Source organism: Pseudoalteromonas sp. MB41 (assembly GCF_020966275.1).
GTDB lineage: Bacteria > Pseudomonadota > Gammaproteobacteria > Enterobacterales > Alteromonadaceae > Pseudoalteromonas > Pseudoalteromonas lipolytica.
The window spans coordinates 1-115,343 of the sequence record NZ_JAJJZF010000005.1; the positions used below are offsets into that span (position 1 = coordinate 1).

General features: G+C 40.9%; 106 protein-coding genes (1 of these 106 running past the window's edge). 79 read left to right on the top strand and 27 right to left on the bottom strand.

The window, feature by feature from the left end:
• Positions 1-400: 400 nt before the first annotated feature.
• The 16 genes from LPA49_RS07505 (at position 401) to LPA49_RS07580 (ending at position 18,802) form a co-directional block, all read left to right on the top strand.
• A complete protein-coding gene (locus LPA49_RS07505) occupies positions 401-1,105 on the top strand; it encodes a hypothetical protein (protein ID WP_230236245.1) in 705 nt (234 codons plus the stop codon).
• Between the two features lie 496 nt (positions 1,106-1,601).
• Positions 1,602-2,354, top strand: coding sequence for a DUF3450 domain-containing protein (locus tag LPA49_RS07510; RefSeq protein ID WP_074989093.1), 753 nt, complete (start codon positions 1,602-1,604; stop codon positions 2,352-2,354).
• A gap of 10 nt (positions 2,355-2,364) precedes the next feature.
• Entirely contained in the window at positions 2,365-3,732 is a 1,368-nt protein-coding gene (locus LPA49_RS07515) for a MotA/TolQ/ExbB proton channel family protein (RefSeq protein ID WP_036971873.1), read from the top strand.
• A gap of 3 nt (positions 3,733-3,735) precedes the next feature.
• Positions 3,736-4,263 carry a MotA/TolQ/ExbB proton channel family protein gene (locus LPA49_RS07520; protein WP_065979084.1) on the top strand — a complete coding sequence of 176 codons (528 nt, stop codon included), beginning with the start codon at positions 3,736-3,738 and terminating at the stop codon, positions 4,261-4,263.
• 46 nt (positions 4,264-4,309) lie between these two features.
• Positions 4,310-4,723 carry a biopolymer transporter ExbD gene (locus LPA49_RS07525; protein WP_063707380.1) on the top strand — a complete coding sequence of 138 codons (414 nt, stop codon included), beginning with the start codon at positions 4,310-4,312 and terminating at the stop codon, positions 4,721-4,723.
• A gap of 12 nt (positions 4,724-4,735) precedes the next feature.
• Positions 4,736-5,341 carry an energy transducer TonB gene (locus LPA49_RS07530; protein ID WP_065979085.1) on the top strand — a complete coding sequence of 202 codons (606 nt, stop codon included), beginning with the start codon at positions 4,736-4,738 and terminating at the stop codon, positions 5,339-5,341.
• Between the two features lie 17 nt (positions 5,342-5,358).
• On the top strand, positions 5,359-6,666 hold the full coding sequence (locus LPA49_RS07535; RefSeq protein WP_230236247.1) for a lipopolysaccharide assembly protein LapB: 1,308 nt from the start codon (positions 5,359-5,361) through the stop codon (positions 6,664-6,666).
• A 291-nt stretch (positions 6,667-6,957) separates the two neighbouring features.
• Complete coding sequence (locus LPA49_RS07540; RefSeq protein ID WP_199524092.1) at positions 6,958-9,711, top strand: hypothetical protein; 2,754 nt, start codon at positions 6,958-6,960, stop codon at positions 9,709-9,711.
• Between the two features lie 78 nt (positions 9,712-9,789).
• A complete protein-coding gene (locus tag LPA49_RS07545; protein WP_230236249.1) occupies positions 9,790-12,423 on the top strand; it encodes a TonB-dependent receptor in 2,634 nt (877 codons plus the stop codon).
• Positions 12,424-12,561: 138 nt separating this feature from the next.
• The gene (gene yegS / locus LPA49_RS07550; RefSeq protein ID WP_230236251.1) at positions 12,562-13,458 is read left to right on the top strand and encodes a lipid kinase YegS; all 897 of its coding nucleotides are present in this window, start codon (positions 12,562-12,564) and stop codon (positions 13,456-13,458) included.
• Positions 13,459-13,587: 129 nt separating this feature from the next.
• Positions 13,588-14,724, top strand: a complete 1,137-nt coding sequence (gene asd, locus LPA49_RS07555) for an aspartate-semialdehyde dehydrogenase (protein WP_065979090.1) — start codon at positions 13,588-13,590, stop codon at positions 14,722-14,724.
• 66 nt (positions 14,725-14,790) lie between these two features.
• The gene (locus LPA49_RS07560) at positions 14,791-15,402 is read left to right on the top strand and encodes an FMN-binding negative transcriptional regulator (RefSeq protein WP_230236253.1); all 612 of its coding nucleotides are present in this window, start codon (positions 14,791-14,793) and stop codon (positions 15,400-15,402) included.
• Between the two features lie 250 nt (positions 15,403-15,652).
• A complete protein-coding gene (locus LPA49_RS07565; RefSeq protein WP_230236255.1) occupies positions 15,653-15,904 on the top strand; it encodes a hypothetical protein in 252 nt (83 codons plus the stop codon).
• A 19-nt stretch (positions 15,905-15,923) separates the two neighbouring features.
• Complete coding sequence (locus tag LPA49_RS07570; protein WP_230236257.1) at positions 15,924-16,157, top strand: methyl-accepting chemotaxis protein; 234 nt, start codon at positions 15,924-15,926, stop codon at positions 16,155-16,157.
• Positions 16,158-16,586: 429 nt separating this feature from the next.
• Positions 16,587-18,128, top strand: coding sequence for an EAL domain-containing protein (locus tag LPA49_RS07575; RefSeq protein WP_230236259.1), 1,542 nt, complete (start codon positions 16,587-16,589; stop codon positions 18,126-18,128).
• A gap of 293 nt (positions 18,129-18,421) precedes the next feature.
• A complete protein-coding gene (locus LPA49_RS07580; RefSeq protein ID WP_065979092.1) occupies positions 18,422-18,802 on the top strand; it encodes a VOC family protein in 381 nt (126 codons plus the stop codon).
• A 61-nt stretch (positions 18,803-18,863) separates the two neighbouring features.
• Here the strand turns inward: LPA49_RS07580 and LPA49_RS07585 are convergent, their stop codons facing one another.
• Positions 18,864-19,670, bottom strand: coding sequence for an ion transporter (locus LPA49_RS07585; RefSeq protein WP_174403887.1), 807 nt, complete (start codon positions 19,668-19,670; stop codon positions 18,864-18,866).
• Positions 19,671-19,759: 89 nt separating this feature from the next.
• Here LPA49_RS07585 and LPA49_RS07590 point away from each other — a divergent pair, with 89 nt between their 5' ends.
• From LPA49_RS07590 to LPA49_RS07620, 7 genes are all read left to right on the top strand, one after another.
• Positions 19,760-19,966, top strand: a complete 207-nt coding sequence (locus tag LPA49_RS07590) for a hypothetical protein (protein ID WP_036971843.1) — start codon at positions 19,760-19,762, stop codon at positions 19,964-19,966.
• Positions 19,959-20,231, top strand: a complete 273-nt coding sequence (locus LPA49_RS07595; protein ID WP_036971841.1) for a hypothetical protein — start codon at positions 19,959-19,961, stop codon at positions 20,229-20,231. Before LPA49_RS07590 ends, LPA49_RS07595 begins: the two co-directional genes overlap by 8 nt.
• A gap of 2 nt (positions 20,232-20,233) precedes the next feature.
• Complete coding sequence (locus tag LPA49_RS07600) at positions 20,234-20,683, top strand: hypothetical protein (protein ID WP_036971839.1); 450 nt, start codon at positions 20,234-20,236, stop codon at positions 20,681-20,683.
• Between the two features lie 59 nt (positions 20,684-20,742).
• Positions 20,743-20,937: a YwbE family protein gene (locus LPA49_RS07605; RefSeq protein WP_036971837.1), complete on the top strand. Its 195-nt coding sequence runs from the start codon at positions 20,743-20,745 to the stop codon at positions 20,935-20,937.
• The gene (locus LPA49_RS07610) at positions 20,934-21,461 is read left to right on the top strand and encodes a DUF4240 domain-containing protein (RefSeq protein ID WP_230236260.1); all 528 of its coding nucleotides are present in this window, start codon (positions 20,934-20,936) and stop codon (positions 21,459-21,461) included. The genes LPA49_RS07605 and LPA49_RS07610 overlap by 4 nt, the downstream gene beginning before the upstream one ends.
• A 538-nt stretch (positions 21,462-21,999) precedes the next feature.
• Entirely contained in the window at positions 22,000-22,416 is a 417-nt protein-coding gene (locus LPA49_RS07615) for a DUF805 domain-containing protein (protein ID WP_217195047.1), read from the top strand.
• A 51-nt stretch (positions 22,417-22,467) separates the two neighbouring features.
• The gene (locus LPA49_RS07620) at positions 22,468-22,854 is read left to right on the top strand and encodes a DoxX-like family protein (protein ID WP_075593304.1); all 387 of its coding nucleotides are present in this window, start codon (positions 22,468-22,470) and stop codon (positions 22,852-22,854) included.
• An 8-nt stretch (positions 22,855-22,862) separates the two neighbouring features.
• Here the strand turns inward: LPA49_RS07620 and LPA49_RS07625 are convergent, their stop codons facing one another.
• Entirely contained in the window at positions 22,863-23,759 is an 897-nt protein-coding gene (locus tag LPA49_RS07625) for a LysR family transcriptional regulator (RefSeq protein WP_230236262.1), read from the bottom strand.
• A gap of 119 nt (positions 23,760-23,878) precedes the next feature.
• On the opposite strand from LPA49_RS07625, the gene hutH reads away from it, so the two are divergent.
• Together hutH and LPA49_RS07635 are read left to right on the top strand one after the other, a co-directional pair.
• A complete protein-coding gene (gene hutH, locus LPA49_RS07630; protein ID WP_065979097.1) occupies positions 23,879-25,372 on the top strand; it encodes a histidine ammonia-lyase in 1,494 nt (497 codons plus the stop codon).
• 11 nt (positions 25,373-25,383) lie between these two features.
• Positions 25,384-27,384, top strand: a complete 2,001-nt coding sequence (locus LPA49_RS07635; protein ID WP_230236264.1) for a urocanate hydratase — start codon at positions 25,384-25,386, stop codon at positions 27,382-27,384.
• Between the two features lie 509 nt (positions 27,385-27,893).
• Here LPA49_RS07635 and LPA49_RS07640 read toward each other — a convergent pair.
• Together LPA49_RS07640 and LPA49_RS07645 are read right to left on the bottom strand one after the other, a co-directional pair.
• Positions 27,894-28,268 carry a hypothetical protein gene (locus LPA49_RS07640; RefSeq protein WP_230236266.1) on the bottom strand — a complete coding sequence of 125 codons (375 nt, stop codon included), beginning with the start codon at positions 28,266-28,268 and terminating at the stop codon, positions 27,894-27,896.
• Positions 28,269-28,325: 57 nt separating this feature from the next.
• Complete coding sequence (locus tag LPA49_RS07645) at positions 28,326-28,697, bottom strand: hypothetical protein (protein ID WP_230236267.1); 372 nt, start codon at positions 28,695-28,697, stop codon at positions 28,326-28,328.
• 382 nt (positions 28,698-29,079) lie between these two features.
• On the opposite strand from LPA49_RS07645, the gene LPA49_RS07650 reads away from it, so the two are divergent.
• From LPA49_RS07650 to LPA49_RS07660, 3 genes are all read left to right on the top strand, one after another.
• Complete coding sequence (locus LPA49_RS07650) at positions 29,080-29,490, top strand: GFA family protein (protein WP_036971822.1); 411 nt, start codon at positions 29,080-29,082, stop codon at positions 29,488-29,490.
• Between the two features lie 149 nt (positions 29,491-29,639).
• Positions 29,640-30,452 (top strand): helix-turn-helix transcriptional regulator, encoded by an 813-nt coding sequence (locus LPA49_RS07655; RefSeq protein WP_230236269.1) that lies wholly within the window; start codon positions 29,640-29,642, stop codon positions 30,450-30,452.
• A 75-nt stretch (positions 30,453-30,527) separates the two neighbouring features.
• A complete protein-coding gene (locus LPA49_RS07660) occupies positions 30,528-31,085 on the top strand; it encodes a YbhB/YbcL family Raf kinase inhibitor-like protein (RefSeq protein WP_230236271.1) in 558 nt (185 codons plus the stop codon).
• A 683-nt stretch (positions 31,086-31,768) separates the two neighbouring features.
• Here the strand turns inward: LPA49_RS07660 and LPA49_RS07665 are convergent.
• Positions 31,769-32,200, bottom strand: coding sequence for a hypothetical protein (locus LPA49_RS07665; RefSeq protein WP_036972851.1), 432 nt, complete (start codon positions 32,198-32,200; stop codon positions 31,769-31,771).
• Between the two features lie 185 nt (positions 32,201-32,385).
• On the opposite strand from LPA49_RS07665, the gene LPA49_RS07670 reads away from it, so the two are divergent.
• Positions 32,386-32,841 (top strand): hypothetical protein, encoded by a 456-nt coding sequence (locus LPA49_RS07670; RefSeq protein WP_230236273.1) that lies wholly within the window; start codon positions 32,386-32,388, stop codon positions 32,839-32,841.
• 62 nt (positions 32,842-32,903) lie between these two features.
• Positions 32,904-33,380, top strand: coding sequence for a mechanosensitive ion channel family protein (locus tag LPA49_RS07675; protein ID WP_230236275.1), 477 nt, complete (start codon positions 32,904-32,906; stop codon positions 33,378-33,380).
• A gap of 42 nt (positions 33,381-33,422) precedes the next feature.
• On the opposite strand, the gene LPA49_RS07680 is transcribed toward LPA49_RS07675, so the two are convergent.
• From LPA49_RS07680 to LPA49_RS07705, 6 genes are all read right to left on the bottom strand, one after another.
• Positions 33,423-33,848 carry an AraC family transcriptional regulator gene (locus LPA49_RS07680; protein WP_036972845.1) on the bottom strand — a complete coding sequence of 142 codons (426 nt, stop codon included), beginning with the start codon at positions 33,846-33,848 and terminating at the stop codon, positions 33,423-33,425.
• 473 nt (positions 33,849-34,321) lie between these two features.
• Entirely contained in the window at positions 34,322-34,786 is a 465-nt protein-coding gene (bfr, locus tag LPA49_RS07685; protein WP_036972843.1) for a bacterioferritin, read from the bottom strand.
• 12 nt (positions 34,787-34,798) lie between these two features.
• Positions 34,799-35,272: a bacterioferritin gene (bfr, locus tag LPA49_RS07690; RefSeq protein ID WP_230236277.1), complete on the bottom strand. Its 474-nt coding sequence runs from the start codon at positions 35,270-35,272 to the stop codon at positions 34,799-34,801.
• A gap of 207 nt (positions 35,273-35,479) precedes the next feature.
• A complete protein-coding gene (locus LPA49_RS07695; RefSeq protein WP_230236279.1) occupies positions 35,480-37,615 on the bottom strand; it encodes a TonB-dependent receptor in 2,136 nt (711 codons plus the stop codon).
• Positions 37,616-38,180: 565 nt separating this feature from the next.
• Entirely contained in the window at positions 38,181-39,251 is a 1,071-nt protein-coding gene (locus tag LPA49_RS07700) for a PepSY domain-containing protein (protein WP_230236281.1), read from the bottom strand.
• Between the two features lie 61 nt (positions 39,252-39,312).
• Positions 39,313-40,173 (bottom strand): cation diffusion facilitator family transporter, encoded by an 861-nt coding sequence (locus tag LPA49_RS07705; RefSeq protein ID WP_036972835.1) that lies wholly within the window; start codon positions 40,171-40,173, stop codon positions 39,313-39,315.
• A gap of 166 nt (positions 40,174-40,339) precedes the next feature.
• Here LPA49_RS07705 and LPA49_RS07710 point away from each other — a divergent pair, with 166 nt between their 5' ends.
• From LPA49_RS07710 to LPA49_RS07755, 10 genes are all read left to right on the top strand, one after another.
• Complete coding sequence (locus LPA49_RS07710) at positions 40,340-40,555, top strand: hypothetical protein (RefSeq protein WP_230236283.1); 216 nt, start codon at positions 40,340-40,342, stop codon at positions 40,553-40,555.
• A gap of 237 nt (positions 40,556-40,792) precedes the next feature.
• Complete coding sequence (locus tag LPA49_RS07715; RefSeq protein ID WP_230236285.1) at positions 40,793-41,920, top strand: efflux RND transporter periplasmic adaptor subunit; 1,128 nt, start codon at positions 40,793-40,795, stop codon at positions 41,918-41,920.
• Between the two features lie 9 nt (positions 41,921-41,929).
• Positions 41,930-45,043, top strand: a complete 3,114-nt coding sequence (locus LPA49_RS07720) for an efflux RND transporter permease subunit (RefSeq protein ID WP_230236287.1) — start codon at positions 41,930-41,932, stop codon at positions 45,041-45,043.
• A 138-nt stretch (positions 45,044-45,181) separates the two neighbouring features.
• A complete protein-coding gene (locus tag LPA49_RS07725) occupies positions 45,182-45,667 on the top strand; it encodes a GNAT family N-acetyltransferase (RefSeq protein WP_065979309.1) in 486 nt (161 codons plus the stop codon).
• Between the two features lie 103 nt (positions 45,668-45,770).
• On the top strand, positions 45,771-46,277 hold the full coding sequence (locus tag LPA49_RS07730; protein WP_230236289.1) for a hypothetical protein: 507 nt from the start codon (positions 45,771-45,773) through the stop codon (positions 46,275-46,277).
• A 15-nt stretch (positions 46,278-46,292) separates the two neighbouring features.
• Positions 46,293-46,904: a superoxide dismutase gene (locus tag LPA49_RS07735; RefSeq protein WP_075593316.1), complete on the top strand. Its 612-nt coding sequence runs from the start codon at positions 46,293-46,295 to the stop codon at positions 46,902-46,904.
• 75 nt (positions 46,905-46,979) lie between these two features.
• The gene (locus LPA49_RS07740) at positions 46,980-48,329 is read left to right on the top strand and encodes a DNA-3-methyladenine glycosylase 2 family protein (RefSeq protein ID WP_230236291.1); all 1,350 of its coding nucleotides are present in this window, start codon (positions 46,980-46,982) and stop codon (positions 48,327-48,329) included.
• Positions 48,326-48,799: a methylated-DNA--[protein]-cysteine S-methyltransferase gene (locus LPA49_RS07745; RefSeq protein ID WP_230236293.1), complete on the top strand. Its 474-nt coding sequence runs from the start codon at positions 48,326-48,328 to the stop codon at positions 48,797-48,799. The genes LPA49_RS07740 and LPA49_RS07745 overlap by 4 nt, the downstream gene beginning before the upstream one ends.
• Before the next feature lie 54 nt (positions 48,800-48,853).
• Complete coding sequence (locus LPA49_RS07750) at positions 48,854-49,696, top strand: transporter substrate-binding domain-containing protein (protein ID WP_230236295.1); 843 nt, start codon at positions 48,854-48,856, stop codon at positions 49,694-49,696.
• Positions 49,697-49,761: 65 nt separating this feature from the next.
• The gene (locus tag LPA49_RS07755) at positions 49,762-50,346 is read left to right on the top strand and encodes a thymidine kinase (RefSeq protein ID WP_065979110.1); all 585 of its coding nucleotides are present in this window, start codon (positions 49,762-49,764) and stop codon (positions 50,344-50,346) included.
• Here LPA49_RS07755 and ltaE read toward each other — a convergent pair.
• Both ltaE and rlmF read right to left on the bottom strand, forming a co-directional pair.
• Positions 50,329-51,336 (bottom strand): low-specificity L-threonine aldolase, encoded by a 1,008-nt coding sequence (gene ltaE, locus LPA49_RS07760; RefSeq protein ID WP_065979111.1) that lies wholly within the window; start codon positions 51,334-51,336, stop codon positions 50,329-50,331. The genes LPA49_RS07755 and ltaE overlap by 18 nt on opposite strands.
• A gap of 10 nt (positions 51,337-51,346) precedes the next feature.
• A complete protein-coding gene (gene rlmF, locus LPA49_RS07765) occupies positions 51,347-52,252 on the bottom strand; it encodes a 23S rRNA (adenine(1618)-N(6))-methyltransferase RlmF (RefSeq protein ID WP_230236297.1) in 906 nt (301 codons plus the stop codon).
• Between the two features lie 378 nt (positions 52,253-52,630).
• Here rlmF and LPA49_RS07770 point away from each other — a divergent pair, with 378 nt between their 5' ends.
• From LPA49_RS07770 to LPA49_RS07780, 3 genes are all read left to right on the top strand, one after another.
• Positions 52,631-53,065 carry a hypothetical protein gene (locus tag LPA49_RS07770; protein WP_230236298.1) on the top strand — a complete coding sequence of 145 codons (435 nt, stop codon included), beginning with the start codon at positions 52,631-52,633 and terminating at the stop codon, positions 53,063-53,065.
• A gap of 143 nt (positions 53,066-53,208) precedes the next feature.
• On the top strand, positions 53,209-53,379 hold the full coding sequence (locus LPA49_RS07775) for a hypothetical protein (protein ID WP_155950861.1): 171 nt from the start codon (positions 53,209-53,211) through the stop codon (positions 53,377-53,379).
• Between the two features lie 295 nt (positions 53,380-53,674).
• A complete protein-coding gene (locus tag LPA49_RS07780; protein ID WP_230236300.1) occupies positions 53,675-54,589 on the top strand; it encodes an alpha/beta fold hydrolase in 915 nt (304 codons plus the stop codon).
• On the opposite strand, the gene LPA49_RS07785 is transcribed toward LPA49_RS07780, so the two are convergent.
• The 3 genes from LPA49_RS07785 to LPA49_RS07795 form a co-directional block, all read right to left on the bottom strand.
• Positions 54,510-55,994 carry a sulfotransferase gene (locus tag LPA49_RS07785; RefSeq protein ID WP_230236302.1) on the bottom strand — a complete coding sequence of 495 codons (1,485 nt, stop codon included), beginning with the start codon at positions 55,992-55,994 and terminating at the stop codon, positions 54,510-54,512. The genes LPA49_RS07780 and LPA49_RS07785 overlap by 80 nt on opposite strands.
• Before the next feature lie 123 nt (positions 55,995-56,117).
• On the bottom strand, positions 56,118-58,730 hold the full coding sequence (locus LPA49_RS07790) for a TonB-dependent siderophore receptor (protein WP_036972818.1): 2,613 nt from the start codon (positions 58,728-58,730) through the stop codon (positions 56,118-56,120).
• Positions 58,731-59,022: 292 nt separating this feature from the next.
• Positions 59,023-59,178: an oxidoreductase-like domain-containing protein gene (locus LPA49_RS07795; protein WP_075593321.1), complete on the bottom strand. Its 156-nt coding sequence runs from the start codon at positions 59,176-59,178 to the stop codon at positions 59,023-59,025.
• 104 nt (positions 59,179-59,282) lie between these two features.
• Between LPA49_RS07795 and LPA49_RS07800 the strand changes: the two genes are divergently transcribed.
• Positions 59,283-59,693 carry a hypothetical protein gene (locus tag LPA49_RS07800; protein ID WP_036972817.1) on the top strand — a complete coding sequence of 137 codons (411 nt, stop codon included), beginning with the start codon at positions 59,283-59,285 and terminating at the stop codon, positions 59,691-59,693.
• An 88-nt stretch (positions 59,694-59,781) separates the two neighbouring features.
• A complete protein-coding gene (locus LPA49_RS07805) occupies positions 59,782-61,143 on the top strand; it encodes a M17 family metallopeptidase (RefSeq protein ID WP_065979117.1) in 1,362 nt (453 codons plus the stop codon).
• A 3-nt stretch (positions 61,144-61,146) separates the two neighbouring features.
• Here the strand turns inward: LPA49_RS07805 and LPA49_RS07810 are convergent, their stop codons facing one another.
• Together LPA49_RS07810 and LPA49_RS07815 are read right to left on the bottom strand one after the other, a co-directional pair.
• Positions 61,147-61,533, bottom strand: a complete 387-nt coding sequence (locus tag LPA49_RS07810; protein WP_036972994.1) for a VOC family protein — start codon at positions 61,531-61,533, stop codon at positions 61,147-61,149.
• A 78-nt stretch (positions 61,534-61,611) separates the two neighbouring features.
• Positions 61,612-62,685 carry a ketoacyl-ACP synthase III gene (locus LPA49_RS07815; protein WP_065979118.1) on the bottom strand — a complete coding sequence of 358 codons (1,074 nt, stop codon included), beginning with the start codon at positions 62,683-62,685 and terminating at the stop codon, positions 61,612-61,614.
• 161 nt (positions 62,686-62,846) lie between these two features.
• Between LPA49_RS07815 and LPA49_RS07820 the strand changes: the two genes are divergently transcribed.
• From LPA49_RS07820 to LPA49_RS07880, 13 genes are all read left to right on the top strand, one after another.
• The gene (locus LPA49_RS07820) at positions 62,847-64,145 is read left to right on the top strand and encodes an amidohydrolase family protein (protein WP_326847791.1); all 1,299 of its coding nucleotides are present in this window, start codon (positions 62,847-62,849) and stop codon (positions 64,143-64,145) included.
• 11 nt (positions 64,146-64,156) lie between these two features.
• Positions 64,157-64,561, top strand: a complete 405-nt coding sequence (locus LPA49_RS07825) for a DUF4440 domain-containing protein (protein ID WP_036972813.1) — start codon at positions 64,157-64,159, stop codon at positions 64,559-64,561.
• A gap of 17 nt (positions 64,562-64,578) precedes the next feature.
• The gene (locus LPA49_RS07830) at positions 64,579-65,787 is read left to right on the top strand and encodes an ATP-binding protein (protein WP_036972812.1); all 1,209 of its coding nucleotides are present in this window, start codon (positions 64,579-64,581) and stop codon (positions 65,785-65,787) included.
• The gene (locus LPA49_RS07835) at positions 65,784-66,317 is read left to right on the top strand and encodes a response regulator transcription factor (RefSeq protein WP_230236306.1); all 534 of its coding nucleotides are present in this window, start codon (positions 65,784-65,786) and stop codon (positions 66,315-66,317) included. Before LPA49_RS07830 ends, LPA49_RS07835 begins: the two co-directional genes overlap by 4 nt.
• 151 nt (positions 66,318-66,468) lie before the next feature.
• Entirely contained in the window at positions 66,469-66,873 is a 405-nt protein-coding gene (locus tag LPA49_RS07840; protein ID WP_036972810.1) for a DUF1761 domain-containing protein, read from the top strand.
• Positions 66,874-66,916: 43 nt separating this feature from the next.
• Positions 66,917-67,168 carry a hypothetical protein gene (locus LPA49_RS07845; RefSeq protein WP_036972993.1) on the top strand — a complete coding sequence of 84 codons (252 nt, stop codon included), beginning with the start codon at positions 66,917-66,919 and terminating at the stop codon, positions 67,166-67,168.
• A gap of 152 nt (positions 67,169-67,320) precedes the next feature.
• Positions 67,321-67,593, top strand: a complete 273-nt coding sequence (locus tag LPA49_RS07850) for a hypothetical protein (RefSeq protein ID WP_036972808.1) — start codon at positions 67,321-67,323, stop codon at positions 67,591-67,593.
• A gap of 204 nt (positions 67,594-67,797) precedes the next feature.
• Positions 67,798-69,780 (top strand): TonB-dependent siderophore receptor, encoded by a 1,983-nt coding sequence (locus tag LPA49_RS07855; protein ID WP_230236308.1) that lies wholly within the window; start codon positions 67,798-67,800, stop codon positions 69,778-69,780.
• 22 nt (positions 69,781-69,802) lie between these two features.
• Positions 69,803-71,542, top strand: coding sequence for an ATP-binding protein (locus LPA49_RS07860; protein ID WP_036972806.1), 1,740 nt, complete (start codon positions 69,803-69,805; stop codon positions 71,540-71,542).
• Positions 71,539-72,909: a sigma-54 dependent transcriptional regulator gene (locus LPA49_RS07865; protein ID WP_230236310.1), complete on the top strand. Its 1,371-nt coding sequence runs from the start codon at positions 71,539-71,541 to the stop codon at positions 72,907-72,909. The genes LPA49_RS07860 and LPA49_RS07865 overlap by 4 nt, the downstream gene beginning before the upstream one ends.
• Before the next feature lie 205 nt (positions 72,910-73,114).
• Positions 73,115-74,074, top strand: a complete 960-nt coding sequence (locus tag LPA49_RS07870) for a porin (protein ID WP_230236312.1) — start codon at positions 73,115-73,117, stop codon at positions 74,072-74,074.
• Positions 74,075-74,131: 57 nt separating this feature from the next.
• Complete coding sequence (locus LPA49_RS07875) at positions 74,132-75,562, top strand: SLC13 family permease (protein WP_230236360.1); 1,431 nt, start codon at positions 74,132-74,134, stop codon at positions 75,560-75,562.
• A gap of 146 nt (positions 75,563-75,708) precedes the next feature.
• A complete protein-coding gene (locus tag LPA49_RS07880; protein ID WP_230236362.1) occupies positions 75,709-77,112 on the top strand; it encodes a coniferyl aldehyde dehydrogenase in 1,404 nt (467 codons plus the stop codon).
• Positions 77,113-77,131: 19 nt separating this feature from the next.
• Here LPA49_RS07880 and LPA49_RS07885 read toward each other — a convergent pair whose 3' ends face one another.
• A complete protein-coding gene (locus LPA49_RS07885; protein WP_036972801.1) occupies positions 77,132-77,854 on the bottom strand; it encodes a tetratricopeptide repeat protein in 723 nt (240 codons plus the stop codon).
• Between the two features lie 545 nt (positions 77,855-78,399).
• Here LPA49_RS07885 and LPA49_RS07890 point away from each other — a divergent pair.
• Both LPA49_RS07890 and LPA49_RS07895 read left to right on the top strand, forming a co-directional pair.
• Positions 78,400-79,248 carry a DUF6279 family lipoprotein gene (locus tag LPA49_RS07890; protein WP_230236314.1) on the top strand — a complete coding sequence of 283 codons (849 nt, stop codon included), beginning with the start codon at positions 78,400-78,402 and terminating at the stop codon, positions 79,246-79,248.
• 193 nt (positions 79,249-79,441) lie between these two features.
• Positions 79,442-80,491, top strand: a complete 1,050-nt coding sequence (locus tag LPA49_RS07895; protein WP_074989126.1) for a GGDEF domain-containing protein — start codon at positions 79,442-79,444, stop codon at positions 80,489-80,491.
• On the opposite strand, the gene LPA49_RS07900 is transcribed toward LPA49_RS07895, so the two are convergent.
• Positions 80,488-81,438 carry a LysR family transcriptional regulator gene (locus LPA49_RS07900; protein WP_036972798.1) on the bottom strand — a complete coding sequence of 317 codons (951 nt, stop codon included), beginning with the start codon at positions 81,436-81,438 and terminating at the stop codon, positions 80,488-80,490. The two genes, LPA49_RS07895 and LPA49_RS07900, sit on opposite strands and share 4 nt — an antisense overlap.
• Before the next feature lie 118 nt (positions 81,439-81,556).
• Here LPA49_RS07900 and LPA49_RS07905 point away from each other — a divergent pair, with 118 nt between their 5' ends.
• The 7 genes from LPA49_RS07905 to ppiC all read left to right on the top strand — a co-directional run bounded on the left by LPA49_RS07905 (position 81,557) and on the right by ppiC (position 89,745).
• Entirely contained in the window at positions 81,557-82,723 is a 1,167-nt protein-coding gene (locus LPA49_RS07905; protein ID WP_230236316.1) for an efflux RND transporter periplasmic adaptor subunit, read from the top strand.
• A gap of 6 nt (positions 82,724-82,729) precedes the next feature.
• The gene (locus LPA49_RS07910) at positions 82,730-85,876 is read left to right on the top strand and encodes an efflux RND transporter permease subunit (RefSeq protein ID WP_199524932.1); all 3,147 of its coding nucleotides are present in this window, start codon (positions 82,730-82,732) and stop codon (positions 85,874-85,876) included.
• Entirely contained in the window at positions 85,869-87,275 is a 1,407-nt protein-coding gene (locus LPA49_RS07915; RefSeq protein WP_065979129.1) for a TolC family protein, read from the top strand. The genes LPA49_RS07910 and LPA49_RS07915 overlap by 8 nt, the downstream gene beginning before the upstream one ends.
• A gap of 13 nt (positions 87,276-87,288) precedes the next feature.
• The gene (locus LPA49_RS07920; protein WP_036972794.1) at positions 87,289-88,311 is read left to right on the top strand and encodes a zinc-binding dehydrogenase; all 1,023 of its coding nucleotides are present in this window, start codon (positions 87,289-87,291) and stop codon (positions 88,309-88,311) included.
• A 2-nt stretch (positions 88,312-88,313) separates the two neighbouring features.
• On the top strand, positions 88,314-88,712 hold the full coding sequence (locus LPA49_RS07925; RefSeq protein WP_036972792.1) for a thiol-disulfide oxidoreductase DCC family protein: 399 nt from the start codon (positions 88,314-88,316) through the stop codon (positions 88,710-88,712).
• A 112-nt stretch (positions 88,713-88,824) separates the two neighbouring features.
• Positions 88,825-89,403, top strand: a complete 579-nt coding sequence (locus LPA49_RS07930; protein WP_162898069.1) for a lysoplasmalogenase — start codon at positions 88,825-88,827, stop codon at positions 89,401-89,403.
• A gap of 63 nt (positions 89,404-89,466) precedes the next feature.
• Positions 89,467-89,745, top strand: coding sequence for a peptidylprolyl isomerase PpiC (gene ppiC, locus LPA49_RS07935; RefSeq protein ID WP_065979131.1), 279 nt, complete (start codon positions 89,467-89,469; stop codon positions 89,743-89,745).
• Between the two features lie 176 nt (positions 89,746-89,921).
• Here the strand turns inward: ppiC and LPA49_RS07940 are convergent, their stop codons facing one another.
• From LPA49_RS07940 to LPA49_RS07950, 3 genes are all read right to left on the bottom strand, one after another.
• A complete protein-coding gene (locus tag LPA49_RS07940; protein WP_230236318.1) occupies positions 89,922-90,338 on the bottom strand; it encodes a hypothetical protein in 417 nt (138 codons plus the stop codon).
• 422 nt (positions 90,339-90,760) lie between these two features.
• Complete coding sequence (locus LPA49_RS07945; protein ID WP_036972786.1) at positions 90,761-92,167, bottom strand: YfcC family protein; 1,407 nt, start codon at positions 92,165-92,167, stop codon at positions 90,761-90,763.
• Between the two features lie 161 nt (positions 92,168-92,328).
• A complete protein-coding gene (locus LPA49_RS07950) occupies positions 92,329-93,549 on the bottom strand; it encodes a Xaa-Pro peptidase family protein (protein WP_230236320.1) in 1,221 nt (406 codons plus the stop codon).
• A gap of 126 nt (positions 93,550-93,675) precedes the next feature.
• Between LPA49_RS07950 and LPA49_RS07955 the strand changes: the two genes are divergently transcribed.
• Complete coding sequence (locus LPA49_RS07955; protein WP_305954735.1) at positions 93,676-94,758, top strand: Xaa-Pro peptidase family protein; 1,083 nt, start codon at positions 93,676-93,678, stop codon at positions 94,756-94,758.
• A 4-nt stretch (positions 94,759-94,762) separates the two neighbouring features.
• Here the strand turns inward: LPA49_RS07955 and LPA49_RS07960 are convergent, their stop codons facing one another.
• Both LPA49_RS07960 and LPA49_RS07965 read right to left on the bottom strand, forming a co-directional pair.
• Positions 94,763-95,371: a flavin reductase family protein gene (locus tag LPA49_RS07960; protein ID WP_065979136.1), complete on the bottom strand. Its 609-nt coding sequence runs from the start codon at positions 95,369-95,371 to the stop codon at positions 94,763-94,765.
• 11 nt (positions 95,372-95,382) lie between these two features.
• Positions 95,383-96,129: an SDR family NAD(P)-dependent oxidoreductase gene (locus LPA49_RS07965; RefSeq protein WP_182396597.1), complete on the bottom strand. Its 747-nt coding sequence runs from the start codon at positions 96,127-96,129 to the stop codon at positions 95,383-95,385.
• Positions 96,130-96,553: 424 nt separating this feature from the next.
• Here LPA49_RS07965 and ppc point away from each other — a divergent pair, with 424 nt between their 5' ends.
• Positions 96,554-99,199: a phosphoenolpyruvate carboxylase gene (gene ppc / locus LPA49_RS07970; protein ID WP_036972780.1), complete on the top strand. Its 2,646-nt coding sequence runs from the start codon at positions 96,554-96,556 to the stop codon at positions 99,197-99,199.
• Here the strand turns inward: ppc and LPA49_RS07975 are convergent, their stop codons facing one another.
• A complete protein-coding gene (locus tag LPA49_RS07975; protein WP_065979138.1) occupies positions 99,200-101,236 on the bottom strand; it encodes an ATP-binding protein in 2,037 nt (678 codons plus the stop codon). It lies immediately after the preceding gene.
• 346 nt (positions 101,237-101,582) lie between these two features.
• Between LPA49_RS07975 and LPA49_RS07980 the strand changes: the two genes are divergently transcribed.
• Positions 101,583-101,951 (top strand): hypothetical protein, encoded by a 369-nt coding sequence (locus LPA49_RS07980; RefSeq protein WP_036972778.1) that lies wholly within the window; start codon positions 101,583-101,585, stop codon positions 101,949-101,951.
• A 155-nt stretch (positions 101,952-102,106) separates the two neighbouring features.
• The gene (gene cdd / locus LPA49_RS07985) at positions 102,107-103,039 is read left to right on the top strand and encodes a cytidine deaminase (RefSeq protein ID WP_065979139.1); all 933 of its coding nucleotides are present in this window, start codon (positions 102,107-102,109) and stop codon (positions 103,037-103,039) included.
• On the opposite strand, the gene udp is transcribed toward cdd, so the two are convergent.
• Positions 103,028-103,783 (bottom strand): uridine phosphorylase, encoded by a 756-nt coding sequence (gene udp / locus LPA49_RS07990; RefSeq protein ID WP_065979140.1) that lies wholly within the window; start codon positions 103,781-103,783, stop codon positions 103,028-103,030. The two genes, cdd and udp, sit on opposite strands and share 12 nt — an antisense overlap.
• Positions 103,784-103,927: 144 nt before the next feature.
• Between udp and LPA49_RS07995 the strand changes: the two genes are divergently transcribed.
• From LPA49_RS07995 to LPA49_RS08030, 8 genes are all read left to right on the top strand, one after another.
• A complete protein-coding gene (locus tag LPA49_RS07995; RefSeq protein ID WP_036972774.1) occupies positions 103,928-104,707 on the top strand; it encodes a DUF2189 domain-containing protein in 780 nt (259 codons plus the stop codon).
• Between the two features lie 290 nt (positions 104,708-104,997).
• On the top strand, positions 104,998-106,107 hold the full coding sequence (locus LPA49_RS08000) for an arginase family protein (RefSeq protein WP_036972773.1): 1,110 nt from the start codon (positions 104,998-105,000) through the stop codon (positions 106,105-106,107).
• Between the two features lie 126 nt (positions 106,108-106,233).
• Positions 106,234-106,932, top strand: coding sequence for an ABC transporter substrate-binding protein (locus tag LPA49_RS08005; protein ID WP_065979141.1), 699 nt, complete (start codon positions 106,234-106,236; stop codon positions 106,930-106,932).
• A gap of 124 nt (positions 106,933-107,056) precedes the next feature.
• Positions 107,057-108,349, top strand: a complete 1,293-nt coding sequence (locus LPA49_RS08010; protein WP_036972771.1) for a hemolysin family protein — start codon at positions 107,057-107,059, stop codon at positions 108,347-108,349.
• Between the two features lie 75 nt (positions 108,350-108,424).
• Complete coding sequence (locus tag LPA49_RS08015) at positions 108,425-110,095, top strand: cyanophycinase (protein ID WP_230236322.1); 1,671 nt, start codon at positions 108,425-108,427, stop codon at positions 110,093-110,095.
• A 265-nt stretch (positions 110,096-110,360) separates the two neighbouring features.
• Positions 110,361-111,452 carry a 6-phosphofructokinase gene (locus tag LPA49_RS08020; RefSeq protein ID WP_118845277.1) on the top strand — a complete coding sequence of 364 codons (1,092 nt, stop codon included), beginning with the start codon at positions 110,361-110,363 and terminating at the stop codon, positions 111,450-111,452.
• A 187-nt stretch (positions 111,453-111,639) separates the two neighbouring features.
• On the top strand, positions 111,640-112,803 hold the full coding sequence (locus tag LPA49_RS08025; RefSeq protein WP_036972769.1) for an efflux RND transporter periplasmic adaptor subunit: 1,164 nt from the start codon (positions 111,640-111,642) through the stop codon (positions 112,801-112,803).
• A 12-nt stretch (positions 112,804-112,815) separates the two neighbouring features.
• Positions 112,816-115,343: the 5' portion of an efflux RND transporter permease subunit gene (locus LPA49_RS08030; RefSeq protein WP_036972767.1), read on the top strand. 604 nt of this gene lie beyond the right edge of the window; 2,528 of the gene's 3,132 nt are visible here — the first part of the coding sequence; its start codon is at positions 112,816-112,818; its stop codon lies off the right edge, out of view.

Consider the following 115,343-nt stretch of genomic DNA (forward strand, 5'->3'; position numbering starts at 1 on the left):
GCAAATAAAATAGCAAGAATAGCTTGGTCTGTAATGACCACGAAGAAGCCTTTTGAAATTAGAGTTTAAGTCAGTTTGCATATGATAATTAATGATGACAAAACGGTTAGACCACCAGATTGAAGACCTTGTGGACAGTTCAGCAAGAAAAATGCTTTCTCGTTTTTGAGGACAATCTGGCGCAGATCTCATCGTAGAGCTGGGACTAATGTTAGTCTCTAATAGACTCTGAATACATTAGCGCAAACCATCTCCGTTATTTTAGTTATTAACTTGCAAAACGGGGCGTACCATACATTCTGTCCAGTGATGAGTTAACATCAATCTAGCAGCATTTAAGCTTTAAAGAATTATAAAAATAGGCCGATACAAAACCATATCACTGAAACAGGGACGTGTTATGAAGGTTATTTCTGAAAATTTACCGCAACCACTAAATAATCAAAATGTGACATTAGAATCACCCAACAATGGAGAGGCTCTTTTAAATACTGAGCTGAAAAAGTTGGCGGATGACATATATCACCAAAGCGAGCCACCTGAACTAGAGCAAACATATAGCAAGCCACAGACAATGACCGCGAGCAAAATAGACATGACTAAAACGGTTGATGACTTTATGTATGAACTTGCTGTTGCGACTGGCGAATTATATATGCCTGGTGGGAGTGTACCAAAGGCTGTGGAAAAAATGCTTTCTCCTTACGATGCATTACTCTCAGATATAAATAATCAAGCGCCTTCATTGGCCTATAAAAATTGGGGAATATCAATAAACCAATCTGGTACTTTAGAAGCGACTGGTTCGATTACAGACCTTGAAAAAGAGTACTTAGAAGAAAAACTAAATGGTTCGGAGGAATTAGTAAGTGCTATAAAGGATTTTAAATCTAATTATTTGAAATATATCGGACCTGAATCCCGGGGCTATGGAAGGTATGATGTTACGAATGATAATTTTGCCGATGTCTTCGATTTTAGAGAAATGCTTGAAAGCTCAAGGAGCAATGACGACTTTAAAAGGACGTGGGAGTATGAAACAAATTGGTTAAAGTTGACTGATAACATCTTGTCACAGTTAAAACGCAGCGCTTCGAGATATTAGCCATTTTAAAATGGTTTATTTGGCATTGTAATTGGCCACAAAGCGATCATTTAACAATGTCATATTAGGCTTGCTTTAACTATCAAGTTTGGCACTGAGACATATCTAACGATTAAACCTTAATTGATGAATAACTAACATTATTTATTTGGCGTAGTTACGTGTAATGCAAACTCATTCTTTACTGGCGAGTACCGATTAACGCATCTTTGTGCAAAAACGCGCTGCCGTGAGTTTTTCTCAAAGCTGAAATTTAATGTCTTTTTTCTTAACTGAAATTTCAAAATAATTGCCCCACATGTTTATAAATGCCTAACTTATAGGCACATCCTCGAGATTTTTCCTTTATTTTTGCCCAACATAAACGAATTGTTACAGCTGTCATATTTTTGTATTTTTTACGCAACACGCTTGTCATTTTTCATCGTTAGACTTTCGCTCATTAAAACAACCCCACTAGCAAATTAAGCTAATTTAACGAGTAAAGGTGTATGCGATGAAAGGCGTTAAACCACTGATTTTAGCAGGTATTGTAGCGGCATCTGCAGCAGTACATGCAAACGATCTAGATAAAGTAATTGATAAAAGTAGTGAGATAAATAAATCTGCTGCGCAATCACAAACTAAAATCGACAAGATTGCAGATTCAATGCAAGGTCGTTTACAACAGTTCAAAGCCCTAAACAAAGAAATTGACGGTTTAACTGTTTATAACGCACAACTTACCAAGCAATTAAATAACCAGATTGCTGAAATGGACGCGTTAAACGAGTCTATGGATCAGGTATCGGTTATCGAGCGTCAAATCACGCCGTTAATGATGCGCATGATCACAGGCCTTGACCAATTTGTTGCACTGGACGTGCCTTTCTTAACTGAAGAACGTAGCAAGCGTATTGCATCATTAAAAGAAATGATGGACCGCGCAGACATCACATCAAGTGAAAAATTCCGCCGCTTACTGGAAGCCTACCAAGTAGAAGTTGATTACGGTCGTACTATCGAAGCGTACACCGCATTACTTGATGTTGATGGTCAAGAGCGCGAAGTTGACTTTTTACGTATCGGCCGTTTAGAGCTTATTTATTTAACACGCGACGGCAAAAAAGCAGGTAGCTGGGATAAAGAAACAAAATCGTTTGTTGAATTACCCGATTCTGCAATCAGTCAAATTAGTAAAGGTTTACGTATCGCGCGTAAGCAACTTGCCCCAGATATGTTAACACTGCCAGTCCACGCTGCTGAATAAGAGGTTTGAGATGAAATTATTAACGACAATGACAAAAATGGCCGTGTTTGCAGCTGGCCTTGGTTTTGCGGGTAGTAGCTTTGCTGCTGAGCCAATGGATTTAGACTCATTACTAAAAACATTAGAGCAAGGTAAAGCACAACAAAGCGCTGAGAATAAACAACGTGAGCAAGCGTTCATGGCGCGCCAAAACGAACAAGTGCAAATGCTTAAAGATACACAAGCAAAGCGTAATGCCATGCTTAACGAGTCGGAGCGTTTAGAAACGCAGTTTGAAGAAAACGAAGTAAAACTTGCTAACTTAACCGAGACACTTTCAAACCGCATGGGTTCACTTAAAGAGCTATTCGGTGTGTTACAGCAAGTTGCGGGTGACTCAAGCAACAAATTCATGACCTCTGTTGTTTCTGCTGAGCTACCAGGTCGTAGTAACTTCATGGATGAGCTTGCTCAAAAAATGGGGTCAACGTCGAAGCTTGCTTCAATCGATGATATTGAAAAAGTATGGTTTGAATTACAACGCGAAATGACTGAGCAGGGTAAAGTGTCTCGCTTTACGACGGATGTTATTGTTGAAGGTGGCAGCAAAGCACAAAAAGAAGTGGTGCGTGTTGGTGCATTTAACTTAATCGCGGATGGTAAATACCTAGAGTACACGCCAGCGACCAACACAATCAGCCAGCTTACTCGCCAACCAAGCAGTCGATACACAGCGACGGCATCGGATCTTCAACAAGCTAACTCAGGTGTTGTGCCGTTTGCACTTGACCCAACAGGTGGTTCAATCTTAGGTCTTTTAGTTCAAGCTCCAGACACCGAAGAGCAAGTTCACCAAGGTGGTACTGTCGGTTACATCATTTTAGGTGTTGGTTTAATTGCCTTATTAATCGCACTTGAGCGTTTTGTATCACTGATGATTATGGGTGGCAAAATCCGTCGTCAGCTTAAAGACACGGTTGCACGTGATGACAACCCACTTGGTCGTGTAATGAAAGTGAAAGATCAATACCCAAATGTAGCGTACGACACTCTTGAGCTTAAATTAAGCGAAGCAATTATTCGTGAAATGCCAAAAATTACCCGTAACCTAACGCTCATTAAGATTATTTCTGTGGTAGCTCCGTTATTGGGTCTACTTGGTACGGTAACCGGTATGATTAATACCTTCCAGGCTATTACTTTGTTCGGTACAGGTGACCCTAAACTAATGGCTGGTGGTATTTCTCAGGCACTTGTAACAACAGTACTGGGTCTGGTTGTGGCTATTCCAACGGTATTTTTATACACACTTCTTAACACGCGCTCTAAAAACATGCTGTTAATTTTACAAGAGCAAAGCGCAGGTATCATTGCAGAGCGAAGCGAGAAAGGAGCGTAAATCATGGTGCTATTGATTGATGCAATCAATGCTCTACGTGATTTCCTCGACACGGGTGGCCAAGTTCTCTTGGTCATCGGGGTCCTCATCTTCGCGATGTGGTTATTGATACTTGAGCGTTTTATGTATTTCTTTGGTGGCTTTAAACGCTACAAGAAAGACGTAAAAAGCACTTGGAACAATCGAGCAGAGCGTAACAGCTGGAACGCAGAGCAAATTCGCCAAGCGATGATTTCACGCGCTGGCATGCAACTAAATAATAACCTTGCGCTAATCAACGTAATGGTTGCGTTATGTCCACTTTTAGGTCTGTTAGGTACTGTTACCGGCATGATCGAAGTATTTGATGTAATGGCAATCACAGGCACAGGCAGTGCGCGTTCGATGGCGTCAGGGGTGTCTAAAGCCACTATCCCAACAATGGCGGGCATGGTGGGTGCACTTTCAGGGGTGTTTGCATCAACGTATTTACAACGTCGTGCAAAACGCGAAGTGCAATTACTTGAAGACAATATGGTCTTAGACCACTAAATGAATTTTAGGGTGATGTAAAACACCACCCACTAGGAGACAAATAATGAGAGCGCCACTAGGTAACTTATTTCAAGAAGACGATGCAGAAGAAATCAACATGACACCAATGCTAGACGTTGTTTTTATCATGCTTATTTTCTTCATCGTAACAGCATCATTCGTAAAAGAAGCCGGTATTGATGTTAACCGCCCTGAAGCGGCAACCGCTGTGAAAAAAGAGCGTGCCAACATTTTAGTTGCTATTTCAGACAAGGGTGAAATTTGGATTAACAAACGCCAAGTAGATATCCGTGCGGTACAAGCAAATATTGAGCGCTTAAAAGCTGAAAACCCTCAAGGTAGCGTGGTTATTCAAGCTGATAAAAAAGCCACAACCGATGTACTGATTAAAGTTATGGATGCATCGCGAGCTGCAGGCGCATTTGATGTGTCGATTGCTGCGCAAGAAGCATCATAAGGAATGTGAGCGATGCGTTATATAGTTGCATTAATCATCGCTGGTATCGTGACTGTCATGCTGTTTTTAGGCATGCAGGCACTGATCACCGGCGGTGAAGGGGCCATGTCTGAGCCAGTAAAAGGGAACGTACTTGATTTTGTTCGTCTGAAAAAAGAAGAGACAGTGCAAAAGAAAGAGCGTAAACCACAAAAGCCACCAACACCAAAAGAGCCACCACCGCCAATGGAATCACCGCAAATGCAAAACAGTGATCCCAATGCAAGCAATGCAAACTTTGACTTTGGTGCAAGCGTTGAAGCCGACGTTAACTTATCCGGTGGTTTAGCGCTCGAATCAAGCGACGGTGAATACTTACCCATTGTAAAGGTAGCGCCTGTATATCCGCGCCGAGCACTATCGCGTGGTATCGAAGGTTATGTGATTGTTGAGTTTACAGTAACCAAGCAAGGCACCGTGCGTGACCCTAAAGTGATTAAAGCGGAACCTGAGTCACTGTTTGACCGCGCTGCAATGGATGCTGCACTTAAATTTAAATATAAACCGCGCGTTGTTAACGGTGAAGCCGTTGAAGTAGCGGGCGTACAGAACAAAATTTCTTTCCAGATTAACGGTTAGAGAAGAGGAATGCGATTATGAAACCTTTAAAAGTTGCCGTGATTTGCGCGGCTGCTTTCACAAGTAGCCTTGTAGTACCAAGCGTTGTTAGTATGTTACCAGGGGTAACATTGGCTACAGCTTATGCCGAAGAGCAAAAAACCAAACGCGTACCTGCACTGCGTGAAAAAGTGTATAGCCAATTGGCGCGTGCTCAAAAGCTGGCTGATGATGGTGATGCAAAAGCGGGTCTTGCTGCCTTAGATAGCATAAAAGAGCGTTCATCAAGTATGAACTCGTATGAAATTGCCATGATGCATAATTTCTACGGCTTTATTTACTACAACGAAAACGATCTTGGTAAAGCAATTGCGTCGTTCGAAAAAGTAGTGGCAGAAGAAGAAATCCCTGAAACATTGCGCGTAAGCACCACGTTTAGTTTAGCGCAATTAGCGATGGCAAATAGTGACTACGATAAAGTAATTACGTATTTGGAACAGTGGGAGAAAATCAATGATAAGCCTAAAACAGATGCGTATTACGTATTAAAATCGCAAGCTTATTATCAGCTTAAAGATTATCAAAAAGGCATTGAAAACATAAACCTTGCTATTGCAGAAGCTGACAGCAAAGGTGAAATGCCAAAAGAAAACTGGCTAATTTTACAACGTGCAATGTACTACTCACTCAATCAATCTGACAAAGTGGTTGAAGTGCTAGAGCGATTAGTGAAGCTATACAATAAACCTGAATACTGGGTTCAATTAGGTGGTATGTATGGTGAAACAGGCGCAGAGAAAAAGCAGTTAGCAGTGTTAGAAGCCGCGTATCAGCAAGGCTTTTTAAAGTCTAAATCTGATTTACGCCAATTATCACAAGTGTATTTATACAACGGTCTTGCTTATAAAGCGGCGAATGTGATGAGTAAAGCCATGAAAGACGGTGTCGTTGAACAATCTGCTAAAAACTATGCTTTTGTTGCAGAAGCCATGGTGCAAGCAAAAGAAGAAGAAAAATCATTGCCGTATTTTGCTAAAGCTGCTGACTTAGTGCCGCACGGTCAGTACGACCAGCGTATCGCAGAGGTGAGCATTAACCTTGAAAAATACGACGAAGCAGCAGATGCAGCCCGTAAAGCACTTGATAAAGGCGGCTTAGAGTTTGAATCGAATGTGTATGTAGCCTTAGGAATGGCACAGTACAATTTACAAAACTTTGATGCCTCTATTTTAGCGTTTGAGCAAGCGGAAAAGCACAAAAAGTCACAGCGTTTAGCTGAGCAATGGATCAAGTACGTGAAGCGTGAAAAAGTGCACGCCGAAACGTTACGTACCGCATTGCTCTAATTTGTATTCAACAGGCAAGCGTACAAAATAACTTAATTATAATCGCAACACCAAAGCTGCCTTCGGGCGGCTTTTTTCCGTTGTTTAATTTAAGTTAACCCTCTAATTTTAAAGTCAATTACATTGTCATTTTATGTTTATTAAAATGTAACCACTTTGTCATACAGCTCCCGTAAGGTAGTCGCAGTTTAAAACTCAAGTGACCCAAAAGCATTACTTTACAGTGCTTTTTGGTGACTTGAGTTTATGCGCTAACACAATAATTAAATATCTATCTTAACGGAGTGAACAATGAAATTATCTGGCTTATTCAAGGTTAGTCTTGTAGCGACAGCAATCTCACTAGCAGGTTGTGGCGGTGGTGATATCAACATCAACGTAGAAGAAACGGTCGAACAACCAACTACACCTACTAACCCAACTACACCACCAACCACGGAAGAATTACCCGGTGTATACAGCCAAAGCCTTTCGAACGAAGTATCTGCTGCATTAGGTCGTGATGTAACAGTACAAGTTCTTTCAGGTGTAATCACAGAAGATACTACATTATCGACAGACGCATTCTGGGCCCTTGATGGTGCTGTTTTCGTTGGTAACGATAAAGCAGACAGTGCAACATTAACTATCGAACCAGGTGCCGTTGTATTTGGTAATAATGGTTCTGATTATTTAGTTGTAAGCCGTGATTCAAAAATTGAAGCGACAGGGACGAAAAATGACCCAATTATCTTTACTTCTAAACAAGACGTAATTGGTGAAGAAACATCAGCTGGCCAATGGGGCGGTATGGTGCTTCTTGGTAACGGTATCTCTAATAAGTGTCCTGCTGAAGGCGATTGTGCTCTACAAGTTGAAGGTGTTGAATCAGGTGCTGTATTCGGCGGTACAGACAATACAGATAGTTCAGGTACTTTAAAGTACGTTGTTGTTAAAAATGCGGGTTATGAAATTGCACCAGATAATGAACTAAATGGTATTACATTTGGTGCTGTTGGATCTGGTACAACGGTTGAGTACTTACAAGTTCATAACAACTCAGATGATGGTGTTGAATTCTTCGGTGGTGCGGTAAATCTGAAGCACGTTGTATTAACAAGCATCGACGATGATAGCATCGACTGGGATAATGGTTACCAAGGTAAAATGCAATTCGTTTATGTTGAACAAGATCCAGATTCAACAGATGCAAACCGTGGTATCGAAGCAGATAACGACGGTAGCACACCTTCTAAAGAACCAAAATCATTACCAATCATTTCTAACTTAACAATCATCGGTAACAACTTCGACGGTGAAGACGATGCAGAAGGTATCTACCTTCGTGAAGGTACAGGTTTACACCTTTACAACTCTGTGATCACTGGCTCTGACGAAATGGGTGAGTGTTTAGAAATTGAAGGTGCTGAAGACGGTGCAAGCGAAACAGTTAACAATGCTAACGATGGCACTATCTTAATGCAAAACACGTTTATGTCGTGTACCAATGGCGAAAACTTCAAAAACCCAGTTGATGGTAGCGGTAATTCATTACTAGAGCTTGAAACGTGGTTTACAGCACAATCAGGTAACGTAATCAATGATAAGCCAATGCTTGGTGCAAACGGTCAACCAATTGCGGGTTCTCCATTACTAGGCGCGGGCCAAGATGTAGCAAATACTGTTGATGCGTTCTTTGATACAGTTGACTTTGTTGGTGCATTAAATGACTCAGATGACTGGCGTGAAGGTTGGGCATTTGGTTACGGCGGCGGTGAAGTAACTGCACCAGCAGCTGTAGCAGGTTGTCCATCAGGTACAACGTCAATTTCTCCAGTTGATGGCAGCACAACAACATGTGAAGTGTCTGGTCGCATTACCGCTGATTTAACTCTTACTGCGGGTAACTACTACGCATTAAGTGGTGCAGTATTTGTAGGTGAAGATAATGCTGATTCAGCTACTTTAACAATCGAGCCAGGCGTAACAGTATATGGCCGTACAGGTGATGATTATTTAGTAATTAGCCGTGGTTCGAAAATTAATGCTAATGGTACTAAAGATGAGCCAATCTCGTTCACTTCAAGCCAAGATGTTATGGGTGGTACTACAGCCGCTGGTCAATGGGGTGGTTTAGTTCTTCTTGGTAACGCACCATCAAACAAGTGTCCAGCAGAAGGCGATTGTGCACTTCAAGTTGAAGGTGTTGAGTCAGGTGCGGTGTTCGGTGGTACTGATACAACAGATAACTCAGGTACGCTTCGCTATGTTCGTGTGATGAATGGTGGTTACGAAATCGCACCAGATAACGAATTAAACGGTATCACGTTCGGTGGTGTTGGTTCTGGTACTACTGTTGAGTATGTGCAAGTTCACCAAAATGCGGATGACGGTGTTGAGTTCTTCGGTGGTAACGTACAAGCGAAGTACTTAGTACTAACAAGCATTCAAGATGACAGCATCGACTGGGACAATGGTTTCCAAGGTAAAATGCAGCACATCCTTGTTAAGCAAGCAGCTGATAACTCAGATGCAAACCGCGGTATCGAAGCCGACAACGATGGTTCTTCACCTTCTAAAACACCTAAATCTAACCCAACAATCGCTAACTTAACAATTATCGGTAACACCTTTAAAGGTGAAGATGACGGTGAAGGTATGTACTTCCGTGAAGGAACTGGCGCGCAAATCTATAACGCAATCGTAACGGGTCCTGAGGGCATGGGCGAATGTCTTGAGATTGAAGGCGCTGCTTCTGGTGAAAGTGAAACAGTTAAGAATGCACAAGATGGTACGTTAATGATTAAATCATCAGTGATTGCATGTTCTGAAAACTTCAAAGACCCAAGCGGTGTAGATTTCAGTGTTGAGAACTGGTGGACAAACACATTAGGTAACTTAGTTGCTACAGGTCAAACGCAAGTTGTAAATGGTATTTTTACTATCGATACAACCACAGCGACAGACGTTAAAGCAATCGACGGTTTCTTTGATACAACAACGCACATTGGTGCAGTATCTGCTGATAACAACTGGACTGAAGGTTGGACGGTAGGTCTGGAATAACACAGTAAGCGAGGTGCTAAACAGTGCGTTTAGCACCTTTAAATAACTTTCTGTAACGTATTTCAGATAGAGGTAAACATGAAACAATATTCAAAACAGTTCAGCTTAACAGCACTCAGTGCAGCCATTTTATGTGGCTTGACTGTCTCGGTACACGCAGCTGAAGCCGACGAAGAAGCTGTTCTCGAAGAAGTTGTTGTAAGTGCAAGTCGGTTGAAAGGCACTGCAACAGCTGTTCTAGAAGAGCGCAAACAGCAAGCTTTCGTTGCTGATATTATGGGTGCTGAGCAAATTTCTCGTAGTGGTGATAGTGACGCTGCAGCAGCGCTTCGCCGTGTAACAGGTTTAACACTTGTTGATGGTAAGTTCATTTATGTTCGTGGTCTTGGTGAGCGTTATTCAAGTACACAGCTCAATAACTCTGCTGTACCAAGCCCAGACCCAACACGTTCTGTATTACCACTGGATTTATTTCCATCAGGTATTATTGAAAGCTTATCAGTACAAAAATCATATTCACCATCGATGCCTGCATCTTTTGGTGGTGGTAACGTTGATATCCGCTTAAAAAGCATTCCAGACCAATTTGTTTTTGATGTATCAGGTCAGCTTGGCTATAACACCAACAATTTTGACGATGGTCTTGAGTACAACGGTGGCTCTGATGATTGGTATGGTGTTGACGATGGTACACGTGAAATCCCTCGTCCTATACTAGATGTATATCAAAGCGGTCAATCGCTTGATGATTTAACACCTGAGCAAAGCCGCGCTTTAGCGATGTCGTTAAATCGCGATTATGATCCAAAATCAGCAAAGGTTGATCCCAATACTAAGTTCACTGCAACGTTAGGTAATAGCGTTGAATCAGATAAATGGCGCTACGGTTTCTTATCGTCGTTTAGCTACGATAATAAGCATGTTGTTGCAGACGAATATCAAGGTCAAGGTTTCTTAATTGGTGACAATTCAACAACCATGATCCGTGGTTATGACCAAGTGCTTAGTACCGAGCATACAGTTAAAACATCTGGCATGATCACTGTCGGTGTAGAGTATGATAAAGCGCACAAAATTGACTACACAGCCTTAATCTTACGGGATACTGAAGATCAAATATCAGACCGTTTAGGAATAGACCAAAATAACAACACGTCGGATAACAAACGTGTTCGTTCGTATGATGTGCGTTATGAAGAGCGTGAGTTAATTGTTAATCAATTAAAGGGTATGCATACCTTTGAATGGTTAAATTACGCGGGCTTTGATTGGAAGTACTCAATGGGTCGTTCAAACCGTTATGCACCAGGTAACATGGAAACTCGCTTCATTGTTACTGATGCAAATGAAGACGGCTTTTACGATACTGTCAATGAAAGTGCATTAACCAATGCGACAACCGCGGCGCGTTATACATTCCAAGATTTGGACGATGAAGTAGAAAACTACGGTTTTAACTTTACACTGCCTATTATGTTAGAGGGCATTGATATCGAGCTTAAATCGGGTGCAGACTTTATTTCTAAGGAGCGTTCTGCGACAAACCGCCGTTTTGATATTAATACACGTGCTTTTTCAGATGTTGATTTAACGGGTAGTGAGCTAAATACAATTTTATCTGATGATGTACTTACTAATGCAACACTGACACAGCCAATCTTAAACGATACAACGGTTTCTGGGGATGACTACAAGTCTGCGCAAAAAGTAGATGCTTATTACTTTGAAGCAGATTTATTCTTCAATAACACATGGCGGATCAGTGGCGGTTTAAGGTGGGAAGATTTCCGTCAAGTATCTGTTCCTCTTGACCCATTTACTGGTGGTCTTGCATCTTCAATTGATTACGATGAGTTAGATCAACTCGCATTTCGTGAAGACGACGTTTATAGCGCACTTGCTTTAACTTATGTGCAAAACGACGAAACGCAATGGCGCTTAAGTTACGGTGAAACTGTTGTTCGCCCAGATTTACGTGAGATTTCTGACGCGACTTATATCGATCCGCTTACTGAATACCCTGTAGGTGGTACGCCAGGTCTACGTACAACCCAAATCAAAAACTATGATTTCCGCTGGGAAAACTATTTTGATACGGGCGAGAACTTCTTTATTGGTGTGTTCTATAAAGACATGGTTGATCCAATTGAGTCTGTTCAATCACCAGCTCAAGATGGTCCACCACTGGTACGTATTGCGAATGCAGAAGATGGTTATGTTGCTGGTGTTGAATTTGAATACCTGAAAGATTTTGCTTTCTTAGGTGGATTCTGGCAAGACGTGTTCATGACAGGTAACGTGACTCTAAGTGACTCAGAAATCAACATCGACCGTCAGGCGATTGTTGAACAAACAGGGGTTTCTGCAGCGGTTACAAATACAACACGTCGCATGACGGGTCATTCAAAATATGTTGTGAATATGCAGTTAGGCTATGACGCACCAAGTGGTCAGCATGCCTCTACACTAATCTATAATGTATTTGGTGAGCGAATCATTATTCCAGGTATTGAAGGTCAGGAAGATTGGATGGAGCAACCATTTCATTCTTTAGACTTTAACTACACCTATTTCCCTGATTTCAACTCAAGCTTGAAGTTCAAAGTGACGAATATCTTGGGCGCAAAATCTGAAATAGAGTCAGCCGGTACTTTAACGCGTTCGAAAGAGAAAGGCACTGAGTTCTCAATTGAGTACAAATATCAGTTCTAATACTCTGCCCAAGGAAGGATACAATAATAAATCCTAACGTTGATTTAGCCCTGCAATAGCGGGGCTTTTTTGTATCCGTATTGAGTAAACAGCATTGCATGTTATGGTAGAGCTTAGTTGTCATAACAGGGATTAAGAATGAGCCTACGATTAATTTTAAATGGTAAAAAAGCAGGCAATGAGCAATTACGCGAAGCCGTCTCTAAATTTCGACAAGCAACCCCGTTAGAGGTTCGAGTAACCTATGAAGGAGGCGATGTTGAGCGACTGATTTACGAGGCAAATAAAGAGGGCGAAAAACGGGTTATTGTTGCTGGTGGTGACGGCACGGTCAACGAAGCTGTGAACGCCTTAATGAAAATTGAGCATTCTCAGAGACCAGCACTTGCCATACTCCCAATGGGGACAGCAAATGACTTTGCTTGCTCTGCAAACATTCCGACTGAATACTTGTCGGCGCTCACGTTGGCTTTTGAAGGACATACTCACGAAGTGGATGTTGTTGAAGTCGATAAACGATTTTTTATTAATGTTGCCAGTGCAGGCTTTGGGGCAAAAATTACCGCCACCACACCGCCAGCACTTAAAAACTTGCTTGGCGGCGGTGCATATACACTCGCTGGGCTTGTTCAAGCGCTGAGCTTTGTTCCTTACAGTGGTCAACTTTCTTTGCCCGATGGTCAGCACAGTTCCGGTGAGATTATTGCCGCTGCCGTGTGTAATGGCCGACAAGCCGGTGGCGGACAGTTACTCGCACCCGATGCGTATATTAATGATGGCATGGTTGATCTTGTTGCTTTCACCTCATTTGCAATTTCAGATGTGCCTGCGGTTATCGAAGAGTTAAGCAACTACCCCAATTCTTCACAAAAGTGGGTGAAACGCTATCAAGTGCCTTGGCTTGAATGGCAAACGCAAACTGAAATGCCAATTAACCTCGATGGCGAGCCAATTACCTCAAAACAACAAACATTTAAAGTCTGTGCTAATGCAGTAAACCTTGTATTGCCAACTGACTGTCCATTAATTAAATAAAATAATATGAAATAATTTTAAGTTCCATTATCTGCGCTGGTTTTGTGCCATTCACAATGCTAGATTAGCTCTGTAAAAATTAAACTCTTACGCAATGGATTTTAATTTTTAACAGCTTAGGTACTTGGAATGAATCAAACAGTGGAAAAAACAATGAAAAAAGTAGGATTAGTCGGTTGGCGGGGCATGGTTGGCTCTGTGTTATTGGATCGTATGCAGCAAGAAAATGATTTTTCTCAAATCGACACGACTTTTTTCACCACCTCACAAACCGGTCAATTAGGCCCTGATATTGCGGGCCCAGCAAAACCACTTCTTGATGCAAACGACATTACTGCGCTTTCGCAAATGGATATTATTGTTACCTGCCAAGGCGGCGATTACACAAAAGCCGTTTACCCGCAGTTGCGCGAGTCTGGTTGGCAAGGTTACTGGATTGATGCTGCGTCGGCACTGCGTATGAGTGACGACAGTATTATCGTGCTTGACCCTGTAAACAAAGATGTGATTGAACAAGGGTTAGAGCAGGGGGTTAAAACCTTTGTTGGCGGCAATTGTACTGTATCACTTATGTTACTTGCGCTTGGTGGATTATTTGAACAAGACTTGATTGAATGGGTCAGCCCAATGACATATCAAGCAGCTTCAGGCGCCGGTGCTCGCAACATGAAAGAGTTAATTGCACAAATGGGCGCAATTCACGAAACGGTTGCTGACAAACTGGCTGATCCTAATGCCGCTATTCTTGAAATTGACAAATTAGTCACCGAAAAAATTGCATCAAGCGATTTACCACAAGACCAATTTGGCGTGCCTTTGGCGGGTAGCCTTATCCCTTGGATTGATGTGCCAATGCCAAGCGGTCAAAGTAAAGAAGAGTGGAAAGCGCAAGTCGAAGCTAATAAAATTTTGGGCACCAGCAAGCAGCCTGTCCCGGTTGATGGCTTGTGTGTTCGTATTGGCGCTATGCGTTGTCACTCACAAGCAATGACCATTAAATTGCGTAAAGATATCAGCGTAGAAAAAATTGAAGAAATTCTTGCGTCTCACAATGAATGGGTCAAAGTTATTCCAAACGACCGCGATATTACAGCAACAGACCTAACACCTGTTAAAGTGACTGGCACGTTGTCTATTCCGGTAGGCCGTATTCGTAAATTAGCTATGGGCCCAGAATATATCAGTGCATTTACGGTTGGTGACCAACTGTTATGGGGTGCTGCTGAACCACTTCGTCGTATGCTACGCATAATTGTTGATGGCTAAAATTAAGTTGTAATAGTTAAATCAGGCTGGCACTTTGCTGGCCTTTTTAAGCAATAAAGGAAAGTAATGCACACACCCAGCAAGTGGAAAATGACACCGGAGCGAGTCTCACAATTTATAAAAACCTATAGCTTTGCGTTGATGGTAGACAATGAATTTGAAGCCACACATTTGCCTTTAGTATACAAAGCTGATGAGGGGGAATTGGGGACCTTGTATGGTCATGTATCACGGGCAAATCGTCATGGTAAGGGCTTAGATAAAACCCGCGTATTAGTGGTTTTTAGTGGTCCGCATAGCTATATATCTCCAACCTGGTATGCAGAAAAACCCGCTGTTTCGACGTGGAACTACGCTGCGGTCCATGTTCAAGGTGAGGTTGAATATCTTGATAATGAGAATACCTTAGCCTGCTTAGATGAGTTAATTAGCCAGTATGAGCCGAGTATTTTACACGATACCGACTTGCTACCTGCTGATTACCAAGCAAAACTACTGCGCGGTATTGTCGGAATTAAAATTAATGTTCAGTCAATACAAGCAAAAGAAAAACTTGGCCAACACAAGTCAGCAGCGGATCAACAAGGTGTTGTTGCAGGGTTACAAGCTGATACACACCCAGATGCACAGGCTTTATTGCGCTATATGCTTAAACACGAAATTGGAATAGGCAGCTAATTTGCATCCTGCAAAAGCTGCCAATTGGTTGGAAGGTCATTAGCGCTTGGTTTGTTAAATATTTGTTTCATTACTAGAGGTAAAGCTAGTCTACAATGTATATCTGTCAACCTATTGTCATATCATAAATAAATTAAAGACTTGAACGACTTGCCTACCCAACTTTGTGCCTAATAAATTTCCAACTATTTATTTGCTCAATTGCAACCACCTCACTATATTTTCGTAAGTACTTAGTTGGAAGTCTACAATGAACACTTCGTCACAAGCCTCGCAACTATCTGATTCTACATCACATCAACAACAAGCTCTTGAAATGGCAGCGACTGCAATTAATGAAATGGCTGCGACAGCCAATGAGGTCTCCGCAAGTTGTGCGAATGCCGCAGAGCTTGCAACGCAAACACAGCATGCTTCTGAGCTTGGACAAAATGTCATTTCAGAAACTGTAGAGAGTGTTGTGTCGCTTTCTACTGGCGACTCAAGATATCACTCAGCTTGATGCTGAAAGTGAAAATATCATGTCGATTATCAGTGTCATAAGAGGCATTGCTGAGCAAACAAACTTATTAGCACTGAATGCTGCAATAGAGGCTGCTCGAGCGGGCGATCACGGTCGTGGATTTGCTGTGGTTGCTGATGAGGTTCGTGCGCTGTCGCAAAGAACGTCTGAGTCAACGGAGGAAATAGCAACCCAACTTAGTACGCTTCGCAAAATGTCTGACCAAGTATCCAAAGAAATGGCCGCAAGTTGAAACCGCACTCATAAAACCGTTGAGCTTGCACATTCTGCGCAACAGCAGTTTAGCGAGATCACATCGTCTATTGTCAATATTAGTGACCTTAACACACAAATAGCGACTGCAGCCGAGGAGCAGCAGCATGTAGCAGAAGACATAAACCGCAATGTTGTCGAAATTAAAAATGCGGCAGACGATGTAAGTGACATTGCACAGAGTGCGCGTCAAAATGGTGAAAGACTTAATCAGCTGTCTCATTTACTTACAGACTTAGTGGGTAAATTTAAGGTATGAGGTGCAACAGCCTAATGTTGTCTTTTCTGATTCATCTCGGGGTTTAGTAGGTAGTTACACTTACTCTGTTTCCATTTTATTACTTTTTATTGATTTGGTAATACATAAAGGCTAATTTGAGCTTTAGACTGTAAAGCGTATAAGTTAAATATGACGAGAAAAATACTAAAATCAGCTCAAAATAATCAAGCACTCTATATTATTTGTTTAATGCTTTTTCTCGTTGTTGCTTTTCACCTTTTGGTTAGTTATCTACAAGTCAGCTATCAAAAGGAATTTTCGCAATCTTTGTTATCAAAAGCTGAAGACATATCAAGCGATTTAGTCTCTTCTATTCAGGAGGCTTCATCATTATCTCCTCTTGAGTGTGATGCCCAGACAATCAATGAGTTGCGCATTATTCTTTCTAAACATGAATATACGCATGACTTAGGTTTGATTTTTAATAATAAAGTTAATTGCTCAGCAAATTGGGGACTTCTTGCTAATTCAACGCCACTTGACGGTGTTTTGTATCATTCTCCATCGGGCTACTATTTTGCTTCTCAAGTTGCGAATATTTTTCCTGTTGCAGCGAAATATGACATTACAAATAAAGGGAGTGTAATTGCCTTTACAATTAATGCCCCTTTTATAAATTTTGATCAATTAAATAAAAATTTTTCATATAAAATTATTTCAAAGAATAGAAAATACACCTTTCATAACTATGCGTCACACTTCCAGTTTAAGACAGATACATTGCTTAAACCGCAAGTGGTAGAAACTTGTAGCACTCAATTCCAATACTGCATTGAGACATACAATAACCGGCCTGGTTTACTGTATTTCCCTTTTTACATTTCTGCTCTTTTAATCGGTTTAATTGGGTTTATTAGCTTTTTAATTGCTTACTCAATTTGTTCATATTTAGATAAAAGCCACTCAATGGAATTTAGGTTTCGTAAAGCCATTGAAAACGAAGAATTATATTTGGAGTATCAGCCAATACTCGAGCTGAAAAGTAACAAAATTATTGGTGTAGAAAGTTTGATAAGGTGGAAAGATTCTGTTTACGGTAATGTTTCGCCCGAGCTTTTTTTAGGTATTGCAGAGCAGCTAAGTTTGTATCCAACTCTTGCGTATAACTCGGTCAAAAAAGCGCTTAATGAACTTTCGCCAGTTTTACGTGCTGATTCTGATTTCAGCGTGGCAATCAACATTAACGCCTATGAAATTCAAACAAAAGAGTATTTAGATTATTTATATGATTTATGCACTGAAAATAAAATAAAACCACAGCAAATCAAAATTGAAATCACCGAGCGAATAGAGCTTCCATTGGACGAATTGTCATGTTTTGCTTCGAAAGCTAAAACATACGGCTTCTCTATTTCTCTTGATGATTTTGGAACAGGAGTTTCAAACCTAGTGTGGTTAACCGAAATCAATTTTGATGTGATCAAAATAGACAAGGTTTTCACTCAATCAATATCTGATGAGTTGAAGCAAGAAATGTTGTTAGCCATTATGTCATTAATAACAAACCTAAACCGCACTGTTATTTTTGAGGGGGTTGAGACAGTTGAAGAATATAACTTTATTAAAAATTACAATGACGACTATCAGGTTCAAGGCCAAGGTTGGTACTTTTACAAGTCGTTGCCTTTAACTGAGTTATTGCATGTATTAGGCCAGCAAGGTGGCGATTAAAATACGTATAAAAATACATATAATCATCATTGCCCTTGTTGGTTATCACTTATGGCGGGTGCACGGCCCTTTTTGTATAAACAGAAATAGAACGTTTATTCAGTTTTAAATGGCAAGGGGAAAACCCTTTTGAGCGCTTCATGATGCCTTACAGTATGACTCACAGCTGCCCACTCGAATATGAAAGCTGTGAGCTTATCAGTTATTTAATACGTTATTCACGCTTATCTTTTGCTTATTTAGTTATTCGGGATATGCTGGCACAACGAAATCTAATTAATCAGAAGTAGCAAATGAAGCTTAATCAAGTCACGTTACCAGTAAAAAACATGAATGAGGCGGTGGCTTTTTATTTAACTCTTGGTTTTATTCAAATTGTAGATACACCTCACTACGCGCGTTTTAAATGTACCAATGGAGACGCGACATTTTCGCTGTCGTTAGAAAGCGGGGACTTTAAGAGTCATGCTGTTATCTATTTTGAAGAAGAACATCTTGATGCTCTTTACTCGAGCCTTGTTAAAAAGGGAATTACTTTTGAACAACCGCCAACAGCGCAGCGCTACTTATGGACAGAAGCTATTTTGAAAGACCCTTCAGGTAACAAAATTAAACTGTATTGGGCAGGTGAAAACCGCTTGAATCCACCATGGAAAGTGGAAAAACGTGGATAAAATAAAGGCGCTAGGTTTTGCACTCTAGCGCCTCATAACTAAAAACTGTTAAATAAAAAAGTTATTTTCTTTCTTTAAGTAATTGTTTTAGCTCTGCCATTTCAGCTTGTAATTGAACAATTTGGCCTTTTGTGGCGGGCATGTCATCGTCGCTCGTTTGTTCTTCACGTGCATTACGGTGCTCTTCAGACATGACTTCTAAAATGGCACCGACCATCATATTTAAGAATACGAATGCAGTTAAGAATATAAACGTTAAGTAGAAAATCCAGCTTAGTTTATACACCGCCATGGTTTCATACATTACGTCGGTCCAGTCTTCAAAGGTGGCAATACGAAATAGAGTTAGCATTGAAATTGACACATCGCCCCACAAAACAGGGTTAATATCGGCAAATAACATGCTACCCATTGCGGCATATATGTAGAAGATAACGAACATTAACAAGGCGATATAGCCCATTTGCGGTATGGCTTTTAATAGCGAATTAACCAACAATCGCAGCTCTGGGATCATCGACACTAATCGCAAAACGCGGAAAATACGTAACAGCCTTGCGATGAAAATAGTTGACCCCGCAGCAGGATAAAGGCTTCCGACGACGATGATAAAATCGAAAATATTCCAGCCTTTTGTAAAAAAGTCTTTTATGCCACGGCTGGCAATAAAGCGGATCACAAGCTCAATCAGAAAGAAGACAGTGATCCCCATGTCCATCCAGTGCAAGGCAATTTCTGCGGTTGGATGTAACGAGTACGTGTGCGCGCCAACAGTTAACGCCGAAATAACAATGACCGCGATAACAAATGATTGAAAAATTTTACTTTTATCGATACGCTGAAACAGCTCTTGTAACTGCGACAACATCATAGATGACCCTTTGGTAATAAGATTTTAAACCCACGCAATATACAGTAAAACACAGTGCCAATGTATAACTTAAGAAAGGAAATTTAATGTTTTTTAACGCTTTAAAGTTTGTGGCTTTAGCAGCCTTATTCGTTATGCTGAGTGCATGTAGCTCTGATGCACGGTATCACGAAATTCAATCGGCCCGTTTAAATGAATGCAATTACTTAGCAGATAAAGAGTATCACGAGTGTGTAAAACGCCAAGAAGACAGTTACGAAGAATTTAAAAAACAACAAGTTGAAAATGACTAAAACCGAAAAACGCCTTGATAAAGCCATTCGTGTTGCGTTAACTCACGCGTGTGAGCAAGCTAAAGAGACAGTCAGTGAGTTTTTATGGCTAACTCATACCGCTGACTTAAAAAAACTGCCTCAATCACTTAAAATAAAGTGTTTTTTCAATACGTTGCCAATTAACGAAAATCAAAAGCAACTGATAGTAAACTTAATTATTGATGAACTTAATACGATAGATATAACTATAAACGCGAAGGCAATTTCATTTTTAAAGGAATAAATATGTTTTTGAATTTAACGGCGAAGCACATGTTATCTTTGAATTCAGTACTGTCTGTGTTGTTTTTAGGCGTGGGTGTTTTTGGCATACTGTCTGACGACGCGTTGCCGTTTCCATCATTTAGCGCTTTTGTTGCTGCCGTTTTTTTTGCTCTGCAAGCCGTTCGCTCAACAGATAAATTTGCTGCAAAAACCGCACTGAGTAACACGCTAATTGCAACAAATACTCACCTTAAAGTAACGCAGTTTTATTACAGCTCGAAAGAGCAGTTGCTTGAATTAAACCGAATTACTGAGTTTAAAGTCGCCGATAATTACTTAGCGGTCATTCTTGATAGAAATGGTCAAGGCTATGATTTTCAACTTAAAGGAAAATCAGACGCTATAATCGAAAGACTTAACGATATCATTCCCCGTCAAGCGCTTAAAAACACGTCAATCACACGGGTTTAGTTTGGTAACTGCGCCACAAATAGCTATAATCGGCAAAAATTAATGAAAGAGACTTTGCTATGGCAGTGCCTACGCGTTCACAAATTTCTATTGGTTGTGAAGTGAATATTGTATTAAAGCAAGATCAACGAACAGGTCAGTTAACCCAAGGTGTGGTGTCACGTATTTTGACAAAATCACCTAACCATCCACACGGCATAAAAGTGCAGTTAGACGATGGTCAAGTAGGTCGTGTAAAAGAGATTTTATCATGAGTGTGTTAACCGAAGCTGAGTTTTGGCAGTTAGTTACCGCAGAAGATAAAACCGCGGAGCCTGAATCTGTATGTAATGCATTAAAAGCAAAGCTAACTGACTTATCTGATGAACAGCTGATGGAATTTGATAAGCAGTTTAGTCTTCGCATGCGTAAAGCATACACATGGGACTTATTCGGTGCTGCCTTTGTAATGGCAGGTTGTAACGACGATTACGGATTTTCAGAGTTTTTATGTTGGCTGATTTCACGTGGCGAGCAGGTATTTATAAATGCCCTTGAAAACCCGGATTCAATCGCTGACTGTACACCGGTTTATCATTTAAATGAGCAACCTTACCCTTATTTAGATGAGTATGATCTTATCGCAGGTATGCTGTACGAAGAGCGAAATTATGATGAACTGCCGTTTATTCCATCGGGGCTTGAACAGCCAAAAGGCAAGCGCTTTAAAGATAAAGCCAAGTTTTTAAAACAAACCTACCCAAATCTATACGCAAAATACTGGCAACAACCAAGTTAATATAAAGCACCGTTCAGGTGCTTTTTAATGCTTCACATTTTATTGTTTCAAAGGTCACTTGCTTTTACTCCAACGCTTCAATAAGTTATTAAGTATTCGTAATAAAGAGATTACTGCTGTGCGACAAGCGTTTATTGAGCTGAAAAGTAGTTAGTTGAGAAACGAGTTAGCACCGGTGCTTACGCTATTGGTACTTTGCCAAAGTTTGAAGGTTATTGTATTTACGATGCTAAAACCCACTTTGAGGTTTTTTACTTTGAAAGAGGCTTAAAGTTTCAGCAAAAAACATTTATCGATGTTGAAGATGCTGTGGCATATTTTAAGGCAGAGTTAGTTTTAGACCCATTTTCGAAACGTTAATTAAATACCGTGCCTGCGGTAAAAGCTAAGAGCGAATAGCTAGTTGTAATTTTTTAGTACCTAAATAACCTAAATTTATGTTATGTTATTCGCGCTGAGTCTCGCTTAGTTAATGATTATAAATCAGCAGGGTAACCGTCGTGTTAGTTTGCTAAAACACAATTCAAAGGAAATGACAGTGTCAGAAAATGTTTATCAAGCCCCAGAATCAAACCTTGTTTCAACCTCTACAGAATCAACAACGTTAAGCATAAAAGAAATTTTATTCTCTTTTAGTGGTCGAATTCCGCGTAAAACGTATTGGTATGCGTTCTTAGGAGTAGTGGCTGCTACGTTTGTGATTATGTTTATTGCTGCACTACTTTCTGGTGCTAGTGAATCGGCCATAATGGTTATTTCGTTCATTATGTACATTCCCCTAATGTGGGTTTCACTCGCGATTCAAGTAAAACGTTGGCATGACCGTAATAAGTCAGGTTGGTGGGTCTTAATTGGTTTTATTCCGTTGATTGGACCAATTTGGGCACTCATTGAGAATGGCTTTTTAGCCGGTGATGAAACAGAAAACCGTTTTGGTAAGCCAACTGTTTTATAAGTCTTTGCAGTGTGCTCTAATGGCTAGAGCACACATAATTCAGCCTTTACGATGAACCATTTAACGACACTTCAAATTGCCCGCTTTATTATCAGCTTTAGTTGGTTTTACCATGGGTTGTTTCCAAAACTTGTGCATATTTCGCCTCTTGAGCAGCAGATGACAGGTAGTTTTGGTTTTAATCCTGAAATTTCAAGTTTGATTACACGTGCAGCAGGTGTTGGTGAAATCATCTTTGCTGTGCTTTTTTTTATTTTCTATCGCTCTATTTTAATCAATGTATTAAACATATTGGCGCTAATTGGCTTAATGTTATTTGTTGCCATTTTACAGCCCTCGCTTTTAATTGAAGCCTTTAATCCGGTAACCACAAACCTCGCAATTATCGCGTTTAGTGTTGTATTAATAAATGAGCTTAAAGGTACTCAACGTCAGTAATATTGTTATTAAGCTGTATAACAGTGTTTTATTTCTTCAACCATGGCGTTTGCAAGTGGCGAATTAGCGTTTGTTTTTGAGGTGATCAACACCACCGGAATATCATAATGGTACTTGGCTGGTTGAATAGCCTTAAACATACCTTTCTCTACCCAAAACTGCGCATAGTGATCGGGTAAATAACCAATAAACTCACCCGATAGAATCAAGTGGGCAATGCCTTCATCGTGATACGCCACCGCACTGTTTTGATAATTCAAACCGTCGTTACGGCTTTCTTTATCGCGCATATAGTTACTTGTGATTACTTCAGCCTCTTTTATTAGTTTATTAATGTGCCCGTCTTCGCAATCAAATAATGGGTGGCCTTTCGCACAATATAAAAAGTTGGTTTCGTTATGCAGGGGAGTGTAGTGTAAACCGCGAATATGATGGCGACTCACGCCAATGCCAACGAGTGAGCGACCATTAGCCACCGACGTTTCGACTTCTCGGGCTTCACATACATTAATATCAAACTGAATATTGTTACTCTTTCTTTTTAGTGTGGCTATAACGCGGGGGATCACACAGCGTGGGTCACTCACCATGGTATCTATCATGGCGATGCTTAAGCGCCCCGATAACTCATTTTTAGAACTGGCGACTGTATTGGCGAATGCTTCACATTGTTGTAAAAGCTCAATTGAAGCTTGATAAGTAATGGCGCCAGCATCGGTAATTTCAAACCCACTGCGGCCACGCTTACATAATTTAATGCCAAGCCTAACTTCTAAATCTGATAAATGAGCACTGATAGTTGAGCGGCCAATATTTAATCGCGACTCGGCCGCCGACAGCCCCCCACACTCTACAATTGCTACAAAAACGCGCAATAAGCGCAGGTCTACATCATGAACTTGCATGGTGATTCTTATAGTTCGATAAATCTGGAATGAATAACGATAATTATGCATTTGTAAAACATCTAGAGCAAGTTAGCATTGCATTAAATAAAACTAATCCTGTTCTTTAGGAGTTATAAATGACATTTAAGTACGGTATTGACCAGTTAACGTTAGACAGCGTTAATGCTATTGCAGCGGGTACGTTACAGGCAGAGCTTTGCCAAGAAGCGATTGATAAAATTAATAAAAGCCGCCAAAACGTAGATAAAATGGCTGCCTCTGATAAAGCCATTTATGGCATTAACACAGGTTTTGGCCCGTTATGTGATACGCAAATATCTCCAGAAGAAACTAACCTGTTACAAAAGAACTTATTAATTACTCATGCTGTCGGCGTGGGTGAGCCCATTGCTAAACCTATTTCAAAGCTAATGCTTATTACTAAAGTGCACGCACTAAGCCAAGGTTATTCAGGTATTCGTTTAGCGGTTGTAGAGCGCATGCTTAAGTTTATTGAGCTTGATATTATCCCGGTTGTGCCAGAGCAAGGCTCAGTGGGCGCATCAGGCGATTTAGCTCCGTTATCACACTTATTTTTACCCTTATTAGGCGAAGGTGAGTTTTGGATTGATGGTGATATTAAGCCGGCTGCAGAAGTACTCAAAGAGCATGGTTTAGAGCCAATGGAGTTACATGCTAAAGAAGGCTTAGCGCTTATCAATGGCACACAATTTATTTTATCGCATGCGATCACGGCACTCACAAAAATGGGTTACTTACTAGACCTTGCCGATATTGCAGGGGCGATGAGTATCGAAGGTATGCAGGGTAGCCAATCACCGTTTCGTGAAGAGCTTCATGCAATTCGTGCCTTTAAAGGCAATGTTGAAGTGGCAGCGCGTATGCGTCGCTTTTTCGAAGGCTCTGAAAACATGGCGTCACACACTAATTGTGACCGTGTTCAAGACCCATATTCATTGCGTTGTATTCCACAAGTGCATGGTGCTTCGCGAAACGCCTACAACCACTTAAAAGAACTTGCTGAAACAGAAATGAACTCAGTAACTGATAACCCAATAGTTATCAGCGAAGAAGAGGCTATTTCGGGTGGCGGTTTCCACGGTCAACCCCTTGCTATGGTATTAGATTACGCTTCAATTGCGGCGGCTGAGCTTGGTAATATTGCTGACCGCCGTTGTTATTTATTACTTGAGGGTTTACACGGTTTACCGCGCTTATTAACCTCATCTGGTGGTTTGAACTCAGGCATGATGATCCCACAATACGTGACAGCAGCATTGGTAACAGAAAACAAATCACTGTGTTTCCCACCATCGGCAGACAGTGTACCAACATCAATGGGCCAAGAAGACCACGTATCAATGGGCAGCATCTCGGGTCGTAAACTAAACCAGATTTTAGGAAACCTTGATAAAATTTTTGCAATTGAGCTGATGTATGCAGCGCAAGCTATCGAATTTAGACGCCCTAATAAGTGCTCAGATATCATAGAAGAAAACGTTGCAATTATTCGTAACAAAGTGGCTAAGTTAGAAGAAGATCGTTTACTAAAGCCTGATATTGATGCCATGGTTACACTGGTTAAATCGCAAGCGTTTAAAGTAAACTAAGGGAGCAGATAATGACTTTCCAAGAACAAATTAAACAAGGGATCCCACGCGTTTTACCTGAGCCTAAAGCTTATCCAAGCGATGCTAACCGCGCTCCAAAACGTAAAGACATTTTATCAGCAGACGAAAAGCAATTGGCTATTCGTAATGCATTGCGTTATTTCCCGAAAGAGTGGCACCAAGAGCTCGCCACTGAATTTGCACAAGAGCTAAAGCAATTTGGTCGCATTTACATGTATCGCTTTAAGCCTAATTATGAACTTAAAGCACGTTCAATTAGCGATTACCCAGCAAAGTGTGAACAAGCTGCCGCGATTATGCTTATGATCGACAACAACCTTGATCCTGCGGTTGCACAGCATCCAGAAGAGCTGATCACTTATGGTGGTAACGGTGCGGTATTCCAAAACTGGGCTCAGTACTTATTAACCATGAAGTACTTAAGCGAGATGGAAGAAGACCAAACGCTTCACATGTACTCAGGTCATCCGATGGGTTTATTCCCGTCTTCGGTTGAAGCACCGCGTGTTGTGGTTACCAACGGTATGATGATCCCGAACTATTCAAAACCTGATGATTGGGAAAAATTCAATGCACTGGGTGTAACGCAATATGGTCAAATGACCGCGGGTTCATTCATGTACATTGGCCCGCAAGGTATCGTTCACGGTACAACTATTACGGTGATGAATGCGTTCCGTAAAGTACTTGAAAAAGGCGAGTCACCAAAAGGTAAAATTTTCTTAACTGCTGGCTTAGGCGGCATGAGTGGTGCGCAGCCAAAAGCGGGTAATATTGCAAACTGTATTACAGTGTGTGCAGAGGTGAACCCGAAAGCGGCTACAAAACGTCACCAACAAGGTTGGGTTGATGAGCTAATCGATAACATGCCAGAACTTGTTGAACGCGTTCGCAGCGCGCAACAAAACGAAGAAGTAGTTTCAATTGCGTTCATTGGTAATATCGTTGATGTCTGGGAAAGCTTCTTAGCTGAAGATATTTTTGTTCACTTAGGCTCAGACCAAACATCACTGCATAACCCGTGGTCAGGCGGTTATTACCCAGTAGATATCAGCTACGAAGAATCAAACCGTTTAATTCGTGAAGAACCAGATGTATTTAAAGAAAAAGTACAAGCGACGCTTAAACGCCATGCTGATGCTATAAACAAACACACAGCAAAAGGCACATATTTCTTCGATTACGGTAATGCATTCTTGCTTGAAGCATCTCGTGCTGGTGGCGATGTGATGGCTGAAAATGGTATTGATTTTAAATACCCGTCGTATGTACAAGATATCCTTGGTCCAATGTGTTTTGACTATGGTTTTGGTCCATTCCGTTGGGTATGTACCTCTGGTAAGCCAGAAGATTTAGATAAAACTGATGCCATTGCTGCACAAGTCCTTGAAAAAATCATGGCTGAGTCACCAGAAGAAATTCAGCAGCAAATGCAAGACAACATCACTTGGATTAAAGACGCGAAGCAAAACAAACTGGTTGTCGGCTCGCAAGCACGTATCTTGTATGCGGATGCACAAGGCCGCGCAGATATTGCCAAAGCCTTTAACGATGCAATTAATCGTGGAGAAATTGGCCCTGTAGTTCTTGGCCGCGACCATCATGACGTAAGTGGTACTGATTCACCTTTCCGTGAAACATCAAACATTTATGATGGTAGCCGCTTCACAGCCGACATGGCCATTCATAACGTGATTGGTGATGGTTTCCGTGGTGCAACATGGGTATCAATCCATAATGGTGGCGGTGTAGGTTGGGGTGAAGTGATCAACGGTGGCTTTGGTATGCTACTTGATGGCTCTGAAGCCGCTGAACGTCGTTTAAAATCAATGTTACTGTTTGATGTTAATAACGGTATTGCACGTCGTAGTTGGGCGCGTAACGAAGAAGCCAACTTTGCGATTAAGCGTGAAATGGCACGTACACCAAAACTGAAGGTGACGTTATCGAATAACGTTGATGACGAGATTTTATCGAACTTAGATTTTTAAGTTGTGTCAATTCAAAAAGGCCATGTTGCACACGTAACATGGCCTTTTTTATTTTTAAACTGAACGTGTTGTATCTTTCTTGTATGGAAACAGAAGCGTAATTATTGATGGAAAAATAAAGCCTTTTAAATATGAAAATACAGAAACGTCAGTGGGCGAGTTTGAAAAGTATGTAATGTATTGGGTAATAACTAAAATGAGTATACTAACCCACATACTGAACAAGGCGCATTTCTTCTTTAAAATGACTAAAAACAAGGAGATAACAATAACTACTCGCACCAAAGATTGAAAGTGAGTAAGTAATGAATAATCTGTCGGAGGATTTAAAAAATATAAGCTTGAAACTTTTGTTAAGTGGTAAGCTATTAACACTATTCCAAGGGCAAAAATAATGCCCATTCTAATTTTGATAGGTATGTTATTGATTGAGTTTAAGCTTTCTTTATTCATAATTTATTATTTCATTAAATTCATATTAGTAATATAGGGTGAGTGATTAAAGGTTTCTAAATTAATAAGCTTGTTAAACCTGATAATGCAACCAAGAAAAAAAGTGATGTTGAGGGAAACCGAAAAGGATTAATTTTTGCTTTGAGAGCAACGAGAAAGCTCAATATAGAAAAAGAGAAATTTAAGATACAAAGAAATACGATTAGCTCAATTTTGCCTGGAAAAAGTGCTACATATGCATAAGCTCCACCCATAATAAGTGTATACAGTGTCGTAATATGCCAACAGTAATAATTTAGCCATTTTGATGCTACAGGTAGGGTTTTATCAGCTAATAATGGAGCGGCAACTCTTGGTCCACCAATAAATGTATGAACATAAAACGTGATTACGCTCAAAATAGTTGCTTGCCATAAAAAATAAGCTTGCATATTCTTCTCCATTTTTATAGTTATGCAGTTTTTAATAGTTCCACTTTATAAAATCTTTTAGGCAAACCAAGGTAAAATACCAATTATGGTAAGGACTATCCAGCCGGGATGTTTTCCTTTAGTACCAATTAGCACTAATACAGCGCCACACACCATGGTAATAGAGACAATATTAATTAAAACCTCTGTGATAGATGAATTTGACGTTGACAATGAAAGCCATATTAAAATACTTGCCATCCCAAACCCAAAAATAGAAACGAGATGCCAAGTGGCCCATAAAATTCTAACCTGTCGCGTTTTTAGTAAGTCACCACCATGACTTGGAATGAGTTCGTTATTTCTTAGTTTTTGGAAAATAAGAATCTCACCTAAAACAGAATGTATTAGGCCGAGAAAAATAGCCAGATAACCTGCTGCTAATATCATTGCATTTTCCTCGTGCCTTATAGTTTGATGGCGATTTTTTATAAATTGCTTTATAACGTGTGGCTTTTTTATTTTTTTGTCAATTGTTTTAATTGATAAACGGGTACATATGAATTTTTATGTTTTATCTAAAATTAATTAAGTTCCCCTTTTTTATTCATGCTTATAAATTTTAACTTATTCATAAGTTATTAATTGAAATGCATTTTATGGTGGGGCTTAGTGAAATTAAGGTGGGTTCCTATTACTAAATATAACATGAAGAGTGTTGAATCTATCAGCCTAGTACATTCAGGCATAATTCGTTTTACTTGTTATTACCATTTAGGCACATTGTTGAACTCTTTATCTCGGGTTATGCTGGATCAAAAAGGAGGTGACTATGAGTAAAATATTAACGGGTGGCTGTTGCTGCGGTGAAGTGAGTTTTCAGGTAACTGACAATTTTAAGCGTTTTTTCTTTTGCCATTGCGAGCAATGCCGTAAATTATCTGGCACTGCACATGCTGCAAATTTATTTACCTCACCCGATGCCATCGAATGGCTGAAAGGTGAGCATAATATTACACGTTTTAACTACCCTGGTCGTGCGCTGTCACGTGCATTTTGTAAAACCTGTGGCTCTGCACTGCCATTTGAATCACAAGACAGCAGCTATCTTTTGGTGCCCGCTGGTAGCTTAAACGAAGAACCAAGCAAAGAGCTCGACGCACAAATATTCTGCGAAGAGCAAACCGAATGGCATAAAAATGGGTTAAATGGTAAAAAGCTGATTGGCTTTGGTCGAGATTAAGCTCATTTGATAAATACATAAAAGCATACTTACAGGTAAATAGTAAAGTTAGCGAGCTTAAAGGAAATAGGTAGCGTCTTAACGCCGAATTTTTATCTTAACGGCTGACGCTGTGCCTACGGGTATAAGGAAATAAAACACTTCAAATTATGAATGAATTAATAGAGATAGGTTTAAACACTGTAAAGCAACATCACTCTTTACCATTTTCGGTTTACTGTGCTAACGATGAACAGCATATTGTTAATGTGCCTATCGCTAACCCGTTACTCGTGGTTGTGCTATCTGGCTGCAAAAAGCTGATTGATACAGATGAACTTGATTGTAATGCAGGCGACTTTGTTTTTATGGCAAATACTCCGCATGTAGCGATGCGGAATATCCCGCAAAACGCAGGTTATATCGCTTTATTGATTGAGTTTGATTATGCTGATTTTGCGTGTTTGAAGTATCAAACTGGGCCAAAGAAAAAGTTTATAACAGGGCACGTCGATTCATTACTTAAAATGTCTTTAAAACAATTTATTGAATGGGCTGCATTAACGCCGCCGGACTTATGGCCAATAAGAAGGCAAGAGCTGTTGCAGATACTATTTTCACAGGGCTTTAAAGACTTAGGTTCAATTATCGAGCCGCCAACACTCACTCATAAAGTACATACTATCATCGCCAGTGATTTAACATGTGATTGGGATGCAAATAGTATTGCTGCAACTTTAGCAATGAGTGAATCAACACTAAGACGAAAATTAACAGCAGAAGACAGCAATTTTCAGGTAATTAAAGACAAAGCGCGTTTAAGTCACGGATTACACTTGATCCAAAGTAGCTCAGAATCAATAGGTGCTATTGCGCAGCAATGTGGTTTTTCGTCGCAATCTAGATTCACGGATAAATTTAAACTCTTGTTTAATACGACTCCAACCGCACTTCGTAAAACAATATTGAGCGAAGCAGGCTAATAATTGACAGTTTTGGTACTAATTTGATCTATCTTTGCTAGCTATTATGATTATTCTTAATAACTGGAGAATATTATGAAATTATCAACATTGAAAATTGTCACCCCTTTGTTTCTGCTATGTTTATCTGGCACGACATTCGCTGAGTCATTAACCCTAACAAGTAAAGATATTGCTCATGGTGATTTTATGAGTCGTGCGCAAGAGTTTAAAGGGTTTGGTTGTGGTGGTGAGAACCTATCACCACAACTTGCTTGGCAAAATGCTCCTCAAGGCACAGAAGCATTCGCATTGACGGTTTATGACCCAGATGCCCCTACAGGCAGTGGCTGGTGGCATTGGCAAGTTGTGAATATTCCTAAATCTGTATCAAGTTTAGCGAGCGGTGCGGGCAGTGCTGACAAAAACGCGATGCCGAAAGGGAGTGTGCAAATAACAAATGATTATGGTTTCAAAGGGTTCGGTGGTGCTTGCCCACCTGAAGGACATGGAGCTCACCGATATCAATTTACACTGCATGCATTATCACAAAAGATTGAGCTGCCAGAAAACGCATCAGGTGCATTAGCAGGGTATATGATTAATGCCTATTCGCTTGGTTCTGCAACAATTGAGGCGCTTTATAAGCGTTAATTTACAATGTATTGGAGCACAAGATTAAAGTTGCTAGCTACAAGTGAAAAGCTTGTAGGAGGCGTTTTAACGCCGAACATTTAAGGTTCACGGCTGAAGCCGTTCCTACGGAGTTGAGTGTGTAGGTCGGGCTTTAGCGCGGTTTATGAGAATAGAGTGCGACACTATGTAGGCCGCTATAAGTATGTAGGCCGCTGTAAGTGGCCTACATACAAAGCAGAACACTTTCGATGTAGGAGGCGTTTTAACGCCGAATTTTTAAGGTTCACGGCTGAAGCCGTTCCTACGGAGTTGAGTGTGTAGGTCGGGCTTTAGCGCGATTTATGAGAATAGAGTGCGACACTATGCAGGCTGCTATAAGTATATAGGCCGCTGTAAGTATGTAAGCCGCGGCGACCTACAAAGCAGAACACTTTCGATGTAGGCGGCGTTTTAACGCCGAACATTTAAGGTTCACGGCTGAAGCCGTTCCTACGGAGTTGAGTGTGTAGCTCGGGCTTTAGCGCGATTTATGAGAATAGAGTGCGACACTATGTAGGCCGCTATAAGTGGCGACCTACAAAGCAGAACACTTTCGATGTAGGAGGCGTTTTAACGCCGAATTTTTAAGGTTCACGGCTGAAGCCGTTCCTACATGAAAGCTTACATGTACTCGTTCGAACATGGTTGTCTCGCAAGTTGCACTAATCTTCTTTATTTGCCTTTTTCGCTAGAATTTCAACTTGTGCTTTATCTGTTACACCCGCCATGCTTAGTGCGGCACTGCCAACTGATTCGTAATTAAGCTCTATTTTATCAAGCTTAGCGTCGTTTTTATCAGGCAGACTTAAGCTTCGTGACGACATGCCTTTACTGAGAACACCTAAATTGTCGAACACTTTTTCTTCGCCGTCATTCATGATCACCTTAATACTTTTAAGGTTAACGGTGCCATGCGTGCATTTGACTTTTATATGACTATATCGGCTTTTAGTTAAAGGATTAACGGTGTCGGTTTCACTTTTAAAGCTGACCTTTTTTTCAGCAATTGATTTCCAATCATCGTCGCCTGCAACGCTCTGCAAGCTAAATAAACCGAAGAATAACGCAATAGAAAGTAACTTGATTAGTTTCATTAGAATCCCTCCAAAAATTATTATCACTCAAAGATATAGCACATATTTATTTAAAGTGCCTCTGGTTCATCTATAAAGTAGAGCTATTTTTGATTTTAATTCGTATGAAGCAATACAGTTATATTTTCACCAACCTTACACAGCATGCTATGCTTGTTTAGTGTGCATAAGCTTATGGATTTTCAATGAGATATTACTATTGTTTAGTGTTGTTCCTGTTCTCAAATTCACTTTTAGCAAGTGCGTTACTTGATGTTAAACCCAGTAATAAAACACAGTTTTTGTCATTGATAAAAGCGAAGCAAGGGGACTATGCTCTTGTATCTGGCAGTGATGAAGTATGCAAAAATGCACCGTTTACTTTGGTTAAACAGCCCACACAAGGCTTTACTTTAGGAAGCCTAATAGACTTTAGTGATTTACATAACGGTACACAAACGAAGAAAATTCCTGATTATTGCATCGTCACATCGAAACTCAAGTATTTCGTTAATGGCATAGTAAGAACTAATCGCTACAGTCGCTGTAATGATGAAAGTGACGAAGGGACGACCTTTGAAGATTTGCGCTTCGAGGATAACGATAAAATCACCTATACACTCAGCCAGCCTGCGGTTAGTTGTGTATTTGAAAAGCAATAATATGTTTTCTGGCAGGTTATTTAAGCCTATTATAGGCTTTTTGGCTGGAGCTAATTTACTCGATGACTAATCAATTCATTCAGGCATTTTTGGTGTTGGCTGTTTGTTTTATCGCTAGTTTGATTATTGACCGTGCGATAAAGCAGTTTCAACGTCGTTTTGACTCAACAGCACTTGAAACCTTCCGACTGATTTCGAACTCGCAGCGCGCTATTTTACTTTTTGTTGGCATTGTACTGGCTCTTTCTAAGTTAGGCTTCGATGTGGCTGCATTGGTTGCTGGGCTTGGTTTAACAGGTTTTGCACTTGGTTTTGCGCTAAAAGACGCAATTTCTAATTTGGTTGCTGGTGTGATGATTGTCCTTTATAAGCCGGTAAAACTTGGCAATTATATCGAAGTGAGTAATTCAAAAGGCACCGTAGTCGATTTAAATCTTCGTTATATAACTATTAAAGGTGAAGGGGCGATTCATTTAATTCCTAACTCATTAATTTTAATCAATAAAGTATCTATCATTGAGCAAAAAGACGCTTCATAAATAAACGCACCCATTACTTGGTGCGTAATATATCCTAAATTTCTAAGCGGCGCTATTAAGTCGCTTTTCTTTTGAACAATCACATCCTTGTTTAACCCGCTGTTTGTATCTATCAACTCTGTATACCGAGGGGGCTAAGCCAAACTGGCGTTTAAAGGCATTACAGAATGTCGCCGAATTACTAAATCCGCAGGATAGCGCAACCGCTTTAATAGACACTTTTTCCTCACAAAGCATGTTGCAAGCCAGAGTCAGTCTTTTCTTGGCAATGTAATCGCTATAAGTGGTGTTGAGATATCGTTTGAAATCCCGTTCTAACTTTTTCCTGTTAGGGTAATTAAGCGCCTCAGACAGCCAATTCATACTCATTTTATTACCTGCTTTAATACCTGTGTCGATTGTTTGATCTATACATTCTTTAAAATATTCACAAGAAGAAATGACAGCTCGCTTAGTTAAATCATTCATTATTAAACCTAGCTAATTATTCGAAGGGTGAATGTATCCTTTAAAGTGGTGTGCAATACCAATGTGCCGACATACTTGCTCGTCTTGAGGGAGTAAACCTAATGATCACCGCGTTAAATATGTTTTATCCATGATTAAATAAATACAAGAAGTAGAGCAAGTTAATCGCAATCGTTGTGAACGCTAAACAACATAATCATTGCGTTTATAAGCAATATGTTATGTTACAAACTCGCTCGATTAATTAAGTAAATTGATATTTTACGTCTAAAGCTCAGTGTCTTTATTGGATACAAGCTAATGTTAATAAAAATCATTATCAAGTTCACTGTTAAGCAGCTTTAAATTGCGACAAACCCAGTGATATCAGAATTTTCTGATAGGATTGCTTTAAATATATGCAACGATTTAGTTAGGTTAGGGGGGACTTAAGCAGAAAAAAGCAGCCGAGGCTGCTTTTTGATAGTTGCAAATTACATTTGAGATTGCAGGTAATTCTCAAGCCCTGCGGTTTTGATTAACTGTTGCTGTGTTTCAAGCCAGTCAATTTGCTCTTCTTGCTCATTTAAGATGTGATCAAGCGCTTCACGGCTGATGTAATCTTTTTTCTCTTCAGCAAGTTTAATTGCAGCTTTAAGATCAGGGAGTGAATCAAGCTCGAAGCTCATGTTTGCTTCAATCATTTCTTCAGAGTTTTCACCAATACGCAGACGACCAAGGTCTTGTAGATTTGGTAATCCTTCTAAAAACAAAATACGCTCAATTAAACGGTCGGCGTTTTTCATTTTTTGAATAGACACTTTATAGTCAGCTTTGTCTAATTTTGAAAAGCCAAAATCTTTAAACATACGCGCATGTAAAAAATATTGATTAATACCCACTAACTCATTTGCTAGTACTTTGTTTAGTGCAGCAATAACGCTTTTATCGCCTTTCATACGTGTAAACCTCTATTCGCCCATTTGAGATTGATGGTAGTTCTGGCTACCAATTTTGTCGATTAAACCAAGCTGCTGCTCTAACCAATAAACATGATCTTCTTCAGTATCGAATAATAGTTTTTCAAGTACTTCACGCGATTGATAGTCTTTTTCTTGCTCACAAATAGCAATGGCTTCTTTAACGCAATCAACCACTTCAAGTTCAAGAGTGAGATCGTTTTGCATCATGCTTTTAACGTCGGTACCAATTAATAAATCACGACGCTTGGTCATGTTTGGTATGCCTTCTAAAAATAGAATACGTTTGATTAACCAGTCAGCGTGATCTTTCTCTTCTTCCATTTCGTGGTTAAGGCGTTCGTACAGCTTGTTAAGGCCCCAATCATCGTACATACGTGAATGGATAAAGTATTGATCTATAGCGGCTAATTCGTTTGCGAGTAGTTTATTAAAACTATCAATGACTTTCTGGTTACCTTTCATCGTGCTGTCCTCAAAATTCAAGTTGCGATAATTGTAGTATATAAAAATAAGATTGCAAACTTTTTCCTTGTAAATCAGTTATTTACTATTGATTGTGATTCTCGTTTAAGTTTGCGTTAATGGTTGATAAATGAACAATTTATCGTTTTTATTTAAAAATAAAAAAAGCCCTTACGAAGAAGGGCTTAGTGTTTTATTAAGCGGCCGTTAAAAGCGATATGTCGCCCCTAATGTCACTGTTGTACCTAGGCCTTTTATGTTGTAACCACCGTACGTGTATGATTGCGCACGAGCAGTGTAGTAATCGTTATTAAATAGATTTTCAACACCCATGAAGGCTTGCCAGTTATGTGTAAACTTATAGCGGCCGCTCAAGTTGACAATATTGTAGCTGCTAATTGGACCTTGATCGCCCACATAATCACCGTCTGCATTAGGTTCAAAGCGCTTACGCGAGCCAACATACAAGTAACTTGCGCTTAATGACAGTTCGTCGTTAGGCGTCCAGTTTAAATTCGCAGTTCCTTTTGGTGGGCTAATTTGACGAGAACCTAAGTAAATATCGTCTTCAGTGTTTTTGCCTTCTACATAGCTGTAGGTTGCAACTAGCTTTAAGGTTGGGCTAATTGTGTAGTCAACAAGCGTTTCGTAACCCCAAATTTCTTGTGGTGCCCGAACGGGCTCATACACTCCGGTTGTCTCATTAAAACTGTTGGTCGTCCCAAACTCCGATGTACTTCGGTAGGCTGCAAATTCAAAACGAACATCATCAAACTGTGAGGTAAAACCAATTTCATAGTTGTCGATGATAGACGCTTCGGTTTGAATTAAACCAATATCATTAACGGTGGCTGCGCGTAACAAGCGGCCAATATCTGAAATGTCAGAACCTTGTGAGTAATTCGCAAATGGGCTGAAGGCCTCTAGCAAATTATATTTAATACCCACGTTATAGGTTGTTGCGTCATAGTCAATGGTGTCGCCTTTTACACTCAGCGGCACCGAACATTGTGTTGCAGAGCGACAAAGTTTTAATGTTTCGTAGTCATCGACGCTTAAGTCAATGCTTTCTTGACGCACACCGGCTTTAACAACTAAGTCGTTATTGATAACCCATTTAGTCTGTAAAAAGCCTGCAACACTGTTCATGTCCATTTCGGGGACCCAAATGCGGCCATCAACAAGGGGTTGTGATGTCACATCGTTTAAAGCATCTAAACCATAGATAAAGGTTGCTTCAATATTGTCAAAATCGACCAGGGTATTAAATGTCGCACGTGCTCCTTTTTTCTCTGAGCTGATTATTGACTGACCACCATCGTAGCCCTCATCTGGGTTCGCAAGGTTTGGCGAATAGAAGAATATGTTTTCGATATCCTGCATGTAGAGGTCGAGGGTCATTTGGGTATTATCAAACAAGGCGTAATCAGTGTATTTCAAGGTAATATTTTCGTTGCCTTCAGGGCCTTGTGGTTTACCTCGTTTTTGCAACTCTTTTGGCACATGTATCGCATAGGTTTTTTCGCCATCGTTAATATTACCAACGACATCACCGAGATCTGTTTTTTGCTGAGAACTGAAAAAGTTATAGCTAAATTGCAGTTGTTTCTGATCGTCAAAATCATACCCCAGTTTAGTGAAGTAGTTTTCGGTTACGGCATCAGACAAACCATATTGCAAGCCCAAAATGTCGCCTTCGGCGTCACGTTGTACCCCGTTTTCTTCATAACTGGCAGTAAATAAGTAGCTTAATTTATCAGCGCGGCCATTAATAGCTGCTGAGAGGCGTGCGCCTGCACTTTCTTCTAGTTTTACGGCACTAAAACGTGATGATAGGCTAATTTCACCTTCGGTTTTACCCTCACTTTGCGCTTGCTTGGTAATATAGTTAATTATACCGCCAGAAGCCCCATTGCCATAAATAGAGGTGGCGCCTTTAATAACTTCTATACGGGCTATTGCACTTGGATCAAGCGTTTTTATTCCTAAAGAACCATTACGCAGAGGTGTTGATTGTGGAACGCCGTCAATCATAACAAGTGGGGCGCGACCACGTAAACTTTGGCCTGTATTGCTTGAACTGCCTGTGTCAGGTGCAAGTCCGGGTACCATTTGTGACAGCAAACTTTGTAATTCTGGATTTACCTTTAAGTGCTCTTCAATTTCTCGTTGATTAATTATAGTTACAGAAGCAGGTACTTCATCAATGCTCTCAAAAACACGGCTACCAGAAACGACAACGTGCTCCATCTCTTCTGCTGTGAGTTTTTTATTGAGTGCATCATCAGCAAATGATTGGCTACTTATCACCAGTGCAATAAGGCTAAGCGATGTTTTTAACATGTTTGTCCTTGTTAAAAAAAGATAAATGAAATGAGTTATGGGGCGGCAGTGTAAATGTAAAGAACTGTAAAGGCAAGCTTAATGATAACTATTTGCAATAGTGTTGGAGGTTTAATCTCTACGATGTATGTAACATATTAGCGATAGAGCTTGTCGAATTAACGCGTATGTTGTGAATTGCTGCAATGAATTAAAGGGTCGTTTTAAGTCATTAGAGAGTAGTATTGGCTTGAATAGAGATGCCTTGAATGAAAGCACTTTGAATTAACTTACTTGGTGCCGTTGTATTTCTAAGCGGCACCCAAATAAGTAATAAAACAATAGAGGTAGTCATAACTACAATTTGGCCCACTCTTTCTTTTGTATTGTTGGTATTAAAACCTATTTTACACATCAATCAATAATACTGGGTATGCTGAACTATCATGCTTTGCCCGAGAATATGAGCCATTCAAGGTGGCTAAATACAGTAGTATAATTAGCCAATGTAAACACTTCTTTTTGCTAAAAGCAGTGATATGCTCGGGGGTTCATGTTTTATCAGTTTAAGTTTAATTACGCGTTATTATCTAAAGTGGCGTTTGTACCAAAAGTAAAAACCCGACACAGTAAAAAATAAAGGTGACAGGGCAAACACAAGCCACAGTAACTGCACAATAGGTCCCGCAAAATCGCCAATATGGAATTTGTATTTAAAGTGCCATGTTTGTGTTGTCCACGAGCTTTTGCTGGCGTCGTAACTCGCGACGATATTGGCTGTATACGGGTTGGCCCATACCCAGCTATAGGCATGGCTTTCACCAGGGTTTTCGATGCGAAAACCAATGTTGTCAGTCGGTTTTTTAGGTAAATAAATTCTAAACAGTTTACCTTCAGGAAAAACAGTGAGTGCATTGTTATAGGCTTTTTGTACTTGATAAGGTGTTGTTTCTGAAGGGGGCAGCACGTCAGGTGGTTTAGGTCTGTCTTCAACCGTGCCTTGCATTACAAACTCTAATACCGCTTTAGTTTCTGTCTTCCAGTTAAACGCCATGCCTGTGTATGCTATTAAAATAAGTGGCAGCAATAAATAGACGCCCAGCACGGTATGAAGTTGGTACATTAATACTCTAAATTTGGCTTTTGGTTTTATAGCTAGTCGCTTTAAACGGTTTTTAGGTTTAATCCAAATGTAAAACCCTAGTAATATTTCTAAAATAAGAATAAGCGCGCATAGTGAAACCCAGTTCCTTAAAGGGTGGTTTTTGTCGCCATCTTCGTAAAGCAACCAACGATGTAGCGCCATGGTAAACCCATACACCGTGCTGTAATAATCGTATTCGTATAAAATATCACCGGTGTAAGGGTTAACGCTCACATAACGATTATTGGCAAGTTGTAGTTGCCAAGCAAGATCATCACGCGCCTCAGGCATTAATAAAGTAACAGGTTGTTTAGTTGTGTTTGATACGCGTGCTATTAGTGGGTCAAAAGCGAGCGGTGAAGCTTGTGGAGTCACCGTCCATTTATCACTTTGTGTAAGGTACTGAATATCTTTTGCGTAAATAAGTAATGCGCCTGTTAAACTCAAGCAAATCAAAAAAAGGCCGCTTACTAAGGCAAGGAGTAAGTGCGTACGGCGTAACCACAACTTCAAGAGGTGTTCCTTTACTTTGTTTTAAATACAAAGGTAAATTGTAAATGATAACAAGTAACATTTACACTAAAACTTGCTCAATAGTACACGCCTTAATAGCAAACTTATCCTGTAAAAATTGACGAATTTCATTGTTGTCGATTGTTTGGTGGGCATAAAACTTTAGTTCGCAATGCACGGTGTGTTCATCAAGCTGCCATGCTTTTATGTATTCAATATTTGAAATAGGAAATGCGCTTATCAGTTGTTCAGATACATGTGTTGATTCGCAGTGACTTGGTGCAACTTGCATTAAAATTTTACTGCTGGCAATTAAGAGCAATACGCCGTGGTATATCACATACACAGAGATAAGAATGGTCGCAATAAGATCGACAATATACCATTGATATAAAATGATCAGAGAGCCGGCAATAATAACGACGACAGAAGCCATAGCATCTGAAAGATTATGAATAAACGCAGCACGAATATTCATACTTTGATTAGCGCCAGCACGGTAGGTAAGGAATGCCGTTACTAGGTCAATAATCAGGGCTAACCCTGCAACCCAAATAACGATCCAGCCATCGATGGGTTCTGGATTTAGGTAACTTTTTATTGCTTCAATGACTAAGTAGCCACCAATTACAATTAAACTCAGGCTATTAAAAAGCGTGGCTAAGATTTCGGCGCGTTTATAGCCATATTGATATCGATTATTTGCTGGTTTAGCCCCAATTTTGCGTGCTATTAACGCAATAAATAACGATGATGCGTCACTTAAATTGTGCAGTGCATCAGCAATGAGCGATAGGCTTCCAGAAATGAGCCCCCCCACAATTTGTGCAAATGTAAGTAACACATTAATTAATACAGCAAGTAATAATTGCTGTGTGCTTTTGCTTTCTGCATCGTGATGGTGGTGATGTCCGTGTCCCATAAGCATACCTAGTTGCTGATTTCTTTATTTTTATATCATGTGAGCATCGCTTTTAAAACACTCGTTAGCAGTATGCATGTATGGGGTGTTTCGTGTTTAGGTTTTACTGTTCAAATAAGTACTAATTTGGTAAGTTAACGCCGTTGTACCAATTATTAGGTGTTACGTGAAAGCAGCATTTGTTATTTTGATTAGTGTGTTATTGCTCCAGCCGTTGCTGGATAGCTTTGACGTGGCTGATCATAATGTTGCATTTAATCACACCTCAGCCCTGCTTTTAGAAGAGCTGGATCTTGAAGCCCACTGCGCAGCTAATGGCGATCATCAACAGCATCAATCTGAGCATGCCGAGCTTGCTAAACAGTTATCTGACTCCGCCTAAAAAGGCCATTGTCATGTGTGTCACAGTCCTGCATTTGTTGATTCATTTACCCTTTCTGAACCCGTTTCAGTTTATTTTGCAAAAATTGAATTGTTAGAGCTTAATTTTAAGTCGGCAGATCTAACACCACTTCATCGCCCCCCAATCGCCTCTCTTACTTAACACTTTATTCCCTTGTGTTTGGGATTATTTTTTAAGGCAAGCTTGGGCTTAGCCTATTTTAAGTAAGAGAAAATTATGTATTTAAGAAATTTTATGCGCTACGCATTGTCGTGCGTATGCTTTATATATGTCACAAACAGTTTTGCGTCAGAGCAACTGCATGACCATCAAGAAAATGCACAAACACCACACATTAACGAAGTAACCTTAACGCCACAGCAACAGCAATTAGCGAATATTAAGGTCGAACGCCTTGCACTCAAAACACACAGCCAAACCGTGTATGCACCGGGTGAAGTTAAAGCCAATGGCTATGCCAGTTATGTGGTTGCCCCTCGTGTTGATTCTATTGTTGTAAAACGTCACGCTTTACTGGGACAGCATGTTAATAAAGGTGATCCCTTGGTAACCTTGTTTAGTGGAGAGGTGGCAAGCCGACAAACCGAATTTAGGTTAGCCGAAGCTGAGTGGCAGCGGGTGAGTAAAATGACCCGTGGTACGGTGAGCGAAAAGCAGCTGCTTACTGCTAAAGCCGAGTACGAAGTGGCATACAGTCGCCTTGTCGCGTTTGGATTGTCTAAACACGCAATAGAACAAACACTGACTATCTCGCCTGAAAAACTCGGTGAATATACCTTATTTGCACTTACTTCGGGTGCTGTACTCACCGATAATTTTTCACAAGGTCAACGTGTCGATTCAGGTATTGAATTAATGCTCATTGCAGATGAATCTGCGCTGTGGGTAGAAGCGCAACTTTCCTCAAATCAAGACCGCACGATTGCCAATGGCTCTGTTGCAACGATGCAGGTAAATGGCAACCGTTACCACGCTAAAGTTATTCAAGAGGCGCACACTATTGATGAGCAAACACGCTCACGGACAGTGCGGCTTGAAGTGAAAAATACCCAGCACAGCTTACACCCGGGCATGTTTGCAGATGTGTATTTTCACTTTACAACAGAGCAAGCTGTGCTTGCGGTTCCCGAAAACGCGTTAACACGCAGTGCCGATGGTGATTGGCAAGTTTTTGTGGTTGATGATGATGGTGGGTTTATTGCCAAAGAGGTGAGCGTAGGTCGAAATTTAGCACAATACCGTGAAATATCAGGTATTGAGCAAGGGGTTAACGTTGTTACTCAAGGCGCATTCTTTGTTGCTTCACAGCTCGCAAAAGGCGGGTTTGATCCGCATAACCATTAGAGGTGCCGCATGTTTAATTTATTAATCGAGTCGGTGATAAAAAACCGTTTCATCGTGCTATTAGCTTTACTTGCGACTATTGCTCTGGGTGCATTAATGGTTCCAAAACTGAACTTAGATGCGTTTCCTGATGTGACAAATGTGCAGGTAGCTGTTAACACCGAAGCTCCTGGGCTTGGAGCTGAAGAAGTCGAGCAACTTATTACATACCCAATAGAAGCGGTAATGTACGCACTACCTGACGTTGAACAAGTGCGATCGATTTCAAAAACAGGTTTGTCGGGCGTGACGGTGGTGTTTAAAGAAGGCGTTGATATCTATTTTGCGCGGCAGTTAGTGTTTGAGCGCTTACAATCTGCTAAAGAGCTAATCCCTAACGGACTTGGCATGCCTACCATGGGGCCTAATACCTCTGGTCTTGGGCAAGTTTATCAATACTTACTTGAAGCAAAGCCCGATGCTGACATTGATAGCATGGCGCTGCGAAGCCTAAATGACTGGGTGGTTAAATTATTACTATTACCCATTGATGGTGTTACTGATATTTTATCGTTTGGTGGCGAAGTAAAGCAGTATCACGTTAACCTCAATCCTAACAAATTACTTGCCTATGACCTAAGCCAACAAGATGTAAGCAATGCATTGCAAGCAAACAACAGGAATGTTGGCGGTTGGTATATGAACCGCGGTCAAGAGCAATTAGTTATTCGTGGCACTGGTTGGTTTTCGACCGGTGATAAAGGCCTGAGTGAAATTGCGCAAACCCCCATCAAAACGATTGATGGCATCGTAATTAAAGTCACTGATGTTGCAGACGTACAGCTTGGGAGTGAAATACGCCAAGGGGCAGTAACCTTATCGACTCGCGATGAAAATGGTGATGTTGTTAACCGAGGCGAAGTTGTAACTGGCGTGGTATTAAAAAGGATTGGTGCAAATACGAAGCAGACCATCGATGGTATTAACGAGCGTATTACAATGATCAACCGCGCGTTGCCTGAGGGCGTCAAATTCACGCCTATTTATAACCAAGCGGCACTTATTAGCCACGCGGTACAAACCGTTATAGATGCATTGTTACTTGCATTTATATTTATAATCATAGTGTTAGCGCTATTCTTGTTAGACTTAAGAGCAACATTCTTGGTTTTGCTGTCCATTCCAATTTCAATCGGCTTAGCGCTCAGTATTATGGCTTGGTTAGGGCTGTCGGCCAATTTAATGTCATTGGGTGGTATTGCTGTGGCTATTGGTATGCTGGTGGATGGCTCTGTTGTTATGGTTGAAAACATTTTTCGTCATCTAGGGCTAAAACATAATCAGGGTAAATCAAGCCGTGAGCTGGTTGCTGTTGCAGCAAAAGAAGTTGCTCGGCCAGTTTTCTTTGCGTCATTGATTATTTTAACGGTATTTTTGCCTTTATTCAGCTTTGAAGGCGTCGAGGCAAAGCTGTTCCAGCCTATGGCCGTCAGTATCATGTTAGCGATAGTAAGTGCCATGATTGTTGCCTTAGTCGTTGTGCCTGCGCTAAGTGTGTACTTATTTGCTAAAGGCGTGACAGTTAAACACAGCAAGCTGCTACAGCCCATTGAAAGGCTGTATCAACGAGCGTTACGACAAGCGTTACAAGCAAAACGGCTGGTGCTTGCTATTGCTGCTTTGTTATTGGTTACAGCCGCTATTTTACTTCCAAGGTTGGGGACTGAGTTTGTGCCCGAACTTGAAGAAGGTACGATTAATTTGCGGGTAACGCTTGCACCATCAGCCAGTCTTGAAACGGCAATCTCAGTGGCACCTAAACTGGAAGCCATGTTACTTGAATTTGCAGAAGTCGATTATGCACTTAGTCGGATTGGTCGAGCAGAAGTCGGTGGCGATCCTGAACCTGTTAACAACATAGAGATATACATTGGTCTTAAATCTCGCGAGCAATGGATAAATGCTAAAACACGTGTTGAACTCCAGCAGTTAATGGAAGAAAAACTTGAGCAGTTTCCTGGGCTCTTATTTAACTTTTCGCAACCCATCGCCACCCGTGTTGATGAACTATTATCGGGTGTAAAAGCACAGTTAGCAATCAAGTTGTTTGGTAGTGATTTAGCGGTGTTAAGTGAAAAAGGTCAGCAAATTGAGCAGCTAGTTAAACAAATACCCGGTGCTAAAGATGTGGCCATGGAGCAAATGGGCGGTGAGGCACAGTTAATTGTGAAACCTGATCGCTTAGCGTTATCGCGTTTTGGATTATCGGTTGCTGATTTAATGGAGGTTGTACAGCACGGAATTGGTGGACAAAGTGCAGGGCAAATTATCAATGCTAACGAGCGTTACGATATCTATGTTCGCATAGCAGAAAATTACCGGCAGAACCCGCGTGTAATTGCAGACCTTCGTTTACAAACCCCCTCGGGGGCGATTGTGAGAGTAGGTGATGTGGCTAAGGTAGCGATTGAATCAGGAGCATCCCAAGTACGCCGTGATGATGTACAAAGGCGCGTAGTTGTACAAGCGAATGTGCAAGGACGTGATATGGGATCTGTAGTTGCTGACATTCGCGCGATAATAGAGGATAAATTACAGCTACCGAGTGGTTACAGTGTTGCTATAGGTGGTCAGTTTGAAAACCAACAACGGGCACAGCAACGTTTAATGATTGTTGTGCCAGCGGCATTGTTACTGATTGCGCTATTACTTTATTTTGCATTTGGCAATGTATCGCAAGTATTACTTATTTTAGTGAATGTCCCTTTAGCGGTAATAGGGGGGATTGTGGCTCTGTTTGTATCTGGGCAATATTTGTCGGTACCAAGCTCTGTTGGTTTTATTACTTTGTTTGGTGTTGCGGTATTGAATGGTGTGGTCATGGTAGAAAGTATTAATCATCGCCTTAAGGGCAAAGACGAAGTAGATGACGCGGTGTTTGATGGGGCAACCTCAAGGTTACGACCAGTGTTAATGACCGCATTAACTTCAATGTTAGGGCTTATACCCATGCTATTGAGCACGGGAATAGGGGCTGAAATACAAAAACCACTGGCAACAGTGATTGTTGGCGGTTTGATCAGCGCAACATTTTTGACCTTATTTGTCCTGCCTGTTCTTTATAAGTCGATGAGTAATAAATAACTGCCTAAGTGGCTTATTTGCAGAGGGGCGTAATCGCCCCTTTTTTAGTACTGAGTAATTCTGTAAAGGGCGTTTACACAACACGTAAGCCCTTATAAACTGGGCGCTATAATAATGAAGTAACATATGGAACAGACCGTGAGCAATCAAATTTCAATTCGTCCTGCAGTACCGAGCGACGCAGCAACTATCCTACATTTCATCAATGAACTAGCTATCTACGAAAAAGAACCAGATGCAGTAAAGACTGATGAGAATGCTATTTTAAAAACTTTATTTAGTGAAGGTGCAACCGCTCACAGTGTTATTTGTTTAGAAGGTGACACAGCCATTGGTTTTGCCGTTTATTTTTATAATTACTCTACGTGGCTTGGTAAAAACGGTTTGTATTTAGAAGACTTATACGTCAGTGCTGATAGCCGTGGTAAAGGTGCAGGTAAAAAAATTATGCAATACCTTGCGAAACAAGCGCTAGAAAAAGACTGCGGTCGATTTGAGTGGGTAGTACTTGATTGGAATAAACCAGCGATTGATTTTTATGACAGCATTGGTGCTAAACCACAAAATGAATGGATCATTTATCGACTAACAGGGCAAGAGTTGATCGATTTTGCGAATCAGTAATATCACCAAATCACACAAATAATAAATATAAATAAAAATCATTTGCATTTATCGCTTTGTCTGTGTAGTTTTAATACACAGGTTTTAAGTGCAGGTGATTTTTATGACACACACAACACATCTCTCGGCCTTAGGTGCTCCAGTTATTGATGATGCATTAGCACCTTGGCAAAACGCTATTTATAACGGGAATCTGGCTTTTGAGTCTGGCGAATTAATCATTGCTTGCGATCACTACACGCAGGCAAGTGGTTGTGCAGAAACATTACTCACGCAATTTGTGAACTTACCACTAACCCCCACGGTTATTGACACATTAGAGCATTGTATTGCGGCCTTTGTAGTGGCGACTTTAAACCTTGCAGATACCTTTAAAGTTATGCAAAAACCTGAGCAAGCCTGTAGTTGGCTTTGCTATGCTCATCAACGGCTTAGTCATCTTTTAATGCACCCAGAGCAGCAAGTTCGCACACACGTATTACATCATCATCACAAAACGTATTTTGAGCTGGTGAAGTTTGCGAAAATGTCATCGGCATTTCCAACCCTCATCAATCGTATAAATCAGCTATTAGCTGAGCATCCCCACAAAACGCAGTTATTACATTAACGATAAGGAATCAGTATGCCTTTTACATTACCCGATTTAGCTTATGACTATGATGCACTCGAGCCTAATATTGATGCAAAAACCATGGAAATCCATCATACATTGCACCACCAAACTTATATTAATAAGGCGAATGCTGCCTTAGAAGGGAGTCATTATAGCGAGCAAGATGCCGAAACACTGTTGCGAACGATTGCTACAATGCCCGAGTCATTACAAAAGGCGGTGCAAGAGCATGTTGGCGGGCATCATAATCACTCATTATTTTGGCAAGTAATGACACCGAATGGGGTAGGCAAACCAAGCGGTGAATTACATACAGCGATCGTTGAAGCATTTGGCAGTTTTGATGAGTTTAAAGAGCAGTTTACTGATGCCGCTGTCAGTCGCTTTGGAAGTGGCTGGGCATGGTTATGTGTTGACGAAAATAATCAACTCGTTGTTGAAAGTAGTTTAAATCAAGACAGCCCGCTGATGCATAACCATACGCCTATTTTGGCTCTCGATGTTTGGGAGCATGCCTATTACTTAAAATATCAAAACCGCCGACCAGAATACATTGCTGCATTTTATAAAGTGATTAATTGGCCCGAAGTTGAGCGACGCTATTTAGCAGCGATTAAATAGTTAAGGTCCGAAACTGGCTAGTCAAAAAAATATATTCGGTTAAGCTATCGGTATTAGCTGATTACGAGAATCATTATGACTAGCCAACAATGGCGTACAGCAAGGCAAAGCCGTGATGCCCGATTTGATGGGGTATTTTTTGTCGCGGTAAAAAGTACCGGTATATATTGTCGGCCAATTTGTCCAGCACCGACAGCGCAAGAGAAAAATGTTGAATACTATCAGTACGCGCATTTAGCGGCACAGGATGGGTTTCGCCCTTGTATTCGGTGTCGACCTGATAGTGCACCGAATAGTCCCGCGTGGTTAGGAACTAAAACCACGGCGCTAAGAGCAAAGCAACTTATTGACAAAGGCGAGGCATATGATTGTGAAGTGCTGGCCGATAGATTAGGTGTGTCGAGTCGTTATTTGCGCCGTTTGTTTAATCAGCACTTTGGTCTTTCAATCACACAATATCGCTTATTCAATCAGTGCAATTTTGCTAAGCAGCTGTTACAAGAAACTGATTTATCGGTTGCTGACATCGCTTTTGCATCTGGTTTTAATAGTATTCGCCGTTTTAACGACGCATTTTTAAAGCAGCTTAATATTGCACCATCAAAATTGCGAAAAACCGACAAAAAACCAAGTGTAACGTTAAATTTAACCTTGGCGTTTCGTCCACCTTATAACTGGCAGGCTTTACATGGGTTTTTACAGCGCCGCTTAATTAAAGATCTCGAATGGCTTAGCGAAACAAGCTATGGGCGCACATTTAAAGACCTGCATTGCCAAGGGCAATTTACTGCTCAATTTGTTGAACAAAAAAATCATTTTAAAGTCACGATAGATATTGATAACACCCGCTATTTACAACAAGTGATCCATAACATTCGTCGTGTACTTGATTTAGATGCTGATACGCACACGATTGAAGCCCATTTAAATGCCGAACTTAATAATGCCATGCCATTGACACAAGGCTTACGCTTACCCGGTATTTGGTCGGATTTTGAAGCGGGTATTCGCGCAGTCTTGGGTCAACAAGTGAGTGTGACTGCTGCGCACAACTTGGTAACTAAGCTGGTCGCTGAGTTTAATCAAGCGAGTGATACCGTGTTTTTTCCATCTCCAGAATGGCTTGCCAATTCAGAATTGAGCTTCTTTAAAATGCCTCAATCACGCAAAGACGCTTTAAACCGGTTAAGTGCGTATTGTCATCAACATCCTGATAATCAAGAGCTTGATAATTGGCTGTCACTAAAAGGGATTGGCCCATGGACAGTTAATTACGCTAAGCTGCGAGGTCAAAGTAACCCTGATATTTTACTTGCCGGTGACTTAGGCATTAAAAAAGCTTTAGCAGAGGTAGGTGAATTTGATAGTGAGCGCTGTGCACCTTTTCGTTCTTATTTAACATTTCAACTATGGCAACAATTATGAAAACGCAACAAGTTATTATGCCAAGCCCACTTGGCGATATTACCATTCAAAGCACCTCAAAGGGCGTCAGTTATGTAGGTTTTTATCCTGTTGTTGCCATGCAAACTGAAACCGTTAACGAGCATACACTAACCCCGATTTTAATATGCATGAGCGAGCTTAACGAATACTTCAAGGGCGAACGTACACATTTTAGTGTGCCGCTTGACACACAAGGGACGGCGTTTCAGCAATCAGTGTGGCGTGCGCTAATGGGGGTTGAATTTGGTAAAACCAAGAGTTACCTAGATATAGCACAGGCTATTAATAACCCAAAAGCGGTGCGTGCCGTGGGCGCAGCCAATGGTAAGAACCCAATTAGTATCATAGTGCCATGTCATCGGGTAATTGGTGCAAGCGGAAAGCTAACGGGGTATGCCGGTGGACTAGACCGTAAAGAATGGCTACTTAAACATGAAGGAATTTTGTAAAAATCCTGTTTTTACTTCTACACTGTTATCAGTTGACTAAATTCGTAGTTTATTATGACAGTGACGTTGTTTTTTATTAGATTTTTACTTGTTCTTTTTATCGTACTTTCTCTGCATTGTCAGGCGAAAAGTAGTGCGCCATTGCCTCTGACCTTATGTTATGCAGACCACACACAAGCACCTCTGTTTGTTGGTGCTAAACATGAAATACCCCTTGTTGAACCTACGGCGCAATTAGCGGCGCTTGCTAAACTTGATAATGCACTTGAATCCGTGACTTTTAAGTTTGTAAAAATGCCATGGTCGCAGTGCATTACAGCGATTAAGCAGGGTCGAGTCGATGCATTTATAGCGGGATTTAGCCCACAAAAATCCCGTTATGCTGTATTTCCGGTTACTGATAAAGGTGTACCGATTGCTAAATTTGCCTTTGCAAGAATGAGCCAATGCTTAATTGGAAATCGTCGCTTTCATACCAAATGGCAATCTCGTGAAGTGTTACAATCAAAGGCATTTTCTTTGGCCGTTGCAAATGGGCTTTTTGTGGGAGAAGCAGCCAGCGAAGAGGCGTTTTTTATTGAACACACGTTTACTCAGCAGCAGGCTATAGAGCGCGTATCTGAGGGGCGAGCCGATGCGGCTTTAGTGCTCTGTCAAATCGAAAATAGTAAACTTGATTTATCGGTATACCATCGACAGAAGCTGGCACCTGTCTATCCGCCTTTAAATACGGTGACAGCGTACTTGGCTTTTTCAAATGAGTTTTATGTTAAGCATCAGAATGAGGCGGTTGTTATTTGGCAGCAACTTTTAAAGCAGAATATCCCATTGACCTTTGCAAAACAGATGCAAAACTCCCCTCATTTTGAGATGAGCAGCTACGGTGCAAAAGAGTAAGGTAATAGATGATGTTATTGCACGATTAGGGTAGCATATTGCGACTTTAAACTTTGGGCAACATCATGGCACAGCTGTACTTTTATTATTCTGCAATGAATGCGGGTAAATCAACCACACTTTTACAATCGGCATTTAACTACCGTGAACGTGGTATGGAACCAGTGATTTTAACCGCTGCGATTGATGACAGAGCGGGCGTTGGCAAAGTATCGTCACGGATAGGTTTACAAGCTGATGCACATATTTTTGATGCCGACAAAGATGTATTTGAGCTAATCAAATCGTTGAACGATCAGAAAAAGCGTCATTGTATTTTAGTTGATGAGTGTCAGTTTTTGTCTAAATTGCAAGTGATGCAATTAACCGATGTGGTCGATGAACTGGGCATTCCTGTTCTTTGTTATGGTCTTCGTAATGATTTTAGAGGTGAGTTATTTAGTGGCTCGCAGTATCTTTTAGCGTGGGCGGATAAACTTATTGAGCTAAAAACCGTGTGTCATTGCGGTCGTAAAGCAAACCACGTTTTACGCACCGATGAGCAAGGCAATGCGATTGCTGATGGTAATCAAGTTGAAATTGGCGGCAACGACCGATATGTATCGGTGTGCCGCAAACATTATAAAGCCGCGTTAAATCTCTGCCGCTAAAGCATCAATAAAGCAGTTAATATCGTGCTTAGTGACCCCTAAATGCGTCACTAAGCGCAGTGGTTTGCCTGCTGAAAACAGTATATTTTTCTCTTTTAGCTTATTAGCAACAGCTTTTAAATCAATAGCTTCATCGACATTTGCGTACACAATGTTGGTATCGATTTGAAAAGGTGTGGTATCAAAGCCAGATAATGAATTTAATTTTTCAGCGAGATAAGCCGCATTATCGTGATCGTCACTTAGTCGGGTGACATGATTCTCAAGCGCATATTGCCCCGCTGCGGCAAGCATACCCGCTTGGCGCATACCACCACCAAGCACTTTACGCCAGCGGCGAGCTTTATCAATGAGTGCTTTGTTACCCAATAATAATGAACCCACAGGGGCGCCTAATCCTTTTGATAGACAAATAGACACTGAATCAAAGTATTGGGTGATTTCAGTAATATCGACACCTAACTTAACTGCTGCGTTATACACTCGCGCACCATCAAGGTGAAGTGCAAGGTTGTGTTTATTAACACATTCTCTTGCTTGTTCAAGGTAACTTAATGGCAGTACTTTGCCTCCAATGGTGTTTTCAAGGCTGAGTAGTTTCGTTTTTGCAAAGTGAAAGTCATCCGCTTTAATAGCTGCAACCACCTTGTTTAAATCAATGGTGCCATCGGCGTTATTTTCAATCGGTTGTGGTTGAATCGACCCAAGTACGGCGGCACCGCCACCTTCAAACTTATAGTTATGTGCTTGTTGGCCACAAATGTACTCATCACCACGTTCGCAATGCGCCATTAAAGCAAGTAAATTTGCTTGCGTACCAGAGCTGCAAAAAAGCGCACTTTCGAACCCATGTCGCTCAGCAGCAACGTGTTCTAATTGGTTAACGCTTGGGTCATCACCGTAAACATCATCACCAACGGCAGCATTATTCATAATTGCACGCATATCGGCTGTAGGTTGAGTGACTGTGTCTGAACGAAAGTCGATCATGTTATTACCCTTATACAAGTTGGTTAAGAATGGCTTCGCGGTCTGCTTGGTCAAAGTAACTCCAAGCGATAAAGCGGCTTATTTTTTGGCCTTGTGCCATTTTTATTGTTTTAACGTCTTTGACATCAAGCGATGCGAGTTGTTTTTTGAGTTGTGGGAGTGTTTCTGACTTTGATACTAAAGACGTAAACCAAATACACTGCTCACTGAACTCTTGGCTTTCGGTGATCATTTTACTGATGAACTCGCGCTCGCCACCTTCACACCAAAGTTCGTTTTCTCTGCCCCCAAAGTTGAGTTCTTTTTTAGGGGTTTTATTTAAATTTTTCCACTTACGCTGTGAACCTGCTTGTGCCTGCTGTTCATTGGCATGAAATGGCGGATTACATAAGGTTAAGTGGAACACATCTTTATCAGTGATAACGCCTGTAAACATTTTATTGCTGTTATCTTGTTGCTTTACTGATATTTTCAAACGGTTAAATTGCGCAATTTGCTTGGCAATTTTAACGGATAAGGTATCGATATCAGACCCTGTAAAATGCCAGCCATACTGATGTTGACCAATTAACGGGTAGATCAAATTTGCACCTGTGCCAATATCCAGCACTTTAACTTGCTTACCTGTAGGGATTCTACCTTGGTTATCACTGGCTAATAAGTCTGCTAGATGATGAATATAATCAACCCGACCGGGTACAGGAGGACACAGATAATTGTCGGGCAAATCCCAAAAATCAATTTTGTAGTGGCTTTTCAATAATGCTTGGTTAAGGGTTTTCACTGCCATTGCATCTGAAAAATCGAGAGTCTCACTGCCGGTTGGGCTTTGTGTTATAAACTGAGAAAGAGCCGGAGTATCTTTACATAATAGAGTAAAGTCGTAGCCATTGAGGTGGCAATTTCGCGGATGCATTAAATAAACCTATCTGTTAGCAATGTTCAGTACAGATTGTATCAAATTAATCATTACAAAGTGTTGTTTTTAGGTTTTTTTAAACAGGCAGGGTGGTCAGAAATTTTATTGGTTTCTGTTAGCATAAAATGACTAAAAACCAATTTTCATGCATTTAACTTTCTGATTTTAAACGTTAACTGAATTCACAAAGGTAAGCTAAGTGATAAAGTCATGTGTGTTCTTAAATGCAGTTTATCTGTTTGATAATCGAGGCAAAGTAATCTTTTCATTAATACGAGTCATAAAACGGCTATGAGTAATAATTCAAAGCTGGTAAATTTTAATTTCAACTAACTGAAAAGTAATAAAAATAATGATAAAAAAATACTTAAAGGAATGAGTATAACGCTCTTAGTTATAATTTGCTTGTTTGTAATCCTAGCGGTTTGGACTTCATTTAAAGCCTCAGGATATAAAGAAACAGCGATACCTTATTTAACCCCGGCATTAACTGAAATATCTAAATGGGACGCACAAACATTAAAAAGTTACATGACCCCAACCTCAATTGAGGGTGTTTCAGATGACGACTTGTCAAAAATTGTTCGAGCTTTTTCGAAATTAGGCGATTTGAAAAAACTCGGTGAGTATCAATTTATTAATGTCAGCACTAAAGCTGTAACAGGCGATGGTTCAGGTACTTTTGTTACTTATAAAATCCCAGCTTCTTTTGAAAATGGTGAAGCACAAATAACAGTGACTTTAAAAGAAGAGGGTGAATCGTTTTCCATTTATCATTTCAATATAAATTCAATGGCAATGATTGAATGATAATTAAAGGTAAACTTTAACCGCTACGAGTAAGTAAGACTTTCGGCTGATTTGTGCAGAGGGAAAGCTAATTGTTTGCTTGTCTCTTTATGTGTAATATTTAGGTACTAATGTGTTGAGTGATCATTTTCAAAGGAGTGTTTATGTCTAAATTTAAAAAAGTTCTTATAGCCTTGGTAATATTGGTAGGGCTTGGGGCCATCGCTAAACAATATAATGAGCAAAATCACATGGAAATGGCCATAGAGCAATGTGGCGACAAAGACAGTATCGCACGGGTGGACTCTAAGGGTTTCGAGTGTAAAAAAACATAGCAAGGTAATCACTTTTCACAGTTGGCTTTCATCCTGAGTTGCATGTTTAGCCAACTGTGAAAAAACGATAATAAGGGCGTTGTCCATGTCCGCTTATCGTCTTTAAGCATGCAACTCAACTCAATTTCATTTGGTTCATTCCGTTATATTTTTATTAAAACTCCCGCTCTTACGTTTACAAAGTCTTGTTGTATTTAAGGGCTACTTACTTGATCACATCATGCTTGCTTTGCTAGTAATACTGACGTAACGTATTGCTGGTACGATGAGTTTATAATAATAAAAAAGGTCAACCGTGACATTAAAACAACAGTCTGTATTTATAAAATTAGCTGAAAATCAAACCCTCCATATGCGCCGTATTTGTAAAACTGATGCAACCGGGCCTGCGGTGTTTTTTATGCATGGTGCAGTCGAGAATGGCAAAATTTTTTACACTCACAGCAATAAAGGTTTGGCACCGTTTTTAGCTGGACAGGGTTATGTGTGCTACGTGGCTGATTTACGGGGCCGTGGTGAAAGTAAACCTGCCATATCAAAATATGCGAGCTACGGGCAAACCGAAGCCATATTAGAAGACATCCCCGCTTTTTTAGCAAAAATAGAACAACTTGAAGGTGCACCCGCACGTTATTGGGTTGCCCATTCATGGGGTGGGGTATTAATGAATAGCGTATTTGCGCGCTTTCCTAATCTAATTAATGATGTAAGGGCTTGTGCGTATTTTGGATCAAAGCGCACGCTTTATAATCATCACCCAAGCAAATACATCCAAGGTAATTTAATTTGGTATGGTTTAGCACCTTTAATGGCGAGAAAACACGGGTTTGTGCCTGCTAAAAAATTGAAATGGGGAAGTGACGATGAAACGCGTAAGTCCCATTATCAAAGTATGCAATGGGCTAAGCGCAAGCCCTGGGTAGACTCAGATGACGGCTTTGACTATGCAAAAGCGCTGCAAGATATAGCTCTGCCCCCTATTTTTCATGTGGCGGGTATAAAAGATAAGGCGCTTTGCCAACCGATTGACATTGAAAAGTTCATGGCTGAGTCAGGTGTAGGTGTGCAAACAATGACAATTTATGGTCGAAAATATGGTCACAAGGTGAATTATGACCATATTAATATGCTTACTCACCCTGAGGCGCGCCACGATCAGTTTGCTGATCTTCTTGAGTGGTTTTCGGCTCATTCACAAGGCGATTCATAGCCGTTTCGTAACGCTTATATTTATCTTTAGCTTTGTCAGTTAATGGTTGTCTGACTGCTGCTTTACTCAGTGTTGCGACTGGCTTATTCGACTTGTAAAACTCTAAAAAGCGATTACTGTACTTAACGCCTAAAAATTCACACAGAGCACTCAACGTTTGCTCAGGCTCTGTGACGAGTAGCTCATATTGTAAGTCAAAAAGTGCATCGGGCATTACGCTATGCCAGTGCGACATAAGTTGCTGATATAAATCGTAATACTGCTTAAATTCAGACAATGAGCAAAAGTAGGGCTCATTTTCTGCAAAGTAATTACTAAATACTGACCACGCAACAGCCTGATAATCACGTTGTATATTTATAAATTTTGCGTTTGGAAATAATAGATAGATTAATCCAAGTGATTGATAATTTGCTGGCAGCTTATTGATCATATACGGGCGTACATGGGGAGATTGCTTTAATCTTTCTATATAGATATCGCGCGCCGTACTGATCAGCTTTTGATCCAGTTTAGATAGGCACTCGGGGTAAGGTAATTGAGTTTGTTGCTCAATATACGCAACAACCTGATTGCTGATACTGGCATCTTCTCCTAGGCTTGCAAAACTTTCGTGACTAACTAGCATTTGTTCAAGCAAAGTAGAGCCACTTCGTGGCATGCCGATAATAAAAACAGGGGTGATCGTGCCCGTAAAACGTTTATCGCGTGAATCAATTAACGTTGCATCACTTTGGCTGATGATTTGCTGATAAAAAGGGGCGAGTTCATTGGTTTTAAACGTAGTCAGTTGTGACTGTAGTTTATTAGCGAGGGTAAAATAATTAAATGCTTGCTCGGTATCATCTAATAAATCATAGCTTTTACCTAATGCGTAGTAGCAGACCATTTTTAAACGTAAGTTATTGGTGAGTGTTAAAAAGTGATGCAGTTCATTGAGGTAGTTTTGCTCGTGATTAAAGCGAGAAAATTGCACAAGCTCAAAAAGTATATAGGCCTTAACTGGGTAATCACCCATGGCGAGCGCTTGTTGTAAAATACCATAGGCTTTGTCGAGTTCACCATAGGTTAAATAGTGTTGAGCTAAAAAGTAGTGAGGCTCTGGGTTATGACTTGCTATTGACTTTGCATATTCAAGTACAGTGAGCGCATCTTGAGGTGAATGCACGCCATTAAACGCATCGGCAAGTGCATGCAACGGTTCAAGCAGATAGGGAAGCCTTTCACACGCGCGCTGCAACAGATATACAGCAGCATCATAGCGCTCTAATCGAAGTGCGATTCTGCCTAAACCAAACAATGCTTCACCATTTTCAGGGTTCGCATCTAACAAGGCTTTAAAATGAAACTCAGCTTCTTTTAGTTTGTTTTCAGCAAGTAATTGATTGGCTTTTTCTAGCAGCATAAATACTCTGAAGCGCAAATTAGAGATATTATTATAATGTATATGATGAATAGCTGTTAATGTATATAAGCCAATGAAGATAAATCATCATTGGCTTAACTTACAAATGTATATTGTTAAATATTAAAATTTATAACTCGCTTTGACGTAGTAAAATCCGCCATTATAGTCAAATGGGCCACTTTCGTAGTATTTACCACCTACAATAGCTCGCGAGCCATATGAGCCATCACTAGATACTTCTTGTAACTTTTCAGCCTCAGTATCGAAGATATTATTCGCGCCTATAGACAGTGTAATTGCGTCAGTTGCATAGTAACTCAATTCAGCATCGAAGGTTACTGCAGAACTCCCTGTTTTAGACCAACCATAAGTGTCACCAATATCTGGCTCATCAGCATGTGTTGCAAAGTACTCGCCAAAGTAGTTTGTTCGAACAAACATACTGAATGTTTCCCAATCTTGTGCAAATGTAAATGTTGCACGATGTTCTGGTATGCCTTGTTCAAGACGTTTAACTTTGAAGTCAGAAGTGTATAAGCCAGCATTGTCAACTTCAGTACTGTTGTAATTGTAGGCTAAAGAAAGTTTAGTATCGCCACCGAACAGTTCCATTGTGTAGTTTGCTACAACATCAGCACCTTGTGTATGTGTGTCGAAGTCATTTGCAAAGAAAGTTATTGAACCTCCAAGTAACAACTCTGGGTTAGGATACTGACCTTGTAAAGCATTTACATCATTTTGGTCGATAAATAACTTATCTGTTTGTGCTATACGATCTTCTACTTTAATGTCGTATAAATCGACAGTAAGGAAAAAGTCGCCACTTTGATAAACGCCACCAATAGCAAAACTTTTAGACTCTTCTGGAGTGAGTTCTACACCACCTTTTTGAGCTGATACTGGGTGCGTAGGTGGGTATGTTGCTGATTGGATTAATTCACCATTAACAAGAGAAGTCTGGGTATTTACGACATTAGCTTGGCCTACCGTTGGAGCACGGAAACCTGTTGAATGAGATGCGCGAAGTGAAAACTCGTCTGTTATTGAGTATTGGGCTGTTACTTTATAATTTAATGTATCTCCGAATGTTGAGAAGTCTTCATATCGAAGTGCAGCACCAACTAAAAAATCTTCAGTTAAGTATGTTTCAACATCTAAATATGCGGCGATGCTTTGGCGTTTGCTTATACCTTGAGATTCTGGCGAAAATCCAGCGAAACCATGAGAGCCAACACTAAAGCCTTGTTCTGCTAAAGGCCCTTGTTGCCAAGAAACCTGTTCACCTGAAATAATTTCAAAGCTTTCTTGTCTCCATTCTGCACCAAAAGCGACGTTCAGCATCTCGTCTAAACCAACATCATATGCTTTTGAAATGTCTAGGTTGAATGCTTTTTCAAGCTGAATATAAGAGCCAGCTTCAAAACTATTATCAGCAGGTTGGTTAGCTCCTAATGATGGGTTTACTGTGTTAACCAGTGTGTAGGTTGATTTGTTACGGCCAACCGAACCACTGAAATCATAATAAGCGCCATCTAAAAAACCATCTTTAAACTCGCCTTTAGTACCCATAGTTAAAGAGGTATCATTTATCTCGCCAGTGAAAAGCGGAGTATAGCCCCCAGGGAATAATTCGTTGAAAGCCCAGCAGTTGTCATTATTAGCTACATTATCTATGTAATCTTGTTGAGTTAAAACATTACCTGAAGTGATTGGAATATTTGGACAGGCATCACTATTACCATCCATAGCACCTACTAAAAGGTTTCCGTCAGCATCGGTGTAAACGCCGCCTCTATTTTGAGGATTACGATAATAATAGCCCCCTGTTGCAGTTCTATCTGAATAGTTACCGAACATGTAGAAACTCTTTCCATCGCCCAGGTCTAAGCCAACATTAGCAAACAGAGTTAGATCATCATCAATCTCTGGGTTACCCCAAGTTTGTGCAGGATCATTAACTGACGTGTTACCTGCAGTGATTAAAGCTGCTGCATCTGGGCGCTGTAAAGTACGGCTTGTTGCATCTGCAGTTTTATATTGAAAAGATAAATTAGCAAAACCTTCGTCAGTGAATGGTAGACCAACATTACCATCAATTACTGTCTGATCGCCATCACCTTCGTAATACTCTCCTTGGCGCACAGAGAAAGAGCCACCTTCAGAGGCATCTTTTAATACAAAATTCATTACACCTGCTATTGCATCAGAACCGTACTGTGCTGCTGCACCATCTCTGAGCACTTCGACTTGCTTCATTGCAACAGAAGGGATTACTGAAATATCAGGGCCTTGTGCACCATCATTTACGCCGCCGCCTTGAAAAGCAATTACCGACGCGCGATGACGACGTTTACCATTAAGTAGAATAAGAGTTGAGTCTGAAGATAAACCCCTTAAGTTAACTGGACGAATAAACGATGCAGCGTCTGAAATAGGCTGCTGTCGAACGTTAAATGATGGAACAGATGCTTGAAGCATATCTAACATATCAGTAGAACCATTTTTGCTCAGTTCATCCCCACTAACTATATCAATAGGAACAGGTGAGTCACCGATAGAACGCGGCGCTGAACGAGTACCAACTACTGCGATTTTTTCAACATTTTTGTTAACTTTAGTCTCTTCGGTTGACTCATCTGCAGCAACCACAGAACCAGACACAAACAGACCCGCTGTTGTCGTGGCTAAAGCAAACTTAACAGCTTGTTGTAGCATATTATTTTTTAATTTCATTCTGACTTCCCCAGTTAGAATAGTTATGATTATGCCACCAAATAGGTATTCGAATTTGGTGTAACTAACTTATACCTACTGTTAATTTAATTTGCAAATTATTAACAATATGTTTTATTTTGGGTAACTTGGTCGTGTTTTTTGCAATTATTTAGGATATGTTACTGAAAACGAAGGTGATAAATTATTCGTTGTTTTATTAATAGCAGTCAGAACTTATTATGAGGGCTTTAAAAAATTAAAATTAATGATTGTTTGTTCGTTTTTTGCACTAAAACTGAGTTGGAACGGTTTAATTATTTTGCTTTGATTCGTTTTTTAATTGCCACTGTCGTAATTTCTCACGGTATTCATCCCAAACACATGGGCAACAACTACCGCCTCCACAACATTCGTCAGGCGCAGGTTTTTGTGGCTTAGGTTCATTTACGTGGCGATCTTGGCACATTTAAAAAATAAAACGAGTTAAGAAAAGTGTGCGAAGGGTAAAGCAAAATCTACTATAAGTAAATTATGCTTTGTGAAGTGAGATGCTTATGTGAAAATAACCGAATGCGATTATATAAAGTTATTCATCGGGCCCCATTTCGAGTGGCTAAAATTACCAAAAAGCGTCAGCAATTACGCTTTAAGCGCGCTATGGTGGCACTTAAAATCGCACTTGCCCAAGAAAAGCAAGAAACCAAAGAAATGCTGCAAATCTATAGACGTTATACACAAGGCCACGCAACTAAAGAAGAGTTGCATACGGCTAATGAACAATTTTTAGATATTCTAAAAGGGATTGGGCTGGGTGTGTTTGCTGTATTACCTTTTGCTCCCATTACGATTCCGCTAGTTGTAAAACTAGGGCAGTGGGTTGGTGTTGATGTTCTTCCGAGTTCATTTAATATCAATAAGTCACTTAAAGAGATAGATCAGCAAGTTGCAAAAGAAGAAGCCGAAGAAAAAGATCACAAGTAAGCTGCGTTTATCAATCTGATTTCGCCTATACCCTTTAGCTCAAGTTATTGGTATGCTTAATTACCTTTTCTTTATATTGAGTCGTTTAATGAGTTCATTAATTCGTCATTCTTCTACGGGTATTCCGCTCTCTTTCATTGAAAAAACGCATTTAGCATCGTGGTTATCTGAACAGCCGCAAGCTTTGCAAAACTGGTTAAGTAATTGCGACTTTAAAAACAAGGGGCTTGCGCTCGTAGCTGACAGTGAATCAGGTGATTTGGTTCATGTGTATTGCCTTGTAAACGATATTAACGATTTTTGGCTTGCAGGTGACTTGTCGACTAAATTGCCGGCTGGTTGTTACCAAATTCAGGGTGACAGTGCCTTTGTCGAACAGGTTGCACTTGGCTTTATGTTAGGTGGTTATGAGTTTAGTGAATATAAAGAAAAACCATCGCCACGAGCACAACTTGCTATCAGTGATGAAAGCCTTGCCAAGCGCTTGACTGAATTCGCAAGCGCAATAAATTTAGTACGCGATCTCGTAAATACACCTGCAGCTGATATGATGCCACAACATTTATCACAAGTGATGGCTGACTTAGCTGATAATTTTGATGGTGAGTTTAGTGAATGGGTTGGCGATGAGTTGCTTGAGCAAAATTATCCCACAATTCACATGGTTGGCCGTGCAAGTGAAAACAAACCACGTTTGTTAGACTTACGCTGGGGCGCAAAAGATGCTCCTCAAATTACCCTTGTGGGTAAAGGGGTGTGCTTTGACTCAGGCGGTTTAGACTTAAAACCAAGCTCGGGCATGCGCAACATGAAAAAAGACATGGGGGGCGCAGCTCATGTCATTGGCTTAGCGCAGCTAATTATGGCAGCGAACTTGCCGATACGTTTACGTGTCTTGGTTCCTGCTGTAGAAAATGCTGTATCGCGTAATGCATTCAGACCGGGTGATGTTATTAAAACCCGAAAAGGTATCACTGTTGAAATTGATAACACGGATGCCGAGGGGCGTTTAGTGTTATGTGATGCGTTAGCAGAAGCACAAAACGACAATCCCGATCTTATTATTGACTTTGCAACGCTCACAGGAGCGTGTCGTATTGCACTTGGTACTGAACTGCCAGGCTTTTTTGCGAACGATAACGAGGTGGCCAGTAAGTTGATGAGCGCCGGAGAAAAGTGCTTTGATCCTGTTTGGCAGTTGCCTTTATTCAGTCAATACAAAGCGTTATTAAAGAGTGATGTGGCTGATATTGCGAACTGTGCATCAACCCCATTTGGTGGAGCTATCACTGCTGCACTTTACTTAAAAGAGTTTATCGAACCGACTACGCCTTGGGTTCACTTTGACGTTATGGCGTGGAACTTACGCCCATTGCCTGGTCGTCCTGTGGGAGGGGAAGCACTCGGTATTCGTGCTGTATTTAACTACCTACAAGACCGTTTTCAATAAGTGTTATATTTGATACAACTCTAACGGTAAATCATCGGGATCAGCAAAAAACGTAAATTGCTTCCCGGTGATTTCATCGACACGAATATCTTCCACATCTACACCTTGTTGTTCTAAGTACTGTTTAGCTTCCGTTATATTGGCCACTTTAAAAGCTAAATGGCGCAGTCCTTGTGCTTCAGGATAACTTGGTCTTGTGGGCGCATTTACAAATGAAAACAACTCTATTTGACTGCCGTCTGGCAGTGCAAGGTCTAGCTTGTAAGAATCACGTTCTTTTCGGTACTGCTCATGGATAATTGGCAATTTTAAAATTTCAGTGTAAAAGTGTTTTGAATGCTCATAATCACTACAAATAATCGCTACATGGTGAACACCTAATAATCCGATTGTTTTCATATATCAACAGTATCCTTGAAACAAAAAAGCGCGGACAATTGCCGCGCTTAATTCATAATATATAGCTTGTTATTCAGCCGCTTTACATGCTGCAACAGCCGGCGCAACAAGTTCTAAGCCTGTTTTATCGCAGGGTGGAAGGCTTGCGTCTGAAATTGAGATAGGCGTTACGCGCTCGCCCCATTTAATGTAGCTTGCAGCCCACGTTAAACCGGCACCAAATGCCGCAGACATAATATTCGAGTTTGGTTTTATAAGGCCTTGCTCAACAGCTTCGCAAATCGCAATTGCAATCGTTGCAGCTGATGTATTACCGTAATCAGCAATGTTGACCATTACTTTTTCGTCAGCCACCTTTAAGCGCTGCTGAATAGCTTGAATAATGCGTAAGTTTGCTTGGTGCGGAACAAGTACATCGATGTCATCAAGTTTTAACTGCGCTTGATTAAGCACATCATCACACGCTTCGCTCATACCTTTAACGGCACGTTTGAAGATTTCACGGCCTTCAAATAATAAGTTAGACGGGCCAATTGGCGCGTACTTATTAAGGTCGCTACCAAAATTTTCGATATGCAAAATATCACGATCTTCGCTATCACAGCCTGTTTTAGTTGCCAATAAACCAGATGGAGTATCAGACGCTTCTAATACAACAGCGCCCGCACCATCACCAAATAATACTGCACTGTCACGACGTTCCCAATTGATGTACCAGGTCATGCGCTCTGCTGCGATAACCACTGCTTTTTTGATCATACCAGCACGAATTTGTGCAGTAGCTGCTTGTAGTGCGTATAAAAAGCCTGAACATGCCGCGTTTGTATCCATTGCTGCTGCACCCACCGCACCAATATTCTTTTGTACAAGTGAGGCTGTATTAGCCACCATTGTTGAGGGGGTACATGTTGCGAGTAAAACAAGATCAATGTCTTTCCCATCAACACCTGCGCATGCAAGTGCGTGTTTTGCAGCGACAGTAGCTAAATCAGCAGTGCTAACGTGGCTTACACGACGAGACTTAATACCCGTACGTGTTGTGATCCATTCATCGTTAGTATCAACTATATTGCTGATTTCGTCGTTGCTAATGCTTGCTGGTGGTATACATTTACCCCAGCCAGTGATTTGGGCATAAGACATAATGTGTTCTCTTTATGTGGTCAGACTTGTTAAAATTTTGCCGAAGTTATATCAAAATTCACTTGTTAAGACTAGCGTAACACACTGCTATGTCGCAAATAATGGCTTTTACTCGGTATTTAAGTTAAACCTAGTATAAAAATGAGGCGAATATGAAAAAAATAAATCTAAAAATAGGCACCTTATCGGTACTGGTTTCTTTGTGCACATTTTCAGTGAATGCTGACACGTTGCTGATCCATGCAGGGAAAATGTTGGTCGGCGTTGAGCAAGCTGTAAAACAACAACAAACCATCGTGATCGAAAACGATAAAATTACAGCAATTGAAGCTGGTTATTTAACTAAAGAGCAATTAAATCTTACAGATGCAACGATTATTGATTTAAAAAATCAGATGGTGCTACCCGGTTTAATCGATATGCATGTGCACTTAACATTTGAACGAGATACTAAGCGAAACCCCCATCAGTGGTTAACTGAGTATGAAGCGGATGATGCACTGCGTTCACTCAAGTATTTAAAGCGCACAGTCGACGCAGGTTTTACCTCAGTGCGTGACTTAGGCAGCCGTTATCAAGTTATTTTTCCATTAAAGCGTGCAATTGAGCGGGGTGATGTACCTGGGCCAAGAATTTTTGCGGCAGGCGATATGATTACCCCAACGGGAGGGCATGCCGATATGCACGGGTACCGCCGTGATGTTAGCCAAGCCATTGGCGGTGGGTTAGGCGTGTGTAATGGCGCTGATGATTGTACTCGAGCCGTAAGAGATGTAATAAAAAGTGGGGCCGATGTCATTAAAATCACTGCCACGGGTGGGGTGTTGAGTAATACAGCTGCCGGTGTTAATCAGCAGTTTACCGATGATGAACTTACTGCAATCGTTAATACGGCTCATCACTTAGGTCGCCCAGTTACTGCACATGCACATGGCACAGAAGGTATCAAAGCGGCTTTACGGGCGGGTGTAGATTCAATTGAACACGGCTCTTTTTTAGATAAAGACACTGTAAAGCTATTTAAGAAACAAGATGCGTATTTAATCCCAACATTACTTGCAGGTGCTACAGTCAAACAAGAAGTATTAGAAAACCCCAACATGCCAAAAGCAATTGCTGATAAAGTTGAGTTTGTAGCTCCAAAAATGGAGGCATCGTTTAAATTAGCGTTAAAAAATAAGGTTAAAATAGCATTTGGAACAGATTCAGGCGTATCAAAGCATGGTGATAATGCAAAAGAGTTTGAGTTACTTGTTAATTATGGCATGACACCAAAAGAAGCAATAAAGTCAGCCACTGTCGAGGCCGCTAAATTATTAGGGCAAAGCGAGCACCTTGGTGACTTGAGTGTTGGTAAACAAGCAGATATTATCAGTGTTAATATGAATGTACTTGATAACATTAGTGAACTTAGAAATGTACGCTTTGTTATGAAAGGCGGAGACGTGCTCAAACAGTAAGGGTAACTACGATGAGCGGTAAAATTAAAGCAACGTTATTTAATCAGCTCATTGAGGCTGAAAGGCAATTGCTAGAACCTGAGATCCGTCAGTCTGCAGATGCACTCGATGCGTTGCTCGATGATGACTTTATTGAAATTTCAGCTAATGGCACGTCGTTTAATAAGTTTCAGGTTTTAACACGTTTACCGACTGAAGTCGTTCCTCAGTTTTATAATCAACACTTTAAAGGGCGGATGCTGAGTGATGAGATTGCCCAATTGAGTTATCAAGCTGCTTTTAGGCGTTCCGCCCGTGCTGAGTTTAATTATTCAATTCGCATGTCGCTATGGCGCTTTAATGGTCAACAATGGCAAATGGTGTTTCATCAAGGAACACCTTGCGCTCCCTTTACTATTTCTATGGATGACGATTAAGTCTCTTAACGCTTTTTATGCAAACTGATCCGGCGATTAGCCGCTTACTTACTTTAAGAAGTGCAGCTATTGCTGTGCAATTTTTTGCTGTTGTTTCGGTATACTTTTTATTTGATTATCAAGTTGCCATCTTCCCTTTACTGGCTGTGATTAGTGTTGAAGCACTGTTCCAATTGCTCAGTATTTTAGCGTATCGCAAAGTGAACCACGCGAAACCGATTGCCGTGTTGATGCAGTTGACTGCTGATATCTTATTTTTATCGATATTGCTGTCTTTGAGTGGGGGCGCCACGAACGCATTTGTGTCGCTGTTACTTTTACCAATTATGATTGCTGCCGTGTCGGTTAATGGTAAAGGATTAGCTTATATAGCTGGGCTTGCCATCGCGGCGTATAGCTATTTGCTGTTTAAAATGCCTGATCACAGTATGCATCAAATCGACATGACTCATCACTTTATTGGGATGTGGGTTAACTTCGTAATAAGTGTGATTGTAATTGCATTTATAATCGGTGCGCTAAATCGGACGATTAAAGCACGCGATGCCACTATAGCAAGAGGCCGAGAGCAGCAGCTCAGGCACGAGCAATTGTTAACATTGGATGGTGCAGCTGCACAAATTACCCATCAGTTAGCAAGTCCTATTGCAAACCTGCAATTTCTTTACGAAGAGCTTAAAGAGCAGCAAGCTGACGAGCCCATTATACAAGAAATGGCCAAGCCATTGGAGCAGTGCAATGAGCAACTAGCGCATTTTAGAGCGCTATCATCTGCGCTTAGAACAGGTAAAACGCAAACAATAATACCGGTCGATGTGCTGCAAAAAGAAATAGCAGATGCTGCATTATTACATCATCCAGAACACACGCTTGAATGGTTAAATGAGCCACCTAAATGCACTATTCTGAGTGATGCAATGTTATTACCCGCTATTTTGAATTTGCTACAAAATGCAGTATTAGCAAACAATCAGCAGCACTCTCACATAGAAGCTCGTTGGCAGTTTAACGCGGATTCGGTTTCTTTATCTTTACGTGATTTTGGTCAAGGTTTAAGTGAGCAACAAATGGCAGCATTAGGGGGTCAACTTATGCCGAGTCAACATGGTATGGGGATGGCAGTAATGCTTTCTAATGTGACTTTGGAACGCTTAGAAGGCTCACTTACAGTGAGTAATCATAAAGAGCAGGGGGCTGTAGCTACAATCACCCTGAAAGTGGCATGAATTTATTAATAATCGAAGACGACATTAATCTAGCCAACACGCTAGCCAGACGCTTTACAAAACATGGCTTTTGTTGTCAGCTTGCCCAGAGTTGTCAGCAAGCAATTGACATTTGTAGTGCTTTTTCACCCAGTCATTTTTTAGTCGATTTAAAGTTAAAAGATGAAAATGGCTTAACGTTAATAAAGCCAATGCGCCAGCAATTTCCGCGTTCACGCATTATCCTTCTAACAGGCTTTGCAAGTATTGCCAGTGCGGTTGAAGCGATTCGTCTCGGTGCAGATGATTATTTACCCAAACCCGTCGATTTTGTATCGTTATTGAGAACATTACTTGAGGGCAGTGAGGCAGAGCAACCTACCCATACTCTGCCACAAACACAAATAATGTCGCCAGAACGACTCGAATGGGAACATATTCAACACGTATTGCATCGTAATCATGGCAATATATCTGAAACAGCAAGGCAGTTGAACATGCACAGACGAACCTTACAACGTAAACTTCAAAAGAAACCCGTTCAGCAATAAAGATGATATTTAAGTATTGTTAAATTAAGTAGCACAACATAAAAAAGGTATTTAGTATTAGAACCAAATACCACTCGTCACATTTGATTTGCTGCTTTGGGATTCCTTAACTAAAGTCAAATTAACCCTATTGGTTGTATGAGTCTGGTGTATGGATTTTTCTCAACTGAATTTTTTTGCCGTATTTCTTGCTGCGCTTGCTTCTTTTCTTCTTGGGGCTGTTTGGTATTCTCCGTGGTTTTTTAAACGCATTTGGATGGAGAGCTGCGGTTTAACAGAGCTTGATCTTCAGCAAATCAATCATGTCATGGTGTTTGGTGGCAGTTTTGTGCTGTGCCTATTAATTGCTTTAAGTTTATCTTTATTTATTGGTAGCAATGTTAATGTAGGCGTTGCCGTAGGCACAGGGTTTATAATCGGTTTATGTTGGGTAAGTTGCGCACTTGGCATTGGTTATATTTTTGAGCAACGACCCCTTAAATTGTTTTTAGTGAACGCTGGCTATTCTATTTTACAGTTCTCTTTAACGGGTTTGGTTTTGGGGCTTTGGCCATAGACATGATAGCATGAGTTTTTTAATCGCGTTTAGTGTGGAGTTTATGGCTAAACCCAATAAAAAAGGCCCGACGAAAACCGTTGATATATTTTGTAGTCAGTGCAAGTGCCAATTATTTAAATACCGCAAAGGCGGCAAAGGTGCATTAGTTAAGTGCTTTGTTGAACGTATAAGCCAAAATTTTACAGCACAGACGGGTGTTTGCCCGCAGTGCCATCGTCATTTTGCCCGCGAAACAATGATAAGAGGCACACCCGCATTAAAAATTATTGGCGGTAAAGTGACACATAAGTAGCTTATACATAGAATGCGGACATTTATCCTCGTTTAAGTTATCTGCTTTGATACCATTGTTCGGTTTGCTGTTTCAATGAATGAAAACAACCCTCCCCATGGATTGGGCCAGTTGTTTGGGTATAAACAAATGAACAATATGGATTCACGTACGTGATAGCACTTTTATTTGATATTATTGGTATGACGGGTACTTTCTTGGTAGTAGGTGCCTTTTTCATGTTACAACTAAATAAAGCATCCCCGACAGGGCTTGTGTATAACATGATGAACTTAACTGGCGCGGTGCTGCTGTTAATTAGTTTGTGTTATAACTTTAACTTGGCCAGCTTTGTCATTGAAATATTTTGGATTGCGGCATCATTGATTGGCTTATACAAATATCTTAAAACTAAGCGCAGTGAGCGTGTTAAGCAGTTTAGCTAATTGAGACGTTAAACTAATGATACAAGAGCCCATAACTATAAAGTACATGGGCTTTTTTATTACACCAAGTACAGAGCGTCAAAGACTGTATAAAATTAAGTGAATTGGTATAAAAAGATTGCAAGCTTACCCATCTTTTGTATTAATAGTGTAAACAGAGTGTTGCAGTGCAACATTTAATCATTATTACGGGTGTCTCGCAGCATGAAGTTTTTACTATGTTCAACACTTTTTTTAATCGCAAATTCTCCAACAGCGCTATTCGGCGCAGAAGCTTCTGAAGATGAAGATTTATTTTCACTAAGTTTTGAAGATTTACTCGATGTACATGTTGATATTGCGAGTAAAACAGCGGAAACCCTGTCATCAGTTCCTTCAACAATGAGCGTGTTTACCCGTCAGCAAATTCAAGCGCTCGGTGTTGATAATGCGTATGAAGTGATGAATTTTGTTGCGGGTATGCAATCAACCCGCGGTGATTGGGTAGGGGCTGTGCCTAAAGATCATGCCCGAGGAGTATACCTAGATAGTGGTAATGTGTTGGTGATGATCAACGGTGAGCGCGTCAATGAATCATCATTTGGTAAGGCTTCTGTCTACATGCCTTACATACCCATTGAGGTAATAGAAAAAATAGAGTTTATTCGTGGGCCGGGCTCTGCTTTATACGGTAGTAACGCCTTTTTAGGTGTGATGAATATTGTCACGACAAAAGAGCGTAATGCATTACAGGCTGTAGCAGGCAACAATGGTCGTTACGGAGCAACAGCACAGTTCTATAAGCATTTTAGTGACACGGTGTCGGCGTATGCGACGTTATCATACGAAAGTAAATCGGGTGAACGCTACCCACAAGACGTAAAAGACCCTCTAAAAGCGGTGTATATTGAGGCAGGGTTAGATTATAAAAAACTTTCACTTCATACACGTTACAATGAAACGCAACTTGATGAGTTTTTAAATCTTGCCGGTTATTCGAAACAAAACCAACACACCAGTGATAATACGTTTATAGGCATTAAATATAATTGGCTTAATACCGATAAATTCAAGCTAGATAGTCATTACTCTTACAGTAAACATGCAATATCAACGGCTGGGTTGATTGCTGAATTTGACGATATGCCAGACTTTTTATTAGGGCCCGATTGGCAAACCTCTGACAGTAAATTTTCAACAGAATTAAGTTATCAGCTTGATAATCAATGGCAATTAGCTGCAGGCGTTGAATATGCTGAGGCAAAGCAGCAAAAAGCCGGTGTACGTACTAACTATTATGATAGTGACTCACAACAAGTTATCCTCGCGCCTGCTTATTATCAAAATGGGATTGTACGTATTAAAGATTTTCCTTTATTTGCGTCATTAAAGTATACCTTTGAAACGGTGAGTGCTTACGGGCAATTAAAGATTCCATTTTCTGATTCGTTCACGTTCTTTATAGGGGCACGCTATGATGATGTTAAAGATATCGACAGTAAATTATCACCTCGATTAGCAAGCATTTACGAAATTAATCAGTCACATACATTAAAGCTTCAATATGGCGAATCGTTCAGAACACCGGTGACGAATGAACTTTTTTCAAATGACTCTGTGACGAAAGGTAATCCATCATTACAATCTGAATCAGTTAAAACCACTGAACTTGTTTGGCACTATCAAAACGCGACACTTCAAACAAATGCGGTACTTTTCTATAATGAACTTAATGACTTTATTGAGACTGTGCCCTTTCAAGGCAGTGACACACTGTTCACTTTTGAAAACTCACTCAACACTGATAACCGTGGTTTAGAGCTGGATGCTACATGGCAATATAATAAAAAATTTGCGCTTACGGGAACCTATACACACTATTTCCATGAGCCGATAAATGCCAGTTTTAAACGCTTTGCCAGCTTAGTTACCCGTTATAACTTAAACGATAGTTGGCAACTAAGCCTAAACATTTTATGGCGTGACCAAGTGAATGCGGCTTTATTAAACGGTGATGAGTTTAACCAATCGGCTTACAGTTTATTAGGAGGCACGGTTAAATGGCAATTGAATACGCATAGTCATTTAATGTTTAAAGCTGAAAACGTATTGGGTAAAAACTATAACGTGTTTGATCCACGTGTTGAGAATGGCTCTGTCGCTGGTACAACAGAAGAATTATCGCTACACTACCAAATCAATTTCTAGCAGTGTCGTGTTTAAGGTCTGAATGTCATCATTAAGTAAAAAGTTAGTTGCGGCAGGTGCTATTTTAATATTGCTGCTTGTATTGGTTTTTTACATTGGTCGACAACACGATTACACAAAAGCCAGTCAATTAAGCCGTGTGCAAGCGGTGCAATTAAGTCACTATTTTTCAAGTGAACTTGAACGGTTTCAAACGATCCCTGCCTTAGTGAGTGCTAATGATTTAGTAAAAACGTTTGTAACTAACCAAGGTGTTGGTGAACAAGCCGTCAATTATTATCTTGAAGATATCCAGCGTGCAAGTGGTGCATCAGATGTTTATTTAATGGACTTATCTGGCTCTGTTGTGGCCAGTAGTAATTGGCAAGTCGATTACACCTTTCTTGGCAGTAACTTTGCGTTTAGGCCGTATTTTTATTTAGCGAAAAAAGGTGAAAAAGTTGCTTACTTTGCACTAGGAATGCGCTCAAGTGAGCGGGGTATATACTTCTCTGAACCGGTTATTGCAGACGGTAAAGTTATTGCCGTCGTGACATTAAAAGTGAATGCAAAAAAGTTTGAGCAAGACAGGCAATTGCTAAATGCGTCAGACAGTACGCACTTTCATATTTCTCTTGAAGACAGTGTTATCGTGATGTCTGATGTGCAAAGCTGGCGTTTAAATTCGTTAAAAGCGCTTAGCGAAAAGCAAATGGAAACGCTTGTAAGTTCAAGGCGATACCTATCACATACGCCAAGTTTATTAGCTTATACTTCTAAGCCTTTAAGTGATAATACGGCTGAGCAAACCATCGAAATAAATAATAAGCGAGTGCGATTTATTAGCGCGTTCGAAACCATCGATATTATTAATGCGAAAGCCAGCGTGCTGGTAGATATAAGCGGTTTAGAAGTTGCACAAATACCACGTTTACTGTGGTTTAGCGTGTTTTATATGATAGTTGTCGTGCTGATACACATGAGTATGGTTCGTTTCGCGGGTTATAAAAAACTCTTATTTTCAAGACACAGTCTTGAGCAAGAAGTGATAGAGCGTACGCATGCACTCGAAAAAGCGCAAAAGGCACTTGTCCAAGCTGCTAAGCTGGCTACGATAGGCCAGTTAAGTGCGGGTATTAATCATGAAATAAACCAGCCATTAAGTGCAATGAACACTTATTTAGTCAGTGCAAAGCGACTGCTTATGAAAGGCAATATTGAACAAGCATCAGAAAACCTCGTATTGGTGCAATCGCTCATTGAGCGTGTGCATAAGATCGTTGCTCAACTTAAGCATTTTAGTAAGCCTGCACAAACGCAACTGCGTGAACAGAGCTTATCGCGGATGCTTAAAAATGCATTAATGATCGCCAGTGCCCAATTAAAGCAAGATGATATTGATGTTAAAACAGCCGACATCTCAGAACATATCACGGTATGGGTCGACAGTGTAAAGTTTGAACAAGTATTAGTGAATGTAATCACCAATGCCAGCCAAGCGATGGCTGAATGTGAAAAACGCGAATTGAGTTTTGAGCTTGAATTATTTGACGACAGAGTGAAGTTTTCGATATTAGACACAGGCCCAGGCATTGACCAACATGCATTAGGCAGTATTTTTGAGCCATTTTACAGTACCAAAACCAGCAATGGTTTGGGGTTAGGGCTGTCTATCTCCCGACAAATTATCGACTCATTCAATGGTCGATTAAGTGCCCATAACCGCCCTGAAGGGGGCGCACAGTTTATTATTACACTACAAAGCAATAAGGAAACCTCATGAGTTTAGTTGCCAATGCCTGCCAACAGGTGATCGTTATTGATGATGAAGCGGTGATCCGTGATTCATTAAAGCAACTGCTCGAGATTGAAGGCTATCAGGTGCAATGCTTTAGCGAACCAACGGCGGCGTTATCTAAACTAAGTCGTCGTTTTGAGGGGGTTGTATTAAGCGATATTAATATGCCTAAGATGGATGGTTTAACCTTTTTAGAACAAGTTAAGGCATTTGATAGTGAACTACCGGTTATTTTTCTAACGGGCTTTGCAGACGTGTCTGTCGCAGTAAAAGCCATGCAATTAGGGGCTTATGACTTATTTGAAAAGCCGCTAACTGAGCAGCTATTAGATTGCATTGCGCGAGCATGCGATAAACGCGCGTTGGTGATGGAAAACCGTGCATTGAAAATTGCAGTCGAAAAAACATCAGCTCCTGGTGTGCGAATTTTGGGTGAAACCGAACAAATGCAGCAGATGATGCATTTACTCAATGCCGTGATTGATACGCCAGCAGATGTATTAATTGAAGGCGAAACAGGCACCGGGAAAGAGCTAGTTGCTCGCTACCTCCACGACCAAAGTAATCGTTCATCAGCAAATTTTGTTGCCATAAACTGTGGCGCAATTCCTGAGCAGTTAATTGAGAGTGAGTTATTTGGTGCAGCCAGTGGCGCGTACACGGGGGCAACACAATCACGACAAGGTAAGTTTGAATTTGCTAAAGGGGGAACGGTATTTTTAGATGAAATAGAATCGACCCCAGCAAGTTTGCAGGTTAAGTTATTACGCGTGCTTGAAGAGCGAAAAGTTACTCCCGTTGGTGACAATCATGCTGTTGATCTTGATGTGCGTATTGTTGCAGCAACCAAGGTTGATCTACTTTCTTTAGTCGAAGCGGGTGAGTTTAGAGCCGATCTTTATTATCGACTGAACCTCGTTAAAGTGAGTATCCCTGCGTTACGTGATCGTAAAGCTGATATACCGTTGCTGTTTAAACATTTTAGCTCCATTGCGGCGACTCGATTCCATAAACCACCTGCAACACTGAATAGCGAAGCTAAACAACGTCTGTTAGCCTACGATTGGCCTGGCAACGTGCGTGAACTTAGAAACCAAGCAGAACGCGCTGTTTTGTTGGGCTCTGACTTAGCATTTGCCACTAATAATGATAGTAACAACGTAATCCAACTCGCCCAAGATCTCAGTCTCGCTGAAAAAATGAGTTTTTATGAGCAGTCACTGATTGAAGAAGCACTTGAGCGAAACAATGGCAGTATTAAAAATACCATGCAAACCCTGCAAATCGCCCGTAAAACACTCTATGACAAAATGAGTAAGTACGGTATTAATCGTGAAATGTTCAAGGATTAAGCAATCACAAAGTGGGTGTGGGTGGATTAAGTGACATCGCATCTTAAAAAATGTGTGGAAATCCGCACATAAAAACAATGCCAATAAATTGATTTAATCATAACTATATGTATTTTAAGTTTTTTAAATTTATTGTGTGAGTTGGCAATTAATTTGCCTCTAGTGTTAGGAACAACAATTTGAACCTAATATAAAGGGGCGCATAATGACAACAATAGTAACTTATACAAAAACTCGCGTTGCAGCGGGTATAATTTTAGCGTGTTTTGCAAGCTCATCTATGGCTGCTGACTACGCTGTATATGGAAAAGCCGAAGTTCAAATAGCCAACACTGATACTGGTGTGATGCGCTATGCTGATGAAGGTACGCAAATTGATGCACCTTTTTCTCGTATAGGCATCAAGGGCAGTCATAAACTCACTGAATCATTAAAAGCTGTGTTCAAATACGAAGTACAAGTAAAAGGCTTTGAACACGATGATACTAATGAGCCATTCTCAGCACGTAATACATATTTAGGCTTAGCGGGCGATTTTGGTGAAGTCGTCGTTGGTCGTAATGACACGCGCTTTAAATATTCAGAAGGCAAACTTGACGGTTTTAACGAAACACAAGCTGATATTGCGCAGTTGATCCCAGGGCAAGACCGGATTGGCGACACCATTACCTATAGCTCTAAAACATATGCGGGTGCTTCATTAGCGTTAACATACGCGCCAAAAGACGATAGCAGTAATGATGAGTTAGGGTTTGCTGCAACCGTTATTTATGGTGACCGTGCATTAAAATCAGCTAATTATTATGTTGCAATCAGTCATGTTGATGCTCTTAATAAATTAACGGCAAGTCGCGTTGTCGCGGCGTGGAAACACGAAAATCTTCAGTTAGCCGGTTTAATCCAACGTAGTGAATCAACAGACGGGACTAAAGAAGGCAATGGTTATGCTGTAAGTGCAAGCTATGCAATTGATAAATGGGTCCCTAAATTACAATACGTAAAAGACGACTCTAAAATTCGCCATGCTGAAGAAGGTAAACAATGGACAGCAGGTGTTGACTATGTATTTGATAAACAAACAACTGCATACTTATTCTATACTGATTTAGACCTTGATATTGAATCAGATAACAGCATTGCACTTGGCCTTAAGTACAAGTTTTAAGGAGTCGGTATGTCATTAGTTAATCAAACAAAAGACGGCACAGAGCAACGTCCGTTGATGACCACTGTGATGCTTTTATTGGGTCCATTAGTGATGCTATTAACATGCTTAATAGACCCACCAGCAGGGATGAGTGAACCCGCACTTAGAACAGCAGGCCTTGCATTTTGGATGGCATCTTGGTGGGTGAGTGAGGTTGTGCCAATTCCAGCTACTTCATTATTACCACTGGTTATATCACCTCTTGCTGGTATTGCAGCAATCAAAGGGGTTGCAGCACCGTATGCTCACCCTTTGATCTTTTTATTCTTGGGCGGTTTTTTAATTTCTATCGCGATGGAGCGTTGGGGGCTACATAAACGTATAGCACTTAATACAATGCTTCGTGCGGGAACAAAACCTAGCCTACAAATTTTAGCGATGATGTTGGTGACGGCATTTTTATCAATGTGGATGTCAAATACAGCCACTGCGGTGATGATGCTACCGATTGCTATGTCGATCACGATGTTAGTAAAGCAATCTAATCCTGATAACGACCAATTTGGCAAAGCATTATTACTATCTATCGCGTATGGCGCGAGCATTGGTGGTATTGCCACATTGATTGGTACTCCGCCAAATGCATTAATGGCAGCGTACTTATCAGATAGCTATAAAATTGATATTGGTTTTGCACAGTGGATGAAAGTGGGTGTCCCGCTTGCAACAGTCATGCTTATCTTGTGCTGGGTATGGTTAACTAAGTTTGCTTATAAAGTGGATACACCGTGCGCGCAAGATGCGAGCCAAGATACTAAATCATTATTTTCAACCCAGCTTAAAGAGCTTGGCGTAATGCAGCGTGCTGAAAAAGGCGTGGCAATAGTGTTTGTACTTGCTGCAGTGTGTTGGATTTTCAGACCGTTATTGGCTGACTCAACAGGGTTAAAAATATCGGATACAGGCATTGCGATTGCTGCTGCTTTACTGCTGTTTGTGTTACCTGCTAATAAAGGGGATGGCGAGCGTATTCTCGATTGGGAAAGTGCAGCAAAAGTGCCCTGGGGCGTGTTATTACTGTTCGGGGGTGGTTTAACACTTGCTGCGCAAATTAAATCATCAGGCCTAGCAGAGTACATCGCTCACATGATTGAAGGTGCAAGTGTGATTCCGTTAGTACTGAGTGTCTTGGCTGTTGCAACATTGATTACTTTCTTAACTGAGATCACAAGTAATACCGCAACTGCTGCTGGTTTCTTACCGCTATTAGGTCCGGTTGCTGAATCTGTATTTGGAACGCCTTTAGTGTGGGTTATTCCTGCAGCGATTGCATGTAGCTGCGCATTCATGATGCCTGTTGCAACCCCTCCTAATGCCATTGTGTTTGGGTCAGGGCAAATTCAAATGCGTGACATGATCCGATCAGGCTTTGCACTTAATATCATTGCGATTGCGATGATTACGCTAATTACAATGACCTTCGCGGCCGCTGTGTTTGGCTTTTAAGATACATTTATAATATCCAACCTATTCCAACCAACAACAGCGCTCACCCTGAGCGCTGTTTTTTTACTTCTATGAAAGTTGCGGCGGTTATTATTGATCGCTATAGTTGAATTTGTCGCTATTCAAGAGATCACATTTTGACTGATATTCAAAGACTTCTACATTCTCAATTCCAGCAACTCAATCGTACTTTTTTGGCTGAACCTTATTTGCCAATCGAGCAGCGTATTAGCATTTTAAAACAGATAAAAAATAGCCTGATTACTAACGAGCAAGCCCTTGTTGCGGCGACGAGTAAAGATTTTGGATACCGCACTGCTTTTGACACCGTACTGGGTGATTTATTACCGACAGTAAAACTCATCAGTGACACAATAAAACGGCTGCCCAAGTGGGCTCGCAATGAGTCGCGTGGTGTGGGTATTAGTTTGTGGCCCTCTAAAGCTCATATTAATTATCAGCCAAAAGGTGTTGTCGGTGTTATTGCGCCGTGGAATTATCCTATACAGCTCGCACTGGTTCCTGTCATTACCGCGTTAGCGGCAGGTAATCGAGTGATGCTAAAAGTCAGCGAATTTACACCCCATACCAATGAGATTATAAAGGATATATTTTCTGGTGAGTTAGCAGCGCATTGCCATATTGTTGAAGGGCAGAGCGAGGTTGCTGCGGCGTTTAGTGAACTGCCTTTTGCACACATATTATTTACAGGCTCCACAACAGTAGGTCGTAAGGTGATGCAGGCCGCGAGTCAGCATTTAACACCGGTTACTTTAGAACTTGGCGGTAAATCACCGGTTGTGATTCTTGACGATGTGAATATAAAATCAGTGGCGAAAACATTGCTGTTTGGCAAGCTAAATAATGCAGGGCAAATTTGTGTTGCACCTGATTATGTATTCGTGCCAAAAAAACATGAGCATCAATTACTGCAACAGCTATGTGAGCTCTATAAACAGCATTTTAAAGACGGCGTTGAGGGAAAAAACCTAACTTCAATCGTCTCTGACTCTCAATATCAGCGTTTAAAATCATATTTAGTGGATGCTGAAGATAAAGGGGCTCAAATTTTTAAGCCGCTTGAAGAGAATCAATATGACGATTTAAAACATCGTTTGGGTTTGCATATATTGACGCAAGTTAATGATGCGATGAACGTGATGCAAAATGAAATATTTGGCCCATTACTGCCGATAATGAGCTATGAATCATTGCAACAGGTTATTGACTATATAAATAGTCACCCTCATCCCTTAGCATTGTATATTTTTGGCCACGATAAAGAGAGGATTTCGTTTGTGAGTCAGTCGATTCGCAGTGGCACCTTGGCAATAAATGATGTGTTGATGCAAGTGACCGCAGATCAGCTTCCTTTTGGTGGGATTGGTGAATCAGGAATGGGTCACTACCATGGAATAGAAGGGTTTAAAACTTTTAGTCATGCCAGAAATACATTGGTATCTGGTAAATTTAATCCAAGAACACAGCTATTGCTTAAGCAAAATAAATTGCTTATTACGCTATTAAAATGGATGTACTTGCGTCGATAGACGCAAGTACTTCGTGTCATTATAAACGACCGTCAGGGGCGTATAATCCCGCTTGTATTTTTGCGTAAATAGCGTCGGCTTTTTCTTTTGCAGCTTCAACTTCTGCTGGCATCATGTTTCGCTCGTCAAGTTTACGACTATGACTGGCATCCATATTGCCATTGTATTCAGCAATTGTGTTCCAAATATATGACTTTTCAAGGTTTTTTGGAACGCCCAAACCATCATAATACATTAACGCCATATTATACTGCGCAAGCGTAAAGTTATTTGCAGCAGCCTTTTGATACCAGCTCATTGCTGTGCGGTAGTCCTGTAAAACACCTTCACCATTGGCATACATAACACCTAAATTATATTGTGCTGCAGGGTGGTTTTTTTGCGCTGCCATTTCGTAAAGTGATATTGCTTTCTCTTTGTCTAGTTTTACCCCTTTACCTTCTTGGTAAAGTACACCAAGTGCAAACATTGAATCTGCGTGAACTTGCTTAACGGCTTTTTGGTAAAGCTCTGCTGCTTTACGGTAATCACGCTGAACACCGAACCCACCTTCGTACATTTTAGCTAATTCATAAATAGCGGGTGCATAGCCACGATCTGCAAGGTAATTAAATTCTTGAAGTGCTTCTTCAAAACGTCCTTCATTCGCTGCGAGTTGAGCATCTTCTAGGCTTGCATTGGCAAACGGTGAAAGAAGTAACACGCTGCTTAGCAATAGTGATTTTAAATTAGGCTTGATCATAGTCTGCCTCCAAATGTGTGTTTAAATATCAATAATTAGGGTATTGATAAAAGCCTTGCCGTATCAGCAAATGGGCAAAACATATTGTTAGTTTAGACCCAACTACTGCAAATGCCTAATTTATAGACACCGACACGCTTAGTAATTAACAAGTAGGCTTAAGATACAGATTTTAATAGAAAAACTAAAGAAATAAAAAAAGCCCAGAGTGGGCTTTTTGAGGTCATATCTACCGTCACCGATATGAGCAATGTAGCAAGTAAAGTGTAACGTTTTATGTCGGTGCTCGGGTCGAGGAAGCAACCATCATTCAAGAGTCACGTCTTGAACAAACTTGGTGGAACAGCATCAAACCCTTGTAGGTATTGAAACTGCGGTATAAACAGTTTAGCGAACCAAGTTGTTGATAACGATTATTACTTAGGTTTAACTGTTCGTCAATAGTTAAATGAGAATTAATTTCATTAAAATGCAGGCATTGCATATTTACACTCTCTATCAACTTGCTAAAGTAATTAGACAGGAACAGGATTTTACAAATACAAATGAAAAAAATATCAAAGTACCTTATTGCACTTAGCATATTGCTTGGCATTGCAGGATGTTCACCTAGCTTTACCTATAACAACCTTGGCTGGTTGTCTGGGTTTTGGATAGACGACTATGTCGACTTGAATAGCGACCAAGCAGATAAGTTTAAACACATAGTCCAAACTAGCCGTGATTGGCACAGAGAAACGCAATTGCCTTTGTACAAGCGTGATCTCGAACATTTAAAATCATTACTTGATAAAAATGTTAGTCATGATGAATTAAAAACCCATTTCTTAGCTGCCAAACAGCATTGGCAAACATTAGTGACAAAACTTGAACCTGAGTTAATTGCATTAGCAAATACCTTGTCTTACAAGCAGCGTGTTGAGTTTGTTGCTGCGTTACAAGAGAACATTAACGATGAATATGAAGAGCATGAACAAAAAACGCCAGCAGAACATGATAAAGCGCGTTTAGATGACAACCTTGATACCTATAAAGAGTGGCTTGGTACAAAGTTATCAACTGAACAAAAAACATTGGTTGTCGATTTCACTCATCAGCGTGTCGATACTTTTTTGCTCTGGATGCAGTACAAACAAAAACGTTTAGATGCACTTAAAACGTTATTTTTACAAGAAACCAAGCCCGCCGATTTTGATCAACAACTTGCGGTTATTATTAACGACCGAGTTGCGTTCATGAGCCAAGCACTTATTAACGCTGACGACAAAAATTTAGAGAATTACGTGAAACTATTGTTAGCACTTAAATCCACATTAACAGACAAACAGCAAAAAAATGTACGCAATGAATTTAATGATCTGATCGAAGAAGTGACAGCGTTAATCAACGATTAGTTGTTTATTTTGAACTGAATATTTAAGCCGGTTCTGTTATTAGCGTGTGCTACTAATCCAAAGAGATACTGTGTAGTAATAATAGGGATGTAGTGTAAAGAGCTTACCTTAACGCTGTTCACTGTTAATAAAATGTTCCTAATTAATTTGTTTCACGCTAAAATCAAGTAATCATAACAAAGCGAGAAACTTGATGGATATTGGTGCGCTGAGAGGCACTCAGGCTTTACGAAATAACGTTCTTAAATGGATGAGCTTTTGTTTGGGCGTACTTGCAACAATATTCGCTTTTTATAATTTACTCTATAACGACTTTGCTGTGCTTGGCATACTCGAAGTTTTCTTTGCCGTTTTTTGTTTCCACACCTATTTTTACACACGACAACACTATGGCCATCTGTGGCAATCGCTCACTCTGTGCGTTTTTTTGAGTCTGCTTGTTGTTATTGGTACGCATTTTGGTGATATTAAAAACCTGCTATTTATTTGGACGTGCGCTCTGCCCATTTTGTATTATTTGTTATTAGGCAAGCGATATGGGCTATTTTTCTCGTTTGGAATAGCCATCATCCAAGGCATTACTTTACTCAGTAAAGAGACCTTAGTACCGTTAAACTCTGTTAATTCGTTACTCAACCTCTCGTTTGTCTATATCAGCATTTGGGCTGTGTCGCACAGTTTTGAAAATAGCCGTGCAGAATATGGAAAGCGTCTTGAAAATTTAGCCTTGTTAGACCCTCTCACAGGGGCTGGCAATCGACTCGCAATGACTCATTATTTCGAAGTTGAGCTGACTCATAAAAATGGTTTGTTTATGTTAATGCTCGACCTTGATTACTTTAAAAAAATTAATGATCAGTACGGTCATGAAGTAGGCGATAGAGTGTTAATAGAGGTCACCAGTTTCTTTAGGCAACGGCTTAATAAAGGCTATGTGTTTCGTATTGGTGGCGAAGAATTTGCTATCTTTTTACCTGCAAGTGACCCACAGAGTGCGTTTGAATTTGCGGATATGTTGCGTGAGCAATTAGCCACAATTGACTACCAAATAGATGAGCACACAATTAATGTAACCATTAGCATTGGTGTTGCGTGTTATATGCCAAAGCAAACCCTTAAAAACTTTATCAAACGGGCTGATGACGCCTTATATCAGGCAAAACAGCAAGGACGTAATCGTGTTGTTACAGCCTATGAGTTAAATATTTCTCAACTGTTTTGCGATACAGATAAAGCAAGCTAAGTACTTTTTTGATACATGGCATCGTAATTAGGGATATTTGCTTCCCAAATGGGGATATCTTTACCTATGTATTCACGCATAGCATCAAAAAATAAGCGTGTTCTGACTGGCAGGTCTCTGTGTGGATACACAGCATACACCGCACTGTAATCAAGTAATTCAATGTTGGTCAAAATAGGCACTAAATCACCTCGCTTTACTTCATTTTCAAGTATAAAGGCAGGAGCGAGCACATACGCGTTTCCTGAAATAGCCTTCATAAGAAGTACTTCTGCGTCATTAGCCCTGAAAACACTTTTAATATTTTGCTCGATAATATCGCCATTAGCATTGCGATAACGAATACCACTTATACGCTTACTCGGACTGGTGTAGCTGGCTGCTGGCAGTTCTTTTAAATCTTCTACAGATGTTGGCATACCGTAGGTTTCAATAAACTCAGGCGAGGCTAAGAGCAACATCCGGTTACGTGCAATTTTACGCGCGATGAACGAGGAGTCTTTTGGTTCGCCAACACGAAACGCGAGATCGTAACCCTCAGACACTAAATCAATTAATCTGTCGTCTAGACGAAGTTCCACTTCTACTTGCGGAAAACGTTTTTGAAAGTCGTTAATAACCGGTTGAATGTAGCGTTTGCCAAGAATACTTGAGGAAGTGATTTTAAGGGTTCCTCGCGGTTCTTGGTGATAGTTTTCAGCTAGTCGCACTGTTTCATTTAAGAGATCTCTGAGTTCAGCGGCTTTTTTGATCATTTCAGCCCCTGCTGCAGTTAATGAAAACGAGCGCGTGGTTCTATTAAGCAAGCGAACACCTAACTCGTCTTCGAGGCGGCTAATTTGTTTAGAGATAACTGAGCGGTCGATGTTTCTCGATTCAGCGGCTTTTGCAAACGAGCCTCGTTCTATTACCTCAAGTAGCATTAACAGGCGGCTGGTGGTATCCATAGCAGTTCCTAAAACATTATTGATGCCATTTTGGCATTAAAGAATTTAGAAATCTATCATTTTTGTCATCTAATTAGTGCCGTAACATTGTCTCCAATCTATAAACAGGAGAGTCGTGATGAACAAATCTATTCTTGCAGTGGCAGTGGCCATTGCGAGCTTAACGCTTGCAGGGTGTGGCACAGAAGCCAACCAAACAGCGCAGCAACAGCATTTACAACCTATTGATGTAGCACAAGTACTCGTTAAGCCAGTACAAAATTGGCACACCTATACAACACGTTTAGAAGCACCGCAAGAAGTTGCGCTCATGCCACGTGTTTCGGGTGTGATCGATAAAATTAACTTTAAAGAAGGTGACAGCGTTAAAGAAGGCGATTTGCTTTTCACGCTTGATGCACGCCCTTTTGCTGCGGTGGTTGATAGCTTAAAAGCGCAAATTGAAAGCGCCAAGGCAGCACTTGAGCAAGCTAAAAGTGAAGCAAAACGAGCTGAGCGCTTAACAGAACGAAAAGCTATTTCAATTGAGCAAGCAGAGTCTCGTAAATCAACCCTTAGACAACGCGAAGCGCAATTGTTAGCTCTTCAGGCTGAACTGAGTGCAGCTAAGCTTGATTTAGCATTTACCCAAGTTCGTTCACCCATTGATGGCGTAGTATCGCGGGCAAATATCACCAAAGGTAACAACGTACTTGCCGGTCAAAGTGTGTTAACACGCATTGTTTCAAACCAGCAAATGTATGCTTACTTTGATATTGATGAGCGTACGTGGAATCAGTCATTTGCTGATGTTACAGCGCAAAGCGAACAAGCGGTCGTGATGCAAAAAGTGGGCGAAACGAGCTTTAACTTTTATGGCAAAATTAATTTCATTGATAATCAAATTAACGAAACTACCGGTACTCTTCGCGTTCGTGCCGTGTTTGAAAACGATGAGCAACAACTGCGTGCGGGGTCATTTGCTCGTATTAAGCTTGCAGCCAATAAAGTAAGCGAAAAAGTTATCGTGCCAGAGCGCGCAATTGGTACAGATTTAAAGAACCGTTTTGTACTCACTGTGGGTGAAGGCAATGTTCTTGAATATAAATTAGTGACGGTGGGCGAGCGTTACGGCAGCCTACGCGCGATTACATCAGGCTTAAATGAAAGTGATGTGATAGCCGTCAATGGCCCTGCTCGTGTAGGTCCTGGTATGCCTATCTCACCAAACACCATCACCATTAACAGCGACGGAATAGCATTCACTCTTTCCAGTACAAATTCAGACTTGGTCGCAAAACAGTAGGGCAAAATGAAATTTTCACACTTTTTTATTCAGCGACCCATCTTTGCTGCGATGCTGTCGCTTATCTTTCTTATCGCAGGGGCCATCTCTTTATTTCAATTGCCAGTCAGTGAGTATCCAGAAGTGGTGCCGCCAACGGTTGTTGTGACGGCAAGTTACCCGGGTGCAAACCCAACGGTGATTGCTGAAACAGTGGCGACTCCGCTTGAGCAAGAAATCAATGGTACCGAAAACATGTTGTATATGTTTTCGCAAGCAACCAGTGATGGCCGCATGACACTAACGGTAACGTTTGCGTTAGGTACTGATTTAGACCGTGCACAAGTACAAGTGCAAAATCGTGTAAATAGTGCACTACCGCGATTACCACAAGAAGTTCAGCGTTTAGGTGTCGTAGCCGAAAAATCATCACCCGATTTAACCATGGTGGTGCATTTATACTCGCCTGAAAAAACGCACGATACGACCTACTTAGCAAACTATGCTGACTTGTATATCAAAGACCAAATTGCACGTCTTCCGGGAGTGGGTGACGTACGTATGTTCGGTGGTGGCCAATACTCGATGCGCGTTTGGCTAAATCCAGATGCGCTATCGGCACGCGAATTAACGGCAATGGATGTAGTAAATGCATTGCGTGCGCAAAACCAACAGGTTGCTGCGGGTAGCTTGGGTGCACAACCTACGTCGAAAAGTAACCAATTCCAAATTCTAATGAATGTAAAAGGGCGCTTAAGCTCACAAGAAGAATTTGAAAATGTGATCATTAAAGTCGGTGAACAAGGTCAGCTTACACGCCTAAGTGATGTTGCACGCCTTGAGCTTGGCCAAGACACGTATGCACTAAGAGCGATGCTAGATGGTCAACCAGCCCTTGCTATGCCCGTATTCCAACGCCCCGGTTCTAATGCGATTGAGCTTTCTGATCAAGTGCGTGAAACCATGAAGGTGTTAGCTAAAGACTTTCCATCAGGAGTAGAATACGACATTGTTTATGACCCCACTATTTTCGTACGCGGCTCGATTGATGCTGTAATTAAAACGCTTTTAGAAGCAATCGCGTTAGTTGTTATTGTTGTGGTGGTGTTTTTACAAACATGGCGTGCATCGGTTATCCCACTGATTGCTGTGCCAGTATCTTTGATTGGTACGTTTGCGGTAATGCAATGGTTAGGCGTATCTATTAATACCTTATCGTTATTTGGGCTCGTACTCGCAATTGGTATTGTTGTCGATGATGCCATTGTTGTGGTTGAAAACGTTGAACGAAATATCGAACAGGGCTTATCACCACTAGAAGCAACTCGTGTTGCGATGACAGAAGTAACCGGGCCAATTATCGCTATTGCGTTAGTATTGTGCGCGGTATTTATTCCTACGGCTTTTATTACTGGTTTATCGGGTCAGTTTTATAAGCAATTTGCACTCACTATTACTATTTCAACGGTTATCTCAGCATTTAACTCGTTAACATTATCGCCTGCGTTATCGGCGTTATTATTAAAAGGCCATGATGCAAAACCAGACCGTTTAACTAAGTTATTAAACCGCCTATTTGGCAACTGGCTATTTAAACCCTTTAACCGCGTGTTTGATAAAGGCGCCAATGGCTACGAAAAACTCGTGCAAAAGCTTATTCGTATGAGTGTGATTGTATTAGTTGCTTATGTTGCGCTTGTTGGTGGCACCGTTAAATTGTTTGATGCTGTTCCGGGTGGCTTTATTCCACAGCAAGACAAGCAATATTTAGTGGCTGTTGCACAGTTACCTGATGCGGCAAGCTTAGACAGAACCCAAGAAGTCGTGCAAGAAATGGAAAAAATTGCACTACAAGTCCCCGGTGTTGCAAACACTGTGTCGTTTCCTGGTTTATCTGTAAATGGTTTCACCAATAGCCCAAATAGCGGCATTGTGTTTACTCCGCTTGCACCTTTTGAAGAGCGTCAAGACCCGAGTATGTCTGCAATGGCGATAGCGGCGCAGTTAAATCAAAAATTTGCCGCTATTGATGAAGCGTTTGTCGCGGTGTTCCCGCCACCGCCAATTCAAGGTTTAGGGACTACTGGCGGCTTTAAACTGCAAATTGAAGACCGTGCTAACAAAGGCTTTGAAGCACTCTTTAACAGTTTACAAGCAACCATTACTAAAGCGCAGCAAGACCCTGCATTAATGGGACTTTACTCTAGCTTTAGAATTCAAGTGCCACAAATGGATATCGACATTGACCGAGAGCAAGCGCTTATTCAAGGCATTCCTCTTGATGAAGTATTTAATGCCTTACAAGTCTATTTAGGTTCTGTGTATGTGAATGACTTTAACTTGTTTGGTCGTACTTATCAGGTAAATGCGCAAGCTGATGCTGATTACCGTCAAGATCCAGAGCAAATTTTGAATCTAAAAGTACGTAACCGTATGGGTGAGATGGTGCCATTAGGTTCTGTATTAACGGTCACACCAACAACAGGCCCAGATCGTGTGATGCACTATAACGGTTATCCTACAGCTGAACTAAATGGTAGCCCAGCACCAGGTTATAGCTCAGGCCAAGCACAGCAAGCTATTGAAGCAATCCTTGCAGACACACTCCCCAATGGGATTGAGTTTGAATGGACAGAAGTAACCTATCAGCAAATATTAGCGGGTAACACCATGGTGTATGTTTTCCCACTTGTTGTATTGCTTGTGTTCATGGTACTTGCGGCGCAATACGAGAGCTTGAGATTACCACTTGCTATTATTCTGATTGTGCCTATGACTATTTTCTCGGCCTTGTTAGGTGTGTGGTTTGTGGGTGATGACAACAATATCTTCACACAAATCGCACTAATCGTACTGGTTGCGCTAGCAAGTAAAAACGCCATTTTAATGGTTGAGTTTGCACGAGATCAGCATAAAACGGGAATGTCTCATCTTGAAGCCATTATTAAAGCGTGTCGCTTACGACTTCGCCCAATTCTAATGACATCAATTGCTTTTACGGCAGGTGTTGTACCTCTTGTTCTTGCCACTGGTGCAGGTGCTGAGATGCGTCACGCTATGGGGAACGCGGTATTCTCAGGCATGATTGGTGTAACCGTGTTTGGCTTATTGTTTACCCCGGTGTTTTATATGTTAGTAACGAAAAAATCGCAGAAGGAGCAACACGATGCATAAGCCTTTTGATGTAATCATTAAAAAAGGCAAACTTGTAAGTGCAATGCTGTTAGCCGGTGTATTGGCAGGCTGCGCACAAAGCGTAGACATACAAGAGCAGCAAGTTAGCCTGACACAATTTGTCAGTGATACACAAATTGGTGCACAAAACGAAGGTGCGAGCGAGAATAACTGGTGGCGTCGTTTAGATTCAGCGCAGTTAGACAATTTAGTGACTGATGCATTAGCAATGAATCACGACTTAAAAACCAGCCAACTTCAACTTGATGCAGCCATAGCTCGTTTAGGTGCAGCCCGTGCGGATTATTATCCGCAGGGCAGCTTAAGCGTAATCGCACAACGCAGTAGCTTAGATGGCGCTATTACGCGCCAATCAAACGCGGGTGTTAATGTAAATTGGCAGCTTGACTTATTTGGTCGAATTACAGCTTTAGTGGATGCTGCGAATGCTGGCGCACTAAATCAAGCCGAGCAGTTAAGGGCATTGCAGGTTGAAGTGGTTTCAGCGGTAGTGCAAGGCTATGTAAGCTATCAAGGTAATGTGCAAAAACAAGCGATTATTGAGATGCAAATCGAGGCGTTAGAGCAAAGTATTGATGTGCTGAGAGCAAGAGTTGAAGAGGGCGTTGCCAATGAGTTGGACCTTAATCGTACCCTTGCTCAGTTAAAGCAGCAACAAGCGCTTATTCCTGAGCTTAGTTACTTGCAATATCGCGACTTAGCAACCCTTGCGGTGCTAACTGGCCGACTTGCAAGCGACATAACGCTGATTGAAGAGTCTGAATTATTGAGCCGCGATTTTAGCGTGTCGTTTTATAAAGCGAGTGAAGCAATGGCACTCAGACCGGATATTACCAGTGCCTTGTATCAGTTCAGTCAAGCTTATTCACTCAGTGTGGCAGCCTCTAAAGCGCTTCTGCCTGATATTAGCCTAGCAGGGTTTGCAGGTGTGGTGAGTTTAACCAGTAATGGTTTAGACGATACCGTGCAACAATGGCAAGTGACGCCAAAAGTTGAATGGTCATTACTCAGCTATCCTGCATTATTGGCTCAACGAGACGCACAGCAATTTTTAAGCGAAGCGGCTTACAGCGACTATCAAAGTAAAGTACTAAAAGCGATAAGCGAAAGTGAACTTACCTTGCAACGCTTAGTCAAACAACAGCAACAACTTGATTTTGCTAATCAGCGTTTTAATTATGCGAATAAAGCATTTGAACAAGCTCACGCTATGTATGAAGAAGGACAAATTCCTTACTTAGAGTTGTTAGATGCGAGACAGGATGTTTTAATAGCGCAAGAAAATGCTGTTGATTCAACTATTGCATCTGTCCAGGCCAAGGTAAGCGCATATAACGTGTTTAACGGTCGTTGGAGCTTTGAACTTAACAATCTTTAACCCAGAGTATTAAATGTCACATATTCAACAAACTACAGATCTTCCGTCAACAATGCGCGCGCTAGCAGTGGTTGAGCCCAATGACGCTATTACGTTATCTGAGCTTTCTGTGCCAGTACCGAGTCCTGAAGGGAACGAACTTTTGATTAAAGTTGAATATGTGGGCTTAAACCATGTTGATGCTAATTTTGCAAAACAAGGTTTTTGTAAATGGCATTACCCGCATGTATTAGGCCATGATGCTGTTGGGGTGGTTGTTCAGGCAAATAAAGGTGTATTCCCTGGTGTTGGTGCACGCGTTGTATGGCACGCCAGTCTTGGCGACCAAGGTGTGTTATCTGAATACACAACGGTGCCAAACTATGCTGTATCGGTTGTGCCAGATAACGTATCACCTGCAGACGCTGCAACCTTACCTTGTTCAGGTATGACGGCATTAATTGCCCTTGATAAGTTGCAGCTGAGCGAAGGGGATTCACTGTTTATTGATGCTGGTGCTGGCGGAGTTGGCCAATTTGCTATTCAATTTGCTAAGCAACGTGGTGCAACGGTGTTTACCACCGCCAGCAAACACAATCATAAGTTACTTAAGCAATTAGGTGCAGATGTCGTGTTTGATTATAAAGACCCTAAACTTGAAGATAAAATTCGTCGTGAACTAGGGCCGCAAGGCTTTGATGCTGTTCTTGATTGTATTGGTGGTGATACTACCATTCGTAACGTTGAACTAATGCGCTTTTGTGGCCATATTGCATGCTTAAACGAACTCCCGAAATTCGAACAAGAACTGATGTTCAGACGCGCACCTAATATTGGTATTGTGTCGCTTGGTGGGGCTTGGCTTGCTAATAGCTTATGTGCACAGCAAAAGTTAAGTTTTATGGGCAATTTATTACTCGATAATGCAGCGCGTGGTGAGATAAAACTGCCACAAATCCATGCCGTTGACTTTAGTGCCCAAGCGGTTTCTGATGCACTGAATAAACAACTTGCTGGTGGCTTCACTGGGAAACAAGTTGTGCAAGTAAGCGGTTAAACTTGCATACTCACTGCCCAGTCATTTTGTTTGATGGTCAGTGTAATCTGTGCCATTTTTGTGTACGTTTTATTCTTCGCTTTGATAAACAGATAACCTTTAAGTTATGCCCAATGCAAAGCGATAAAGGTGAGCGTTTATTAAAAGCGCATGAAGTTAAAGATCCTCTTTCCTCAATGTTAGTGATTGATAAAAACCAGCTATATAAACAAAGTGATGCTGTGTTATTTATCGCAAATGAATTAGGGTTTCCATTCTCAATTGCTAAAGTGTTTTATCTGCTCCCAAAGGGCTTTCGCGATCATATTTATGATTGGGTAGGTCGTAATCGCTATCGTATTTTTGGTAAACAAACTCAGTGTAAGTTACTGAGCGAAAAACAAAAGCAGCATTTTTTATAAACATTTAAAGTAAAGCTTGCTATTCTCATTATTGGGAACAAACAAAAATAATAAGAATATGAACATTCTCTTTCTAATCCTTTGCACGTTTTACATTGCTTTACTGCTATTTATGCCTGCATTATCTCAACCCTCTATGGCGGTATTTAAAGCATTGCCTATCGGTGTGTTGATTGTGATGGTGTTAAAAGCACGCAATCAGATACAAAATCGCATTTTGATCACGCTATTATTAGCACTTAGCTTTTCGACACTAGGTGATGTGCTACTAGCCCTTGATACAGGGCAGCTTTTTATAGGCGGTTTAGCGGCATTCTTTGTAAGTCACGCTTTTTATATCATTACCATGTTACCAATTAAACACTGGCGAATAGAAGTCGTATTACTTTATCTCTTTTTTGCAATCATCGTTTTTTGCTTATTCTATCCAAACCTGAATGACATACTCATTCCCGTGCTTTTTTATATGTTGGTGCTCACCATAATGGCAAGCCTTACTTGGATGACGGATAAATCGAACGGTTTTTTAGTCTTAGGTGGGGCAGTGTTTGTTGTATCAGACTCTATTCTTGGCCTTAATCGTTTTTATTTTGAAATTGTGCATGCAGATATCGCAATCATGTGTAGTTATTATTTAGCGCAATTTTGTTTGATTAAAGGGTTCTTACCGGCAATAAGCAAACAGAAATAGCCGCAGTGGCTCAGTTTAGTTTGTCGTGATAAAATATCTGCGTTTTAATTTTCGAGATACCCCATGGCCAATACAGCACATGCATTGCATATTTTAGTTAAACATAAAGAGCAAGCTGAAGATATCATTAAGCAACTTAAAAAAGGGGCTAAGTTCCAGACCCTCGCTAAAAAATATTCAACGTGTCCGTCAGGTAAAAAAGGCGGGGATTTAGGCGAATTTAGACGCGGGCAAATGGTACCGCAGTTTGACAAAATTGCATTTAGCGGCGAGATCCTTGAACCGCATTTAGTGAAAACCCGCTTTGGTTGGCATGTAATTAAAGTGCTATACAGAACCTAAAGTTTAAAGCCTTAGCATTTAAATCATTATTGGACAAAAACACGTTAGAGTATTTATTCGGTAACGCTGCAATAACCGGCTTGTGTGAAGTGGCGATTTTTTGCTTTTTTTGAAAAAATAGACGCTTTACCCAAGTCCGAGTTAATTGCCTTGTTAGGCTCTCGGATCATAAACTATTATTTTTTAATTTTGTTGAGCTCACTAGCAATTATTTTTTCTACTTTATTAAGTATTGTTTTCTCTTGAGATAACCAAAGTTGTGGGGCTATATAACCCAAGATAATTGAGACTCCTAAAAGACGCGCAATAGCATTGGCTTCACTATCTATCATTCCAACAAAGTACAAGCTAAGAATAAGACCAGCACCAGCCGATAAGATCAAATGGCCTAACAACCACTCAACAGCGGACATTAGCTGGCCAAAACTAGCCCATGTTGGTTCTTTAGCTTTTCCGCTTTCGTCAAAAGAAATAAAATGCTCATAATTTCTCGCTTTAGATAAAAACCTTAACCACTCACCAAAAGCGGCAGCTATGGGGCACCAGAAAGTTAGCAATTTATCTACATCTGTAAATCCAAATCCTTCGATCATAGTTAATCCTTAGGGCCTAACATGTTTATAGCGAGCGAATCGCGCGTTTTTCTACCACAGCGTCGCTCGCTTTTCTGAATGACTCATTTGTAACAAACTTCTTAACTAATTGCCATTACTACTAAAATGCAGTAGTTCTAGCTTTTGTCTCAGGACAAAAACAAGCGATTGGGTCGTTTTCCTGACTATGCAAGCAATATACTTTGACGAAATAGAAAAGCAATTTTGAACGGCCGAAGTTCGCTTTTTTGAGTAATTCGCCTAAACACGTCTTGGGGCAGAAGCGAGTTGCGGCTTATGGTCAGGTTTTGGCACAGGCTTGTCCTTTGACTCCAACTCCATTTTATCCAAAAATGTGTTGTTACAAAGAACTCAAAACATGTAAAAAAAGCGCCTAGGGCGCTTTTTTAATATCAACTAGCTTAATTTAGTGTGGGTTGCACATCTAGCCCATAACCAAACATAACTGCGATTACCAGTACTATTGATGCGGCAGCCATTAGTTTGATAAGCAGTGGTAAACAGAATCTAAACCAATGGCCGTAGGGTACGCCAGCCATACCTAAAATACCCATAAGTACGGCATTGGTAGGAATGATCATATTTGAGAACCCATCACCAAATTGGTAAGCAAGTACTGCAACTTGACGTGGCACACCGACTAAATCTCCTAGTGGTGCCATTAGTGGCATCGTGACATAAGCTTGACCAGAACCTGATGGAATAAATGTATTTAATACAGTTTGAATCACTAACATGCCAATCGCTGATATTTCGGCAGATACATAAGACAACGGTAACGACATGCCATGCACTAAACTATGCAGAATCTGACCATCCTCTAAAATCAGCGCAATACCCCTTGCAACACCAATCAAAATTGCGGTTGTTACTAGGTCTGACACCCCCTCAATAAATTTATTGGCCGCTTCATCAGCAGATAACTTGCCTAAAATGGCTACAACGACACCCCATGCGATAAAAACACCACCTAGCTCATATAAATACCATCCTTTTGATGCGATACCCCAAACAGCAATCGCAAGGGTAATAATAAAGCTGCCTAAAATAAGTTTATGGCGAAGAGCAAGTGTTGGGTAACTTGCAGCCGTTTGATTTTCAAGCGGGCAAGGTACACCTATCATCATCGACTTAGACGGATCATTGGCCACCATTTTGGTGTATTTCCAAACATGATGAAAACCGATAAGAACAAATGGAATGAAGATGGCTAAACGTAACCATAGGCCAGAGTAAACAGGAATACCTGCAATTTGTTGCGCTATTAATACGGTGAAGGGGTTAAATGCCGATACACCATACCCAATACCATAGCCTGCGACTATCATACCGACTGCGGTCATCGCATCGAGGCGCATTGCTTTACAAAGCGCAACTAAAATAATAACAAACGGGATGTACTCACCTGCAGTACCAATACTGCTCGATGCAAGTGCAAAGCAAAATACCACCATAAATATTAAACGCTGTGGTTTTTCACCGTGGCGCTCAAGTAAGCGACCGATTAGTGCATCAACAGTACCTGTTGCGCGCGCTATGGCTAATACACCCCCGACGATTAATACAAAGAAAATTACATCTTGTGCCGCTGCAAAAGCGCGAGGAATTGCTTGTAATAAATCCCAAGGAGTTAAATAGTGACGTTCTGATACTGTTTGATAAGTACCCGCAACGACCATTTCTCGGCCTGAGTCACTGAGTGTTGTGCTGAAGAAACCCTGTGGTACGAGCCATGTTGCGATTAAAGCAATGACCATCATACTGAGTAGTAAAATTAGCGTGTGGGGAACTTTAAAATGCAAACCCATTTATTCTCCATAATATTTTTATAGGTAAAATTCTTGAAATAATACCATGGCTTAGACAAAAAAGGTGACCGAAAAGTAAGCGTATTGTGAACTAATGTAATATGTGAAGCGCATAAAGACAGGGAAAGAGGCAGGCCACAATACAGTGGCCTGAATAAAACTTATTTACCTAAGCCAAACGGGTCATCAATGCTTTGTGCCGGTTCTGTAAACCAACATGGGCCCGATTCTGTCATGTAAAAGTGATCTTCTAATCGAATACCAAATTCGTCAGGAACAACAATCATTGGCTCGTTACTAAAGCACATACCCTTAGCAAGTTTAGTTGTATTACCCCCAACTAAATAAGGCCATTCATGAATATCTAAACCAATGCCATGACCTGTTCTGTGAGGACATCCCGGTGTTTGATAGTCTGGGCCCATACCATTAGCTGCGAGATATTGCCGTGCAGCATCATCAACCGAGCCGCAACTAGCACCAATTTTAGCGGCGTTGAATGCAGCTAATTGTGCATTTTTTTCATGTTGCCAGAACTCACGTTGGCGTACAGTTGCATCTCCAAAGACATAAGTACGTGTAATATCAGATAAGTAATCATGTACTTTACAACCTGTATCAATCAACACCACATCCCCTTTTTTAAGGGTTTGTGGGTTCTTTACACCATGCGGGAAAGACGACGCTACACCAAATAATACAATGCAGAAATAGTTTCCTGGTGCGCCTACTTTTTGGTGTGCTTTTTTAATAAAGGCTTCGACTTCGGTGGTTGTTATCCCTTCGTAGAGCATACTTGCAGTGGCTTTATGAACTTCAAGAGTCATATCCATAGCACGTTGCATAAGAGCAAGCTCATTCGCTGATTTATGCATACGGCAATGCGCTGTAACACATTGGGCATTAATGATGTTGTAATGGCTGTTGGCTTTATTTATCCCATCATAAATAAAGAATTGCGCGCTTTCATCTATACCAATCGTAGCATTTTTATCGATACCCATTTCACACAGTACATCAACACACAATTGATACGGGTTTTCATGTTCTTGCCAGCCGCGTATTGGACCGTCAGTCACCATAAAATCATTTAAACTACCAATTTCAAAATAAGGGGCGATGTATTCAACATTGCCTTTCGCAGGTAAAATAGCGCCAACTAAACGTTCACTTGCATACCAACGCATTCCAGTAAAATAAGCAAGGTTGGTTCCTGCATTCAGATAAATTGCGTCTATATTATTGGCTTGCATATAGGCTTGCGCTGCGCTGATACGGGCTAAAAATTCATTACTTTGTATCGGGGTTAAATCTGTTGTCATATCTGATAAAGAAGCCAGAGCTTGCTCTGGTGACTGAATACCGATGCCATATGTTGTCATTGTTTACTCCTTGGTTTTTTCACATTGTGACCTGAGTGTGTAACGGGATGCAAATTCACTGCGACTAATCGCATCTAATTCGTTTTTAAATCGAATGCTGCTAGCATGCGCAAAAAATAAGGAGTGATGATGCAAGCAAACTACCTACAAAGACAAGCTGAATTTAAAGCCCGACTCGAACAGCAAGGCTATAGCGCCATGTTAGTTCTTGGTCATGAAAATATTCGTTACTTAAGTGGTTTTAGTGGCAATGCCGCCTACGCATTGATCACAAAGAACGACTGTATACTGATAACCGATTATCGCTACCATCAGCGTGCTATTGCAGAGACTTCGGGGTTTGATGTGGTGTGCCGCGACCGTGATACTGAAAGTCTTGGTGACTGCATCAACCGTCATTTAGCTGCTAAAAGTCATGTTGCTTTTGATGCAAGTTATATCACAGTAGCAGTATGGCAAGATGTAGAAAAAGCGCTAAGTAATCACACCTTAGCCCCGGTTACTGGTCTTATAGAACAGCAAAGACGTGTTAAAGATGCTTGGGAAGTTGAGCAGATTAAAGCGGCTGCAGCAATCGCGGATCAGGCTTTGGCAGAGACTTTACCTTACTTCAAAGAAGGGGTTACTGAGCGTGATTTAGCCTTAGAACTTGAATACCGAATGCAGAAGCTAGGATCCGAAGGCATGTCTTTTGCCACTATTATGCTATTTGCTGAACGAACAGCGCTGCCGCATGGTAATCCGTCTTCACAGGTGTTAAAACACGGCGACTTTATCACCCTTGATTTTGGGGCTGTGGTGAACGGATACCGCTCCGATATGACACGAAGCTATATACTAGGTGAGGCATCAGATAAACAAATATCGATTTACAAAGCTGTCGAAGAGGCGCAACAAGCATCACTTGCGCTTGTTAAGCCCGGTATCAACTGTTTGGCGTTAAATGCGGCATCACAGCAAGTATTAGATGATGCAGGATATGGAGAGTATGCAGGTAAAGGACTCGGGCATGGGCTAGGGCTTTTCTTACATGAAGTGCCTTTTATTAATACCTTGACTGATTACACCCTTGAGGTTGGTAATGTGATAACCATAGAACCTGGCATCTATATACCAGGTTATGGTGGGGTGCGTTTAGAAGACGATATCGTCGTTACTGACACAGGATACGAAGTATTAACGCACGCACCTAAGCCATTTATTATCTAAGCCACTATTTTTTAGCGTACGCTAAGCGGGCAAGTCGTTCAGTCGTGTGATAACTGTCGAGCCCGCTTACTGCGACGGTCTCTAACGATTCGATATCGACAAACCCATCGTTGTCTATACTGTGTTCATCAAGGTGAATAGCAGTAATTTCACCAATAATGAGTTCGGTGCCATTGATTTCAAGGTGGTGGTGCTCTTTTAACTCAACGCCATATTTAAGCCGGCTGTCTTTCACGTAAGGGGCTTTGAAGTCAGCGAGATATTCTGCTTCTAAACCCGTCGCAATAAACTCAGATTCCGCTTTATCATAGCGTGCAGATGTTTGGTGTGCCTGTTGATAAATTGTTTTATTAACGTGGTTAATCGTATAAAACCCCGTCTCTAAAATGTTTTCTAATGTATGTCTAGGCACAGAATGTGGACGGATTATCATGCCTACCAACGGCGGGTGTGCGCCTAAATGAAACACTGAGCTGACAATGGCTAAATTTGTATGCCCTTGATTATCTTGTGTGCCAATTAAATTAGCACTTTTGAACCCCGATAAACTATTAATGAAATGGGCTCGGTATCGACTGTCTAAATTTTCAATGGTGTTTTTTGAAAAGTACATAATTTTCCTTGTTACCAATCAATGGTTTTTCCCTGCCAATCAATGTAAGCAGGATTATCTAACTGAGATAAAAAATGAGTATCTGCAACAAACTTATAAAGCTGCTTAGCAACAAATTCTGGTGTAAAAAGCTTATCTGCTGGGACATTGGCTTGAAAAGGTTTAGATAAAGGTGTGTCTGTTGTACCAGGATGAAAGAGCACACAGTGGTTATGTTGAAAACGACGTTTGATCTCAATCGCAGCCGATTTAAACAGCATGTTAAGTGCAGCCTTTGAGGCACGATAACTGTACCAGCCACCCAGTTTATTATCAGAAATGCTGCCGACACGGGCACTCAGTGCACAGATAACACTCGGTGTTTTACGGTTAAGCAAAGGTACAAAAGCATTAACGCAAGCAATCGGTAATAATGCATTCGTTTTCATACTGTCGATGAAGTGTGCCTGCGATATGTCTGATAATTTACGCTCTGGAGCATGATCCGAATTATGCAACATGCCATTGAATATCACCAGTTGCGACAACGGGGTGTCGTAGCGTGCAAGCTCAGTTGCCACAGCTGCTAAACTGGCATCACTGTAATCAGTGATAAAGTGCTGATGGCGCACATTATGTTGAGTTGTGCTATTAAAACTATTGTCAAAATCACTTCTGCTCAGAGTCACAATGATGGCATCGGTTAATTCATTGTGTAGCTCATTAAAGTAGGCTTTTGCGATATCACTGCTTGCGCCAGATAAAATAATTAGTTGCATTTTTAGCTCGATTCTAAATTTTTTAAAAAATATTTTTTCTCGTTCAACATAAAAAAATCGCTTAAGAATGGGCCGTTTTTTATTCTTAAACTAAAAACGAAAGACATAATTCAACATCTAAAAGCTTTACCAACTGTTTTTTGAACACGCCTTTATTTACACGGATTTTGCCTAAAATATTGGTAAGTCCATTTTACCAATTGAATGGATAAAATATGGTTTGTTAAGGCTAAGCTGCATAATTATTACGCTTTTATGTTTATATATTGGTTATTCTTTTTTACGAACATGTTAGAAAATTCGATCTATTAAATTGACGCTGACAATGATATTAATAGAAAGGATCAGTATTTTGTAGGCGTTTTGCTTAGCAAAATACTGTGCAGTAAGTACTTTCAACTTAGTAAAAGAAAGGAGTATGAGAATGAGTGAACAATACGCTGCACTTCGCGGTAATGTTAGCATGCTTGGACAAATGTTGGGTCAAACGATTAAAGATGCACAAGGACAAGCCATTTTAGATAAAGTAGAAGAAATTCGCGCTTTATCTAAATCGTCACGTAGTGGTAATGAAGCCGACAGACAGGCCCTTATTGATGTACTACACGCTCTCACAGACGAAGAACTATTACCGGTTGCACGCTCATTTAATCATTTTTTGAACCTTGCTAATGTTGCCGAACAATTTCATACTGTGTCACGCTTTAATGATGTTGGCTTTTGCCAACTTAATCCTCTCACTCAAACATTAAAAGCGTTAGCAACTGCGGCAAATCAAGGCCACATTGATATTAATCATTTAGCCGAAACTCTCTCAAAACTCCACATTAATTTAGTGCTCACCGCGCACCCTACAGAGGTGACGCGTCGTACTATGATTAACAAACACGTTGAGTTAAGTGATTGCTTAGCGTCATTAGAGCGCAAAGACAATCTACCTACAGAGCGTGCAGAACTTCTTAACCGTATAGAGCAGCTAATAAGCCAAGCATGGCATACGGATGATATTCGACGTTCACGCCCGACCCCTATTGATGAAGCAAAATGGGGCTTTGCCGTGATCGAAAACAGTCTATGGCATGCTGTGCCACGTTTTCTGCGTGAATTTACTGATGAGGTTAAATCTGAACTCGATTTAAGCTTACCAATTGATTACAGCCCGATAGAGTTTACATCGTGGATGGGCGGCGACCGTGACGGAAACCCATTTGTCACCGCTGAAGTGACGCAACAAGTGCTTGACCACGGTCGTTGGATGGCTCTCGATTTATATTCTCGTGATATTGAAACCCTGAGTAACGAACTATCAATGTCAGATGCAAGTGATGAGCTCATTGCGCTGGCAGGTCAAGAATTCGAACCATACCGTGCGGTGCTGAAAAACTTAAAAAATCAGATTGCTGAAACAGTTACGCACCTTGGTGCAAAAATTAAGCGTAAACGTACAGATTCTGAGGATTTAATTACCGACATAGCACAAATAAAACATCCCATTGAAGTGTGTTATCGCTCGTTAATTAAAACCAACATGCGAGTGGTTGCTGACGGTTTATTACTTGATGTGTTACGACGCATAAATAGCTTTGGTTTACGCCTAGCTAAGCTAGATGTACGTCAAGATTCGTCGCGCCACAGTGATGTGTTTTCTGAGTTAACACGCTATTTGGGCTTGGGCGATTATCACCAATGGCAAGAGGACGATAAGCAAGCTTTCTTACTTGCTGAGTTAAATTCGCGCAGACCGCTTATTCCTAAGCATTGGAAACCGAGTCCCGATGTTCAAGAAGTGCTAGATACCTTTGATGTTATTGCTGCACAAGATGCGCACACCTTCGGTTTATATATCATTTCTATGGCACGGACTGCGTCTGATGTATTAGCTGTGCAACTGCTTCTAAAAGAAAGTGGTTGTAAGTTTAAATTACCCGTGGCTCCTTTATTTGAAACGTTGGATGACTTAAATGCGGGTAAAGATGTTATCGAGTGCCTACTTGATAACACTTGGTATCGTGGTCATATACAAAACCAACAAAATGTCATGATTGGCTATTCAGATTCTGCGAAAGATGCGGGCATGATGGCTGCTGGCTGGGCACAGTACGAAGCCATGGATAAACTTGTTCAACTTGCTGAGCAACGTGGCATTGAGTTGGTATTGTTCCATGGACGAGGTGGCACCGTGGGACGCGGAGGCGCTCCTGCGGCGCAAGCACTGCGTTCTCAACCACCGGGTTCATTAAAAGGGGGACTGCGTGTTACTGAACAAGGCGAGATGATCCGCTTTAAGTTTGGTCTGCCTGCCGTTGCGCTACAAAGTCTTAATATTTATGCTGGTGCAGTGCTTGAAAGTAATTTGTTACCGCCTCCTGAGCCTAAGAGTGAATGGCGTGATGTGATGCAGCTTATTAGCGCCGAGTCATGTGAGCATTACCGCGATGTGGTTCGTCATGATGAAAACTTTGTTCCCTATTTTAGAATGGCGACGCCAGAGCAAGAGCTTTCAAAATTGCCATTGGGTTCACGCCCTGCGAAACGAAACCCACATGGCGGGGTAGAAAGTTTGCGTGCAATCCCATGGATTTTTGCATGGAGCCAAAACCGCCTAATGTTACCGGCTTGGCTTGGCGCATTAAGAGGTTTACAAGCTGCACTAGATAAGTACGGTATTGAAACCTTGCATGAAATGAGTTTGCAATGGCCATTTTTCCGTGCGCGTTTAGAAATGCTAGAAATGGTATTTAGTAAGGCGGATAGCTGGTTAAGCGCACACTATGATGATGCGTTAGTGACAGATCAATATAAACCGCTCGGTGTGAAGTTACGCCAAGAACTTAATGAAGCAATTGAATTGGTTCAATCATTGAGTCCACAAAAAAGTTTACTTGCTGATCAACCGTGGATCAAAGAGTCTATTGCTTTGCGTAACCCGTACACCGATCCTCTCAACTTGTTACAAGTCGAATTACTACGTCGCTCGCGTGAAGCAGATGCTAGTTCAGCGGGTGATATTGATAATGCACTCATGATCACCATGACAGGGATTGCTGCGGGTATGCGTAATACCGGTTAATCACTCTTCATCTACTAATCGTACGTCGATTGGTAAGGTAATTATAAACCGTGCGCCGTGATCAGATGACTCGGCGCATATTTTGCCTTTTAAGTTATACTGCACTGCGTTAAAAACAACATTTAAACCCAGCCCCAAATGCTGGCTACCCATATTGGATGTGTAAAAGGGGGTGAAAATTTCTTTAAGAATTCCATCTTTAATTCCTACGCCGTTATCTTGATAGATAATATCAACACACTGCGCATTCTGCTTAATTACAATGTCTACTTTGCCTTCATCACGGTCAATAAACCCATGTTCGCAGGAGTTAATCACCAGTGTTTTTAAAACATCACCTAAAATAGAGGGGTAAGACATAATCGTGACATCATCACCACTCACTTCGTAATAAATATGTTTTCCTAGATAGATACTCAGCGGTTCTAATCGGTCGTGCATATACTCAAGAAGCACAATATTTGACATCGGTTTATCAAGATTAATAGAGACATTGAGCGATTTAAATTCTTCAACAATGCTGGCGAGTCGATTAACACTACTGATCACCAACTCTTTTGCACTGCTGGTATCATTTATAAACTCGTGGAAATGCTTGCTGGTTAAATTCCGGTTTTCAAACTTATCAGATAAGCCCGTTAAGTATTTATCTATTAGCGAGCTGGCTGTCACAATGGTGCCTATCGGGGTATTTAATTGATGCGCCATGCCTGAGACTAATGACGTAAGCGACGCTATTTTTTCGATTTCTATAAGATGGCTTTGTGTATCGTGGAGGCGTTTGAGCGTGGCTGCGAGTTTATGTTTTTGTCTGTTAATACTTCGTATGGCTATAAATGAGCCGATAATAATCAAGAATAGACACATCGAGATGGCAATTGTTAAATCTTGGAATGCTTTTGCTTTGGTTGCTTTTATTTGCTCTGTTTTGGTTAGTTCAGAAATTCTCACTTCTTTTGCAGCTAAATCAGCTTCGGCTAAGGCTTTGGTTAAATTAACACTTGCCTGACGTTTCAAAGCGACCGTTTGTATGTCGTTGTACTGTTTATAAGCTATCAGTGCATTTTGATAATTGCCTTGTTTTTCATAGAGACTTGCCGTGAATTTTGCGACTTCTAGCTGTGTTTCAAAATGCGTATATTTATCAGAATCGAGATCGATTGATGTGATCAAACTAATTGCGTGTTCAATTTTACCTTGTGCTTCATATGTCGCTGTAAGCGCTAAAATAGCACTCATGTATTCACTGCTTACATCATGCTCTTTTATTAAATCAACGGCGTTTAATAACACGTTTTCAGAGGCTTCTAAGTCACCTAGCAGTCGAAGAATTTTGCCTTTCAGGACTAAACTTATACTCTGGTGTGTGATGTAGTCATGCTTTTCTTGCAAAATGAGTAGCGCATCTAAAACTGCCATCGCTTCATCGTATTTTTTAAGCCCAACCAGTGCGGTCGCAATATTCATTGATGCAAACGATTCGTTGAGTGTTTGATTATTTGTTTGTGCGTAGAGTTTGTAATTTTCGAATGTGGTTAATGCTTCTTTAAAGCGTTCTAATTCTAAGTAGATAAGCGCTATATTGTTTTCGACTTGATAAACAAGAAGTTGATTTCGTTGTCTCGCAAAGGGAATTGCATCGTTATAGTAGTTGAGGGCTTCTTCGTAAAGGCCAAGTCGTGAATAGATTCCACCAGAAAGGTTGTAATACCCATACATTAAACTCTTTTCACTCAGTCGAGAGACCATGCTTTTGTATTCTACCACTGACTGCATCGCATCTTCGAACTGATTGTTTTCAAATAAAAACCAGGTTTTGTAGTTGGTAATCATAACTCTTTGTTCGAGTGAAAAGTCATCTGTTTCGAGTAAAGAGTTGACTAAATTGAGCCCTTCGGTTGGGGAGTGTGCGTAGCTTTCCCTGATTGTATTGCGTATTTTTTCAAACTCATCTGCTGTTTTAACGTTAGCTTGACCCGCAACGGGGAAGCTAAACACCAGCAGACTAAACAAAAATGTAATGAGTACTCTGGCCATGCATGAACTCAATAGATAAAAAATAAAGTATTAATACCAGAATAGTTCATACGTTCGATTTCGTTCAGGTACAAACTGTATATTTTATTAGTAATGTGAATTATCAGAAAAAACGTATTGTTGGTTAGGAAAAATTACAGGTATCTAACAAGTAAACACAACGTGAAATATCGCTACAGATATTTAATTATTATCTAGCACTAAATTATTATTTACTTGTCTGGTCTGACCTATTTTATTGCTAGGTGTTGACTCAGTTGTAGATATCAATAAAATAGCGCGGCTTTCTCATTCAGCCTAGATTAAGCCCATTTAAAAATTACCCACAGACTTTTAGAGTAACTTTATGACCAATGTGTCTACTTGCATCACATATGATGCATCGACGTCGCTTGTAATGATGACGTTAAGAGGGATGGCAAGTGCACAGGATGTGATAAATTTTTACCAAATAGCCCATCAATACTCTTTATTGTATGGATCAGATAAAATTTTGGTCGATGTATCCGAGTTAACCCATAACTTTGAGCCTGCAGACTTATTTACCATTATGCCCGTTGTTGCAAACACTTTAAAGCGAGCTGTAATCGCAATTGTGGTCAGTTTTGATGGGTTTATGCATGACCTGTTTGTGCAAAAGGCCAAGCGTTATAACGTGCATGCAGAAAATTTCGAATGTTTTCAAACAGCAAAAAATTGGCTTATAGAACAGTAATCTCAAAATGTGACATACACACCTGGTTCTACTTTAAAGCTGCAGATAATTAGCCTATTAAATCGGGACATAATTGAGCTTTGCACGCCTTAGAGTCTAGTAATTACGGGCATAACCTTTTACACTGTATAGCCAATTAATAATTATAATTTGTTATGACAGCAAGTAGTAAAGAACTGAGCCAAGAAGCGCTAAATTTAGCGTCATTTAGTTTTTCTTTAGAGCAAAAAACAGCGCTTTTTACTCAGTTAAAGCAGCAGCGCGGTATTCTATTTCAGCGCGATATTATTGCTCTGTGTAATGAGCATAAACTCACAGAAACACAGTTACTTAAAGCGTGTGTACCCGTTGCGAGTTTATTTTCTGTTGCGCCTATATCGCAATTTTATGTCGGTGCAATTGCACTGGGTATTAATCAGCAAGGCGAAACTCAGTTCTATTTTGGTGCGAATGTTGAGTTCACCCATCAAGCATTAAGTTTAGTTGTTCATGCAGAGCAGTCAGCGATAAATAATGCCTGGCTAAATGGGGCAAAATCAGTCATTAAAATTGCAATTAGTGATGCGCCGTGTGGTTATTGCCGCCAGTTCATGAATGAGCTAGATACAGCCGATTCGCTTGAGATACTCCTACCAGAAAAGCACTTTAGTTTGCATGACTTACTGCCTAATGCGTTTGGTCCTAAAGACTTAGGTAATGAAATAAGTCTTATGTCGCAGTCAGCGAGTACGCATCAATTTTCAGGTATTAGTAACGCGTGTGATGCAACACTCATTAAAACAGCATTAAATGCCTACGTGCCTTATACGGGGAATTTTAGCGCCGTTAAAATTAGTACGTATCACGATGGTGATTTTTATGGCAGTTACGCAGAAAATGCGGCATATAGCCCCAGTTTGTCACCTTTACAAAGTGCGTTGAGCCAGTTTTACCTTAGCGGATTAAGTTTTGACGATCAGACGGTTAAGTCAATCACTTTACTTGAGACAGAGGGCGCGAAAAATCAATTAGAGGTGGCGAAAGCAGTGCTGGCAAGCTTTGAAAACCCACCAGCATTTGAATACATTACAGCGGCTTTAATTAAGTAATAGTTTGGCCGCTTCAATGACGACGGCGACCGACTTTTTCTCGATCTCGCCGTGGTCTACATTAGGGATTTCTTGCTTAGTTCTATTTACTAATACCCCAGCTACACAGGCTGCTCTGAGGCCTAAAGCAGCACACATAGTAAAGAGTGTTGCCGATTCCATTTCATAATTCATGACACCAAGTTTTTGCCACTCTTCACAACTACCTTGCAAAGCACGTGGTACATAACCTGAATAGGTATCGTAGCGTTCTTGCCCAGGATAAAATGTATCACTCGATGCCGTAATACCAATATGATAATTGATGGCTAAGTTATCGCAGGCATTAACCATTGCTCGTGTGGCAAAAAAATCAGAAACCGCAGGGTAACTTAACGGGGCAAAGTGTTGGCTTGCTCCATCTAAACGCACAGACGCTTGGCTAATTAAAATGTCACCTTCGTTAATATGTGGTTGAATGGCTCCGGTTGTCCCAATGCGTAAAAAAGTATCAACACCCAGTTGTGCTAATTCTTCTACAGCGATTGATGTCGAAGGTCCACCAATGCCAGTCGAACATACCACAACGCTGTGGCCATTTAGTTCACCACGATAAACATGAAATTCACGGGTTTTTGCTAAGCATTCAGGGTTATCAAGAAAGGTTGAAATACGCGCTGAGCGGTCAGGATCGCCCGGAACGATTGCCAGAGTGGCACCTTTTAAGTCGTCACGTGAGAGTCCTAAGTGAAATACCTTTTCCATTTTTGAACCTTATTTTTATCTAAAGCGTAATACTTAAATAATCTGCTTGTAAAGTACAGGACAGATGTCCTATTTAAGGTGAAGGTTGCAAGAATCGAACAGATAACCTAAACCTAAAGATGTAATGATAAAAGAGGATATATTATGCCTGCGTCATCTTCTATGAGTAAACATCAACAATTTGCCCGCTGCTTAGAAAGTTCACACGTATCAGCCTCGGCGCCTTTTCACTGGTTGTCTTTGGCGTTTAAAGATATCGCTAATGCACCCATATTAAGTTTAGTTTATGGTTTAGTGTTCACCCTAATACCCGCTACGATTATGTACTTTGTGTATCAATTTGATACCCATCTTGTGATTTTACCGGCTGTTGTTGCCTTTGCATTAATTGGTCCTGCATTTGCGGCAGGCCTATATGATGTTGCTTGGGAGCTTGAAAAAGGGCATAAGCCAACTTTATTTCATAGTTTAAAATCAATGTTTAGAAACCCTGCCGGTGAATGGGGATTTGCTTTTTTACTCATGGTGATAATGATAGTGTGGATGCGATTAGCTGCACTTATCCATGCCTTGTATCCAAACGTTGTAAACCCTAGCTTTGAGCAATTATCGGCATTTTTAACCCTAGGCACGATTGTCGGTGGTATTTTACTTGTTACTGTGTTTGCCATTTCGGCCTTTACACCGCAAATTATGATGGAGCGTCGTGTGGACTTGATGACGGCGGTCATCTCGTCTATTAACGCCGTTAAAACAAACGCGGCAGCAATGATTGTGTGGGCTGGGTTAATACTGTGCTTGGTATTTGTCGGGTTTATCACTGGCACGGCCGGTTTTATTGTCATTATGCCTTTACTTAGCTATGCAAGCTGGCATGCGTATATTGCGGTGATCAAGACTAAGAAACCGCGAGGTTACGAATAATGAGTATTCACTCTGCATGAATATAAATCTAGTGCAGTAATCTCACCGATTGCTGCACTATTTGACTTTAACTTAACGCATGTTATACCTGCCTCATTAGATTGTTTATTTAATTCATAAGCAAATTCAACTTTTCTGTTTGAGAAAATAAATCTATTAAATTCAATGAGTTGTTTTTTCTAATTTTCATACGCTGTTTAATACTAGGCTTATCTAGTTTTGAACTTTGTGCTAAATGCATAAATTTTTGTTAGCGCATGATTATGCAGATAATTATCAGCGGAGTAGATATGAGTAACACACAAAAAGCATTCCACGAAAAATTAAGTCACTGCCTTTGTCCACCAGGAGACGGTGTTTTTACGGTTAATACAGCTAAAGAGCGTAAAGATGCCCTTCGTACCAAGCTTTATGGCCAAACAGAAAATGTTGATGTGCTGTGGAAAGAATCACTCGAGACATTAGCAGACTCTGAGCATAAAGCCGTTATTTTAGGGATTAGTTCAGATTGTGGCGGTGGTATTTTACGTGGGGCCAATTGGGGACCACTATTTTTACGTTCGACATTAATTGATCAACAGCCTCAAGCACGTGCTTTTGATTTAGGTGATGTGCGTGTTATTCCACATTTATTGCATGATAAATATTTGAACGATGCAACGATTAGTAACTGTCAAAAAGCGTTGTATGCTGACGAAAATAGTGAATATCATGTTTCACCACTTTCTATTACAGAAGATGTATGTGATGGCTTTTATGCACACTACCCAGAAAAAGGGATTTTTGGAATAGGGGGCGACCATTCAATTAGTTACCCGTTAACCAAAGCGTATTTAAAAGCAAAACGCGATGCAGGTAAACGCACTGCTATTATTCATTTTGATGCGCACACCGACCTATTAGTTGAACGACTAGGGATTGATTTGTGTTTTGGCTCGTGGTGCACACATATTCTTGAGTATTTACCCGCTCCGCGTAATTTGATCCAATTTGGTATTCGTTCAAGTGGCAAACCAAAAGCGCATTGGGAATCAACATTCGGTGTGAAACAGCATTGGGCGCATGAAATAATCGAACGCGGCGCAAAAGCGGTTGCAGATGAGGTTATTGCACAACTTAAAGCAGACAATATTGATGAGCTATACGTGAGCTTCGATATAGACGCGCTTGATGAAAGTTTCGCTTCGGCTACCGGTACGCCAGAAGCGGGGGGATTAACTCCTCAGCATGCACTGGATATTTTGGTGGCGTTAGCCGATGAGTTTCCGATCACAGGGGCTGACATGATGGAAATTGCCCCCTTTACGGACAGTTCGTTGATTGGTCAAACAAGTTCAGAAACAACGTTGAGAGAGGGTGCAAAAATCTCAGCATTTTTAATCGGTGCAATGAATAAATAATACGTTAATAATGCAAGGGCCTGTGTATTAGGCCCTTGTTCTGGTCACAATTGTTAATTCTATTTCAATAATGGCTACATCACGCTATATTGATAGTTAATAATCATATTGTGGTGTTGTTGCTGTATGCGCAATTTACTAATTTTGTCTTTGTTGCTTTTAATATTTCCTTGTTTTGCAGCAATTACAGTAGTGACTGAAAACTTACCAAATTTTCACTATCAAAATGAAAAAGGCGAACTTGTTGGTACTGTCGTTGATAAAGTAAAGGCAGCATTAACGCGCAGCGGCGTTAACTACACACTATCGGTTAATCCTTGGTCTGTTTCATACAATGCAGCACTGCGTGACAGTAACACCTGTATCTTCTCTATGGCGAGGCTTCCAGTCAGAGAAACGCATTTTAAATGGATTTCCAAGCTGTCTAACTTTACCGTCTCGTTTTATAGCTTCAAGCCTGAGCATATCAATATTGCAAATCTGGGTGATGCGAAACGATACCGTATTGCCGTTTTAAAAGACAATTACAGTCATATTTATTTAGCAGAACATGGTTTTAATGAAAAAAACCAACTCATCTTATTAAATAGTTTTGACAACATATACGATATATTAAAAAGCCGTCGTAATAGTATCGATTTAGTGGTGCTCAGCGATGAACAATTTAACTTCGCGCTCCAGCAAGACCCCACACTCTCGTCATTAAAACCTGTTTATGAAATCCCAGTGGGAAGCCAAGAATTGTATTTTGCATGCAATAAAAATATCAACAATTCAACCTTGGAAAAATTAACCAACGCCTTTGCATTTGACGATAAAAAATAGCACTTGTTGATTGCATTAAAGTCGCTATAATCAGCTGCTTTTTGACCATTCTTGCAAAAGTGTAACGTCTAAAAAGTACTGTGTATTCAAAAGATTGAATGCGATTCTATATTTAGGAGCTGCAATGAGTGATTTACTCATTATTATGTTATTAATTTTGATTAGTGCGTTATTTGCGATGAGTGAGATAGCCATCGCTGCATCACGCAAGATCAAATTGCGCGTTATGGTTGATGAAGGTAGTAAAAAAGCGCAGGCGGTTTTAACACTGCAAGAGCAACCAGGTGCTTTTTTTGCGATGATTCAAATTGCGCTGAACGCTATAGCGATTTTAGGCGGGATAGTGGGTGAGCAAGCCTTATCACCTTACATTGAACAAATTTTGGTCATGGTCTACCAAGGGCCGTTGCTTAGTCAGATAAGCTTTTTAATCTCGTTTTTTTGTATTACGTCGCTCTTTATCTTATTTGCAGACTTGCTACCCAAACGTTTGGCGATGATCATGCCGGAAGTGGTCGCAGTGAATGTTGTTTCAATCATGCGCTGGGTAACTTTTGCGCTAACACCGTTTGTGATGTTTTTTAATGGCACCACTAATTTTATTCTGCGTGCTTTTAAAGTGCCGGCAGAACGAGAAGACATTGTAACCACAGAAGACATTGTTGCCATGATGGATGCAGGTGCTGAATACGGAAGTTTACAGCAGCAAGAGTATGAGATTATTGGTAATGTATTTGACTTAGAAGCTCGCTTTTTATCGAGTGTGATGACACCGCGAGATCAAATTGTGTTTTTCGATGTGAAAGCCGCTGCGGATGATGTCGCTACAAAAATTATTGAACACCCACACAATCACTTTTTAGTGTGCGATGGCAGTTTAGATAAATTAATTGGTTCGGTCGAATCAAAAGATATTTTGCGTAAGGTACTCAAAGGCCAAAATGCTGACATAGATGAGGAACTGATCAATAAGGATATCTTTTATTTACCTGAAACCCTCAGTTTGTCAGAAGCGTTAAATACTTTTAAAACCGCCGCTGAGCCGTTTGCTGTTGTTGTTAATGAATACGCATTAATGGTTGGCATCGTCACGGTAAAAGATCTTATGAAAGGCTTTATGGGAGACTTAATATCTCACCAAGGTGAGGAGCTTATCATCAAGCGTGATGCAAATTCGTGGCTGGTGGACGGACTTACGCCAGTGGTTGAGCTGGCAAAAGTACTTGAGCTTGAAGATTTTCCTGATCAATCTCATTTTGAAACTGTTGCGGGTTTTTTAATTTACACAATGAAACGTTTGCCTAAGCGCGCTGAGTTTATTCATTATGGCGGCTATAAATTTGAAGTTGTGGATGTTGAAGGGGTGAAAGTAGAGCAGTTACTTGTTTCTCGATTATCATCCAGTGAAGGCGCATAAGCGCCTTTTCCTTTCATTTAAAGTGGCATTAATTGTCTGTATACTGAGGCAGTTTATTATAATTTAAGACTTCCTATGTGCCTTTTTAAAATTGTTTATGGTGCCTTTCATGCTGCACTGCTTGTTTTTTTCTTACTATTATCTTTTTTTAGTTTTGCAGTAAAACCTACTAACCAAACTCTTGTTATGGTCGGGGGCGAGCTGGCTATGTGTTCAAGTGCAAATAGTCAACACTGTATAAGTGAAGAGGCAATTTCAGGTAAGCAATCAAGGTTGTTCAAAATTACCCGTGAAGCAATCAAAACCGTTAATCAATCGTGGCCGACTAATAATAAAGCGAATAAAAAAGCGGTTAATACCCTATTAAATACACTTGTAGACACTCATTCTAAATCAATGCGTAAAACGCAGTTACTGTGGGCATGGCGTGATACCAATAATGAGCTATTAAGTGTTTTACATGTCAGCGAATTCAACTATGTGTTAGATATGCTAGAGATTGCCGTCGTCGATCAGCAGCAAAATAGAATAAAAGAACGTGTGTTTCCTGCCTATAATGTGGAGTCTTCAAGCACTGATATCCTTGACTTTGTTGCTGCGAGTATAAAAGTAAACAGCCAAACCCCGAAGGTTTTGGTGATCACTGCATCTAGCCGCGATCCTTATGCGAGTGCTGATTATTATGAGTCATTACTTAATCATAAAGGTATTCAAGCAGAGTGGTTACCTTTAACGCCCGCGTCAGCGTATGCCCTTGTTAATGATAAGTGTAATGAACTCAATACATTGCGCCAAACCGAAATGCACTTATTTAATCGAGAAAAGGTGTATAGAGATAGAACCGACACCGAACTGGCCTTTTGCCAGCAAGGTATTAATGCATTACATAAGCAGTTAAACACGGCCACCGCGGTGATATTTAACGACGGTGACCAAGCACTTGCTCAGCAGGTATTATTTACTCGTTCTGGCGAGCCTTATCCGTGGTTTACAAAACTTCAATCACGCCCTGTTATCATGGGGGTGGGCAGTGGCAGTATCTTACAAAACGGTGGAGTTTCTGCACAAGGGAAAAAATCGGTGATGGTTTTGCAAGGTGACAGTCTGTCTGCTCTTAGGCAAGGTGGCACGAACTATGACTGCATTGGTTGTGAAATGAAAGAAGCGAGTGACGTTTTAGTTTATTCAACTAAAAGTGGCCTTGCGACATTTGACTATGGCACTGTTGATAGCCATTTTAGTGAACGTAACAGAACCATGCGCCTTGCTAGGCTCCTTGCCGACACAGGACAAAAATATGGCTTTGGGATTGACGAAACAACGGCCTTAGTGTCGATTCGCTCAGCAGACACAGCCTTAATGACCGTCATAGGTAAAAATGGCGTTGTTCATATTGAGTCAGCGGGGAAGCTGAGCGGCAAACTCAGTTATTGGCCGGCAGGCGCAGTTATTGATGTCACTGACAAGAGCTTTAGTTTTGCTAAACGCAGTGTTGATAATGCCTTGCCAAGTATGACAATTCCTCCGTTACCACTGCAACGATTTGGCGGTATTTTTAGTGAAGCCAAACTCCGTTCATTACTGCAAGCCATGTGTTTAACACAAGAACAACAGGCGGTTGCTCAACAAGATGAGTTTTTACTTAACTTAGATGCTACAGAGCAAACTCATTACTATCGAATTAACAAAAGTCGCTCTGGTTGCGGCGTCGAAAACCTTTCATTTAAAGTTAAAACGTTTAATTAATCACTAAAATGCACAGAAGCTTAGCCTATTTTCATGTTTAGAAAATGGGCTAAGGTCTTACTTTATAATTACAAAATTCAACATAATCAGTATGTTATTTTTTCTTACGTTTAACTAAGTCACACAGCTATCTAGCACATTTATTTAATTCTTCTACACATCGTTTTAAACACATTAAAAGACATTCTCATTGATGTAAGTCATACGCGTAATGATTAAATTTAAGCTAACCTGTAATGAAAAGAGCTGAGTGGTTGATAATGCGATGAAAAAATTACTTTTATTAACGAGCGGGGGAGATTGTCCAGGACTCAATGGGGTGATCCGTGCCATTGTAAAAGCGGCTGCACATGATGGAAATTGGCAAGTCTATGGCAGTCGACGCGCTTACTGTGGTGTGTTAGAGACACCGCACGATATTATTCATCTTTCTGATGACGTTGTTGCTGGCATACATGTTCGTGGCGGTACTATTTTAGAGACGGTTAATAAAGGCAACCCTATCGCATTCCCGACAGACATAGAGGGTAAGCGTGTGTTGGTCGACCGATCCAATGAATTAATCAACGTAATTAGCGAACTAGGCTTTGATGCGGTTATTAATATTGGCGGTGATGGGTCCCACAGAGTGTCTCAGCATTTATATGAACGCGGGTTAAACATAATTGGCGTACCAAAAACCATTGATAATGATTTGTTTGGCACTGATTACACCATCGGTTTTCAAACTGCGGTAGACACCGCAACCGAAGCTATCGATCGGTTAATCCCGACAGCTCAAAGTCATAATCGCGTTATTATTACAGAAGTCATGGGGCGAGATGCAGGCTGGATTTGCTTACATTCGGCAATCGCAGCAGGCGCAGAAGTTGCGCTTCTTCCCGAAATTCCTTATTGCATAGATACGATTATTAACAAGCTACAGACTCGTTTCGATAACGGACATGGCTTCGCTAATGTCGTAATTTCTGAGGGTGCAAAACCAATTGAAGGTGAAGTTGTGAGTCACCAGTCTACTGAATTTGGCTACGAAAACCCTGTATTAGGAGGCATTGCAGAGCAATTGGCAACGCGTATTAAAGCGCAACTCCCGTTAGATGTTCGTGTGACTGTTTTGGGTCATATTCAACGAGGTGGTACCCCTAATTCATTTGATAGGGTGCTTGGTGCAGAATATGGAGTATTGGCTTTTGAGCTTGTTAAACAAGGTAAATTTGGTTTAATACCGGTTCATAAAAATGGTGAAATTAAACCAATCAGTTTAAAAGAAGCAACATCACAATATCGGGCTATTCCGCTTGAGCATGTACTTATTAAAACAGCCAGAAGTATGGGCATATGCTTAGGTGATACCTAGGAAAATGGCGTGTTCATAAGCCGTGACTTATTTCACTAAATGCTGATTCTAAAATTGTTGTTTTAGCTTTGTTCAAAATTCATCCTACAAAGCAAGGGTTTTATTTAATGTAAATTAATTTAAAGAGGGTTGATCTGTGTCAATTTTAGTTTAGAATGATCGTTCATTCTAAACTAAGGGTATAAACATGCACCGCTCTCGCATTCCATTTTTTGCAGTGTCAGCACTGGCTGCCGCTGTGCTTTTATCAGGCTGTGGCCAATCAGAACCAGCTCAAGGGCAGATGCAGGCAGCTCAGGCTGTTCCTGTGGGTGTTATTGAGATGCAAAGTAAACCGCTTACGCTAACAAAAGAGTTACCGGGTCGCGTGTCTGCATCACGTATCGCAGAAATCCGTCCACAGGTGAATGGTATTATTCAATCACGCTTATTTGTTGAAGGGGCGGAGGTTGAAAAAGGTCAGGCACTTTATCAAATTGACCCCTCTACATTTGAAGCCCAAGTTGCAACCAGTAAAGCGGCTATTACTAAAGCTGAGGCGAGTATTTCAAACGCAAAAGCGAAGTCTGAACGTTATAAAGAGCTACTCAGTATTAAAGCCGTTAGTCAACAAGACTTTGATGAAGCCGATGCTGCTTACAAAGGAGCAAAAGCCGACTTACTAACAGCACAAGCACAATTAAAAACGGCTCAAATTAATTTAAATTACAGCAAAGTTTTAGCGCCTATCAGTGGTCAAATTGGTAAATCAAATGTCACCGCAGGTGCGCTTGTCAGTGCAAACCAAGCAACTGCTTTAGCGACGATTACGCAACTTGATCCGATTTTTGTTGATTTAACACAATCAAGCAGTGAACTTACTCGTCTTAAAAAAGCGATTGCTGCAGGTGAGCTTGATAAAGATGCCGCACTGCACTCTAACGTTGAGCTAAAAATGGAAGACGGAAGTACCTATCAACACAAAGGGGTGCTTAAATTTTCTGAAGTAACCGTTGACCCAAGCACAGGGTCAGTGACCTTGCGTGCAGAATTTCCTAACCCAGAAAAGCTTTTACTCCCAGGTATGTATGTTCGCGCGGTTGTTGTTGAAGGCGTTAAAAGCGATGCAATCTTAGCACCTCAACGAGGTGTTAGCCGTAATACAAAAGGTGAGCCGACAGCGATGGTGGTGAGTAAAGATAACACTGTAGAAGCTCGCGTGCTTAAAACAGACCGCACGGTCGGTTCAAACTGGTTAGTGACTGAGGGACTAAATAACGGCGATAAGCTCATTGTGGAAGGCTTACAAAAAATTCGCCCAGGTGCACCAGTCAATCCAATGCCTGCTGAAACAACAGCAAACAGCCAGTAACGGAGAATCTACATGTCACGATTTTTTATTGATCGGCCTATTTTTGCATGGGTACTTGCCATCGTTGTGATGCTGGCAGGTATTCTTGCAATAAAAAGTTTGCCGGTTGCGCAGTATCCATCAATAGCGCCACCTGCCATTAGCATTCAAGCCAATTACCCAGGTGCGTCTGCCCGTACATTAGAAGATACGGTTACCCAGGTTATAGAACAAAAGATGAAAGGGCTTGATGGCTTGTTGTATATGTCATCAACATCGGAGTCTAATGGTTCAGCAACACTTACATTGACTTTTAGCGCTGATACAGACCCTGATATCGCCCAAGTACAAGTACAAAACAAACTGTCACTTGCAACGCCACTGTTACCTGAAGAAGTTCAGCGCCAAGGTGTGTCTGTTGCGAAATCGGCACGTAACTTCTTAATGGTTGTCGGTTTTGTTTCTGAAGACGGCAGTATGAATAATATCGACATTGGTGATTATGTTTCATCAAATGTGCTCGACATTATCTCGCGTGTTAATGGCGTGGGTGAGGTTCAGTTATTTGGTTCTCAATATGCAATGCGCATTTGGCTTGACCCATCAAAACTACAAAAATATGCATTAACACCGGCAGATATCAGTGCAGCCATTAGTGCTCAAAACGCACAAGTATCTGCGGGTCAGCTTGGGGCATTACCTGCAGTTGATGGCCAGCAATTAAATGCGACCGTAACGGCACAAAGCCGCCTTCAAACGCCAGAGCAATTTAGAGATATATTCGTTAAAACGAATCCTGATGGTTCAGTTGTGCGCCTAAGCGATGTAGCAAAGGTTGAATTAGGCGGTGAAAACTATGGTGTGGTTGCGCGTTTTAACGGTAAACCAGCATCGGGTTTAGGGGTAAAGCTAGCCAGTGGTGCAAACGCACTTGATACTGCTGATGGTGTTAAAGCGGCACTTGCTGAGCTTGAACCTTTCTTTCCTGAGGGGTTAACGACAGTTGTACCGTATGACACAACGCCTTTTGTCTCTTTATCAATCGAAAAAGTGGTTAGTACGCTAATTGAAGCCGTGGTGTTGGTGTTCTTAGTTATGTATTTATTCTTACAGAACTTTAGAGCGACACTTATTCCAACAATCGCTGTACCGGTTGTATTACTGGGTACCTTTGCGATTTTACAAGTATTTGGTTATTCAATTAATACCTTAACCATGTTCGCTATGGTGTTAGCGATAGGCTTACTTGTTGATGATGCTATCGTTGTCGTTGAAAACGTGGAACGTGTAATGACAGAAGAAAACCTGTCACCGCTTGAAGCAACACGTAAATCAATGGATGAAATTAAAGGGGCCTTGGTGGGGATTGCCATGGTGCTTTCTGCGGTATTCGTTCCTATGGCTTTCTTTGCAGGATCGACGGGCGTTATTTATCGTCAATTCTCAATTACGCTTGTAACAGCAATGAGCTTGTCGGTATTAGTGGCACTTATTCTTACACCAGCACTGTGTGCAACAATGCTAAAGCCAAGCCATGTACACAATGATAAATCACTATTTGGTCGTTTCTTTTTAGGCTTCAACCGAGGTTTCGATAAAACCAATGCGGGTGCGCAAGGGTTTGTTGCACGCATGATTAAGCACAGTAAACGTTACTTACTTTGCTATGGTTTAATTGTCGGCGGCATGGTGTATATTTTCTCGCAATTACCGTCTGCTTTCTTACCAGATGAAGACCAAGGTATATTGTTTAACCAAGTAAGCTTGCCAGCAGGCTCAACCACGGAACAAACGTTAAAAGTGGTTGAAAAAATGGAGCATCACTTCTTGGAAGATCAATCTGAAGCAGTGAAATCTATCTTTACAGTCACAGGTTTTAGCTTTGCGGGATCTGGTCAAAATGCAGCGATTGGCTTTGTTGGTTTAAAACACTGGGATGAACGTCAACGTCCTGATTTATCAGTGGGCGCTGTTGCGGGTAAAGCGATGGGATACTTCTCAACAATTAAAGAAGCGTTTGTGTTCGCGTTTCCACCTCCTGCAGTTGTAGAACTTGGTACAGCAAACGGCTTTACCTTATTTTTACAAGACCGCGTAGGGCTTGGTCATGATAAGTTACTTGAAGCACGCAATATGTTTTTAGGCATGGCGGCTAAAAACCCGGTGCTTTCAGGTGTTCGCCCTAATGGCCAAGAAGATAAACCAGAGCTTGAGCTGGATATTGATTTAGCTAAAGCAGAAGCGCTTGGCCTAACACAAACTGACATTAACAACACGTTATCAACGGCGTGGGGTAGTCGCTATGTAAATGATTTTATTGACCGTGGTCGTGTGAAAAAAGTGTATTTGCAAGGGACTCCAGAATCACGCATGGTGCCCGAAGACCTCGATAAATGGTATGTGCGCAATGCAAACGGCGATATGGTGCCATTCACTGCATTTGCCCATTCATATTGGACTTATGGCTCACCACGCTTAGAGCGCTATAACGGCTTCTCGGCGATGGAGATTCAAGGTGCCGCTGCGCCAGGTTACAGTACAGGGCAGGCAATGGTTGAGGT

Excerpts from the sequence above, each read along its gene's own strand:
- LPA49_RS07900 (WP_036972798.1), bottom strand. The coding sequence starts at position 81,438 with ATGGATACCACCAGCCGCCTGTTAATGCTACTTGAGGTAATAGAACGA.
- LPA49_RS07945 (WP_036972786.1), bottom strand. The coding sequence starts at position 92,167 with ATGGGTTTGCATTTTAAAGTTCCCCACACGCTAATTTTACTACTCAGT.
- LPA49_RS07610 (WP_230236260.1), top strand. The coding sequence starts at position 20,934 with ATGAGTGTGTTAACCGAAGCTGAGTTTTGGCAGTTAGTTACCGCAGAA.
- LPA49_RS07585 (WP_174403887.1), bottom strand. The coding sequence starts at position 19,670 with ATGTTGTCGCAGTTACAAGAGCTGTTTCAGCGTATCGATAAAAGTAAA.
- LPA49_RS07965 (WP_182396597.1), bottom strand. The coding sequence starts at position 96,129 with ATGCAACTAATTATTTTATCTGGCGCAAGCAGTGATATCGCAAAAGCC.
- LPA49_RS07950 (WP_230236320.1), bottom strand. The coding sequence starts at position 93,549 with ATGACAACATATGGCATCGGTATTCAGTCACCAGAGCAAGCTCTGGCT.
- LPA49_RS07645 (WP_230236267.1), bottom strand. The coding sequence starts at position 28,697 with ATGATATTAGCAGCAGGTTATCTGGCTATTTTTCTCGGCCTAATACAT.
- LPA49_RS07785 (WP_230236302.1), bottom strand. The coding sequence starts at position 55,994 with ATGCTGCTAGAAAAAGCCAATCAATTACTTGCTGAAAACAAACTAAAA.
- LPA49_RS07665 (WP_036972851.1), bottom strand. The coding sequence starts at position 32,200 with ATGAAACTAATCAAGTTACTTTCTATTGCGTTATTCTTCGGTTTATTT.
- LPA49_RS07840 (WP_036972810.1), top strand. The coding sequence starts at position 66,469 with ATGGATTTTTCTCAACTGAATTTTTTTGCCGTATTTCTTGCTGCGCTT.
- LPA49_RS07855 (WP_230236308.1), top strand. The coding sequence starts at position 67,798 with ATGAAGTTTTTACTATGTTCAACACTTTTTTTAATCGCAAATTCTCCA.
- LPA49_RS07655 (WP_230236269.1), top strand. The coding sequence starts at position 29,640 with ATGAATGAATTAATAGAGATAGGTTTAAACACTGTAAAGCAACATCAC.
- LPA49_RS07870 (WP_230236312.1), top strand. The coding sequence starts at position 73,115 with ATGACAACAATAGTAACTTATACAAAAACTCGCGTTGCAGCGGGTATA.
- LPA49_RS07860 (WP_036972806.1), top strand. The coding sequence starts at position 69,803 with ATGTCATCATTAAGTAAAAAGTTAGTTGCGGCAGGTGCTATTTTAATA.
- LPA49_RS07920 (WP_036972794.1), top strand. The coding sequence starts at position 87,289 with ATGTCACATATTCAACAAACTACAGATCTTCCGTCAACAATGCGCGCG.
- LPA49_RS07670 (WP_230236273.1), top strand. The coding sequence starts at position 32,386 with ATGAGATATTACTATTGTTTAGTGTTGTTCCTGTTCTCAAATTCACTT.
- LPA49_RS07580 (WP_065979092.1), top strand. The coding sequence starts at position 18,422 with ATGAAGCTTAATCAAGTCACGTTACCAGTAAAAAACATGAATGAGGCG.
- bfr (WP_036972843.1), bottom strand. The coding sequence starts at position 34,786 with ATGAAAGGCGATAAAAGCGTTATTGCTGCACTAAACAAAGTACTAGCA.
- LPA49_RS07830 (WP_036972812.1), top strand. The coding sequence starts at position 64,579 with ATGCAAACTGATCCGGCGATTAGCCGCTTACTTACTTTAAGAAGTGCA.
- LPA49_RS07815 (WP_065979118.1), bottom strand. The coding sequence starts at position 62,685 with ATGTCTTATGCCCAAATCACTGGCTGGGGTAAATGTATACCACCAGCA.
- cdd (WP_065979139.1), top strand. The coding sequence starts at position 102,107 with ATGACAGCAAGTAGTAAAGAACTGAGCCAAGAAGCGCTAAATTTAGCG.
- LPA49_RS07975 (WP_065979138.1), bottom strand. The coding sequence starts at position 101,236 with ATGGCCAGAGTACTCATTACATTTTTGTTTAGTCTGCTGGTGTTTAGC.
- LPA49_RS07750 (WP_230236295.1), top strand. The coding sequence starts at position 48,854 with ATGACAGTGACGTTGTTTTTTATTAGATTTTTACTTGTTCTTTTTATC.
- LPA49_RS07740 (WP_230236291.1), top strand. The coding sequence starts at position 46,980 with ATGACTAGCCAACAATGGCGTACAGCAAGGCAAAGCCGTGATGCCCGA.
- LPA49_RS07515 (WP_036971873.1), top strand. The coding sequence starts at position 2,365 with ATGAAATTATTAACGACAATGACAAAAATGGCCGTGTTTGCAGCTGGC.
- LPA49_RS07995 (WP_036972774.1), top strand. The coding sequence starts at position 103,928 with ATGCCTGCGTCATCTTCTATGAGTAAACATCAACAATTTGCCCGCTGC.
- LPA49_RS07955 (WP_305954735.1), top strand. The coding sequence starts at position 93,676 with ATGATGCAAGCAAACTACCTACAAAGACAAGCTGAATTTAAAGCCCGA.
- LPA49_RS07640 (WP_230236266.1), bottom strand. The coding sequence starts at position 28,268 with ATGCAAGCTTATTTTTTATGGCAAGCAACTATTTTGAGCGTAATCACG.
- LPA49_RS07795 (WP_075593321.1), bottom strand. The coding sequence starts at position 59,178 with ATGTGCCAAGATCGCCACGTAAATGAACCTAAGCCACAAAAACCTGCG.
- LPA49_RS07575 (WP_230236259.1), top strand. The coding sequence starts at position 16,587 with ATGACGAGAAAAATACTAAAATCAGCTCAAAATAATCAAGCACTCTAT.
- LPA49_RS07735 (WP_075593316.1), top strand. The coding sequence starts at position 46,293 with ATGCCTTTTACATTACCCGATTTAGCTTATGACTATGATGCACTCGAG.
- LPA49_RS07680 (WP_036972845.1), bottom strand. The coding sequence starts at position 33,848 with ATGAATGATTTAACTAAGCGAGCTGTCATTTCTTCTTGTGAATATTTT.
- LPA49_RS07745 (WP_230236293.1), top strand. The coding sequence starts at position 48,326 with ATGAAAACGCAACAAGTTATTATGCCAAGCCCACTTGGCGATATTACC.
- LPA49_RS07875 (WP_230236360.1), top strand. The coding sequence starts at position 74,132 with ATGACCACTGTGATGCTTTTATTGGGTCCATTAGTGATGCTATTAACA.
- LPA49_RS07825 (WP_036972813.1), top strand. The coding sequence starts at position 64,157 with ATGAGCGGTAAAATTAAAGCAACGTTATTTAATCAGCTCATTGAGGCT.
- LPA49_RS07755 (WP_065979110.1), top strand. The coding sequence starts at position 49,762 with ATGGCACAGCTGTACTTTTATTATTCTGCAATGAATGCGGGTAAATCA.
- LPA49_RS07915 (WP_065979129.1), top strand. The coding sequence starts at position 85,869 with ATGCATAAGCCTTTTGATGTAATCATTAAAAAAGGCAAACTTGTAAGT.
- LPA49_RS07545 (WP_230236249.1), top strand. The coding sequence starts at position 9,790 with ATGAAACAATATTCAAAACAGTTCAGCTTAACAGCACTCAGTGCAGCC.
- LPA49_RS07775 (WP_155950861.1), top strand. The coding sequence starts at position 53,209 with ATGTCTAAATTTAAAAAAGTTCTTATAGCCTTGGTAATATTGGTAGGG.
- LPA49_RS07960 (WP_065979136.1), bottom strand. The coding sequence starts at position 95,371 with ATGTACTTTTCAAAAAACACCATTGAAAATTTAGACAGTCGATACCGA.
- LPA49_RS07660 (WP_230236271.1), top strand. The coding sequence starts at position 30,528 with ATGAAATTATCAACATTGAAAATTGTCACCCCTTTGTTTCTGCTATGT.
- LPA49_RS07800 (WP_036972817.1), top strand. The coding sequence starts at position 59,283 with ATGCGATTATATAAAGTTATTCATCGGGCCCCATTTCGAGTGGCTAAA.
- LPA49_RS08015 (WP_230236322.1), top strand. The coding sequence starts at position 108,425 with ATGTGCCTTTTTAAAATTGTTTATGGTGCCTTTCATGCTGCACTGCTT.
- yegS (WP_230236251.1), top strand. The coding sequence starts at position 12,562 with ATGAGCCTACGATTAATTTTAAATGGTAAAAAAGCAGGCAATGAGCAA.
- LPA49_RS07715 (WP_230236285.1), top strand. The coding sequence starts at position 40,793 with ATGTATTTAAGAAATTTTATGCGCTACGCATTGTCGTGCGTATGCTTT.
- LPA49_RS07635 (WP_230236264.1), top strand. The coding sequence starts at position 25,384 with ATGACTTTCCAAGAACAAATTAAACAAGGGATCCCACGCGTTTTACCT.
- LPA49_RS07650 (WP_036971822.1), top strand. The coding sequence starts at position 29,080 with ATGAGTAAAATATTAACGGGTGGCTGTTGCTGCGGTGAAGTGAGTTTT.
- LPA49_RS07510 (WP_074989093.1), top strand. The coding sequence starts at position 1,602 with ATGAAAGGCGTTAAACCACTGATTTTAGCAGGTATTGTAGCGGCATCT.
- rlmF (WP_230236297.1), bottom strand. The coding sequence starts at position 52,252 with ATGCATCCGCGAAATTGCCACCTCAATGGCTACGACTTTACTCTATTA.
- LPA49_RS07590 (WP_036971843.1), top strand. The coding sequence starts at position 19,760 with ATGTTTTTTAACGCTTTAAAGTTTGTGGCTTTAGCAGCCTTATTCGTT.
- LPA49_RS08000 (WP_036972773.1), top strand. The coding sequence starts at position 104,998 with ATGAGTAACACACAAAAAGCATTCCACGAAAAATTAAGTCACTGCCTT.
- LPA49_RS07520 (WP_065979084.1), top strand. The coding sequence starts at position 3,736 with ATGGTGCTATTGATTGATGCAATCAATGCTCTACGTGATTTCCTCGAC.
- LPA49_RS07730 (WP_230236289.1), top strand. The coding sequence starts at position 45,771 with ATGACACACACAACACATCTCTCGGCCTTAGGTGCTCCAGTTATTGAT.
- LPA49_RS07770 (WP_230236298.1), top strand. The coding sequence starts at position 52,631 with ATGAGTATAACGCTCTTAGTTATAATTTGCTTGTTTGTAATCCTAGCG.
- LPA49_RS07930 (WP_162898069.1), top strand. The coding sequence starts at position 88,825 with ATGCCTGCATTATCTCAACCCTCTATGGCGGTATTTAAAGCATTGCCT.
- LPA49_RS07525 (WP_063707380.1), top strand. The coding sequence starts at position 4,310 with ATGAGAGCGCCACTAGGTAACTTATTTCAAGAAGACGATGCAGAAGAA.
- LPA49_RS07595 (WP_036971841.1), top strand. The coding sequence starts at position 19,959 with ATGACTAAAACCGAAAAACGCCTTGATAAAGCCATTCGTGTTGCGTTA.
- asd (WP_065979090.1), top strand. The coding sequence starts at position 13,588 with ATGAATCAAACAGTGGAAAAAACAATGAAAAAAGTAGGATTAGTCGGT.
- LPA49_RS07565 (WP_230236255.1), top strand. The coding sequence starts at position 15,653 with ATGAACACTTCGTCACAAGCCTCGCAACTATCTGATTCTACATCACAT.
- LPA49_RS07535 (WP_230236247.1), top strand. The coding sequence starts at position 5,359 with ATGAAACCTTTAAAAGTTGCCGTGATTTGCGCGGCTGCTTTCACAAGT.
- LPA49_RS07835 (WP_230236306.1), top strand. The coding sequence starts at position 65,784 with ATGAATTTATTAATAATCGAAGACGACATTAATCTAGCCAACACGCTA.
- LPA49_RS07845 (WP_036972993.1), top strand. The coding sequence starts at position 66,917 with ATGGCTAAACCCAATAAAAAAGGCCCGACGAAAACCGTTGATATATTT.
- bfr (WP_230236277.1), bottom strand. The coding sequence starts at position 35,272 with ATGAAAGGTAACCAGAAAGTCATTGATAGTTTTAATAAACTACTCGCA.
- LPA49_RS07620 (WP_075593304.1), top strand. The coding sequence starts at position 22,468 with ATGAACCATTTAACGACACTTCAAATTGCCCGCTTTATTATCAGCTTT.
- LPA49_RS08020 (WP_118845277.1), top strand. The coding sequence starts at position 110,361 with ATGAAAAAATTACTTTTATTAACGAGCGGGGGAGATTGTCCAGGACTC.
- LPA49_RS07720 (WP_230236287.1), top strand. The coding sequence starts at position 41,930 with ATGTTTAATTTATTAATCGAGTCGGTGATAAAAAACCGTTTCATCGTG.
- hutH (WP_065979097.1), top strand. The coding sequence starts at position 23,879 with ATGACATTTAAGTACGGTATTGACCAGTTAACGTTAGACAGCGTTAAT.
- LPA49_RS07905 (WP_230236316.1), top strand. The coding sequence starts at position 81,557 with ATGAACAAATCTATTCTTGCAGTGGCAGTGGCCATTGCGAGCTTAACG.
- LPA49_RS07600 (WP_036971839.1), top strand. The coding sequence starts at position 20,234 with ATGTTTTTGAATTTAACGGCGAAGCACATGTTATCTTTGAATTCAGTA.
- LPA49_RS07675 (WP_230236275.1), top strand. The coding sequence starts at position 32,904 with ATGACTAATCAATTCATTCAGGCATTTTTGGTGTTGGCTGTTTGTTTT.
- LPA49_RS07625 (WP_230236262.1), bottom strand. The coding sequence starts at position 23,759 with ATGCAAGTTCATGATGTAGACCTGCGCTTATTGCGCGTTTTTGTAGCA.
- LPA49_RS07910 (WP_199524932.1), top strand. The coding sequence starts at position 82,730 with ATGAAATTTTCACACTTTTTTATTCAGCGACCCATCTTTGCTGCGATG.
- LPA49_RS07605 (WP_036971837.1), top strand. The coding sequence starts at position 20,743 with ATGGCAGTGCCTACGCGTTCACAAATTTCTATTGGTTGTGAAGTGAAT.
- LPA49_RS07705 (WP_036972835.1), bottom strand. The coding sequence starts at position 40,173 with ATGGGACACGGACATCACCACCATCACGATGCAGAAAGCAAAAGCACA.
- LPA49_RS07885 (WP_036972801.1), bottom strand. The coding sequence starts at position 77,854 with ATGATCAAGCCTAATTTAAAATCACTATTGCTAAGCAGCGTGTTACTT.
- ltaE (WP_065979111.1), bottom strand. The coding sequence starts at position 51,336 with ATGATCGACTTTCGTTCAGACACAGTCACTCAACCTACAGCCGATATG.
- LPA49_RS07570 (WP_230236257.1), top strand. The coding sequence starts at position 15,924 with ATGTCGATTATCAGTGTCATAAGAGGCATTGCTGAGCAAACAAACTTA.
- udp (WP_065979140.1), bottom strand. The coding sequence starts at position 103,783 with ATGGAAAAGGTATTTCACTTAGGACTCTCACGTGACGACTTAAAAGGT.
- LPA49_RS07505 (WP_230236245.1), top strand. The coding sequence starts at position 401 with ATGAAGGTTATTTCTGAAAATTTACCGCAACCACTAAATAATCAAAAT.
- LPA49_RS08005 (WP_065979141.1), top strand. The coding sequence starts at position 106,234 with ATGCGCAATTTACTAATTTTGTCTTTGTTGCTTTTAATATTTCCTTGT.
- LPA49_RS07560 (WP_230236253.1), top strand. The coding sequence starts at position 14,791 with ATGCACACACCCAGCAAGTGGAAAATGACACCGGAGCGAGTCTCACAA.
- LPA49_RS07890 (WP_230236314.1), top strand. The coding sequence starts at position 78,400 with ATGAAAAAAATATCAAAGTACCTTATTGCACTTAGCATATTGCTTGGC.
- ppiC (WP_065979131.1), top strand. The coding sequence starts at position 89,467 with ATGGCCAATACAGCACATGCATTGCATATTTTAGTTAAACATAAAGAG.
- LPA49_RS08025 (WP_036972769.1), top strand. The coding sequence starts at position 111,640 with ATGCACCGCTCTCGCATTCCATTTTTTGCAGTGTCAGCACTGGCTGCC.
- ppc (WP_036972780.1), top strand. The coding sequence starts at position 96,554 with ATGAGTGAACAATACGCTGCACTTCGCGGTAATGTTAGCATGCTTGGA.
- LPA49_RS07790 (WP_036972818.1), bottom strand. The coding sequence starts at position 58,730 with ATGAAATTAAAAAATAATATGCTACAACAAGCTGTTAAGTTTGCTTTA.
- LPA49_RS07980 (WP_036972778.1), top strand. The coding sequence starts at position 101,583 with ATGACCAATGTGTCTACTTGCATCACATATGATGCATCGACGTCGCTT.
- LPA49_RS07895 (WP_074989126.1), top strand. The coding sequence starts at position 79,442 with ATGGATATTGGTGCGCTGAGAGGCACTCAGGCTTTACGAAATAACGTT.
- LPA49_RS07805 (WP_065979117.1), top strand. The coding sequence starts at position 59,782 with ATGAGTTCATTAATTCGTCATTCTTCTACGGGTATTCCGCTCTCTTTC.
- LPA49_RS07695 (WP_230236279.1), bottom strand. The coding sequence starts at position 37,615 with ATGTTAAAAACATCGCTTAGCCTTATTGCACTGGTGATAAGTAGCCAA.
- LPA49_RS08010 (WP_036972771.1), top strand. The coding sequence starts at position 107,057 with ATGAGTGATTTACTCATTATTATGTTATTAATTTTGATTAGTGCGTTA.
- LPA49_RS07540 (WP_199524092.1), top strand. The coding sequence starts at position 6,958 with ATGAAATTATCTGGCTTATTCAAGGTTAGTCTTGTAGCGACAGCAATC.
- LPA49_RS07940 (WP_230236318.1), bottom strand. The coding sequence starts at position 90,338 with ATGATCGAAGGATTTGGATTTACAGATGTAGATAAATTGCTAACTTTC.
- LPA49_RS07530 (WP_065979085.1), top strand. The coding sequence starts at position 4,736 with ATGCGTTATATAGTTGCATTAATCATCGCTGGTATCGTGACTGTCATG.
- LPA49_RS07865 (WP_230236310.1), top strand. The coding sequence starts at position 71,539 with ATGAGTTTAGTTGCCAATGCCTGCCAACAGGTGATCGTTATTGATGAT.